Source organism: Dankookia sp. P2 (genome assembly GCF_050632255.1).
Lineage (GTDB): Bacteria > Pseudomonadota > Alphaproteobacteria > Acetobacterales > Acetobacteraceae > Paracraurococcus.
In genome coordinates this window covers 4,692,414-4,800,924 of the sequence record NZ_CP192581.1, presented here as the reverse complement: position 1 = coordinate 4,800,924, position 108,511 = coordinate 4,692,414, and the positions used below count along the sequence as shown (strand labels likewise).

General features: G+C 70.8%; 104 protein-coding genes, 4 tRNA genes and 30 pseudogenes (1 of these 138 running past the window's edge). 61 read left to right on the top strand and 77 right to left on the bottom strand.

Going from position 1 to position 108,511, the window contains the following annotated elements:
- Window positions 1-93 precede the first annotated feature (93 nt).
- The 6 genes and pseudogenes from pgeF to rfaD all read right to left on the bottom strand — a co-directional run bounded on the left by pgeF (window position 94) and on the right by rfaD (window position 3,681).
- Window positions 94-880 (bottom strand): annotated as a pseudogene (gene pgeF / locus ACQ86J_RS28470) (peptidoglycan editing factor PgeF).
- A gap of 271 nt (window positions 881-1,151) precedes the next feature.
- Window positions 1,152-1,247, bottom strand: a pseudogene (locus ACQ86J_RS28465) (hypothetical protein); the annotation flags it as partial.
- Window positions 1,211-1,642, bottom strand: a complete 432-nt coding sequence (locus ACQ86J_RS28460) for an SAM-dependent methyltransferase (RefSeq protein ID WP_431272563.1) — start codon at window positions 1,640-1,642, stop codon at window positions 1,211-1,213. The gene ACQ86J_RS28460 and the pseudogene ACQ86J_RS28465, both read right to left, overlap by 37 nt.
- A gap of 26 nt (window positions 1,643-1,668) precedes the next feature.
- Window positions 1,669-1,890 (bottom strand): SAM-dependent methyltransferase, encoded by a 222-nt coding sequence (locus ACQ86J_RS28455; RefSeq protein ID WP_431268169.1) that lies wholly within the window; start codon window positions 1,888-1,890, stop codon window positions 1,669-1,671.
- Between the two features lie 2 nt (window positions 1,891-1,892).
- On the bottom strand, window positions 1,893-2,702 hold the full coding sequence (gene lgt / locus ACQ86J_RS28450) for a prolipoprotein diacylglyceryl transferase (RefSeq protein ID WP_431268168.1): 810 nt from the start codon (window positions 2,700-2,702) through the stop codon (window positions 1,893-1,895).
- Window positions 2,702-3,681: pseudogene (rfaD, locus tag ACQ86J_RS28445) on the bottom strand (ADP-glyceromanno-heptose 6-epimerase). Before rfaD ends, lgt begins: the two are co-directional and overlap by 1 nt.
- A 185-nt stretch (window positions 3,682-3,866) precedes the next feature.
- On the opposite strand from rfaD, the pseudogene ACQ86J_RS28440 reads away from it, so the two are divergent.
- The 4 genes and pseudogenes from ACQ86J_RS28440 to ACQ86J_RS28425 form a co-directional block, all read left to right on the top strand.
- A pseudogene (locus tag ACQ86J_RS28440) lies at window positions 3,867-3,995 on the top strand (accessory factor UbiK family protein); the annotation flags it as partial.
- A 140-nt stretch (window positions 3,996-4,135) separates the two neighbouring features.
- Window positions 4,136-4,264 carry a hypothetical protein gene (locus ACQ86J_RS28435; RefSeq protein WP_431272754.1) on the top strand — a complete coding sequence of 43 codons (129 nt, stop codon included), beginning with the start codon at window positions 4,136-4,138 and terminating at the stop codon, window positions 4,262-4,264.
- 191 nt (window positions 4,265-4,455) lie between these two features.
- Window positions 4,456-4,975: pseudogene (locus tag ACQ86J_RS28430) on the top strand (YbjN domain-containing protein).
- A gap of 368 nt (window positions 4,976-5,343) precedes the next feature.
- Window positions 5,344-6,642 (top strand): MFS transporter, encoded by a 1,299-nt coding sequence (locus tag ACQ86J_RS28425; protein WP_431268167.1) that lies wholly within the window; start codon window positions 5,344-5,346, stop codon window positions 6,640-6,642.
- Between the two features lie 133 nt (window positions 6,643-6,775).
- Here ACQ86J_RS28425 and ilvD read toward each other — a convergent pair.
- Window positions 6,776-8,627, bottom strand: a pseudogene (ilvD, locus tag ACQ86J_RS28420) (dihydroxy-acid dehydratase).
- Window positions 8,628-8,853: 226 nt separating this feature from the next.
- Here ilvD and proC point away from each other — a divergent pair.
- From proC to phaP, 4 genes and pseudogenes are all read left to right on the top strand, one after another.
- A pseudogene (proC, locus tag ACQ86J_RS28415) lies at window positions 8,854-9,620 on the top strand (pyrroline-5-carboxylate reductase).
- Between the two features lie 44 nt (window positions 9,621-9,664).
- Window positions 9,665-10,204 (top strand): TetR family transcriptional regulator, encoded by a 540-nt coding sequence (locus tag ACQ86J_RS28410; protein WP_431268166.1) that lies wholly within the window; start codon window positions 9,665-9,667, stop codon window positions 10,202-10,204.
- A 160-nt stretch (window positions 10,205-10,364) separates the two neighbouring features.
- Window positions 10,365-10,649, top strand: coding sequence for a phasin family protein (locus tag ACQ86J_RS28405; RefSeq protein WP_431268165.1), 285 nt, complete (start codon window positions 10,365-10,367; stop codon window positions 10,647-10,649).
- On the top strand, window positions 10,643-10,795 hold the full coding sequence (gene phaP / locus ACQ86J_RS28400) for a TIGR01841 family phasin (RefSeq protein WP_431268164.1): 153 nt from the start codon (window positions 10,643-10,645) through the stop codon (window positions 10,793-10,795). The genes ACQ86J_RS28405 and phaP overlap by 7 nt, the downstream gene beginning before the upstream one ends.
- Before the next feature lie 135 nt (window positions 10,796-10,930).
- Here the strand turns inward: phaP and ACQ86J_RS28395 are convergent, their stop codons facing one another.
- The 3 genes from ACQ86J_RS28395 to ACQ86J_RS28385 are packed head-to-tail and all read right to left on the bottom strand — an operon-like array spanning window position 10,931 to window position 12,719.
- Window positions 10,931-11,329: a hypothetical protein gene (locus tag ACQ86J_RS28395; RefSeq protein ID WP_431268163.1), complete on the bottom strand. Its 399-nt coding sequence runs from the start codon at window positions 11,327-11,329 to the stop codon at window positions 10,931-10,933.
- Window positions 11,326-11,634, bottom strand: coding sequence for a rod-binding protein (locus ACQ86J_RS28390; protein WP_431268162.1), 309 nt, complete (start codon window positions 11,632-11,634; stop codon window positions 11,326-11,328). Before ACQ86J_RS28390 ends, ACQ86J_RS28395 begins: the two co-directional genes overlap by 4 nt.
- On the bottom strand, window positions 11,631-12,719 hold the full coding sequence (locus ACQ86J_RS28385; RefSeq protein WP_431272562.1) for a flagellar basal body P-ring protein FlgI: 1,089 nt from the start codon (window positions 12,717-12,719) through the stop codon (window positions 11,631-11,633). Before ACQ86J_RS28385 ends, ACQ86J_RS28390 begins: the two co-directional genes overlap by 4 nt.
- A 190-nt stretch (window positions 12,720-12,909) precedes the next feature.
- Here ACQ86J_RS28385 and ACQ86J_RS28380 point away from each other — a divergent pair, with 190 nt between their 5' ends.
- The 6 genes from ACQ86J_RS28380 to serA all read left to right on the top strand — a co-directional run bounded on the left by ACQ86J_RS28380 (window position 12,910) and on the right by serA (window position 18,396).
- Window positions 12,910-13,344, top strand: a complete 435-nt coding sequence (locus tag ACQ86J_RS28380; protein ID WP_431268161.1) for a flagellar assembly protein FliX — start codon at window positions 12,910-12,912, stop codon at window positions 13,342-13,344.
- A gap of 132 nt (window positions 13,345-13,476) precedes the next feature.
- Window positions 13,477-13,893, top strand: a complete 417-nt coding sequence (dksA, locus tag ACQ86J_RS28375; protein ID WP_431268160.1) for an RNA polymerase-binding protein DksA — start codon at window positions 13,477-13,479, stop codon at window positions 13,891-13,893.
- Between the two features lie 69 nt (window positions 13,894-13,962).
- Complete coding sequence (locus ACQ86J_RS28370) at window positions 13,963-14,709, top strand: SDR family NAD(P)-dependent oxidoreductase (RefSeq protein WP_431268159.1); 747 nt, start codon at window positions 13,963-13,965, stop codon at window positions 14,707-14,709.
- 39 nt (window positions 14,710-14,748) lie between these two features.
- Window positions 14,749-15,534, top strand: coding sequence for a DUF1217 domain-containing protein (locus ACQ86J_RS28365; protein WP_431268158.1), 786 nt, complete (start codon window positions 14,749-14,751; stop codon window positions 15,532-15,534).
- A gap of 98 nt (window positions 15,535-15,632) precedes the next feature.
- Window positions 15,633-16,811 carry a phosphoserine transaminase gene (locus ACQ86J_RS28360; RefSeq protein ID WP_431268157.1) on the top strand — a complete coding sequence of 393 codons (1,179 nt, stop codon included), beginning with the start codon at window positions 15,633-15,635 and terminating at the stop codon, window positions 16,809-16,811.
- 70 nt (window positions 16,812-16,881) lie between these two features.
- On the top strand, window positions 16,882-18,396 hold the full coding sequence (gene serA, locus ACQ86J_RS28355) for a phosphoglycerate dehydrogenase (RefSeq protein WP_431268156.1): 1,515 nt from the start codon (window positions 16,882-16,884) through the stop codon (window positions 18,394-18,396).
- Between the two features lie 135 nt (window positions 18,397-18,531).
- On the opposite strand, the gene ACQ86J_RS28350 is transcribed toward serA, so the two are convergent.
- Window positions 18,532-19,509 carry a Bug family tripartite tricarboxylate transporter substrate binding protein gene (locus ACQ86J_RS28350; RefSeq protein WP_431268155.1) on the bottom strand — a complete coding sequence of 326 codons (978 nt, stop codon included), beginning with the start codon at window positions 19,507-19,509 and terminating at the stop codon, window positions 18,532-18,534.
- Between the two features lie 127 nt (window positions 19,510-19,636).
- Between ACQ86J_RS28350 and ACQ86J_RS28345 the strand changes: the two genes are divergently transcribed.
- Window positions 19,637-21,049, top strand: coding sequence for a pyridoxal phosphate-dependent decarboxylase family protein (locus tag ACQ86J_RS28345; protein WP_431268154.1), 1,413 nt, complete (start codon window positions 19,637-19,639; stop codon window positions 21,047-21,049).
- A 351-nt stretch (window positions 21,050-21,400) separates the two neighbouring features.
- On the opposite strand, the gene ACQ86J_RS28340 is transcribed toward ACQ86J_RS28345, so the two are convergent.
- The 5 genes and pseudogenes from ACQ86J_RS28340 to ACQ86J_RS28320 form a co-directional block, all read right to left on the bottom strand.
- Window positions 21,401-21,688 (bottom strand): c-type cytochrome, encoded by a 288-nt coding sequence (locus tag ACQ86J_RS28340; RefSeq protein ID WP_431268153.1) that lies wholly within the window; start codon window positions 21,686-21,688, stop codon window positions 21,401-21,403.
- Window positions 21,689-21,905: 217 nt separating this feature from the next.
- Window positions 21,906-22,503: pseudogene (locus ACQ86J_RS28335) on the bottom strand (histidine phosphatase family protein).
- A 53-nt stretch (window positions 22,504-22,556) separates the two neighbouring features.
- Window positions 22,557-22,991, bottom strand: a complete 435-nt coding sequence (locus ACQ86J_RS28330) for a glutathione S-transferase family protein (protein ID WP_431268152.1) — start codon at window positions 22,989-22,991, stop codon at window positions 22,557-22,559.
- Window positions 22,988-23,122, bottom strand: coding sequence for a hypothetical protein (locus ACQ86J_RS28325; RefSeq protein ID WP_431268151.1), 135 nt, complete (start codon window positions 23,120-23,122; stop codon window positions 22,988-22,990). The genes ACQ86J_RS28330 and ACQ86J_RS28325 overlap by 4 nt, the downstream gene beginning before the upstream one ends.
- Window positions 23,123-23,570: 448 nt before the next feature.
- Entirely contained in the window at window positions 23,571-24,503 is a 933-nt protein-coding gene (locus tag ACQ86J_RS28320; protein WP_133292648.1) for a ribose-phosphate pyrophosphokinase, read from the bottom strand.
- A 277-nt stretch (window positions 24,504-24,780) separates the two neighbouring features.
- Here ACQ86J_RS28320 and ACQ86J_RS28315 point away from each other — a divergent pair, with 277 nt between their 5' ends.
- The 10 genes and pseudogenes from ACQ86J_RS28315 (at window position 24,781) to ACQ86J_RS28270 (ending at window position 34,817) form a co-directional block, all read left to right on the top strand.
- Complete coding sequence (locus ACQ86J_RS28315; RefSeq protein WP_431268150.1) at window positions 24,781-25,062, top strand: hypothetical protein; 282 nt, start codon at window positions 24,781-24,783, stop codon at window positions 25,060-25,062.
- Window positions 25,010-26,473, top strand: a pseudogene (gene fliF / locus ACQ86J_RS28310) (flagellar basal-body MS-ring/collar protein FliF). The gene ACQ86J_RS28315 and the pseudogene fliF overlap by 53 nt, the downstream one beginning before the upstream one ends.
- A gap of 26 nt (window positions 26,474-26,499) precedes the next feature.
- Window positions 26,500-27,486: a flagellar motor switch protein FliG gene (fliG, locus tag ACQ86J_RS28305; RefSeq protein ID WP_431272561.1), complete on the top strand. Its 987-nt coding sequence runs from the start codon at window positions 26,500-26,502 to the stop codon at window positions 27,484-27,486.
- The gene (locus ACQ86J_RS28300; protein ID WP_431268149.1) at window positions 27,483-28,172 is read left to right on the top strand and encodes a hypothetical protein; all 690 of its coding nucleotides are present in this window, start codon (window positions 27,483-27,485) and stop codon (window positions 28,170-28,172) included. The genes fliG and ACQ86J_RS28300 overlap by 4 nt, the downstream gene beginning before the upstream one ends.
- 3 nt (window positions 28,173-28,175) lie before the next feature.
- Window positions 28,176-28,502: a flagellar motor switch protein FliN gene (fliN, locus tag ACQ86J_RS28295; protein ID WP_241671618.1), complete on the top strand. Its 327-nt coding sequence runs from the start codon at window positions 28,176-28,178 to the stop codon at window positions 28,500-28,502.
- Between the two features lie 4 nt (window positions 28,503-28,506).
- Window positions 28,507-29,895, top strand: a complete 1,389-nt coding sequence (locus ACQ86J_RS28290; RefSeq protein ID WP_431268148.1) for a sigma-54 interaction domain-containing protein — start codon at window positions 28,507-28,509, stop codon at window positions 29,893-29,895.
- 3 nt (window positions 29,896-29,898) lie between these two features.
- The gene (flhA, locus tag ACQ86J_RS28285; protein WP_431268147.1) at window positions 29,899-31,962 is read left to right on the top strand and encodes a flagellar biosynthesis protein FlhA; all 2,064 of its coding nucleotides are present in this window, start codon (window positions 29,899-29,901) and stop codon (window positions 31,960-31,962) included.
- A gap of 3 nt (window positions 31,963-31,965) precedes the next feature.
- Window positions 31,966-32,781, top strand: a pseudogene (locus ACQ86J_RS28280) (GTP-binding protein); the annotation flags it as partial.
- A gap of 79 nt (window positions 32,782-32,860) precedes the next feature.
- Window positions 32,861-33,622, top strand: a complete 762-nt coding sequence (locus tag ACQ86J_RS28275) for an AAA family ATPase (protein WP_431268146.1) — start codon at window positions 32,861-32,863, stop codon at window positions 33,620-33,622.
- A 295-nt stretch (window positions 33,623-33,917) separates the two neighbouring features.
- On the top strand, window positions 33,918-34,817 hold the full coding sequence (locus ACQ86J_RS28270; protein ID WP_431268145.1) for an OmpA family protein: 900 nt from the start codon (window positions 33,918-33,920) through the stop codon (window positions 34,815-34,817).
- A 9-nt stretch (window positions 34,818-34,826) separates the two neighbouring features.
- On the opposite strand, the pseudogene ACQ86J_RS28265 reads toward ACQ86J_RS28270, so the two are convergent.
- A pseudogene (locus ACQ86J_RS28265) lies at window positions 34,827-35,726 on the bottom strand (S-methyl-5'-thioadenosine phosphorylase).
- Window positions 35,727-35,869: 143 nt separating this feature from the next.
- Between ACQ86J_RS28265 and ACQ86J_RS28260 the strand changes: the two are divergent.
- Both ACQ86J_RS28260 and ACQ86J_RS28255 read left to right on the top strand, forming a co-directional pair.
- Window positions 35,870-36,007 (top strand): hypothetical protein, encoded by a 138-nt coding sequence (locus ACQ86J_RS28260; RefSeq protein WP_431268144.1) that lies wholly within the window; start codon window positions 35,870-35,872, stop codon window positions 36,005-36,007.
- A gap of 14 nt (window positions 36,008-36,021) precedes the next feature.
- On the top strand, window positions 36,022-36,813 hold the full coding sequence (locus ACQ86J_RS28255; protein ID WP_431268143.1) for a metallophosphoesterase: 792 nt from the start codon (window positions 36,022-36,024) through the stop codon (window positions 36,811-36,813).
- Between the two features lie 8 nt (window positions 36,814-36,821).
- Here ACQ86J_RS28255 and ACQ86J_RS28250 read toward each other — a convergent pair whose 3' ends face one another.
- The 5 genes and pseudogenes from ACQ86J_RS28250 to petA all read right to left on the bottom strand — a co-directional run bounded on the left by ACQ86J_RS28250 (window position 36,822) and on the right by petA (window position 41,107).
- Window positions 36,822-37,148 carry a hypothetical protein gene (locus tag ACQ86J_RS28250; protein WP_431268142.1) on the bottom strand — a complete coding sequence of 109 codons (327 nt, stop codon included), beginning with the start codon at window positions 37,146-37,148 and terminating at the stop codon, window positions 36,822-36,824.
- The gene (locus ACQ86J_RS28245; RefSeq protein WP_431268141.1) at window positions 37,091-37,861 is read right to left on the bottom strand and encodes a hypothetical protein; all 771 of its coding nucleotides are present in this window, start codon (window positions 37,859-37,861) and stop codon (window positions 37,091-37,093) included. The genes ACQ86J_RS28250 and ACQ86J_RS28245 overlap by 58 nt, the downstream gene beginning before the upstream one ends.
- 202 nt (window positions 37,862-38,063) lie before the next feature.
- On the bottom strand, window positions 38,064-40,157 hold the full coding sequence (locus ACQ86J_RS28240) for a cytochrome c1 (RefSeq protein WP_431268140.1): 2,094 nt from the start codon (window positions 40,155-40,157) through the stop codon (window positions 38,064-38,066).
- Between the two features lie 97 nt (window positions 40,158-40,254).
- Window positions 40,255-40,395: pseudogene (locus ACQ86J_RS28235) on the bottom strand (cytochrome b); the annotation flags it as partial.
- A 163-nt stretch (window positions 40,396-40,558) separates the two neighbouring features.
- Window positions 40,559-41,107: a ubiquinol-cytochrome c reductase iron-sulfur subunit gene (petA, locus tag ACQ86J_RS28230; protein ID WP_431268139.1), complete on the bottom strand. Its 549-nt coding sequence runs from the start codon at window positions 41,105-41,107 to the stop codon at window positions 40,559-40,561.
- A gap of 187 nt (window positions 41,108-41,294) precedes the next feature.
- Between petA and hemF the strand changes: the two are divergent.
- The 5 genes and pseudogenes from hemF (at window position 41,295) to ACQ86J_RS28205 (ending at window position 43,674) form a co-directional block, all read left to right on the top strand.
- Window positions 41,295-42,238: pseudogene (hemF, locus tag ACQ86J_RS28225) on the top strand (oxygen-dependent coproporphyrinogen oxidase).
- Between the two features lie 72 nt (window positions 42,239-42,310).
- Window positions 42,311-42,835, top strand: a complete 525-nt coding sequence (locus tag ACQ86J_RS28220; RefSeq protein WP_431268138.1) for an NADPH:quinone reductase — start codon at window positions 42,311-42,313, stop codon at window positions 42,833-42,835.
- Window positions 42,832-43,284, top strand: coding sequence for a zinc-binding dehydrogenase (locus tag ACQ86J_RS28215; RefSeq protein ID WP_431268137.1), 453 nt, complete (start codon window positions 42,832-42,834; stop codon window positions 43,282-43,284). The genes ACQ86J_RS28220 and ACQ86J_RS28215 overlap by 4 nt, the downstream gene beginning before the upstream one ends.
- A 58-nt stretch (window positions 43,285-43,342) precedes the next feature.
- Complete coding sequence (locus ACQ86J_RS28210; protein ID WP_431268136.1) at window positions 43,343-43,516, top strand: hypothetical protein; 174 nt, start codon at window positions 43,343-43,345, stop codon at window positions 43,514-43,516.
- Window positions 43,498-43,674: an FKBP-type peptidyl-prolyl cis-trans isomerase gene (locus ACQ86J_RS28205; RefSeq protein ID WP_431272560.1), complete on the top strand. Its 177-nt coding sequence runs from the start codon at window positions 43,498-43,500 to the stop codon at window positions 43,672-43,674. Before ACQ86J_RS28210 ends, ACQ86J_RS28205 begins: the two co-directional genes overlap by 19 nt.
- Window positions 43,675-43,695: 21 nt before the next feature.
- Here the strand turns inward: ACQ86J_RS28205 and ACQ86J_RS28200 are convergent, their stop codons facing one another.
- Window positions 43,696-44,445 carry a cation:proton antiporter gene (locus ACQ86J_RS28200; RefSeq protein WP_431268135.1) on the bottom strand — a complete coding sequence of 250 codons (750 nt, stop codon included), beginning with the start codon at window positions 44,443-44,445 and terminating at the stop codon, window positions 43,696-43,698.
- On the bottom strand, window positions 44,373-45,239 hold the full coding sequence (locus ACQ86J_RS28195) for a cation:proton antiporter (RefSeq protein ID WP_431268134.1): 867 nt from the start codon (window positions 45,237-45,239) through the stop codon (window positions 44,373-44,375). The genes ACQ86J_RS28200 and ACQ86J_RS28195 overlap by 73 nt, the downstream gene beginning before the upstream one ends.
- 85 nt (window positions 45,240-45,324) lie before the next feature.
- On the opposite strand from ACQ86J_RS28195, the gene ACQ86J_RS28190 reads away from it, so the two are divergent.
- Together ACQ86J_RS28190 and ACQ86J_RS28185 are read left to right on the top strand one after the other, a co-directional pair.
- A complete protein-coding gene (locus tag ACQ86J_RS28190; RefSeq protein ID WP_431268133.1) occupies window positions 45,325-46,296 on the top strand; it encodes a Bug family tripartite tricarboxylate transporter substrate binding protein in 972 nt (323 codons plus the stop codon).
- An 83-nt stretch (window positions 46,297-46,379) separates the two neighbouring features.
- Complete coding sequence (locus tag ACQ86J_RS28185; protein ID WP_431268132.1) at window positions 46,380-47,138, top strand: SH3 domain-containing protein; 759 nt, start codon at window positions 46,380-46,382, stop codon at window positions 47,136-47,138.
- Between the two features lie 483 nt (window positions 47,139-47,621).
- On the opposite strand, the gene ACQ86J_RS28180 is transcribed toward ACQ86J_RS28185, so the two are convergent.
- Complete coding sequence (locus ACQ86J_RS28180; RefSeq protein ID WP_431268131.1) at window positions 47,622-48,140, bottom strand: hypothetical protein; 519 nt, start codon at window positions 48,138-48,140, stop codon at window positions 47,622-47,624.
- A 167-nt stretch (window positions 48,141-48,307) separates the two neighbouring features.
- Here ACQ86J_RS28180 and ACQ86J_RS28175 point away from each other — a divergent pair.
- The 5 genes and pseudogenes from ACQ86J_RS28175 to ACQ86J_RS28155 all read left to right on the top strand — a co-directional run bounded on the left by ACQ86J_RS28175 (window position 48,308) and on the right by ACQ86J_RS28155 (window position 51,839).
- Window positions 48,308-48,975 (top strand): annotated as a pseudogene (locus ACQ86J_RS28175) (50S ribosomal protein L25/general stress protein Ctc).
- A gap of 18 nt (window positions 48,976-48,993) precedes the next feature.
- Window positions 48,994-49,569 (top strand): aminoacyl-tRNA hydrolase, encoded by a 576-nt coding sequence (pth, locus tag ACQ86J_RS28170; RefSeq protein ID WP_431268130.1) that lies wholly within the window; start codon window positions 48,994-48,996, stop codon window positions 49,567-49,569.
- Window positions 49,569-50,042 (top strand): hypothetical protein, encoded by a 474-nt coding sequence (locus tag ACQ86J_RS28165; RefSeq protein ID WP_431268129.1) that lies wholly within the window; start codon window positions 49,569-49,571, stop codon window positions 50,040-50,042. The genes pth and ACQ86J_RS28165 overlap by 1 nt, the downstream gene beginning before the upstream one ends.
- 55 nt (window positions 50,043-50,097) lie before the next feature.
- Window positions 50,098-51,192 carry a redox-regulated ATPase YchF gene (ychF, locus tag ACQ86J_RS28160; protein ID WP_431268128.1) on the top strand — a complete coding sequence of 365 codons (1,095 nt, stop codon included), beginning with the start codon at window positions 50,098-50,100 and terminating at the stop codon, window positions 51,190-51,192.
- Between the two features lie 206 nt (window positions 51,193-51,398).
- Window positions 51,399-51,839 carry an MgtC/SapB family protein gene (locus ACQ86J_RS28155; RefSeq protein WP_431268127.1) on the top strand — a complete coding sequence of 147 codons (441 nt, stop codon included), beginning with the start codon at window positions 51,399-51,401 and terminating at the stop codon, window positions 51,837-51,839.
- 22 nt (window positions 51,840-51,861) lie between these two features.
- Here the strand turns inward: ACQ86J_RS28155 and ACQ86J_RS28150 are convergent, their stop codons facing one another.
- Both ACQ86J_RS28150 and ACQ86J_RS28145 read right to left on the bottom strand, forming a co-directional pair.
- Entirely contained in the window at window positions 51,862-52,311 is a 450-nt protein-coding gene (locus ACQ86J_RS28150; RefSeq protein WP_431272753.1) for a hypothetical protein, read from the bottom strand.
- Between the two features lie 155 nt (window positions 52,312-52,466).
- A pseudogene (locus ACQ86J_RS28145) lies at window positions 52,467-52,571 on the bottom strand (DUF4169 family protein); the annotation flags it as partial.
- Window positions 52,572-52,770: 199 nt separating this feature from the next.
- Here ACQ86J_RS28145 and ACQ86J_RS28140 point away from each other — a divergent pair.
- From ACQ86J_RS28140 to ACQ86J_RS28115, 6 genes and pseudogenes are all read left to right on the top strand, one after another.
- Window positions 52,771-53,574: pseudogene (locus ACQ86J_RS28140) on the top strand (TRAP transporter substrate-binding protein); the annotation flags it as partial.
- A gap of 211 nt (window positions 53,575-53,785) precedes the next feature.
- Window positions 53,786-54,249, top strand: a pseudogene (locus ACQ86J_RS28135) (TRAP transporter small permease); the annotation flags it as partial.
- Window positions 54,250-54,334: 85 nt separating this feature from the next.
- The gene (locus tag ACQ86J_RS28130) at window positions 54,335-55,471 is read left to right on the top strand and encodes a TRAP transporter large permease (RefSeq protein ID WP_431268126.1); all 1,137 of its coding nucleotides are present in this window, start codon (window positions 54,335-54,337) and stop codon (window positions 55,469-55,471) included.
- Window positions 55,357-55,653, top strand: coding sequence for a TRAP transporter large permease subunit (locus ACQ86J_RS28125; RefSeq protein WP_431272559.1), 297 nt, complete (start codon window positions 55,357-55,359; stop codon window positions 55,651-55,653). The genes ACQ86J_RS28130 and ACQ86J_RS28125 overlap by 115 nt, the downstream gene beginning before the upstream one ends.
- A gap of 88 nt (window positions 55,654-55,741) precedes the next feature.
- Window positions 55,742-55,894, top strand: coding sequence for a DUF3309 domain-containing protein (locus ACQ86J_RS28120; protein ID WP_431268125.1), 153 nt, complete (start codon window positions 55,742-55,744; stop codon window positions 55,892-55,894).
- A 17-nt stretch (window positions 55,895-55,911) separates the two neighbouring features.
- Window positions 55,912-56,733, top strand: a complete 822-nt coding sequence (locus tag ACQ86J_RS28115) for an FkbM family methyltransferase (protein WP_431268124.1) — start codon at window positions 55,912-55,914, stop codon at window positions 56,731-56,733.
- 19 nt (window positions 56,734-56,752) lie between these two features.
- On the opposite strand, the gene ACQ86J_RS28110 is transcribed toward ACQ86J_RS28115, so the two are convergent.
- Window positions 56,753-57,937: an AAA family ATPase gene (locus ACQ86J_RS28110; RefSeq protein WP_431268123.1), complete on the bottom strand. Its 1,185-nt coding sequence runs from the start codon at window positions 57,935-57,937 to the stop codon at window positions 56,753-56,755.
- Between the two features lie 382 nt (window positions 57,938-58,319).
- Window positions 58,320-59,369 carry a cyclase family protein gene (locus ACQ86J_RS28105; RefSeq protein WP_431268122.1) on the bottom strand — a complete coding sequence of 350 codons (1,050 nt, stop codon included), beginning with the start codon at window positions 59,367-59,369 and terminating at the stop codon, window positions 58,320-58,322.
- Window positions 59,370-59,431: 62 nt separating this feature from the next.
- Between ACQ86J_RS28105 and ACQ86J_RS28100 the strand changes: the two genes are divergently transcribed.
- Window positions 59,432-60,394, top strand: coding sequence for a Bug family tripartite tricarboxylate transporter substrate binding protein (locus ACQ86J_RS28100; protein ID WP_431268121.1), 963 nt, complete (start codon window positions 59,432-59,434; stop codon window positions 60,392-60,394).
- An 8-nt stretch (window positions 60,395-60,402) separates the two neighbouring features.
- Complete coding sequence (locus ACQ86J_RS28095; RefSeq protein ID WP_431268120.1) at window positions 60,403-61,278, top strand: DMT family transporter; 876 nt, start codon at window positions 60,403-60,405, stop codon at window positions 61,276-61,278.
- Window positions 61,279-61,610: 332 nt separating this feature from the next.
- Here the strand turns inward: ACQ86J_RS28095 and ACQ86J_RS28090 are convergent.
- The 38 genes and pseudogenes from ACQ86J_RS28090 to rplK all read right to left on the bottom strand — a co-directional run.
- Window positions 61,611-62,264: pseudogene (locus ACQ86J_RS28090) on the bottom strand (NAD(P)/FAD-dependent oxidoreductase); the annotation flags it as partial.
- A gap of 49 nt (window positions 62,265-62,313) precedes the next feature.
- A pseudogene (locus ACQ86J_RS28085) lies at window positions 62,314-62,574 on the bottom strand (FAD-dependent oxidoreductase); the annotation flags it as partial.
- A gap of 77 nt (window positions 62,575-62,651) precedes the next feature.
- Window positions 62,652-63,073, bottom strand: a pseudogene (gene rplQ, locus ACQ86J_RS28080) (50S ribosomal protein L17).
- A gap of 26 nt (window positions 63,074-63,099) precedes the next feature.
- Window positions 63,100-64,121 (bottom strand): annotated as a pseudogene (locus ACQ86J_RS28075) (DNA-directed RNA polymerase subunit alpha).
- Window positions 64,122-64,152: 31 nt separating this feature from the next.
- Entirely contained in the window at window positions 64,153-64,551 is a 399-nt protein-coding gene (gene rpsK / locus ACQ86J_RS28070; protein WP_431268119.1) for a 30S ribosomal protein S11, read from the bottom strand.
- A 1-nt stretch (window position 64,552) separates the two neighbouring features.
- Window positions 64,553-64,931: pseudogene (gene rpsM / locus ACQ86J_RS28065) on the bottom strand (30S ribosomal protein S13).
- A 185-nt stretch (window positions 64,932-65,116) separates the two neighbouring features.
- Window positions 65,117-65,780: pseudogene (locus tag ACQ86J_RS28060) on the bottom strand (adenylate kinase).
- 103 nt (window positions 65,781-65,883) lie between these two features.
- Complete coding sequence (gene secY, locus ACQ86J_RS28055; protein ID WP_431268118.1) at window positions 65,884-67,245, bottom strand: preprotein translocase subunit SecY; 1,362 nt, start codon at window positions 67,243-67,245, stop codon at window positions 65,884-65,886.
- Window positions 67,246-67,361: 116 nt separating this feature from the next.
- The gene (rplO, locus tag ACQ86J_RS28050) at window positions 67,362-67,853 is read right to left on the bottom strand and encodes a 50S ribosomal protein L15 (protein ID WP_431268117.1); all 492 of its coding nucleotides are present in this window, start codon (window positions 67,851-67,853) and stop codon (window positions 67,362-67,364) included.
- Between the two features lies 1 nt (window position 67,854).
- Window positions 67,855-68,061 (bottom strand): 50S ribosomal protein L30, encoded by a 207-nt coding sequence (gene rpmD, locus ACQ86J_RS28045; RefSeq protein WP_431268116.1) that lies wholly within the window; start codon window positions 68,059-68,061, stop codon window positions 67,855-67,857.
- A complete protein-coding gene (rpsE, locus tag ACQ86J_RS28040) occupies window positions 68,054-68,704 on the bottom strand; it encodes a 30S ribosomal protein S5 (RefSeq protein ID WP_431268115.1) in 651 nt (216 codons plus the stop codon). Before rpsE ends, rpmD begins: the two co-directional genes overlap by 8 nt.
- A gap of 10 nt (window positions 68,705-68,714) precedes the next feature.
- Entirely contained in the window at window positions 68,715-69,077 is a 363-nt protein-coding gene (gene rplR, locus ACQ86J_RS28035; protein ID WP_431268114.1) for a 50S ribosomal protein L18, read from the bottom strand.
- Window positions 69,077-69,610 (bottom strand): 50S ribosomal protein L6, encoded by a 534-nt coding sequence (rplF, locus tag ACQ86J_RS28030; RefSeq protein WP_133292394.1) that lies wholly within the window; start codon window positions 69,608-69,610, stop codon window positions 69,077-69,079. Before rplF ends, rplR begins: the two co-directional genes overlap by 1 nt.
- A gap of 14 nt (window positions 69,611-69,624) precedes the next feature.
- Window positions 69,625-70,023, bottom strand: coding sequence for a 30S ribosomal protein S8 (rpsH, locus tag ACQ86J_RS28025; RefSeq protein WP_133292395.1), 399 nt, complete (start codon window positions 70,021-70,023; stop codon window positions 69,625-69,627).
- A gap of 12 nt (window positions 70,024-70,035) precedes the next feature.
- Window positions 70,036-70,341 (bottom strand): 30S ribosomal protein S14, encoded by a 306-nt coding sequence (gene rpsN / locus ACQ86J_RS28020; protein WP_431268113.1) that lies wholly within the window; start codon window positions 70,339-70,341, stop codon window positions 70,036-70,038.
- Window positions 70,342-70,397: 56 nt separating this feature from the next.
- On the bottom strand, window positions 70,398-70,925 hold the full coding sequence (gene rplE / locus ACQ86J_RS28015; protein ID WP_431272558.1) for a 50S ribosomal protein L5: 528 nt from the start codon (window positions 70,923-70,925) through the stop codon (window positions 70,398-70,400).
- A gap of 161 nt (window positions 70,926-71,086) precedes the next feature.
- Complete coding sequence (gene rplX / locus ACQ86J_RS28010; protein WP_431268112.1) at window positions 71,087-71,407, bottom strand: 50S ribosomal protein L24; 321 nt, start codon at window positions 71,405-71,407, stop codon at window positions 71,087-71,089.
- A gap of 4 nt (window positions 71,408-71,411) precedes the next feature.
- The gene (rplN, locus tag ACQ86J_RS28005) at window positions 71,412-71,780 is read right to left on the bottom strand and encodes a 50S ribosomal protein L14 (protein WP_133292399.1); all 369 of its coding nucleotides are present in this window, start codon (window positions 71,778-71,780) and stop codon (window positions 71,412-71,414) included.
- Window positions 71,777-72,040, bottom strand: coding sequence for a 30S ribosomal protein S17 (gene rpsQ / locus ACQ86J_RS28000; protein ID WP_431268111.1), 264 nt, complete (start codon window positions 72,038-72,040; stop codon window positions 71,777-71,779). The genes rplN and rpsQ overlap by 4 nt, the downstream gene beginning before the upstream one ends.
- 17 nt (window positions 72,041-72,057) lie before the next feature.
- On the bottom strand, window positions 72,058-72,273 hold the full coding sequence (gene rpmC / locus ACQ86J_RS27995; protein ID WP_380065385.1) for a 50S ribosomal protein L29: 216 nt from the start codon (window positions 72,271-72,273) through the stop codon (window positions 72,058-72,060).
- A gap of 4 nt (window positions 72,274-72,277) precedes the next feature.
- Window positions 72,278-72,697 carry a 50S ribosomal protein L16 gene (gene rplP / locus ACQ86J_RS27990; protein ID WP_133292402.1) on the bottom strand — a complete coding sequence of 140 codons (420 nt, stop codon included), beginning with the start codon at window positions 72,695-72,697 and terminating at the stop codon, window positions 72,278-72,280.
- Between the two features lie 13 nt (window positions 72,698-72,710).
- Entirely contained in the window at window positions 72,711-73,388 is a 678-nt protein-coding gene (rpsC, locus tag ACQ86J_RS27985) for a 30S ribosomal protein S3 (RefSeq protein WP_380065383.1), read from the bottom strand.
- 1 nt (window position 73,389) lies between these two features.
- Window positions 73,390-73,791, bottom strand: coding sequence for a 50S ribosomal protein L22 (gene rplV, locus ACQ86J_RS27980; RefSeq protein ID WP_431268110.1), 402 nt, complete (start codon window positions 73,789-73,791; stop codon window positions 73,390-73,392).
- Window positions 73,792-73,795: 4 nt separating this feature from the next.
- A complete protein-coding gene (gene rpsS, locus ACQ86J_RS27975) occupies window positions 73,796-74,074 on the bottom strand; it encodes a 30S ribosomal protein S19 (RefSeq protein WP_133292405.1) in 279 nt (92 codons plus the stop codon).
- Between the two features lie 5 nt (window positions 74,075-74,079).
- On the bottom strand, window positions 74,080-74,916 hold the full coding sequence (gene rplB, locus ACQ86J_RS27970) for a 50S ribosomal protein L2 (RefSeq protein ID WP_133292406.1): 837 nt from the start codon (window positions 74,914-74,916) through the stop codon (window positions 74,080-74,082).
- Window positions 74,917-74,920: 4 nt separating this feature from the next.
- Window positions 74,921-75,244 carry a 50S ribosomal protein L23 gene (locus ACQ86J_RS27965; protein ID WP_431268109.1) on the bottom strand — a complete coding sequence of 108 codons (324 nt, stop codon included), beginning with the start codon at window positions 75,242-75,244 and terminating at the stop codon, window positions 74,921-74,923.
- A pseudogene (gene rplD, locus ACQ86J_RS27960) lies at window positions 75,241-75,863 on the bottom strand (50S ribosomal protein L4). Before rplD ends, ACQ86J_RS27965 begins: the two are co-directional and overlap by 4 nt.
- Before the next feature lie 11 nt (window positions 75,864-75,874).
- Window positions 75,875-76,561: a 50S ribosomal protein L3 gene (gene rplC / locus ACQ86J_RS27955; protein WP_431268108.1), complete on the bottom strand. Its 687-nt coding sequence runs from the start codon at window positions 76,559-76,561 to the stop codon at window positions 75,875-75,877.
- A gap of 21 nt (window positions 76,562-76,582) precedes the next feature.
- A complete protein-coding gene (gene rpsJ, locus ACQ86J_RS27950; RefSeq protein ID WP_007004401.1) occupies window positions 76,583-76,891 on the bottom strand; it encodes a 30S ribosomal protein S10 in 309 nt (102 codons plus the stop codon).
- 30 nt (window positions 76,892-76,921) lie between these two features.
- Window positions 76,922-78,133: an elongation factor Tu gene (gene tuf / locus ACQ86J_RS27945; protein ID WP_431268107.1), complete on the bottom strand. Its 1,212-nt coding sequence runs from the start codon at window positions 78,131-78,133 to the stop codon at window positions 76,922-76,924.
- Window positions 78,134-78,154: 21 nt separating this feature from the next.
- Window positions 78,155-78,632 (bottom strand): annotated as a pseudogene (gene rpsG / locus ACQ86J_RS27940) (30S ribosomal protein S7).
- 12 nt (window positions 78,633-78,644) lie between these two features.
- Window positions 78,645-79,017 (bottom strand): annotated as a pseudogene (gene rpsL / locus ACQ86J_RS27935) (30S ribosomal protein S12).
- A 312-nt stretch (window positions 79,018-79,329) separates the two neighbouring features.
- Window positions 79,330-83,567, bottom strand: a pseudogene (rpoC, locus tag ACQ86J_RS27930) (DNA-directed RNA polymerase subunit beta').
- Window positions 83,568-83,663: 96 nt separating this feature from the next.
- Window positions 83,664-87,849, bottom strand: a pseudogene (rpoB, locus tag ACQ86J_RS27925) (DNA-directed RNA polymerase subunit beta).
- A 226-nt stretch (window positions 87,850-88,075) separates the two neighbouring features.
- On the bottom strand, window positions 88,076-88,459 hold the full coding sequence (gene rplL, locus ACQ86J_RS27920) for a 50S ribosomal protein L7/L12 (protein ID WP_431268106.1): 384 nt from the start codon (window positions 88,457-88,459) through the stop codon (window positions 88,076-88,078).
- A gap of 118 nt (window positions 88,460-88,577) precedes the next feature.
- On the bottom strand, window positions 88,578-89,102 hold the full coding sequence (rplJ, locus tag ACQ86J_RS27915; RefSeq protein WP_431268105.1) for a 50S ribosomal protein L10: 525 nt from the start codon (window positions 89,100-89,102) through the stop codon (window positions 88,578-88,580).
- A gap of 408 nt (window positions 89,103-89,510) precedes the next feature.
- The gene (gene rplA, locus ACQ86J_RS27910) at window positions 89,511-90,209 is read right to left on the bottom strand and encodes a 50S ribosomal protein L1 (protein ID WP_431268104.1); all 699 of its coding nucleotides are present in this window, start codon (window positions 90,207-90,209) and stop codon (window positions 89,511-89,513) included.
- Between the two features lie 3 nt (window positions 90,210-90,212).
- Window positions 90,213-90,648, bottom strand: a pseudogene (rplK, locus tag ACQ86J_RS27905) (50S ribosomal protein L11).
- Window positions 90,649-90,918: 270 nt separating this feature from the next.
- Here rplK and ACQ86J_RS27900 point away from each other — a divergent pair.
- Window positions 90,919-93,066, top strand: coding sequence for an ATP-binding protein (locus ACQ86J_RS27900; RefSeq protein ID WP_431268103.1), 2,148 nt, complete (start codon window positions 90,919-90,921; stop codon window positions 93,064-93,066).
- A gap of 35 nt (window positions 93,067-93,101) precedes the next feature.
- Here ACQ86J_RS27900 and ACQ86J_RS27895 read toward each other — a convergent pair whose 3' ends face one another.
- The 3 genes from ACQ86J_RS27895 to ACQ86J_RS27885 form a co-directional block, all read right to left on the bottom strand.
- Window positions 93,102-93,374 (bottom strand): hypothetical protein, encoded by a 273-nt coding sequence (locus ACQ86J_RS27895; RefSeq protein WP_431268102.1) that lies wholly within the window; start codon window positions 93,372-93,374, stop codon window positions 93,102-93,104.
- 242 nt (window positions 93,375-93,616) lie between these two features.
- A complete protein-coding gene (locus ACQ86J_RS27890; protein ID WP_431268101.1) occupies window positions 93,617-93,919 on the bottom strand; it encodes a calcium-binding protein in 303 nt (100 codons plus the stop codon).
- Complete coding sequence (locus ACQ86J_RS27885; RefSeq protein ID WP_431268100.1) at window positions 93,840-95,219, bottom strand: calcium-binding protein; 1,380 nt, start codon at window positions 95,217-95,219, stop codon at window positions 93,840-93,842. The genes ACQ86J_RS27890 and ACQ86J_RS27885 overlap by 80 nt, the downstream gene beginning before the upstream one ends.
- Window positions 95,220-95,523: 304 nt before the next feature.
- Here ACQ86J_RS27885 and ACQ86J_RS27880 point away from each other — a divergent pair.
- From ACQ86J_RS27880 to ACQ86J_RS27870, 3 genes and pseudogenes are all read left to right on the top strand, one after another.
- Window positions 95,524-97,484: pseudogene (locus ACQ86J_RS27880) on the top strand (FUSC family protein).
- Complete coding sequence (locus ACQ86J_RS27875) at window positions 97,481-97,690, top strand: DUF1656 domain-containing protein (protein ID WP_431268099.1); 210 nt, start codon at window positions 97,481-97,483, stop codon at window positions 97,688-97,690. Before ACQ86J_RS27880 ends, ACQ86J_RS27875 begins: the two are co-directional and overlap by 4 nt.
- Window positions 97,687-98,574: an efflux RND transporter periplasmic adaptor subunit gene (locus ACQ86J_RS27870; RefSeq protein ID WP_431268098.1), complete on the top strand. Its 888-nt coding sequence runs from the start codon at window positions 97,687-97,689 to the stop codon at window positions 98,572-98,574. Before ACQ86J_RS27875 ends, ACQ86J_RS27870 begins: the two co-directional genes overlap by 4 nt.
- On the opposite strand, the gene ACQ86J_RS27865 is transcribed toward ACQ86J_RS27870, so the two are convergent.
- The 4 genes from ACQ86J_RS27865 to ACQ86J_RS27850 form a co-directional block, all read right to left on the bottom strand.
- Window positions 98,575-99,564 (bottom strand): Bug family tripartite tricarboxylate transporter substrate binding protein, encoded by a 990-nt coding sequence (locus tag ACQ86J_RS27865; protein ID WP_431268097.1) that lies wholly within the window; start codon window positions 99,562-99,564, stop codon window positions 98,575-98,577.
- A gap of 164 nt (window positions 99,565-99,728) precedes the next feature.
- A complete protein-coding gene (nusG, locus tag ACQ86J_RS27860; protein ID WP_133293164.1) occupies window positions 99,729-100,262 on the bottom strand; it encodes a transcription termination/antitermination protein NusG in 534 nt (177 codons plus the stop codon).
- 13 nt (window positions 100,263-100,275) lie between these two features.
- Window positions 100,276-100,470 carry a preprotein translocase subunit SecE gene (secE, locus tag ACQ86J_RS27855; protein ID WP_133293165.1) on the bottom strand — a complete coding sequence of 65 codons (195 nt, stop codon included), beginning with the start codon at window positions 100,468-100,470 and terminating at the stop codon, window positions 100,276-100,278.
- Window positions 100,471-100,645: 175 nt separating this feature from the next.
- Window positions 100,646-100,722 (bottom strand) — tRNA-Trp (locus ACQ86J_RS27850).
- 198 nt (window positions 100,723-100,920) lie between these two features.
- Here ACQ86J_RS27850 and ACQ86J_RS27845 point away from each other — a divergent pair.
- On the top strand, window positions 100,921-102,216 hold the full coding sequence (locus tag ACQ86J_RS27845; protein WP_431268096.1) for a hypothetical protein: 1,296 nt from the start codon (window positions 100,921-100,923) through the stop codon (window positions 102,214-102,216).
- The gene (locus ACQ86J_RS27840) at window positions 102,206-102,979 is read left to right on the top strand and encodes a hypothetical protein (protein WP_431268095.1); all 774 of its coding nucleotides are present in this window, start codon (window positions 102,206-102,208) and stop codon (window positions 102,977-102,979) included. The genes ACQ86J_RS27845 and ACQ86J_RS27840 overlap by 11 nt, the downstream gene beginning before the upstream one ends.
- 64 nt (window positions 102,980-103,043) lie before the next feature.
- Here ACQ86J_RS27840 and tuf (ACQ86J_RS27835) read toward each other — a convergent pair whose 3' ends face one another.
- The 3 genes from tuf (ACQ86J_RS27835) to ACQ86J_RS27825 form a co-directional block, all read right to left on the bottom strand.
- Window positions 103,044-104,255 (bottom strand): elongation factor Tu, encoded by a 1,212-nt coding sequence (gene tuf / locus ACQ86J_RS27835; RefSeq protein ID WP_431268094.1) that lies wholly within the window; start codon window positions 104,253-104,255, stop codon window positions 103,044-103,046.
- A gap of 109 nt (window positions 104,256-104,364) precedes the next feature.
- Window positions 104,365-104,437: transfer RNA gene (locus ACQ86J_RS27830), tRNA-Gly, on the bottom strand.
- A gap of 56 nt (window positions 104,438-104,493) precedes the next feature.
- A tRNA-Tyr gene (locus tag ACQ86J_RS27825) sits at window positions 104,494-104,576 on the bottom strand.
- Between the two features lie 342 nt (window positions 104,577-104,918).
- On the opposite strand from ACQ86J_RS27825, the gene ACQ86J_RS27820 reads away from it, so the two are divergent.
- The 8 genes from ACQ86J_RS27820 to ACQ86J_RS27785 all read left to right on the top strand — a co-directional run.
- Window positions 104,919-105,266, top strand: a complete 348-nt coding sequence (locus ACQ86J_RS27820) for an RNA methyltransferase substrate-binding domain-containing protein (protein ID WP_431268093.1) — start codon at window positions 104,919-104,921, stop codon at window positions 105,264-105,266.
- Window positions 105,266-105,619: a 23S rRNA (guanosine(2251)-2'-O)-methyltransferase RlmB gene (locus tag ACQ86J_RS27815; RefSeq protein ID WP_431268092.1), complete on the top strand. Its 354-nt coding sequence runs from the start codon at window positions 105,266-105,268 to the stop codon at window positions 105,617-105,619. The genes ACQ86J_RS27820 and ACQ86J_RS27815 overlap by 1 nt, the downstream gene beginning before the upstream one ends.
- A gap of 36 nt (window positions 105,620-105,655) precedes the next feature.
- Complete coding sequence (locus ACQ86J_RS27810) at window positions 105,656-106,444, top strand: hypothetical protein (protein WP_431268091.1); 789 nt, start codon at window positions 105,656-105,658, stop codon at window positions 106,442-106,444.
- An 87-nt stretch (window positions 106,445-106,531) separates the two neighbouring features.
- The gene (locus ACQ86J_RS27805) at window positions 106,532-106,759 is read left to right on the top strand and encodes a hypothetical protein (RefSeq protein ID WP_431268090.1); all 228 of its coding nucleotides are present in this window, start codon (window positions 106,532-106,534) and stop codon (window positions 106,757-106,759) included.
- 319 nt (window positions 106,760-107,078) lie between these two features.
- Window positions 107,079-107,852, top strand: coding sequence for a hypothetical protein (locus tag ACQ86J_RS27800; protein WP_431268089.1), 774 nt, complete (start codon window positions 107,079-107,081; stop codon window positions 107,850-107,852).
- Window positions 107,779-108,039, top strand: a complete 261-nt coding sequence (locus ACQ86J_RS27795) for a hypothetical protein (RefSeq protein ID WP_431268088.1) — start codon at window positions 107,779-107,781, stop codon at window positions 108,037-108,039. The genes ACQ86J_RS27800 and ACQ86J_RS27795 overlap by 74 nt, the downstream gene beginning before the upstream one ends.
- A complete protein-coding gene (locus tag ACQ86J_RS27790; RefSeq protein ID WP_431268087.1) occupies window positions 108,033-108,491 on the top strand; it encodes a hypothetical protein in 459 nt (152 codons plus the stop codon). The genes ACQ86J_RS27795 and ACQ86J_RS27790 overlap by 7 nt, the downstream gene beginning before the upstream one ends.
- A gap of 10 nt (window positions 108,492-108,501) precedes the next feature.
- Window positions 108,502-108,511: transfer RNA gene (locus ACQ86J_RS27785), tRNA-Thr, on the top strand; it runs 62 nt beyond the window's last position.

Sequence of the window (108,511 nt, the reverse complement as noted above, 5' to 3'; positions counted from 1 at the left end):
GCCCCCGCGGCCGGCGACGATCAAAGCAGGACACAGGCGACCAGCATCGTGATCAGGGTCAGCACCATGAATTGGACCATGTAGGGCATCGGCTCAGGGCCCGATCGCGATGGCGGAGATCTGGTGGCCGATCGGCCCGCCGCCGGCCAGCGTCCGCCGACGGTGGCTGAAGAAGCGGTCCTCCTCCGCCAGTGTATCCGTGCCGGCCGTCTCCACGGCGGCGAGGCCGGCGGCGGCGAGGCGGGCGGCGCAATAGCCGGCCAGGTCGAGATTGCCAGCGATCCGGGCGGCGGCCGGCGGCGAAGTGGCGCGCATCGGCGGCATCGCGGGCCAGCACGGCGTCGCGCAGGTCGGGGCCGACCTCGTAGCTCGGCTGGGCGATGCACGGGCCGACCGCGGCGGTGATGCGGGCGCGGTCGGCGCCGATCGCCTCCATGGCAGAGAGCGTCGCCTCCAGCACCCCGTCCACCGCCCCGCGCCAGCCGGCATGGGCGGCGCCGATGACGCCGGCCTCGGGGTCGGCGAAGAGCACCGGGGCGCAATCGGCGGTCACGATGCCCAGCACGATGCCGGGGCGGCGGGTGACCATGGCATCGGCCTTGGGCCCCTGGCCTTCCAGCCAGCCCTGCGCGTCCACCTCGGCGACCGCGATGCCATGCACCTGGGTCAGCCCGTGCAGCGCCGGCAGGCCGAAGCCGAGCGCGCCGGCGACCCGGCGGCGGTTCTCCCGCACGCGCTCCCGGTCGTCCTGGCCCGAAAGCGAGCAGTTGAGCGCCGCCCAGGGACCTTCCGACACGCCGCCGCGGCGGGTGAAGAAGCCGTGGCGCAGGCCGGCCAGCGCGCCGAGCGCCGGCGTGGCCAGGTATTCGGCATCCGTCATGCGGCCTCGAAACCAGGGGGGTAGGCAGGGCGGGATGACACAGGCAGAGCGCCTTGAACAGGCGGCCCATCCCTTCCGGGGCGGTCAGCCGCTCGGCGCCGGACAGCGCGAGGCTGGCCTGGTCGCGCCTGCCAGCCGCCATGGCGGTCCGCGCCAGGATGGCGGCGCGGGCGGACAGCCCGAGCCGCTGCAGGAAAAGCCCCATCGGCAGCGGCCCATGCACGGCGGCCCCGGCGGCGCGGCTGGCGGCGGCGAGCGCCGCGAAGGGGACATGCGCGGTGACGTCGACCATCCCCGGCTCGGCCAGCGGGTCGGCCGGGCCGTGGCGGGTCATGCCCTGCAGGCTGTCGCCGAGGCCGGCCTCGGCCGGGCCGTAGTCGAGCGCGAGCACGGCGCCGCCCTGGTCGCGGCAGCGGGCGGCGAGGCTGGCCGCGGCGGCCTCCCCGCCTCCGCCCATTCTCCGATGGCACCCTCCGGCGCCTCGGCGGGCAGCGGCGGGGAGGCCGCGGCGGGCAGGTCGAGGAAGCGGCCCGCCGCCACATGGCGTTCCAGCCAGGCGCCATCGCGTCGGATGAATTGGCGGATCGGCAGGGCGTCGAAGAACTCGTTGGCCAGGATGATGGCGGGGCCTTCGGGCAGCGTCGCCGGATCGTCGTGCCAGCCGGCAACGGCCATGCCCAGCCGCTGCTGCTGCGCGGCGCGGAGGCTGGGCGAGGTCTCGACCAGATGGACCTGCAGCGCGGCGCGGAAGGCGGGAACCATCTCCGCCGCCCGCAGCGCATCGGCCATCAGCGTCCCCGCCCGGGGCCGAGCTCGGCCAGGATCACCCGCGGCGGCGCGCCCATGAGCTGCCAGGTCACCGCCGCCCAGAGGCCGAGGCACTCACCGAAGGCCTGCGAGATCTCGGGCGCGGTGGTGAAGTCGCCGCCGGCCCCGAATGGGTCGCGTCCGGCATAATAGGCCGCGACCGCCCGGGCCATGAAGCGGTCGAGCCGCTCCGGGCCGGACATGGTCAGGCCGCCACCGCCTGCGGCGCCGGGCGGGCGCGCAGCATCAGCCAGGCCCCCACCAGGATCATCGGCACCGAGAGCAGCTGCCCCATGGTGGCGCCGGCGAAGAGGAAGCCAAGGAAGGCATCCGGCTGGCGGAACAGCTCGCCGACCGAGCGCGCCACGCCGTAGCCGGCCAGGAAGGCGCCGGCGACGAAGCCGCGCCGGGCGCGGATGGCCGGGACATGCACCATCACCTGCAGCAGGATGAAGAGCGCGACGCCCTCCAGCCCGGCCTGGTAGAGCTGGCTCGGGTGGCGCGGCTCCGGCCCGCCGGTCGGGAAGACCATGCCCCAGGGCACGTCGGTGACGCGGCCCCAGAGCTCACCGTTGACGAAATTGGCGAGGCGCCCGAGGCAGAGGCCGATCGGCACCACCGCGGTGACCCGGTCGCCGAAGGCCAGCAGGTCGATCCGCTGCTGCCGGCAGTAGAGGATCAGCGCGACGATGACGCCGAGCGCGCCGCCATGGAAGGACATCCCGCCCTGCCAGACCTGCAGGATCTCCAGCGGATGGGTCAGGTAATGGTCGGCGCGGTAGAACAGCACATAGCCGAGCCTGCCGCCGAGGATGATGCCGAGCGTCGCCCAGGTGACGAAGTCGTCCACCTGCTGCCGCGTGGCGACCATCGGCGGCAGCGCCACCAGCCGCCGCGCCAGCATCCAGCCGGCGACGATCCCGGTGATATAGGCCAGCGCGTACCAGCGGATGGCGAAGGGGCCGACCTGGACAAGGACCGGGTCGATGACGGGGAAGGGAATGGCGAAGAGCATCAGCGATAGGGATCCTCTGCGCCCAGGAAGTCCTGCACGGTGCGGCGCACCCCGTCTTCCAGCGGCGTCGTTTGGGCGTTGAAGCCGGCGGCGCGCAGCCGGTCGAGCGGCGCCTCGGTGAAGTACTGGTACTTGCCGCGCAGGTCGGCGGGCATGTCGACGAAGCGGATGTCGGGCTCCCGCCCGATGGCGGCGAACATCGCCCGGACGAGGTCGAGGAAGGTCCGCGCCCGGCCGGAGCCGACGTTGAAGAGGCCGGAGGCGGCGGGGTGCTCCAGCAGCCAGAGCATCACCGCGACGCAGTCGTCGACATGGACGAAGTCGCGCCGCTGGTGGCCATCGGCGATGCCCTTCCGGTCGGAGCGGAACAGCGTTGCCGCCTCCCCCGCCATCACCTGGCGCCACTTGTGCAGCAGCACGCTGGCCATGCGGCCCTTGTGGTGCTCGTTCGGCCCATAGACGTTGAAGAAGCGCAGGCCCGCCCATTGCGGCGGCCGCGGCGCGCCGCGCGCCACCAGCTGGGCCACCCGGCGGTCGAAGGCCAGCTTCGACCAGCCATAGAGGTTGAGCGGACGGAGCCTCGCCATCGCCGCCACGCTGGCATCGTCCTCAAAGCCCTCGGCGCCGTCGCCATAGGTCGCGGCGGAGGAGGCGTAGATGAAGGGCACCTGCCGCTCGGCGCAGGCGGACCAGAGCCGCAGGGGCAGCGTCAGGTTGGTGGCGGCGACGAGGTCGCCATCGGTCTCGGTCGTCGCGCTGATGGCGCCCATGTGCAGCACGGCCTTGACCGGCGGCCGGGCGGCCCAGAACTCCCACAGCGCCTCGGGCGGCAGCAGGCCGGCGATGGTGTGCTTCGCCAGGTTGCGCCACTTGTCCTCGGTGCCGAGGCGATCGACCACCATCACCTCCTCCCCCGCCCGGCGAGCGCGGCGACAAGGTTGGAGCCGATGAAACCGGCCCCGCCGGTGACCAGATACATGGCGGCATCCCTGGCTGGCCGGCGCTCGCCCTGGGTGGAGGCACCCGGGGCGGGGCTCGCCGGATCGGTGGACGAACGGGCCGAACGATTGGGCCGGCGGGGCGATTGCGCCATGCCGGCGCGGGGTATAGGGCGCGACAACGCGGCCTGGGAAGGGCAGGCCCTTCCCGGCGCCGCATGAGGAGATGGCGATGAGCGACATGGGCGGCCGCAAGCGCGGCGGGCTTTTCGATGACCTGGCCGGGGTGGCCGGCGGTGCCTTCTCGGCGCTCGCCGGGGTGCGCGGCGAGGCCGAGGCGGCGATGCGGGCCCAGGTCGATGCCATGGTGCAGCGGCTGGACCTGGTGAAGCGGGAGGATCTGGACGCGGCCATGCGAAGCTCGCCCGCCGGGCGCGCGAGGCGCAGGAGGGGCTGGAGGCCCGGGTCGCGGCGCTGGAGGCGAAGCTGGCGGCGATGGCCGCGCCGGGGCCCGCGGCGGATGCCGGCCCGGAGGCGATCGAGCCCTCCCCGGAGGCCGAGACCTACCTGCCGCCCGAGGTCGCGCCGGGGCCGAGGACCGAGGCGAGCCCGGACGGGGCCTGACACGCTTCGTCACGCATGGCGGGAAAATGTCACAGGCCGCGAACGTGTTGTGAGCCGATCCGGCAACCCGCGGCCTTGCAGCCGCGTTTCGCACCTGCGTAGTCTATAGGTGGTGGTCGTCGCTGCCCGAGATCACCCAAGATTTCGGTCGACGGGGGTCTGGGCAGCGGGGGGCACCGTCCTTCCACCGACTGAGGAGGTGCTGCGATGTCAGGTCTTCAGGCCCGCGAGCGCGAGCGTGCGACCAACCCCTCGACGTGCTCGAGCAGATCGTCTCCTCCAATGAATGGGCCTTCGAGCGCCGCTCCGACGGCGAGATGGCCGCCGAGGCCCCCGGCAAGTGGTGCGACTACGGGCTGTTCTTCTCCTGGTCGCCGGAGATCAGCGCCATGCACTTCTCTTGCGCCTTCGACATGAAGGTGCCGCTGGAGACCCGCTCCAAGCTGTTCGAGCTTGCTTGCCATCGCCAACGAGAAGCTGTGGATTGGCCATTTCGGGCTGGAATCCGAGGACGGCGTGCCGGTGTTCCGCCATTCCGTGCTGCTGCGCGGCGCGCCCAGCGCCTCGGCCGAGTCGCTCGAGGACATGGTGGACATCGCCATCACCGAATGCGAGCGCTTCTTCCCCGCCTTCCAGTTCGTGCTCTGGGGCGGCAAGGCCCCGGCGGACGCCCTGCAGGCGGCGATGCTCGACTGCGTGGGGGAGGCGTAAGGCCAGGCCATGACCGATGCGCCCGCGGACCTGCGTGCGATCGGGCGGCTGCCAGGCGGGCTGGAAGTAGAGGTCCGCCACCGCCGGGCCGCCGGCGGCACTGGGGCCGAGCAGGTGGTGGTGAGCGTCACCGCCCCCGCCGGCTTCGAAGCCTGGGGCAGGCTGATGGAGGCCTCCAACCCCATGCTCGCCTGGATCCAGGTGGTCGAGGCGGCCTGGGCTCCTGGCTGGCGATGTTCGGCATGTCCGGGCCGCGGCTGCCGGGCCGCTGACCCCAGGCGACGCGGCCGCCGCCGACGCGTTCACCCCCTGCCCGGCGGCGATGACCGGTCTTCCCGGCCAGATCCGCCCGGCCTCGGGGGAACATCATGGCCGAATCCCAGGCGCAATCGCGCACCCTGCCCGCGGGGCGCACCCGCTGGGTCATCATCGCCCTGCTCTTCGCCATCACCACGGTCAACTACATGGACCGCAACCTGCTCGGCGTGCTGAAGCCGACCATCCAGGGCGAGTTGCATTTCAGCGAAAGCGACTACGGCGACATCGTCTTCGCCTTCAGCATCGCCTATGCGGCCGGCTATGCCGGGATGGGCGCCTTCACCGACAAGGTCGGCATCCGCGTCGGCCTGGCGGTCGCGGCGATGATCTGGTCTGTGGCCTCGGCGGCGCATGGGCTGGTCGAGCTCGGTCGCCGGCTTCACCATCGCCCGGATCGCGCTCGGCCTTGGCGAGGGCGGCAATTCCCGACCTGCATCAAGACCGTCGCCACGTGGTTCCCGGTGCGCGACCGGGCGCTGGCGACGGGCGTGTTCAACTCCGGCAGCAACATCGGCGGGCTGCTGGCGCCGCTGATCGCCGCCTTCGTCACGGAGACCTGGGGCTGGCAGGCGGCCTTCTATGTCAGCGGCGCGGTCGGGCTGCTCTGGCTGGTCTTCTGGCTTGGCCTCTATCGCGCGCCGGAGGAGCACCCGGACGTCACCCCGGCGGAGCTCGCCTATATCCGCTCCGACCCCGAGGTGCCGGCGCAGCGGGTGCCTTGGCTGGCGCTGCTGCGCTACCCCGGCACCTGGACCTACATCGTCGGCGCCGTCCTCACCAACCCGGTCTGGTGGTTCTACAACAATTGGGTGCCGAGCTTCCTCTTCTCGAAGTTCAACGTGAACCTGCTGGCGCTCGGCCTGCCGCTGGTGGCGATCTACCTGATGACGGATGTCGGCTCGGTCGGCGGCGGCTGGCTCTCGGGCCGGCTGATCCGGGCGGGGCTCGATGTCTTCACCGCGCGCAAGCTCACTTTGCTGCTCTGCGCGCTCTGCACCGTGCCGGTCTTCCTGGCGCCGGGGGTGGGGAGCATCTGGTCCGCGGTCGGGCTGATCGGCCTGGCGATGGCGGCGCATCAGGGCTTCTCGGCCAACCTCTTCACCCTGGTGTCGGACACCATGCCGAAGGCGGCGGTGGCAGGCGCCGTGGGGTTGGGGGGATGCATCAGCTCCATCTTCAGCGGCTTCTCGGCCAAGCTGGTCGGGCGCCTGCTGGATGCGACAGGCGGCAACTACACGGTCGTCTTCTTCGTCGGCGCCGGGGCCTACCTGGTGGCGGTGCTGGCGGTACACCTGCTGCTGCCGCGGCGGCGGGCGGCGATCACCGGGGCGATGCAGGTGGCGGAGTAGGGGAAGGCCGGGGAGAAGGTATTCTCCCCGACACCCCATTATTTATGGGAATGGGCACCCGCTGCGCGGCGAATGCCGAGCCAACAAGGGGAAGGGTGGGGCTTGGGGAGGGAATACCTTCCCCTCCCCAACCTTACCGCCGCCGCACCTGCGACACGTCCCGCACCGCACCCCGCGCCGCGCTGGTGGTCAGCGCCGCATAGGCCTGCAGGGCCGTGGTCACCACCCGGTCGCGCCCGACCGGCTGCCACGCATCCGCCCCGCGCGCCTCCATCGCCGCCCGGCGCTCGGCCAGCACCGCATCATCCACCGCCAGCCGGATCGTCCGGTTGGGGATGTCGATCTCGATCCGGTCGCCATCCTCGACCAGCCCGACCAGCCCGCCCTCGGCGGCTTCGGGCGAGAGATGGCCGATCGACAGGCCGGAGGACCCGCCGGAGAACCGCCCGTCGGTCACCAGCGCGCAGGCCTTCCCGAGCCCGACCGACTTCAGGTAGCTGGTCGGGTACAACATCTCCTGCATCCCCGGCCCGCCCTTCGGCCCCTCGTAGCGCACCAGCACCACGTCGCCGGCCTTCACCTTCTTGCCGAGGATGGCCTCCACCGAGGCGTCCTGGCTCTCGAAGATCCGCGCCGGGCCGGAGAAGGTGAGGATGGAGGCATCGACGCCGGCCGTCTTCACGATGCAGCCCTCCTCGGCCAGGTTGCCGTAGAGCACCGCGAGGCCGCCATCCTTCGAGAAGGCATGCGCCGCGTCGCGGATCACCCCTTTCGCGGTCGGCGTCCACGGCATCCCAGCGCTCGGCCTGGCTGAAGGCCTCGGTTGTCGGCACCCCGCCCGGGGCGGCGCAGAAGAAGCGCTGCACCGCGGCGTCCTTGGTGCGGGTGATGTCCCAATGCGCCAGCGCCTCGGCCATGGACTTGGCATGGACGGAAGGCACCGAGGTGTCGATCAGCCCGGCGCGGTCCAGTTCGCCGAGGATCCCCATGATGCCGCCGGCGCGGTGGACATCCTCGACATGCACGTTGATGACCGAGGGCGCGACCTTGCAGAGCACCGGCACCCGGCGCGACAGCCGATCGATGTCGCGCATGGTGAAGTCGACCCCGCCTCATGCGCCGCCGCCAGCAGGTGCAGCACGGTGTTGGTCGACCCGCCCATGGCGATGTCGAGGGTCATCGCATTCTCGAAAGCGGTGCGGGTGGCGATGGCGCGCGGCAGGACGGCATGGTCGTCCTCCTCGTAGTGGCGCTCCGCCAGCTTCACGATCAGCCGGCCGGCCTCGAGGAAGAGCTCGCGCCGGTCGGCATGGGTTGCCACAATCGTGCCGTTGCCCGGCAGCGCCAGGCCCAGCGCCTCGGTCAGGCAGTTCATCGAGATTGGCGGTGAACATGCCGGAGCAGTTGCCGCAGGTCGGGCAGGAGGACCGCTCGATCACCTCGACCTCGGCATCCGTCACGGTCGGGTCGGCGGCGACGATCATGGCGTCGATCAGGTCGACCGAGCGCTTCTGGCCGCGATGGACGACCTTGCCGGCTTCCATTGGCCCGCCGGAGACGAAGACCACCGGGATGTTCAGCCGCATCGCCGCCATCAGCATGCCCGGCGTGATCTTGTCGCAGTTCGAGATGCAGACGAGGGCATCGGCGCAATGCGCGTTGACCATGTACTCGACCGCGTCGGCGATCAGCTCGCGCGAGGGCAGGCTGTACAGCATGCCGCCATGGCCCATGGCGATGCCGTCGTCGACGGCGATGGTGTTGAACTCCTTGGCCACGCCGCCGGCCGCCTCGATCTCCCGCGCCACCATCTGGCCGAGGTCCTTCAGGTGGACATGGCCGGGGACGAACTGGGTGAAGGAATTGGCGATGGCGATGATCGGCTTGCCGAAATCCCCGTCCTTCATGCCGGTGGCGCGCCAGAGGCCGCGGGCGCCGGCCATGTTGCGGCCATGGGTGGTGGTGCGCGAGCGATAGGTGGGCATGGGTCGGGGATCCTCCGGCGCGCGTGCTAGCCCCTCGGCCCGCTTCCGTCCATCGGGAGCGGCAGGCTTGCGCGCCCGCCCGGGCCGCATGCCTGCGCCCGCGCGCCTGCCGCATGCCTGCGCCCGCGCCCCGGCCGCATGCTTGCGCCCCGCGCGCCTGCCGCGCGACCCTCCGCCGCATGACCAAGACATCCCTCCCCCTCTCCTCCTCGTCGGCTGCGGCAAGATGGGCGGCGCCATGCTCGCCGGCTGGTTGGAACGCGGCCTGGGCGAGGCCGTGGTGGTGGAACCCCATGCGGCCGCGGCCGCGCCCTTGCCGGGCGGGTGACCGTGGTGCCCAACCCGGCCGCGATCCCCGCGGGCTTCCGCCCCGCCGCGGTGGTGCTGGCAATCAAGCCGCAGGAGGCCGCGGCGACCCTGCCCGCCTTTGCCCATTTGGTCGGGCCGGACACCGTCTTCCTCTCGATCATGGCCGGGCGGAACATCGCCGGCATGCGCGGCCTGCTCGGCGAGGGCGCGGCGGTCATCCGCGCCATGCCGAACACCCCGGCCGCCGTCCGCCAGGGCTTCACCGTCGCCTGCCCCGGCCCGGGCGTGACGGCGGCCCAGACGGCGCTGGCCGACACGCTGCTGGCCTCGGTCGGCGAGGTCGCCTGGGTGGAGGACGAGGCGATGATCGATCCGGTCACCGCCGTCTCCGGCGGCGGCCCGGCCTATGTCTTCCTGCTGGCCGAGGTGATGGAGGCTGCGGCCGTCGAGCAGGGCCTGCCGCCGGACCTCGCCCGCCGCATGGCCCGCGCCACCGTCGCCGGCAGTGGGGCGCTGCTGGCCGCGAGCCCGGAGGACAGCGCCCAGTTGCGGAAGAACGTCACCAGCCCGAAGGGCACCACGGAACGGGCGCTCGCGGTGCTGATGCAGCCTGAGGCCTGGCCCGCCCTGATGTCCAAGGCGATCGCCGCCGCCACCGACCGCTCGCGCGAGCTCGGCGGCTGAAAGGCCCCTTTGTTTAGGCCGCAACCAGCCCAACCTGGAGCCGCATGAGCGACACGACCGACGAGACCGATTCCCGCCTGCTCGACGGCTTCTGGCAGGTGATCGCGGCGCATGGCTGGCACGGCGTCACGCTGCGCCGCCTCGCCGCCGCCTCCGGCCTGAAGGCGGCCACGATCGCCGCGCAGTGCCCGGGCGGGCCGCGCGACCTGCTGGCGCTGCACGGCCGAGCGGTGGATGCGGCCGTCACCGGCGGCACGGTGCCCGGCCAGGGCGGCACCCCGCGCGACCGGATCTTCGACGTGCTGATGCGGCGGATCGACGCCATGCAGCCGCACCGCGCCGGCCTGGTCCGGCTGCTGGAGGAATTGCGGACCGAGCCCGCCCTGGCGCTCTGCCTGCTCGCCAGCCTGCCGCGTTCCATGGCCGGCCTGCTGCGGGCGGCGGAGGTGGATCCGACCGGGATCCACGGCGCGCTGCGCGTGCAGGGCGTGACCGCGGTCTGGCTGGCCACCATCCGGGCCTGGATCCAGGACGATCTCGGTCGATCTCGGCCCCACCATGGCGGCGCTGGACCGGGCGCTTGATCGAGCCGAGCAGGTTGCGCGGTCGGTCCGCCTCGACCCGGGCGACATGGCCGCAAGTTGATTATGCTGCGCTGCAACATAAGCTTTGACCAGGCTTCGCGCGGCTCCTAGTCTGCGCGCGCCTTATCACACGGCGCCCGGCAACACGGCGGAGGACGACATGTCTGACAACAGCAGCAACAAGCCTGAAACCGATCTCATGAAGATGCTGTCGGAGTTCCGCATGCCCGGCATGCCGGATGTGGAAGCTCTCGCTTCCGCCCAGCGCCGCAATCTCGAGGCTCTCTCGGCCGCCAACCGCGTCGCGCTGGAGGGCGCCCAGGCTGTCGCCCGCCGCCACATGGAGATCCTGCAGTCCTCGATGACCGAGATGACCGAGGCGATGCGGCCTTCGGCAGCCAGGAGAGCCCGCAGGCCAAGGCCGCCCGCCAGGCCGAGATGCTGAAGACGGCCTGCGAGAAGGCGGTCGCCAACATGAAGGAAGTGGCCGACCTGATCCAGAAGTCGAACCAGGAGGCGCTCGGCCTGCTGAACAAGCGCTTCACCGAGGCCATGGACGAGGTGAAGACCCTGGTCGTGAAGAAGGGCTGACAGCCCGCGCCACGCGCGCCTTCGGGCGTGCGTGGTCGTCGCGCCGCAAGGCGCGCAGCGGGATTGCGCCGCAAGGCGCGCAGCGGGATTGCGCCGCAGGGCGCGCATTGGTTTCGCGCCGTCAGGCGCGTGTCGTCATGGCCAGGGCCGGGGCATGCCGCAGCGCGGCGGGCCTGCCCGCGGCGCCATAGCGCGGGCGCCGCGGCCCGCGGCAGGGCCGCCCCGGCGATCGTCTCGATCACCTGCGACTGGATGGCGATGGCCCGCTGCAACAGGCGGCGGTTCTCCTCGCCCAGGCTCTGCAGCCTGGCCGTCAGGCTCCGCCGCATCCTGCCGCGCAATGCCTTCCGCCCTGGTTCCGGTCTTCGCCGCAGCGGCATAGGCTGCGGCGAAGGCATCGGTCGCCCGCAGCTTGACGGTCGAAAGGCCCGCGGCGCGCGGCAGGTCGAGCGCGGCGAGCGCCTCGTTCTCCGCCCGCAGCGCCTCGGCCAGCCGGCGCCCGGCGGTGATCAACGCATCCATCATCAGGGTCATGGGCCGGTATCCTCGGTTTGGGGGGTGGCCTGGCGCCGCGCCAGTTCCCGCAGGATGGCGTCGGACAGGCCAAGGCCTTGGCCGGCGCGAACCGCCTGCTTTGCCACGGCATCGACCAGCATCGGCCGCCACTGGGCTTCCGCCGCGCCGCCACCGAAGCGGCCGCGACTGGGATCGGCGGCGGCGAAGACCGGCTGCAGCAGCTGGGCGAAGGCCTGCGCCTCGAAAGCCTGGGCCGCCTGGCGCAGCTTCGGCGGGATGGCGGCGCGCTCGGCGGCGGTGAGCGGGCGCGGGCCGCCCATCATCGCAACTCCATTTCGGCCTGCAGCGCGCCGGCCGCCTTCACCGCCTGCAGGATCGAGATCAGGTCGCGCGGCCCGACGCCGAGCGCGTTCATCCCGCGCACCAGCTCCTGCAGCGTGACGCCACCGCCGAGCACGCCGACCCGCCGCTCCGCCTGGTCGTCCACCTCGATATTGGTGCGCGGCACCACCGTGGTCTGGCCGTTGGCCAGCGCATTGGGCTGGCTGACCTGAGGCGTCTCGGTGATGCGGATGGTCAGGTTGCCCTGGGCGACCGCCACGGTGGAGACCCGGACATTGGCGCCCATGACGATGGTGCCGCTGGCCTCCTCGATCACCACGCGGGCGACCTGATCGGGCTCGACCCGCAGCTGCTCGATCTCGCCCAGCAAGGCCATGGGGTCGCGCCCGGCCAGGTTCAGCGCCACGGTGCGCGGGTCGGTGGCATTGGCGAGGCTGCCGCCTGTCGCCCGGTTGATGGCGGCGGCAATGCGCCGAGCCGTGGTGAGGTCGGGGTTGCGCAGCGCCAGCCGCAGGCTGGGCCGGCCGGTCAGGGCATAGGGCACCTCCCGCTCGACGATGGCGCCGGAGGCGATGCGGGCGCTGGTCGGCACCCCGCGCATCACGCTGGCCCCGGCACCGCGGGCGGCGACGGCGCCGGTGGCGACTGCGCCCTGGGCGACCGCATAGACCTCTCCGTCCGCCCCGAGCAGCGGGGTGACCAGCAGGGTGCCGCCTTGCAGGTTGGTGGCGTCGCCTAGTGCCGAGACGGCGATGTCGATCCGGCTGCCCGGCCGGGCGAAGGCCGGCAGGTTGGCGGTGACCATGACCGCGGCGACGTTCTTGGTCGCCAGCTTGGCCTCGTTGTCGCGGGTGTTCACGCCCAGCCGTTCGAGCATGCCGATCAGCGTCTGCCGGGTGAAGATCGAGGTCGCCAGCCGGTCGCCGGTGCCGTTCAGCCCGACCACCAGGCCATAGCCGACCAGATGATTGTCGCGGACGCCCTCGAGGTCAGCGATGTCCTTGATCCGCACCGGCTGCGCCACGGCGGCGGGCGGCCCCGCGAGGAGGGCGAGCAGCGCCGTCATGGCCGCCAGCGCCCAGGCGCTCTTCGCCCTTGCGAAAGCATTTTCGGCCACGCTGCACTCCGTCCTGCGGGTGGCGGGGTGATCGCAACCGGCATGCCAGGCCGGCGCGACGCGAAACCGGCAAGGATTGCCGGCGGTGGCGGCGCGGATTGCCGCCGGCCGGCAGGAACGGTGCCAGGAGGGCGGGTGGATGCGGGAGATCGGCAGGGTATCGGCGGGCGGCACGGCGGGCCCCGGGCGGGCCGGCGCCCGCGGCCGGCCCGGCTTCACGCTCGGCGCGGCGCGGGGTACGCCCGGGGCCGGGACGCTGGCGGAAAGCGCCGCCGCCGGCGCGGCGGCGCCGGTCGGGCTCGGGCTGCTCGGCCTGCAGGAGGGCGGCGACCGCGCGGCGCGGGACCAGGCGGCCCGCGACCGGGCCGAGTCGATTCTGCAAGAGTTGCAGTCGCTGCAGCAGGACATGCTGCGTGACAGGTCCGACATGAACAGGCTGCAACGGCTTGCCGCCTTCGAAACGGGGGAGGACGGCGCGGACCCATTCCTGCGCGACGCGGTGCAGTCCGTCGTCCTGCGCGCCCGGGTGGGATTGGCACGCCGGGGATGGAACGATTCCGTGTCAAACAAGTGAAAAGCCCCCACTATCAGCAATTTGCGCGGAGGGAACCCTTGGCTTTCGCCATGGGCCGCCTGTATGGTCCGCGCAACTTTCGGGGCGGGGCGCCAAGGCCCGGGCCCCGGCCGGAATGGGGTCGTCCAGACAATGCTCATCACCCTACCGCCCGACTACCGCCCGACCGACAACGAAGAATTCATGAATGCCCAGCAGCTGGCCTACTTCCGCCAGAAGCTGCTGCGCTGGCGGCAGGACCTGATCCGCGAAGCCGGGGACACGCTCGCCAGCCTCTCCGTCGGTGGCATCGCCGAAGCCGACCTGACCGACCGCGCCAGCGTCGAGACCGACCGAGCCCTCGAACTCCGCACCCGCGACCGCGCCCGCAAGCTGATCTCCAAGATCGACCAGGCGTTGGAGCGCATCGAGAACGGCACCTACGGCTATTGCGAGGAGACCGGCGAGCCGATCGGCCTGCGCCGGCTCGAGGCCCGCCCGATCGCCACCCTGTCGATCGAGGCGCAGGAGCGCCACGAGCGCATGGAGCGCGTCCACCGGGACGACTGAGCCCGGCCGCCAGTACCCGCGTCCATGATGGCCGGCCCCGCGCCGGCCATTGCAGTTCCGAGGCCCGGCATGCGTCTCGCCAACCGCCACGCGCTGGTCACCGGCGCCGCCTCCGGCATCGGCCTCGCCACGGCGCGGCGCTTCCTGGCCGAGGGAGCGAAGGTGGCACTGCTCGACCGCGATGCGGAGGCGCTGGCGCGGGTCGCCGCCGAACTCGGCGCGCCCGGCATCCCGGTCGACGTGGCCGACCCCGAGAGGGTCGCCGCCGCCGTCGATGCCGCGGCTGCCGCGCTCGGGGCGCTCGACGCCGTGGTGAATGCCGCCGGCATCAGCCGCGTCGCCTCTCCCGCCGAGACCACGCCGGCGCTGTGGCGGGAGGTCATGGCGGTGAACCTCGACGGGCCCTTCCATGTCTGCCGCGCCGCGCTGCCGCATCTTCGCCGCGCCGGAGGTGGCAGCATCGTCAACCTCGCCTCCGCCGCCGGGCTGGTGCCCCGGCCGGATTACGGCGCCTACGGGGCGTCGAAGGGCGGGCTGCTGATGCTGACCCGCTGCCTCGCCCTCGACCTCGCGCCCGATGGCATCCGGGTCAACGCGGTCTGCCCCGGCGCCATCCTGACCCCGATGGTCGAGGCGACCATGGCCGCCCAGCCCGACCCGGCATCGGCGGAGCGCGCCTTTCTCGCCCGCTATGCGCTCGGCCGCTTCGGCACCGCCGAGGAGGTCGCCGGCGCCGTGCTGTACCTGACCAGCGCCGAAGCCGGCTACGTCACCGGCTCGGCGCTCGGCGTCGATGGCGGCTCGGCCTGGCATTGAGCCTCGGTTAACCGGGGCCGGCGCAGCCTTCGCCGGCCCATGCTTTCCATCAGCGCCTCACTGGCCGCCTCGCTGTTCGGCGGGTCATCCTCCAGCGCCACCTCCTCCGGCGACGCCGCCTCGGCGGTCGTCGCGCTGAAGGCCGCCCAGGCGACCGGGGCCGAAGCGAAGGGCGTGGCGGCGGAGCGGAAGGACCCCGTCACCATCACCGCGCTGAAGCAGTTCGAGACGGCGGTGGCCAAGGCCCGCGACGTGAAGTCGGCGCTGCAGGACCCGCGCGTTCTGGCGGTGCTGCTGCCGGCGCTCGGCCTGGCCGATCAGGCAGCCTATCCCGGGCTGGTGCAGCGGGCGCTGCTGGCCGACCCTGCCGATACCAAGGGGCTGCTCGCCAGCCTCGACAGCCGGTTCAGCACCGCCGCCACCACGCTCGACCTCAAGAACAAGGGGCTGGCCGCGCTGCGCGACCCGGCGCTGCTCAAAAATCTCGAAGCCGGCTATGTCCAGTACCAGTACCAGCAGGGGCTCGACGACAAGAATGCAGGCATGTCGGACGCGCTCTACTTTATCCGGAACGCTTCGGCCAAAACCGACGTCTACGGCATCCTCGGCAATGCGGTGATGCGGCGGGTGGTGACCGGGGCGCTCGGGCTGCCGGCGCAGATCGCGGTGCAATCGGTCGAGACCCAGGCGCGGGCCATCACCGCCCGCATGAAGCTGGCCGACCTGCAGGACCCGAAGAAGGTGCAGGCGCTGGCGCAGCGCTACGTTATGGCGCAAGCCGGAACGGGCAGCGGGACCGGCAGCCTGCTCTCCCTCCTCGGCTGAGATCAGGCCGGCGTTGCATCGCCGGCCGCACTGTCCTACCTCTCCTCCCGGGCCACGCCCCCACCGGGGCGCATTCGCTTCTGGAAGGGAGCCGCATCATGGCGATCGCCACCAAGCCGGACCTGCGTCCGTCGAATCCCCGTTTCTCCTCCGGTCCCTGCGCCAAGCGTCCCGGCTGGACGCTGGACGCGCTCTCGGGCGCTTTCCTCGGCCGCAGCCACCGCGCCAAGGACCCGAAGGCCCGCCTCGCCGAGGTAATCGACCGCTCGAAGGCGATTCTCGGCCTGCCCGAGGGCTGGCGGCTCGGCATCGTCCCGGCCTCCGACACCGGCGCGGTGGAGATGGCGCTGTGGTCGCTGCTCGGCGCCCGCGGCGTCGACGTGCTCGCCTGGGAGAGCTTCTCCAAGGACTGGGCGACCGACGTGCTGAAGCAGCTGAAGCTGAAGGACGCCCGCGTCATCGACGCGCCCTATGGCCGGCTGCCCGACCTCGCCGGCCTCGACGGCTCGCGCGACCTGGTCATGGTCTGGAACGGCACGACCTCCGGCGTCCGCCTGCCCAATGCCGATTTCATCCCGGCCGAGCGCGAGGGCCTGGTGATCTGCGACGCGACCAGCGCCGCCTTCGCCATGGACCTCCCCTACGAGAAGCTCGATGTCGTCACCTGGTCCTGGCAGAAGGTCCTCGGCGGCGAGGCCGCGCACGGCATGCTGGCGCTGTCGCCCCGCGCCGTCGCCCGGCTCGAGAGCTACACCCCCGCCTGGCCGATGCCGAAGATCTTCCGCATGACCAAGGGCGGCAAGCTCAACGAGGGCATCTTCAAGGGCGAGACGATCAACACGCCCTCCATGCTCGCGGTCGAGGACGCGGTGGACGGCCTGCGCTGGGCCGAGGGTGTCGGCGGGCTGAAGGGCCTCATCGCGCGGTCCGAGGGCAACCTCGCCGCCATCGCCGGCTGGGTGGCGAAGACCGCCTGGGTGGACTTCCTGGCGGAAGACCCGGCGACGCGGTCCTGCACCTCGATCTGCCTGAAGATCGTGGCGCCCTGGTTCACCGCGCTCGATGCCGAGGCGCAGGCGGCGGCGGCGAAGAAGCTCTCCGGCCTGCTGGAGAAGGAGGGCGTCGCGCTCGACGCCGCCAACTACCGCGACGCGCCCCCGGGCCTGCGAATCTGGGGCGGCGCCACGGTCGAGACCTCCGACATCGCCGCCCTCCTCCCCTGGATCGACTGGGCCTTCGCCCAGGTCGAGGCCGAGCTTGCGAAGGTGGCCGCCTGATGCCCAAGGTCCTCATCTCCGACAAGCTCTCCCCGCCGCGATCGAGATCTTCAAGCGGCGCGGGATCGAGGTGGACTTCAAGCCGGGCCTCAGCCCGGCCGAGCTGCGCGCCATCATCGGCCCCTATGACGGGCTCGCGGTGCGCAGCGCGTCGAAGGTGACGCGCGAGCTGATGGAGGCGGCGCCGAACCTGAAGGTGGTCGGCCGCGCCGGCATCGGCGTCGACAACGTCGACGTCACCAGCGCCACGGCGCGCGGCGTCGTGGTGATGAACACGCCCTACGGCAATGCCATCACCACGGCCGAGCATGCGATCGCCATGATGTTCGCCCTTGCCCGGCAGCTGCCGGAGGCCTCGGCCTCCACCAAGGCCGGGAGGTGGGAGAAGAACCGCTTCATGGGCGTCGAGCTCTTCGGCAAGACGCTCGGGCTGATCGGCTGCGGCAATATCGGCTCCATCGTCGCCGACCGCGCCGTGGGGCTGCACATGAAGGTCGTCGCCTTCGACCCCTTCCTGTCGGAGAAGCGCGCGGTCGAGCTCGGCGTCGAGAAGGTCGAGCTGAACGAGTTGCTGGAGCGGGCCGACTTCGTCACGCTGCACACGCCGCTGACCGAGCAGACCCGCAACATCCTGAGCCGCGAGAATATCGCCAAGCTCAAGAAGGGCACGCGGATCATCAACTGCGCTCGCGGCGGGCTGGTGGACGAGGCGGCGCTCTACGACGCGCTGAAGTCGGGCCATATCGCCGGCGCCGCGCTCGACGTCTTCGAGACGGAGCCGGCGACCGAGAGCCCGCTCTTCGGCCTCGAGAACGTCGTCTGCACCCCGCATCTGGGCGCGGCGACCGCCGAGGCGCAGGAGAACGTGGCGCTGCAGGTGGCCGACCAGATGGCCGACTACCTGCTGACCGGCGCGGTTTCCAACGCCATCAACATGCCCTCGGTCACTGCGGAAGAAGCCCCGCGGCTGAAGCCCTACATGGCGCTGGCGCAGCTGCTGGGCGGCATGGCCGGGCAGCTGACCGCGGCGCGCGGCAACGTCATCAAGGCGATCCGGGTCGAGTACGAGGGCCATGTCGCCGAGCTGAACCGGCGGCCGCTGACCGCCGCGGCGCTAGCTGGCGCGCTCGCCCCGCTGATGGGTGCGGTGAACATGGTCAATGCCCCGGTGGTGGCGAAGGAGCGGGGGATCGAGGTCGCCGAGACGGTGCATGAGCGCCGCGGCGACTATGCCTCCCTGCTGCGGGTCACCATGGTGACCGACCAGGACGAGAAGAGCGTCGCCGGCACGCTGGTCGGCGAGAGCCGGCCGCGCCTGGTCGAGATCAAGGGCATCGCGGTCGAGGCGGACTTCGCGCCGGACATGCTCTACGTGACGAACGAGGACCGCCCGGGCTTCATCGGCCGCTTCGGCATGGTGCTGGCGAATGCCGGCATCAACATCGCCACCTTCCACCTGGGCCGCGCGGCGCAGGGCGGCGATGCGATCTGCCTGGTGAGCCTCGACGGGCCGATCCCCGAGCCGGTGCTGGCCGAGGTGCGGGCGCTGCCGCTGGTGGTGCAGGCAACGCCGCTGCGGTTCTGAGAAGGTAAGGTCGGGGAGAAGGTATTCTCCCCGAACCCCTCATCTATTTTTCCGAGTCGGCTGCCGCCGCGCGGCGAGTGCCAGACTCACAGAAATAGAGGAGGGTCCAGGGAGGATACTTCCTCCCTGGCCTTACTATTCCATTCGCGCGCCGCTGACCTTCACCATCTGCGCCAGCATCGGCCGCTGCTTTGCCGCATGCGCCACCGCATCCTCCGGCGTCGACCACACGCACTTGGCCCCGGTCTGCAGGAAGCGCTGCTGCACCGCCGGGTCGGCCGCGATCTCCTTCATCGCCGCATTCACCTTGTCGACGATCGGCCGCGGCAGGCCCGCCGGCCCGACCCAGGCGCACCACGACGTGATGACGAAATCGGGCACGCCCGCCTCCGCCATGGTCGGGATGTTCGGCAGCGTCACCCAGCGCTCCGGGCTGGTCACCGCATAGGCCTTCATCCGGCCTTCCTGGATCACCGGGATGTAGCTGGCCAGGTTGTCGATCGCGAAGGTCAGGTCGCCCGAGAGCATCGCCGGGATGATCTGCGCCGCGCCGCGGAAGGGCACGTGCTGGCCGTCGATCTTCAGCCGGTCGCAGAAGCCGCTGCCCGAGAGATGCGCGGTGGTGCCGACGCCCGGGCTGCCGTAGCTGACGCCCTTCGGCTGCGCCTTCGCCCAGTCGATGAACTCCCGCAGCGTGTTCGGCGGGGTGAACTGCGCCGGGGCGACCACCACGTTCGGAAGCTCCCAGTGCATCGAGATGACGGAGAAGTCGGTCTCCGGGTTGAAGGGCAGCTTGGCGTAGAGGAACTGCGCGATCGACAGGTTGGCGATGGTCGCCGGGCCCTGTGTGTAGCCGTCCGGGGCGGATTTCGCGATCGCCTCCATCCCGATATTGCCGCTGGCGCCCGGCCGGTTCTCCAGCACGAATGGCTGGCCAAGCTTCTGCGAGAGCTGGTCGGCGACGATGCGCGCCAGCACGTCGGTCGAGCCGCCGGGCGGCCAGGGGATCAGTACGCGGACCGGGCGATTAGGCCAATCCGTGCCCTGGGCCAAGGCGGGTGCGGCGAGCGGCAGGGCGGTGGCACCCAGCAGCAGGGTGCGGCGATCGAGCATGCGGTTCTCTCCCGGGGAGGTTGCTTGAACTTGCGCGCTCCATGCCACCGAACGGGGTGGGCGCAAAGGGGTCGCCGCCGCGGCGCCGCGCGGCGAGACTGCGGGCCAAGGGATGAAGGAAAGCCGCATGACACCGGACGAATTCCGCCGCGAGGGCCACCGGCTGATCGACTGGATCGCCGACTACCGCGAACACGTCGCCGACCGCCCGGTCATGGCGCAGGTCGCGCCCGGGGAGGTCCGCGCCATGCTGCCGCAAGCCCCGCCCGAAGCGCCGGAGCCAATGGCGGCGGTGCTCGCCGACCTCGATCGCGTGGTCATGCCGGGCCTGACCCATTGGCAGTCGCCGCGCTTCTTCGGCTACTTCCCGGCCAATGCCCCGCTGGCCGGGGTGCTGGGCGACCTGGTCTCGACCGGGCTCGGCGTCATCGGCCTGTCCTGGCAGTCCGGCCCGGCGGTGACCGAGCTGGAGGAGGTGGTCACCGACTGGGTCCGGCAGATGGTCGGCCTCTCCGCCGCCTGGAGCGGGGTGATCCAGGACACCGCCTCCACCTCCAGCCTAGTCGCGCTGCTCTGCGCCCGGGAACGCGCCAGCGGCTACGCCATGGCGCGCGGCGGCATGCAGCAGGGCGAGGCGCCGCTGCTGGTCTATGCCAGCGCGCAGAGCCACAGCTCGGTCGAGAAGGCGGCGCTGCTGGCCGGCTTCGGCCGCGACCACCTGCGGCTGGTGCCCTGCGACGAGGACCACGCCATGCGGCCGGATGCCCTCGCCGCGATGGTCGAGGCGGACCTCGCCGCGGGCGGCCACCCCTGCGCCGTGGTGGCGACCACCGGCACCACCGCGGTCACCGCCATCGACCCGGTCGGCGGCCTGGCCGCGGTCGCGGCGCGGCACGGGATCTGGCTGCATGTCGATGCCGCCATGGCCGGCAGCGCGATGATCCTGCCGGAATGCCGTCCCCTCTGGGACGGCATCGAGGCCGCGGACAGTCTTGTCCTGAACCCGCACAAATGGCTCGGCGTGCCCTTCGATTCGTCGCTCTACTACGTCCGGGACCCGCAGCACCTGGTGCGGGTGATGTCCACCAACCCCTCCTACCTGCAGAGCGCCGCCGACGGCCAGGTGAAGAACCTGCGCGACTGGGGCATCCCGCTGGGACGGCGGTTCCGGGCGCTGAAGCTCTGGTTCGTCATCCGCGAGCAGGGCGTCGATGCCCTGCGGGCCCGGCTGCGGCGGGACATCGCCAACGCAAGCTGGCTGGCCGAACAGGTGGCGGCGACGCCCGGCTGGCGGGTGCTGGCGCCGGTGCCACTGCAGACCTTGTGCGTCCGGCACGAGCCGCCGGGGGTCGAGGGCACGGCGCTGGATGCGCATACGCAAGCCTGGGCAGAGCGGCTGAACCGCTCGGGCGCCGCCTACCTGACGCCGGCGGTGCTGGACGGGCGCTGGATGGTGCGGGTCTCGGTCGGGGCCGAGGCGACCGAGCGGGCGGATGTCGCGGCGCTGTGGCAGGCGATGCGGGCGGTGGCGGAGGGATAGGTCGATCAGGCAGGCGGGCGCTCAGGCAATAAACCGCCTCAAGCCTGAAATTCGGCTCAATCCGCCTCAAACCGGCTGAAGCGGCGACCGGGCGGCAGCGGCGAAGCCGGCTCTGCCCACGGCTTTCCGGCCGATCCGCTTGAGGAATTTGAGAAATCAGCAATTGAGGCGCCGCGTCGCGCTTGCCGCGGAAGCGAGGGGACACAAGGGCGGCGTTGACGATATTCCTATAGCCCGCCGGTCCGGCCAGGAAAATTCATTTCGATCGCCGGGCCGCCGGTCACCGCACGGCAGCCCCTCATGCCGCCGTCGCCGACCGAGGCGCTCCGCAAGGCCGCGGCGGCGCGAGGCTCAGGGCTTGCGGCGCAGGCTGAGCAGATAGGCGGTCAGCGCATCCGCCTCCGCCGGGGTCCGCTCCGTGTTCAGCATGTGCATGTGCAGCTTGGCGACGAAGTCCCGCATCCAGGCCCGGGTGATCTTCGGATCCTGCGCGATCTGCAGGAAAGGCGGCGCATCGGTCCAGCCCGTGCCGCCGGCGGGCTGCACGACGTGGCAGCGGGCACAGTTCTGCTCGGCGATCCGGAGCCCTCGGCCGGCGTCGCCTGCGGCGCCCGGCCGGGCGCGGCGAAGGCCGCCCATGCGCAAAAGGCCAGCATCCCCGCCAGGCCGGCACGCCTGGCGCCACACAGCTTCATCATGGGCATGCCGATCTCCCTCCCAGGACCCCGCGGCTGGGCCCAGCGAGCAACAAGGCCGGGGAAAAGAGAAGCGACAGGACCGGCATCGAGACTGGGCACGCCGGTCGCCATCGGTTCGGCACGGAGCGGCGGGGAGGACAGCGCCCTCCCCGGCCGGTTCAGCCCTCCGGCGCCAGCTTCGCCGGCACCACCTCCCACACCGCGCCGCCATCGGCCGGCGGGACGCAGCGGATCGGCAGGGCGTTCGGCGTGCGGACGTTCGGCTCATGCCCGAAGGCCAGCCGCAGCGCGCGGAACAGCGCGCCATGCGCCACCACCAGAACCGGGGCCGGCCGTGCCGTCGCCCGGTTCACCGCGGCCACCGCGCGCGCCAGCAGGCCCGCGAAGGTCTCGGCGCCGGCCGGCGTGTAGCTGCCGGCGATCCAGTCGTCGTACCAGTCGCCCATCGGCAGGCCTTCCTGCTCGCCGGAAATTGACCTCCTGCAGCCCCTCGTCGAAGGTCACCGGCAGGCCGAGCGCCTCCGCGGCGATCTCGGCGGTGACCCGGGCGCGGACCAGCGGGGAGGCGACGACGGTGGCGATGCCGCCGATCCCCACCAGCGTCTTCGCCGCCCGCCGGGCCTGGGCGAGCCCCACCGCGTTCAACGCGATGTCGGTGCGGCCCTGCGACCGCCCCTCGGCGTTCCAGTCGGTCTCGCCATGGCGGAGAAACCAGAAGGGGACCGGGTTCAGCGTCTCCGCCATGGCGATGTCCATTCCCTATGCCAGGCCTTCGGCCTTGAGCACCCGCTGCACCGAGGGGCGGGCATTCATCCGGGCATAATGCGCGGCGACGTTCTTCGGCAGCGGCTTGCCCAGCCGGCCCGCCCACCAGAAGGAGACGTAGAACAGCGCGCTGTCGGCGAAGGAGAATCGCCAAGCAGGTATTCCTTGCCCTCCAGCGCCTTGTCGAAGATGCCGAGGCCCTTGGCGAAGATCTCCTCACCCTTCGCCTTCACCGCCTCGTGGTCCGACTCGGTCGGCGCGTAGTTGGACGGGCGGAAGATGCGGGAGAAGCCCTGCATGTGCAGCGTGGCCACGGCGAAGTCGGTGTATTCCAGCGCCTTGGCCAGCTTGTCTGCATCCTTCGGCAGCAGCTTCGCCTCGGGGAAGGTGCTGGCGAGCCAGACCGCGATGGCGGGGTACTCGGTCAGCACCGTGCCGTCGTCGCGCCGCAGGGTCGGCACCTTCGACTTCGGGTTCACCGAGGTGGATCCGGCTTGAACTGGGCGCCCTCGCGCAGGTTCACCAGCTCGGCCTCATAGGGCTTGCCGATCTCCTCGAGCAGGACATGGATGCCGATGGAGCAGGCGCCGGGCGCGTAGAAGAGTTTCACCTTGGGATCCTCCTTTGGGGTGGCTGGTGCGGCAGAGTATCGGGCGATTCGGCGGGCGCCCAGCCCCGGCGCAGCGGCGGCGGGATGGCCAAGGGCAGCGGCAGAGGGTCAGCCAGAAACTAACCGCTGGACCACATCACACAGTGTTGATAAAAATATCCCGCGACGCCGGGATTTCCGCCTTGACTCGGGAAAATCAGAATCCCGCCGGCGGGTGGGAACCAACAACCGCTCCCTGGCCCCGGCGTCGTGCCTTCGCAGCGGCCAGCTTCGCGCATAGTTGCACGACGCCGGCCGGGACCATGCTTTAGAGTCCTATCCGTGGCGCCGGCAGGTCACCGTACTTCCGGCCGAACGCACTCACGGGGCCTTCCGGAGGGAACCAACGACCTCCCCAGGACCACCGGCGCCACCAGCCCCGGCCCATGCCTCGGTCGTTCCCCTCGCCTCAGTTGAACAGCGAGGAAACCGAACTTTCGTCCGAGATCCGCCGCATCGCCTCGGCCAGCAGCGGGGCGATCGTCGCCTGCCGGATGTTCGAGGAGATGCGCACCGCCTCGGTCGCCATGATGCTGTCGGTCACCGTCATGTTCTCGATCGGCGAGGCGCCGACCCGCGCCACCGCGCCGCCCGAGAAGACGCCGTGCGTGACATAGACCGAGACGCCAGAGGCACCGTGCTTGATCAGCGCCTCGGCGGCGTTCACCAGGGTGCCGCCGGAGTCGACGATGTCGTCGACCAGGATGCAGTGCCGCCCCTCGACCTCGCCGATCACGTTCATCACTTCCGAAACGCCTGCGCGCGGCCGTCGCTTGTCGATGATCGCGAGTTCCGTGTGCAGGCGGGAGGCGAGCGCCCGTGCCCGCACCACGCCGCCGACATCGGGCGAGACCACCATCAGGTCGCGGCCCTTGTAGCGTTCCTGGATGTCCCGGCTGAACAGCGGCGCCGAGAACAGGTTGTCGACCGGGATGTCGAAGAAGCCCTGGATCTGCGCCGCGTGCAGATCCATCGTCAGCACCCTGTGGGCACCGGCGGCAGTGATCAGGTTGGCCACCAGCTTGGCCGAGATCGGCGTGCGCGATCCCGACTTCCGGTCCTGCCTTGCATACCCGAAATAGGGGATCACCGCGGTGACCCGCCGGGCGGAGGCGCGCTTCAGCGCATCCAGCGTGATCAGCAGCTCCATCAGGTTGTCATTGGCCGGGTAGCTGGTGGACTGCACCACGAAGACGTCCTGGCCGCGGACGTTCTCGTTGATCTCGACGAAGACCTCCATGTCGGCGAAGCGCCGGATGGAGGCGCTGGTCAGCGGCAGGCCGAGCGAGGCCGCCACCGCTTCCGCGAGCGGACGATTGCTGTTGCAGGCGACGATCTTCATGACCGGCCGGACCCCTTCTGCACGCGACCCGAGCGCCGCCGTTGCACCGCTTTCCGCACGGCCGGGCGGAAATATCAAGCTGACGAAACCGTGTAAATCGCGCCTCAAGCAAAGCTGTGTCCCGCGGAACGGGCAACTTAACCGCTTCTCAACCGCAATCCGGCAATTCCTGCCTGCCGGCCAAGTCCGGCCGCGCGGCGCGCCTCCAGGAAACGCCTTCGCGACAGGCCGGCCGGCATCGGCGCGGGCCCCGGATCGGGCCGAGGAAGGGAAGTGGATGGGCGGGGTTCTCGCCGGGCTGAAGGCGCTGGGGACGAAGCGGTTGCTCGCCCTGGGCGCGGTGGGCCTGGCGCTGCTCGGCCTGCTGGCCGTCCTGGCGCTGCGGGCCGGCGACCCGCCGATGGCCCCGCTGTTCGGCGAGCTCGAGCCGCGCGACGCCGCAGCGGTGGTCGCGGCCCTCGAGCGCCAGCGCATTCCCTACCGGATCGCCGGCGGCGGCGAGTCAGGTGCTGGCCCCGGCCGACCAGGCGCCCCGGCTCAGGCTGCTGCTGGCCCGTGAGGGCCTGCCCGCCGGCGGCGGCGTCGGCTGGGAGCTCTTCGACCGCGGCGATAGCCTCACCACCACCCCTTCCAGCAGGACGTCAACCGGCTGCGGGCGCTGGAAGGCGAGCTGGCCCGGACCATCCGCGGCCTCGCCGGCGTCCGCGCCGCCCGGGTCCACCTGGCCCTGCCGCGGCGGGAGGCCTTCTCGCGCGAGCGAGGGGAGGCCCAGGCCAGCGTGGTGCTCGCCATGCAGGGCGCCCAGCGGCTGGACCCGGACGGCGTGCAGGCGGTGCTGCACCTGGTCGCCACCGCGGTGCCCGGCCTGAAGCCCCAGGCCATCTCCATCGTCGACAGCCGCGGCACCCTGCTGGCCCGAGGCGGCCAGGCCCTGGCCGGGCCCGGCCTGACCCAGGGCCAGGAGGAGATCCGCCGCGCCCAGGAGCTTCGCCTCGGCCGGGCGGTCGAGGAATTGCTCGAACGCAGCCTCGGCCCCGGACGGGTGCGCGCGGAGGCGACGGTCGAGATGGATTTCGACCGCATCGAGACCCGCGAGGAGCGCTTCGACCCCGACAACCAGGTCGCCCGCAGCCAGCAGAGCACGACCGAGCAGAACCGCGGCGCCGAACCTGCCCCGACCACCGTCGCCGGCAACCTGCCGGGTAACGAGTCGCAGGGCGGCGCCGGCACTTCCGAGAACCGCCAGGAGGAGACGACGAGATTACGAGATCGGCCGGTCCACCCGGAACACGCTGCGCGAGCACCCGGTGGTCAAGCGCCTCTCGGTCGCCGTGCTGGTGGACGGGGTGACCGAGGGCGAGCCGCCGCGCTGGCGCGAGCGCACCGCCGAGGAGCTTGCCCGCATCGCTGCCCTGGTCCGCAGCGCCGTCGGCTTCGACGAGCGGCGCGGCGACAAGGTCGAGGTCGTCTCCATGCGCTTCGCCGAGGAGACGCTGCCGGGCGAGGCCGCGCCCGGCTTCCTCGGCCTGCCGCTGTCGCCGGCGCTCGCCACCCGGCTGGCGGAAAGCGCGCTGCTGGCCCTGGTGGCGCTGGCCGGCATCCTGCTGGTCGGCCGGCCGATGGTCGGGCGGATCGCCGCCAGCCTGGCGCCGGTCGCGGCGCTGGCCGGCCCGGCCGGCGCCATGGCGGGGGCGCCCCCGGGGATGATTTCCGGCACTGCAGGCCAGGCCGCGCTCGCCGGCGGGGCGGACAGCGTCGCCGCGCTGGCGGGCGGCAGCGAGGGCGGCATCCCGGCCTCGGCCACCGATGCTGCGGCTCTGGCGGCGGAGGAAGCGATGGTCAGCCTGGCGCATGTGCAGGGCCAGATGCGGGCCTCCTCGCTCAATGCCCTCTCGCAGATGGTGCAGCGCCACCCGGATGAGAGCCTGGCCGTGCTGCGCCGCTGGCTGGACCCGGAGGACCGGCTGTGAGCGGCACGCGCGGCATGCTGGCGGGGATGAGCGGGCCGCAGAAGGCCGCGGCGCTGATGCTGGCGATGGGCGAGGAGCACGCGGCGACCCTCTTCGCCCGCATGCATGAGGACGAGATCCGCGACCTCTCGGCCGCCATGGCCTCACTCGGCGCCGTGCCGGCCCCGGTGATCGAGGAGCTCTGCCGTGAATTCGGCGACCAGCTCGGCCAGACCGGCAACCTGGTCGGCACCTACGAGAGCACCGAGCGGCTGCTGTCGAAGACCCTGCCGCGCGACCGGGTCAGCCAGATCATGGAGGAGATCCGCGGCCCGGCGGGCCGCACCATGTGGGACAAGCTGGGCAACGTGAACGAGGCGGTGCTGGCGAACTACCTGAAGAACGAATACCCGCAGACCGTCGCCGTGGTCCTCACCAAGGTCCGTCCCGACCACGCCGCCCGCGTCCTCTCGCTGCTGCCGGAAGGCTTCGCGATGGAGGTCGTGATGCGCATGCTGCGGATGGAGACCATCCAGAAGGAGGCGCTGGAGGGCGTCGAGCGGACGCTGAAGGCCGAGTTCATGTCGAACCTTGCGCGTGCCCAGCGGCGCGACGCGCATGAGATGATGGCCGAGATCTTCAACAACCTCGACCGCCAGGCCGAGGGTCGCATCCTCTCGGCGCTCGAGGAGCGCAACCGCGACAGCGCCGAGCGCATCCGCGGCCTGATGTTCACCTTCGAGGACCTGCAGCGGGTCGACGGTGCCGGGCTGCAGGCGCTGCTGCGCTCGGTCGAGAAGGACAAGCTGGCCCTCGCGCTCAAGGGCGCCTCCGAGGCGCTGCGCGAGATGTTCATGAAGAACCTGACCGAGCGCGCGGCGAAGCTGCTGCGCGACGACATCGCCGGGCTCGGCCCGGTGCGGCTGCGCGACGTGGACGAGGCGCAGGCCTCCATCGTGCTGCTGGCCAAGGACATGGCGGCGCAGGGCCAGATCCAGCTGCAGGACGGGCGCGAGGAGGAGATGGTCCCGTGACCGAGGCCTTCCGCCCCGCCCAGGCCACGCCCCGTCCTGCCCTGCCCTTCGAGCCGGTCCTGCCGGCGCCGCGCCGGCCCGGCCAGGCGCCGCTGCGGGTCATGGCCTTCGACGTGCCGGATTTCGACGCGCCCCCGCCCGCCCCCGGACCGGCGCCCGAGGAACTGGCCGCCGCCGCCCTGGAGGCCCGGCTGGCCGCGGCGCGCGAGGCCGGCTTCGCCGCCGGCGAGGCGACGGCGCGGGAGGCGGAAGCGGCCGGGCTCGCGGCGCGCGAGGCGGCGGCGCTGGAACGCATCGCCGCGGCGCTGGCCGAGGCCGCGACGCGGGCCGGCGATGCCGCGGCCGAGGCGGCGGAGGCTCTGGCCGGGCTGCTGCTGGCGACGCTCGACGCCGCCCTGCCGGAGGCGGCGGCGCGGCTGGCGCCGGAGGCCGCGGCGCGGCTGGCCGCCGAGCTGCGGCCGCTGCTGGAAGCCGGCGTTGCGGTCACCCTGCGCGTCGCCCCCGGCTGCGCCGCGGCCGCGGCGGCCCGGATCGGCGAGACCGCGCTGACAATCACGGAAGACCCCGGCCTGCCGCCCGGCGATGCCACGGCGGCCTGGCGCGGCGGCGGCGCCGCGCTGTTGCTCGCGTCGCGGCGGCAGGCGATCGCCGCCCTGCTGCAGGCCTTCGACCTTCAGGAGAGATAGCGCATGCCGGACCCCGGACCTTTCGAGAGCGTGACGGCCGCCGAGGCCAGCGCGGCGCGCGCGGCGGCGGGCCCCTCGGCCCGCGACCTCGAGGCCGTCTACGACATCCCCGTGCAGGTCAGCGCGGTGCTCGGCCGCGCGACGATGCAGGTTTCGCAGCTCCTGAAGCTCGGCCGCGGCGCCGTGGTGGAGCTCGACCGCAAGCTGGGCGAGGCGGTCGACATCTACGTCAACAACCGCCTGGTCGCCCGCGGCGAGGTGGTGATGGTGGACGACAACCGGCTCGGCGTGACGATGACCGAGATCGTCAAGACCGACCGGCTGGGATGAGGGCATGACCCGTGTCCTGATCATCGGCGCGCTCGATGCCGAGCTGGGCCAGGCCGCGCGCATCGCCGCCGCGCGCGGCGCCCGGGTGGCGCAGGCGGACGGGCCGGCGGCGGCCCTGGCGCGGCTGCGCACGGAGGGCGCCGACCTCGTCCTGTGCGACCTCGCGCACGACATCGGCTGGCTGATCGAGCGCCTGGCCACCGAGCGCATCGCCTGCCCGGTGATCGCCTGCGGCCGCAACGCCGATGCCGCCGCCGCGGTCCGCGCCATCCAGGCCGGGGCGAAGGAATTCCTCCCCCTTCCCCCCGATGCCGAGCTGATCGCCGCCATGCTGCAGGCGGTGGCGGGGGAAGCGGAAGGCCCGGTCTGGCGCGACCCCGCCATGGCCGCGCTGCTGGCACGGGCCGAGGCACTGGCCCGCGCCGAGGCGAGCGTCCTCGTCACCGGGGAGAGCGGCACCGGCAAGGAGGTCCTCGCCCGCTTCCTGCACGCGCACAGCCGCCGCGCCCGCGGCCCCTTCGTCGCGCTGAACTGCGCCGCCCTGCCCGAGACCCTGCTGGAGAGCGAGCTTTTCGGCCATGAGAAGGGCGCCTTCAGCGGCGCGGTCGCGGCGCGCAAGGGCAAGTTCGAGCAGGCCGATGGCGGCACGCTGCTGCTCGACGAGATCGGCGAGATGGATGCAAGGCTTCAGGCCAAGCTGCTGCGCGTGATCCAGGAGCGGGAGGTCGACAAGCTGGGCGGCACGGCACCGGTCAAGGTCGATGTCCGGCTGCTGGCGGCGACCAACCGGGACCTCGGCGCCGAGGTCCGCGCCGGCCGGTTCCGCGAGGACCTCTGGTTCCGGCTGAACGTCGTGGCACTTCACATCCCGCCGCTGCGCGAAAGGCCGGGCGACGTCACCGCGCTGGCGGCGCATTTCGCCCGCCGCTTCGCCGCCGCCAACGGGCTGCCGCAGCGCGCCGTCTCCCCCGCCGCCGAGGCGCTGCTGCTGGCGCATCCCTGGCCGGGCAATGTGCGCGAGCTCGAGAACACCCTGCACCGCGCCGTGCTGCTGGCCGAGGGCGCCTGGATCGGGCCGGAGGCGATCGAGCTGACGCCGCTGCCGGCCGCGCGGCCGGCGGCCGAGGCGCCGGCGCCCGCCGCCGCCGCGGCGCCCTCGCCCGCCCCTGCCCCCGTCTCCGCCCTGGTCGGCCGGCGGATGGAGGAGGTGGAGCGCGACCTGATCCTCGAGACGCTGACCCACTGCCTCGGCAACCGGACCCGCGCAGCGGAGATCCTCGGCATCTCCATCCGCACGCTGCGCAACAAGCTGCATGAATACCGCGCGCAGGGGGCGCCGGTCCCGGTCGCGCCCGGCAGCGGGCTGCTGCCCGGCCTTGGGATGGGCCGCTGACGCATGGGGAGCATCGCGCTGCCAGGATGGCTGCGGGAAATCCGGATCGGCGGCGACGTGGCCCTGGCCTTCGGCGTCGCCCTGCTGCTCGCGGTGCTGGTGGTGCCGCTGCCGACCCTGCTGCTGGATGCGGCGCTCGCGCTCTCCATCACGCTCTCGGTGCTGATCCTGATGGTCGCGCTGTTCCTGGTGCGGCCGCTCGACTTCACCGCCTTCCCGCAGATCCTGCTGCTGTCGACCCTGCTGCGCCTGGCGCTGAACGTCGCCACCACCCGCACCATCCTTACGCATGGGCACGAAGGCCCGGCCGCCGCCGGCCAGGTGGTCGCCGCCTTCGGCGGCTTCCTGATGGGCGGCGACGTCATGGTCGGGCTAATCGTCTTCGCCATCCTGCTGGTGGTGAACTTCATGGTCGTCACCAAGGGCTCGGGCCGCATCGCCGAGGTCGCGGCGCGGTTCAGCCTGGACGCCATGCCCGGCAAGCAGATGGCGATCGACGCCGACCTCTCCTCCGGCCTGATCGACGAGAAGGAGGCGCGCCGCCGCCGCCGCGAGCTCGAGGAGGAGAGCGCCTTCCACGGCGCCATGGACGGCGCCGCCAAATTCGTCCGCGGCGACGCCATCGCCGGGCTGATCATCACCGCGATCAACCTGCTCGGCGGCCTCGCCATCGGCGTGCTTCGCCAGGGCCTGCCGATCGGGGAAGCCGCGACCACCTTCTCGATGCTCACGGTGGGCGACGGGCTGGTCAGCCAGATCCCCTCGCTGCTGGTCTCGGTCGCCGCCGGCATCGTGGTGACGAAGGGCGGTGGGGAGGAGCGCGCCGACCAGGTGATGGGCCGCCAGCTCGGCCAGGGCTGGAAGCCGATGGCGCTGGCCGGCGGCGCCGCGGCGGTGATGGCGCTGCTGCCGGGCATGCCGATGTTCCCCTTCCTGGCGCTGGCCGGCGCCGCCGGCGCCACCGCCTGGAGCCGGCGCGAGGCCGCCCGCACCGCCGAGGCGGCGCCCGCGGCCGCCCCGGCCGAAGCCGCCGAGCCGCCGGTCGCCGATGCGCTGCGGCTCGACCTGCTCAGGCTGGAACTGGGCTACGGCCTGCTCTCGCTGGCCGCTGGTGAGGCGCCGCGGCTGACCGAGCAGATCAAGGCGCTGCGCCGGTCCATGGCGCAGGAGATGGGCTTCGTCCTGCCGAGCGTCCGCATCCAGGACAATCTGGAGCTGCCGCCCGACACCTACATCCTGCGGGTCAAGGAGATCGAGGCCGGGCGCGGCCAGCTCCGCCCGCCGCTGCAGCTGGCGATCGATCCTTCCGGCCAGGTGCCGGCCATGGCCGGGGAGCGCACCACCGAGCCCACCTTCGGCCTGCCCGCCCTCTGGATCGAGGAGGGGCTGCGCGACGAGGCGCTGGCGCGCGGCTGCACCGTGGTGGACTGCGCCGGCGTGCTGGCGACCCACCTGACCGAGACGGTGCGCGACACCATGCCCGAGCTGCTCTCCTTCGCCGAGACGCAGAAGCTGCTGGACGAGCTGCCGGCCGAGCACCGGAAGCTGGTGCAGGACGTCATCCCCTCCCAGATCGGCACCGGCGGGCTGCAGCGCATCCTGCAGGCCCTGCTGGCCGAGCGGGTCTCGATCCGCGACCTGCCGACGATCCTGGAAGGCGTGCAGGAGGCGGTGGCGGCCGGCAGCCGCGGCATCGGCGGCATCCTCGGCGTGGTGCGGGCACGCCTGTCGCGGCAGCTCTCGGAGGCCGCGCGGGGCCCGGGCGGCTACGTGCCGCTGATCGCGCTCTCGGCCGACTGGGAGCTGGCCTTCGCCGAGAGCCTGGCCGGCCCGCCCGAGGACCGCCAGCTCGCCATGGCGCCGACCAAGTTGCAGGAATTCATGCAGCGGTTGCGCGACGCTTTCGACGCCGCCGCAGCCAGCGGCGAATCCCCGGTGCTGGTCTGCTCCGGCGCCATCCGCGCCCATGTCCGGGCGATCGTCGAGCGCTTCCGCCCAGCGACCATGGTGCTCAGCCAGGCGGAGATCCACCCGCGCGCCCGCATCCGCACGCTGGGGCAGGTCTAGCGGATGCGGCTCCGGCTGTTCCGCGCGGCCCGGATGGCGGAGGCGATGGCGCAGGTCCGTGCCGCGCTGGGCGATGACGCGGTGATCCTGGCGACCCGGCGGGTCGCCGGCGGGGTCGAGATCACCGCGGCGCGGGATGCCGCGGCCGAGCCGGAACCCTGGCTGATCCCGCCCGATGCGCCGGCGCCGGCCGCGGCCCAGGGCCCGCTGGCGCGGCACAACCTGCCAGCCGGGCTCGCCGCCCAACTGGGCGCCGGACCGCTCGACCAGGCGCTGGCCACCGCGCTCGGCTTCGCGCCGCTGCCGGATGCCGCGGCGGCGCCCCTACTGCTGGTCGGCCCGCCCGGCGCCGGCAAGACGCTGGGCTGCGCCAAGCTGGCCGCCCGCGCCGTGCTGGCCGGCGGCGCGCCGCTGGTGGTCACCACCGATGGCGCCCGGGCGGGGGCGGTGGAGCAGCTGGCGGCCTTCACCCGCGTGCTCGGCCTGACGCTTTCGGTCGCGCCGCAGCCGGCCGCACTGGCCAAGGCGGTGGCCCGGCGGGCGCCGGGCCAGGCGGTATTGATCGACAGCGCCGGCTGCGACCCTTTCGACCCGACCCAGGCCAGCGCCCTGCTGGACCTCGCCCGGGTCGCCGGCGCCACCCTGCTGCTGGTGCTGCCGGCGGGACTGGACCCGGCCGAGGCGACGGAGACGGCGCAGGCCTTCCGCGCGCTCGGCGCGCGGCACCTGCTGCCGACCCGGCTGGATGCGGCGCGTCGGCTCGGCGGAGTGCTGGCCGCGGCGGCGGCCGGGCTGGCGCTGACCGAGGCGGGGCTCGGCCAGGATCCGGCGGGCGACCTGGTGCCGATCGACCCCGCCTGGCTGGCGGCGCGGCTGCTGCGCGCAGCGAAGGGGATGCATGACCACCGCAGAGACCGATCGCGCCGCAGGCCGGCTGCTCGCCGTCGCCTCCGGCAAGGGCGGCGTCGGCAAGACGGTGCTGGCCATCGGCCTGGCCCAGGCGCTGGCCCAGGCGGGCCAGCGGGTGCTGCTGGTCGATGCCGATCTCGGCTTGGCCAATGTGGACGTCCAGCTCGGCCTCGATCCGCGGCACGATGTCGCGGATGTGCTCGCGGGGCGGTTGAGCGCCGCTGCCGCTGCCACGACGCACGATGCGGGCTTCGCCGTCCTGCCCGGCCGCTCCGGCTCCGGCGCCCTGGCCGGGCTGGAGCCTGTGGCAGTGGCCCGGCTTGAGGCGGCGCTGCGCGCGGCGACCGCGGAGTTCGATACCGTGCTGCTCGACCTCGGCGCCGGGTTGGATGCCGCGGTGCGCCGCCTGGCCGCCTGCGCCGACCTGCTTCTGGTGGTCGCGACCGAGGAGCCGACCAGCCTGACCGATGCCTATGCCGTGCTGAAGCTGCATCGCCGCGACCGGCCGGGCGCCGCGGCGCGGCTGGTGGTCAACCAGGTGAGCGACCGTGCCGCCGGGGAGCGCACCTGGCGGACCCTGGACCAGGCCTGCAGCCGCTTCCTCGGCGCTGGGGTCCCGCTGGCCGGAATCGTCCCGCGCGATGCGCGGGTGGCCGATTCGATTCGCCACCAGACCCCGCTGCTGACCCGGCACCCGACCTGTTCGGCGGCGCGCCAAATCGCGTTTCTGGCGAAGTTTCTGTCGACGTGAACACACTTTTGCGCGCTTCGCAGCCGCGAAAGGTTTTGCGTTGCCATCCCAGCCCAAGGCCGGGCTATGTAGTCTCCACCCCTTCCTGGTCCGTCCTCCGCCGGCGGTCCGTCCTGGAGCTTCCAATGCCGTTCCGTCGCCTTCTCCTGGCCGCAACCCTGCTCGCGGCGCCGCTCGCCGCCGGGGCGCAGCCGGTCGAAGGGCTCTATCTGGGGCCGGCGCCGGCCTCAACTTCGTTCCCGACCTCAACGACCAGGGCGTCCGCCTCCGCACCCGCGATCCCGGCTTCGCGGGCGTGCTCTCGCTCGGCTGGGGCTTCGGCAATGGCTGGCGGGCGGAGATCGAGGGCAACTACCGCACCGACGAGGTCGACCGGCTGTCGCTGAACGGCGCCCGGGTCGGCAGCTCGGGCTACTATGACAAGTACGGGGCGATGGCGAACCTGCTGTTCGACTTCGACCTTTCCAACTTCGGCATCGCGCCCTCGACCTACCAGCCCTATGTCGGCTTCGGCGGCGGCTATGTCTGGAACGAGATCCGCAAGGCCCGCTTCGCCACCGGCGGCAGCAGCTACCGGATCGAGGACACCGATCCGCAATTCGCCTACCAGGCCATCCTCGGCTCGGCCTTCGGCCTCGGCAACCTGGCGCCGGGCCTATCGGTGACGGCGGAGTACCGCTTCCTCGGCACGCTCGATCCGAAATTCACCATCAATCGCACCAGCGGCCCGGCCGTCCCCGGCGTGCCAGGCAGCTTCGAGCCGACCAATTACAACCACTCCGTCCTGCTCGGCCTGCGCTACGCCTTCAACCCGCCGCCGGTGGCCACGGTGCCGGCGCCGGCACCGGTTGCGACGCCCGAGTTGGCGCGCACCTACCTGGTCTTCTTCGACTGGGACCGGGCCGACCTGACCGACCGTGCCCGGCAGATCATCGCCGATGCCGCCGGCGCCGCCCGCCGGGTGCAGACCACCCGGATCGAGGTGGCCGGCCATGCCGACCGTTCCGGCACGCCGCAATACAACCAGCGCCTGTCGCAGCGCCGTGCCGATGTGGTGGCGAACGAGCTGGTGAAGCAGGGCGTCGCCAAGGACGAGATCACCGTCACCGCCTTCGGCGAGACCAAGCCGCTGGTCCCGACCGCGGACGGGGTGCGGGAGCCGCAGAACAGGCGCGTCGAGATCGTCCTGCGGTAGCCGCGGGGCTCAGCCGAGCAGGCGGCCGGCCACCGCGTCCAGCTTCGCCAGCAGCGCCGGGTCGCGCTTGTCCGGCGCGGTGATGATGGCGTGGTCGAGCGCGCGGTCGCAGCCCGCCGGGCACAGGCCGCGGGGCTGGCCCAGCACCGGGACTACCGCCTTCACCAGCGCCTTGGCCTTGTCGGCATTGCCGAACAGCACCTTCACCACCTGGTCGACCGTGACGTGGTCGTGGTCGGGGTGCCAGCAGTCGAAATCCGTCACCATGGCGACGGTCGCGTAGCAAGCTCCGCCTCGCGGGCGAGCTTCGCCTCCGGCATGTTGGTCATGCCGATGACGCTGCAGCCCCACTGGCGGTACAGTTCGCTCTCGGCCTTGGTGCTGAACTGCGGGCCTTCCATCACGAGGTAGGTGCCGCCGCGCGTCACTGGAAGCGCCAGCCCGCGCGCCGCGGCCTCCACCGCGTCGCCGATCCGCGGGCAGACCGGATGGGCGACCGAGACATGCGCGACGCAGCCGCTGCCGAAGAAGCTCTTCACCCGGGCGAAGCTGCGGTCGATGAATTGGTCGACGATGACGAAATGGCCCGGCGGCAGATCCTCCCGCAGCGAGCCGACGGCCGAGAGCGAGATCACGTCGGTAACGCCCGAGCGCTTCAGCGCGTCGATATTGGCGCGGTAATTCAGCTCGGAGGGGGGTCGGGTGGCCGCGACCGTGCCGTGGCAGGAAGACGCAGCGGACTCCGGCCAGCCGGCCGAACAGCAACTCGTCCGACGGCGCCCCCCAGGGCGTCTCCACCTTCCGCCACTCGCGGTCCTCGAGCCCATCGATGTCATACAGGCCGGAGCCGCCGATCAGGCCGATGACGGGGTGATGGGGTCGGACATGGACAGGCTCTCCGGCATTCAGGCCGCGGTTCTAGGGAAACTGCGACGGGCTGCCCAGGCCCGTGTCGCCGAGGCATGCCCATCGCTGCCTCGGCATGCGATGATCGCCGGCAGATCGCGCCCCGGCGGAACCACACAACTTCAAGGAGAGGCCGCCCTTGACCCGTGCCCCTGACCATGGCGGCGCTGCTGCTGCCCCTGCTCGCCGCCTGCAACCGGCCGCCCGCGCCGGTGGTGGACAGGGCGATCGAACGCGGCACCGCGCTGCCGCCGCCCGGCCTGGCGGAAGCGCCGCGGCGCTGAGGCAGGGCGGCCATGTGGATCGCCCAGCTTTCCGACCCGCATGTTCGGCCCGTGGGAACGCTCTACCAGGGCGTGGTGGATGCCAATGCGGCGCTGGCCGCGGCGGTCGCACAGGTCAACGCACTCGACCCGCAGCCCAGGCTGGTGCTGCTGACGGGCGACGTGACGGAGAGCGGGACAGCGGCCGAATACGCCGCGGCGCGGGCCATCCTGGCGCCGCTGCGCGCCCGCTGCGGGTCATCCCGGGCAACCATGACGAGCGCGAGGCCTTCCGTCGGGCCTTCCACGACCACACCTGGCTGCCGGCCAGCGGTCCGCTGCACTATGTGGACGCGGCCTCCGGCCCGGTGCGGGTCATCGCGCTGGATGTCACCATCCCCGGCCTGCACCATGGCGAGGCCGATGCCGCGGCGCTCGCTTGGCTGGAGGCGGCGCTGGCCGAGGCGCCGGGGCGGCCGACGGTGGTCATGATGCACCAGCCGCCGATCGAGTGCGGGGTGCCCTATCTCGACCGGTACCGCTGCCATGGCGAGGCGGCACTGGCGGCGCTGCTGGGACGATACCAGGCGGTGGAACGCCTGCTCTGCGGCCATGTGCACCGGACGATGCTGCGGCGCTTCGGCGGCACGCTGCTCTGCACCGCGCCGAGCACCGCGACGGCGATCGCGCTGCGGCCGCGCGGGGATGCCCGGCCGGCCTCCCATCTCGAGCCGCCGGGCTTCCTACTGCACCAGTGGCGGCCGGAGGGGATGCTGACGCATCACCTGCCGATCGGCGACTTCCCCGGCCCCTACCCCTTCGCCTGAGCCCGGCGTCAGGCCCGACGGCCGATCTGGTGGTGTCCGCCACCCAGCGCCCAGTGCCGGTCATGATGGCCGTCTCCATGGCCATGGCCGGCGCGGTGATGGCCGGCATCCGAATGCCCATCCGTCCCGCCGCCGCCCTCCCCGGCAGGGACCAGATCCGTCACCGTCAGCGTCACCGCCGGCAAGTTACCGAGGAAGCCGGAGGCATTGGCGCTGGTCGGGTGAAGGGTGATCGTCTCCGCATGCGCCCCTGGTGTCGTCGTGTCGAATTGCAGGCTCAGCGCGGCCAGTGCATCCCCGGCCGCCAGCCCGGCGAAGGGATCAGCGCCGGCCACCGCGACGCCCTCGCCCGAGACGTCGAAGCTGCCGCCGAGATCGTCGGCCGGCGCCAAGGCGAAGTTGCGGATGGCGAGCAGCACTGCCCCGGGATCGCTGCCCTGGGCCAGGCTGCCCAGGTCGAGGGTCCAATGGGTGCCCTCCCCGCCAGGGTGCCGGGGCCCGAGACCAGTGCGAAGCCGGGATCGGCATAGTTCAGCACGGCGCCGGTGATGGGCAGGGTGGTGCCGGTGTCGGACTGGAAGCCCTGGAACTCGAACCCGATATGGACAGCCTGGTCCTGCAGCAGCCGGGCTTCCATGGTATCGAGCGTGAGCTCGAAGGTTGCCGTGCCGCCGCGCGGGCCGATGCCGAAATCCTGCGGCGTGACGCCCGAGCCGGACAGCGCCGGATCGGTCACGGTGCCGCCATGCGTCAGGGTCTGAATGGCCCCGAAGGAGGGCCACCCCGCATTGCCCGAGAGATTGGTCAGGGCATAACGCAGGTGCCCCGCATCGCCGACATGCAGCGTGCCGAAATCCAGGCTGGTCAGGGCCGAGGCGCCGGTGAAGCTGCCTTGGTCCGGATCATAGATCCTGACGTTCGGCACATCGATGGTGCCGAGGATGATCCGCCCCGTGCCGTCGATACCCAGGCCCGGGTCGAAGTCGTTTCCGCTGCCGGGATTGCCGTTGTTCAGGATGAGGAGCTGGAGCGTGTTGTCGCCGAGCACGACATGGCCACCACCTGCGCTATCGCCCGGCCCGGCCAGCGCGAGGGTGAAAGCGCTGACCGAGACCTCGCCGAAGGGCGGGTAGATGAGGGCGAGGCGCCGGCCTGGCTGAGGTCGAGGACCGAATCATGGCCAATGGTCAGCGTCTGGTTCACCGAGAGCGTGACACCCTGCAGCAGCAACGCGCTCCCGCTGCCCTCGGTCACCGCCCCGCCGACAGCGCCCCCATGCCGTCCAGCGTGACATTGGCCCCGTCCTCGATCAGCAGGGTGCCGATCCGGCCGCCACCCGTCACGCGCCAGTCGCCCGCCTGAAGCACCGCGGTGTCGCCCTGGCCCGGCGCGCGCTCCGCCGGAGCGTCCAGCGTCGCGTCGAAACCAGCTCGCCGGGTCGTCGAAGCGGGCCCCGGGTGCACCGATCCAATCGAAGATGTCGGCCATGGCGTCTGTCCTCCCCAATCCAGCCGGTAAAGGAAACGCCCGCCACCTCGTGCTTTGGAAGTCTGAACATCAGCGAAAGCTAATCGAGGGCACATCACGCCTCGGCGACACGACAGCCCGGGATTGAAAAGGCCGCCCGGTGGGGCGGCCTTTCCGAGATGCGTGCGGGAGCCGCGGCTCAGTGCACGTCGGCCCATACCTTGCGCTTCACCGCATAGGCGAGGCCGCCGAGGATCGTCAGGAACAGAACCATCTTCACGCCCAGCGACTTGCGCTGCTCGAGCTCCGGCTCGGCCGCCCAGGTCAGGAACTGGGAGACGTCCTTCACCATCTGCTCGATCGTCGGCTTGGTGCCGTCGGTGTACTCGACCTGGCCCTCGCTGCTCAGCGGCTGGGCCCATGGCGATCTGGTGGCCGGCGAAATACTTGTTGTAGTTCATCCCCGGCATCAGGGTGACGCCGGCCGGCGGGTCCTCGTAGCCGGTCAGCAGCGCGTGGATGTACTGCGCGCCGCCTTCCCGGGCCTTGGTGATCACCGACAGGTCCGGCGGCAGGGCGCCGTTGTTCGCCGCGCGGGCCGCCTTCTCATTGGCGAAGGGGCTGCGGAAGCGGTCGGAGGGACGCCCCGGCCGTTCGAACATCTGGCCCTCGTCATTCGGCCCGTCCTGCACCTGGACCGTCGCCGCGATCCCCCGGACCTCGGCATCCGAGAGGCCGAGCTCGCGCAGGTTGCGGTAGGACAGCAGGTGCATCGAATGGCAGTTCGAGCAGACCTCCTTGTAGACCTGGAAGCCGCGCTGCGCCGAGGCGCGGTCGAAATGCCCGAACAGCCCGTCGAAGGAGAAGTGGACCTCCGGGGAGTGCTCGGCCCCGCCGGCCGCCCGGGCCGGCGCGCCGAGGCCGGCGCCGGCGACCAGGCCGACGGCGACCGCGAGGGCCTTGAGGGTGGACGTCATCAAAGTCCCCTTGGGCATCACGCCTTCTCCATCGGCTTGCTCATGGCGCCGGCCATGACCGGGCCGCCGCCGCGCAGCACCGGACGGGCGATGCTCTCCGGCAGCGGCAGCGGCCGCTCGAGCCGGCCGAGCAGCGGCAGGATCACCAGGAAGTACAGGAAGTAGTAGGCCGTCGCGACCCGGCTGATGGTCACGTAGGGCTCCTCCGGCGGCTTGCCGCCGCAGTAGGCAGCACGAAGAAGCTGACCAGCCAGGTGAACAGGAAGGGCCGCGCCAGCGGCGGAAGCGCATGGAGCGCACCGGGGAGGTGTCCAGCCAGGGCAGCACGAAGAGGATGGCGATGGAGGCGCCCATCATCACCACGCCGCCCAGCTTGTCCGGCACCGCGCGCAGGATCGCGTAGAAGGGCAGGAAGTACCATTCCGGCACGATATGCGGCGGCGTCACCAGCGGGTTGGCCGGAATGTAGTTGTCCGGGTGCCCGAGCATGTTCGGGAAGAAGAAGACCAGGATGGCGAAGAACGCGAAGTAGGCGACCAGGCCGACGCTGTCCTTGGCGGTATAGTAGGGGTGGAAGGGCAGCGTGTCCTGCGGCCCCTTCGGGTCAATGCCGAGCGGGTTGTTCGAGCCCGTGATGTGCAGCGCCGCGACGTGCAGGAAGACCACGCCGAAGATCACGAAAGGCATCAGGTAGTGCAGGCTGAAGAAGCGGTTCAGCGTCGGGTTGTCGACCGAGAAGCCGCCCCAGAGGAAGGTCACGATGTCCGGGCCGACCAGTGGCAGGGCGCTGAACAGGTTGGTGATGACCGTCGCGCCCCAGAAGGACATCTGGCCCCAGGGCAGCACATAGCCCATGAAGGCCGTGGCCATCATCAGCAGGAAGATGACGACGCCCAGCATCCACAGCAGCTCGCGCGGCGCCCTTGTAGGACCCGTAGTACAGGCCGCGCCAGATGTGGATGTAGACGACGATGAAGAACATCGATGCGCCGTTGGCATGCGCGTAGCGCAGCAGCCAGCCGTAGTTCACGTCGCGCATGATGCGCTCGGGACGGAGATCGAAGGCCATGCTGGTATGCGCGGTGTAGTGCATGGACAGGAAGATGCCGGTCGCGATCATGATCAACAGGTTGACCATGGCGAGGGCGCCGAAGTTCCAGAAGTAGTTGAAGTTACGGGGCGTGGGGAACGTCCCGTACTCCTTCTGCATCATGGTGATGACGGGAAGCCGCGCGTCGATCCAGCGGAGGACCGGGTTGGCGACGTCGCTCTTGTGCAGTCCGGTTGCCATTGCCTGCTCCTCAGCCGACCGTGATCTTGGCGTCGCCGTTGAAGGCGTAGTCGGGCACCGCCAGGTTCAGCGGCGCCGGTCCCTTCCGGATGCGGCCGGCAGTGTCGTAGTGGCTGCCGTGGCAGGGGCAGAACCATCCGCCGTAGTCGCCGCGCGGGTCGGTCGGCTTCTGGCCGAGCGGCACGCAGCCGAGATGGGTGCAGACGCCGACCAGGATCAGCCAGTTGTCCTTCTTCACCCGCGACTGGTCGGTCTGCGGGTCGCGCAGCTCGGAGAGCGGGACCGCACGGGCCTCCTTGATCTCCTCGGGCGTCCGGTTGCGGACGAAGACCGGCTTGCCGCGCCACATCACCGTCACCGCCGAACCGGCGGCGATCGGGGTGAGATCGACCTCGGTGGTCGAGAGCGCGAGCACGTCGCGCGCCGGGTTCATCAAGCTGATGAAGGGCCAGGCCATCGCGCCGACACCCACGGCGGCGAAGGATGCCGTCACCAGTTGCAGGAAGTCGCGCCGGGTCCCGCCGTCCTGCGGCGCCGCCTGCGCCATACTATCGGCCATGCCTCATCGTCCCTGATCGCGGCCACGCTTGCGTCCCGGGACGGGACCGGCGGGGGCCGAATGCGATTGACGCCGCGTTGAGGGTTCGGGGGCGGGCATGGCCCGGCCTGCGCTACCCTCACGCGCCGCGCCGCATATAAAGGGACGGGATGCGGGGTGGCAATCCACCGCAAGCGCAATAGAACCCATGCGGAGCGAGGAGGAAACCCGACGCCGTGCAGCAGGCCCCAATGACCGATGCCACCGGACCCGCGCCTGGCCCCGCAGCGCACCCTTCGCCGCCCGGGCGCGCGCCTGGTTCGAGGCCTTGCGCGACAGCATCTGCGCCACCTTCGGATCGATCGAGGACGAGCTTGCCGCCGGCCCGCATGCCGGCCTGCCCGCCGGCCGCTTCGCCCTGACCCCCTGGACTCGGCCCGAGGGCGGCGGCGGGGTGATGGGGCTGATGCGCGGCCGGGTCTTCGAGAAGGTCGGGGTCAACGTCTCCACCGTCCACGGCGCGTTCTCCCCCGAATTCCGCAAGCAGATCGCCGGCGCCGAGGAAGACCCCCGCTTCTTCGCCACCGGCATCTCCCTGGTCGCGCATATGCGAAGCCCGCGCGTCCCGGCAGCGCACTTCAACACCCGCTTCCTGGTGACGACGAAGCACTGGTTCGGGGGCGGCGGCGACATCACGCCCATGCCGATGGAAGCGCCCGAGATCGCTGGCCGACGCCGCCCGCTTCCACGCCGCCTTCCGGGCCGCCTGCGACCGGCACGACCCGGATTACTACCCGAAGTTCAAGCAGTGGTGCGACGAGTACTTCACCCTGCCGCACCGGGGAGACCCGGGGGCTTGGGGGAATCTTCTTCGACTACCTCGGCGACCGCACCCCTGGGCATGGGATCGAGGCCGATTTCGGCTTCGTCCAGGATGTCGGCCGCGCCTTCCGGGACGGCTATTCGGCCATCATCCGCGACCGGATGCACGAGCCCTGGACGGCGGCGGAACGGGAGCACCAGCTGGTCCGGCGCGGGCGCTACGTCGAGTTCAACCTGCTGCACGACCGCGGCACGCTGTTCGGGCTGAAGACCGGGGGCAATGTCGAGGCGATCCTGATGTCGCTGCCGCCAGAGGCGAAATGGCCCTGAGCCGGCGGCATCCCGGGCTTGACCGGGGAGCCCGCCGTCGCCATCCGGGCTGCCAGCGGAGGAGAATGAGCGATGAAAGCCGTCTGGTACGACCGCAACGGCGGGTCCGAGGTGCTGACCCACGGGGACCTGCCCACCCCCTCCCCCAGCCCGGGCGAGGTGCTGGTCCGCCTTGCCACCTCCGGCGTGAACCCTTCCGACTGGAAGACCCGCCGCGGCTCCCGCCCCATGGCCTTCCCCCGCGTCGTCCCGCATAGCGACGGCGCCGGGACCATCGAGTCGGTCGGCGAGGGCGTCGACCGGACGCGGATTGGCCAGCGGGTCTGGATCTGGAACGGCCAGTGGAAGCGGGCCTTCGGCACGGCAGCGGAATACATCGCCCTGCCTGCCATCCAGGCGGTACCGCTGCCGGACAATACCCCCTTCGAGGCCGGCGCCTGCCTCGGCATTCCGGCGCTGACCGCGCTGCATGGGGTGCTGACCGATGGCGGCGTCACCGGCCGGACCGTGCTGGTCACCGGCGGGGCCGGCTCGGTCGGCCATTACGCCATCCAATCGCCCGCTTGCTCGGCGCGCGCCGCATCCTGGCGACCGTGAGCTCCGAGGCGAAGGCTGCCCATGCCCTGGACGCCGGGGCGGACGCCACCATCGACTACAAGCGGGAGGACGTGGCCGAGCGCGTCCTGGCGCTGAGTGGCGGCGCCGGGGTGGACCGGGTGGTCGATATCGACCTCTCGACCACCGCGCCGCTGCTGCCGGGCATCCTGGCGCCGGGCGGGCTCTGCGCCGCCTATGGCTCGAACGGGCCCGCGGCGAGCATGCTGTTCGGCCCTGCCATCATGCGCGGCATCGCGGTGCGCTGGTTCATCGTCTACGAATTGGACGCCGCGCAGCGCGCCATGGCGGTCGGCACGCTGGATGCCTGGCTGCGCGCCGGGCTGGTGCGGCACGCGGTGGCTGCCCGGGTGCCACTGGCCGATTGCGCCGCGGCGCATGACGCGGTCGAGGCTGGCCGCTACATGGGCAACCTCGTGCTGGACTGCTGACACGCGGCGCCAGCCGGCGCCGCGACCGAGGCTACGACCACAAAGGAAGGCGACGACCATGAGCGACGAGACGATCGGCACCGGTGCCGAGGCCACCCCGGGCCAGCTGGTCACGGTGCACTACACCGGCTGGCTCTTCGACGCCGCGGCGCCGGAGACCAAGGGCCGCAATTCGACAGTTCGCGCGACCGCAACGACCCCTTCCAGTTCGAGCTGGGGGCCGGCCATGTGATCCAGGGCTGGGACAAGGGCGTCGCCGGCATGAAGGTCGGCGGCAAGCGCCGCCTGACCATCCCGCCGGAGCTCGGCTACGGCGCCCGCGGCGCCGGCGGCGTCATCCCGCCGAACGCCACCCTGGTCTTCGACGTGGAGCTGCTCGGGGTCGAGTGAGGACCGGCGCTGCGGGGCGTCCTATCCCGCCCGCAGCGCCTTGATCCGCGGGTCGGCCGAGAGCTCGAGCAGGTCGATCTCCTCCTCGATCGCGTGGAAGGCGTCGTCGCCGATGGCGCCCGCCGAGCGCAGCGCCCCGAGCCGGGCGCGCTGCGCCGCCACCGCCCGCCGCTGCAGGGCCGAGAGCGCCTCCCCGGTGCCCTCGGCCGGGCGGAGGCGCGTCGCATATTCCTCCCGCAGCAGCGCCGTGGCGCCGTCGGCCGGCGCCTCCGCCAGCACCGCCAGCGCCGCCCGCGCGGTCTCGGCCCGCGCCAGCGCCACTTCCTGCTCGACCGCGCCGTCGTCGGGCAGGGCCAGCCGCGCCAGCAGCCAGCGCAGCGTCAGCCCCTGCGCCGCCAGCGTCACCACCGTCACCGCGAAGGCGGTCAGCAGGATCAGGTCGCGCCAGGGAAAGCCCTCGGGCAGGGCGAGCGCCGCGGCCAGCGTCACGATCCCCCGCATGCCGCACCAGGCGACGATGGCGCCGCCCTGCCAGCTCGGCGGCTGCAGCGGCCGCCGGGTCTGCATTCCCCAGCGGCTGATCTTCCAGCGGATGACGGTGTTGTAGCCCATCACCCAGAAGACCCGGACCAGGATGACGGTGACGCAGGCCGCCGCGGCGAAGGCCGCATCCCGCCAGGCGCCGCCGTCCAGCCGGGTCAGGATGCCGCGCGCTGCAGCCCGATCAGGATGAAGGCCAGCACGTTCAGCACGAAGACAGCCACCTCCCACACCGCATAGGAGCCGATGCGGTGCCGCGCATCCGATCGCAGCGGGGCGATGCGGGCGATGGTGATGGCATAGGCCACCATGGTGATGATGGCGGAGACGCCGAGCCGTTCCGCGATCAGCCAGGCGGCGAAGGTGCCGAGGAACTGGAACAGCACCGACAGCGCCAGTTCCTCCACCCGGCAGGTCAGCCAGAAATACAGCCGCGCCAGCGCGTAGCCGAGCGCCGCGCCGCCGCCGCAGGTCAGCAGCAGCAGGGGCAGGATGCTCCAGCCGTCGAAGGCGGCGCCCATCGCCGCGCCGACCGCGACCCGGTAGACCAGCAGCGCCGAGGCATCGTTCAGCAGGCTCTCGCCCTCGAGGATCACCAGCACCCGGTGCGGCGGGCGCAACTGCCGCAGCACCGCGGTCGCGGCCGAGGCGTCCGGCGGCGCCACGATGGCGCCGAGCGCGATGGCAGCGGCCCAGGGGATGCCCGGCTCTATCCAGCGTGCGACCAGGGCGACGCCGAAGGTGGTGCAGAGCACGCAGACCACGACGAGGCCCGTCACCGGCAGCCATTTGTCGCGCAGGTCGCGCGGCGAGGAGTCGTAGGCCGCGTCGAGCAGCACCGGCGCGACGAAGAGCGCGAGTGCCAGGTCCGGGTCGAGGGTGATCTCCGGCAGGCCGGGCACCACCGCGCCGAGCGTGCCGGCCAGCGCCAGCAGCGCCGGATAGGGCGCCCGCAGCCGCCGCGCCCAATGTGCCAGGGCGGCGCCTGCCAACAGCAGGCCGATGACAATCTCGAAGACGAGCATGCGGGGTCCCGGCCGTTGCGCCGCGCTACCATTGGGGGCCGGCGGATGCTATGGAAGCCGCCAACGAAACACGGGACGGAACGCCATGCTGCACCGCCGGGCGATGCTCGCGACACCTTTCCTCGCCGCCCTGCCGCTGGAAGGCCGCGCCCAGGCCGCCTGGCCGGACCGGCCGGTTCGGGTCATCGTCGGCTTCCCGCCGGGCGGCTCGCTGGACGTGATGACCCGGCTGGCGGCCGAGCAGATGTCCCAGCGCCTCGGCCAGCCCTTCGTGGTCGAGACGCGCTCCGGCGCCTCGGGCAATATCGGCATGGAGGCGCTCGCCCGGGCGACGCCCGATGGCTACACCATCGGCACGGTCAGCATGCACAACCTGCTGATCAACCCGCTGCTCTTCAAGAAGCTGCCCTACGACGCCGAGCGCGACTTCGCCTGGATCAGCGCCATGTGGGACCTGCCCAATGTCGCCGTGGTCCCGGCCCAGCTGCCGGTGCGCAGCATCGCCGAGCTCACCGCCTGGGCGAAGCAGCGGCCGAACGGGGTCAGCTACGGTTCCTCCGGCGTCGGCACAACCATCCACCTCTCGGGCGCCTACCTGGCGGGGCGGGCGGGGTTCGAGGCGCAGCACGTGACCTTCCGCGGCGCCGCGCAGACCATCCCGGCGCTGCTCTCGGGCGACATCCAGTATGCCGTCGACAACCTCGCCAGCTATGTCGGCGTGATCCAGGAAGGCCGGATGCGGGCGCTGGCGGTGACCCTGCCGGACCGCTGGCCGGCGCTGCCGGACGTGCCGACCATGGCGGAGGCGGGGCTCAAGGATTTCGAGGTCTCACCCTGGCACATGTGGGCGGCGCCGCGCGGCGCGCCCCAGGCGGTGCTGGACCGGCTTTCGGCCGAAATCCGCGCCGCCTGGACCGACCCGGCCTTGCAGCAGCGCGCGATCGGCATGGGTGCGCGGCTCACCGGCTCGACGCCCGAGGCCCTGGCGGCGCGGCTGGCGCGGGAGAAGCCGATCTGGGCCGAGATGGTGAAGGTCAGCGGCGCGCAGCCGGAATAGTCGCGCGCGATGGTGATCGGCCCGGCGCTTTCGCCGGCGGCCGCAGCCGGGCAGAAGCGCGGCCCCGCAGCACGGGCCGCCCGATGCCGAAGCCGATCCTGCCTATCATCCTCCTGATCGCGTTGCTGCCCGCAGCCTGCGACGACAAGAAGGACACGCCCCGCGCCGAGGCGGCGGCCGGCGCCGCGCCACCCGTCGAGGTCACCGAGGCGCGCCGCGCCGCCGAGGAGCAGTTGCGCGCCCGGCTGCGGATGACCGGCGAGATGCCGCTACGGGCGGTGCAAGTCTGGCGGCAGCAGCTGCCAGGGACGCTGGCGGTCTGCGGCCAGGTGAACCCGGCTGGCGGCGCCAGCGACCCCTTCATCCCATGGGTCGCCACCGTGGCGCTGGCCGAGGGCCGGGCGCAGCGCACCGAACTCGTCCTCGGCGCCTCCAATGCCGAGGCCTCCCGCGTCTATGTCGAGATGGTCGACCGCTGCTTCGATGGCGGCGGCCCCCGCACCGCCCAGGGTGGCCGCGATGGCGCCCGGCCGCTGCCGCCGCTGCCGCTGGACGCGGCCCTGTCCCAGGCGCGCGTGCCGGCCGCGGCGCCGGGTCCCGGCACCTCCGCCACTGGCGCGCCGGCCGCCGTCATGCCGGCCCTGGCCGGCGGCCGCCAGGTGACCACCAGCCAGGCGCATCCGGTGAACATCCGCAGCACCCCGGGCGGCGGCGGCGCGGTGGTGCGGGTCGTCCCGCGCGCCTCCACCCTGCGGGTCTTCGGGGAGGCGCCGGGCGGCTGGCTGCAGGTCGGCGAGGACCAGCCCTTCGGGTGGGTGCATGCCTCGGTGCTGGAGCGGTAGCGCAGGACCCTATTGCAGGCTGCCCCAGCGGCCGGTCGCCGGCTCTGCCGCCGCCCAGCGCCAGCCGGCGTCGTCGCGGCAAGAGGCTGGTCAGGTACCAGGCGCTGGTCGGCGGCGCCTGCTCCTCGACCGAGAAGGCGATCTCGCGGCAGGCGGCCAGCGGCGTGTCGATCGCCCGCAGCACGCGGACCTCGCCCTGCTTCGCGCCGAAGGGCAGGCTGTGCCGGACCTTCCAGGGTCCCGCCTGGCCCGGCGGCAAATCCGCCGCTGCGGCCGCGATCGCCTCCTGCTCGGTCCGGTGCCAGCCGCGGGAGACCCGGCGCAGCCCCAATCCGCCACTGAGCGGGCACCGACACCGATGGCGATGCCGACCGCGGGGTTGCCCGAGCCCGCCGCCGCCGCGGTGCCGGTCACCGCCCCGACCAGGTCGCTGGCCGAAGCTGCAGCCGCCGAGCAGCGCCAGCGTCGCCAGCACCGCCAGCCTCACTGCAGGGATCCCCAGCGCTCGGTGGCGGGCTCGGCCGAGGCCCATTTCCAGCCCTTCCCGTCGCGGCAGACCGCGGCCAGGTAGAAGGCGCGGGTCGCCTTGGCGTCCTCGCCTTCCTCGACCGAGAAGACGATCTCCTTGCAGTCCAGCTCGCCGGTGCTGATCACCCGGCTGACCGCGACCTGGCCGCGCTCGTTCGGCTCCACGGGGATGGTGTGGTTGGTCTTCCAGGCCGCGGTGCCACCCACCGGCAGCGGCCCGGCCGCGGCGGCGATGCGGTCCTGCGCCGCGCCATGGGTCTTCCGCTGGGCGTATTGGAGCCCGGCGCGGCCCAGCGCCTGGACGCCGAGGCCGATGCCGGTGGTCACCGCCGGGTCGGCGCCGATCCCGCTGGCGACGCTGGCGCCGGTTATGCCGGCCAGCGCCGAGGTGGTCTCGGTCAGCACCGCCTGGCAGCCGGGGAGCAGGAAAAGGGCGAGGAGCGCCGCGAGCGGCGGGGAAATGGAACGGCGCATCGGGGCGGCAACGCCGGTGCCGGTAGCGGGTTCGCCGCTTTCCGTTGCCCCGCCTGCCCCGATCCGCTATGCCCCGGCGGCGCCGGCACCCCTGGAGGCCGGCGCGCCCATGTCCGGGACATGCCGTCCCCGACAGGGCCTTTTCCCAAGCAAGCGGAGTTCGACCAATGGTCCAGACTGTACGGATCGAGGCCGTGGCGCGCGAGCGGGCCGGTAAGGGGGCGGCGCGTGCGACCCGGCGTGAGGGCTTGTCCCCGCTGTCATCTACGGCGCGAAGCAGGAGGCGACCCTCGTCTCCCTCGACCCGCGCGACGTGATGAAGGAGCTGCACAAGGGCGGCTGGCAGTCCCACCTGTACGAGGTGGCGCTGAAGGACGGCTCGACCGTCCGCACCCTGATGCGCGACGTCCAATTCCACCCGGTCACCGACCGGCCGCTGCATGTCGATTTCCAGCGCCTGGCGCCGGGCGTCCGCATCCGCGTGAAGGTGCCCGTGCACTTCGCCAACGAGGACAGCTGCCCCGGCATCAAGACCGGTGGCGTGCTGAACGTCGTCCGCCGCGAGATCGAGGTGCTGGCCGATCCCGACCAGGTGCCGGACGCCTTCGAGATCGACCTGGCCGAGGCCGGCATCGGTGATTCGCTGCGCTGGTCGGCGGTGAAGTCCAACTTCGGCACCAAGGCGGTGATCGAGCGCGACTTCGTCGTCGCCACCATCGCTGCGCCGACGGTGGTCGAGGAAGTGGCGGCCCCCGCCCCGGCCGCGGCGCCGCCGCTGGCAAAGGGCAAGGGTGGCAAGGCCGCGGCGCCCGCCGCCCCGGCGAAGAAGAAGTAATTTTCCAAGGACGTGGCGATGCTGCTCTGGGTGGGACTGGGCAATCCCGAGCCCGCCCAGGCGCGGCATCGCCACAATATCGGCTTCATGGCGCTCGATGCGATCGCCCGGAAGCATGGCTTCTCGCCCTGGCGGCAGCGCCACAAGGGGCTGGTGGCGGAAGGCATGGTCGGCGGCGCCAAGGTGCTCGCGCTGAAGCCGCAGACCTACATGAACGGCTCGGGCGACAGCGTCCAGCCGGCCGCCGCCTTCCACAAGATCCCACCCGACGGCATCTGCGCCTTCCATGACAAGCTCGACCTCGCCCCCGGCAAGGTCCGGGTGAAGCGGGGCGGCGGCGCGGCCGGGCACAACGGGCTGCGCGACATGCAGCGGGCGCTCGGCACGCCGGATTTCTGGCGGATGCGGCTCGGCATCGGCCATCCCGGCCACAAGGACCGGGTGCATGGCCATGTGCTGGGCAATTTCGCCAAGGTTGATACCTGGGTGGAGCCGCTGCTGGACGCGGTCGCCGATGCAGCGCCGCTGCTGGCCCAGGGCAAGCCCGAGGAATTCATGACCAGGGTCGCCCTGCTGACCCAGGAGACGCGCTGATGGAACCCGAGGACATCGCCGATTTCGCTGCCGGGATGGGCGGCGGGCCGGGCCCAGAGGACATCGCCAACGGCGCCGCGGCACTGGCCGCCGCCCTGGTGCGGGAAGCGGTCGCCTTCGCCTCGGTTGCGGCCTCGCTGCGCCAAGCCGCCGCGGTGACGCCGGGCGACCCGACGGGTGGGCCGTTGTCGGATATCCGCCGCCAGCGCGGCGCCATGGCGGCCTCTGGCGAGGCGGCGATCAAGGCCGCCCTGCTGCTGGAAGCCGCCGAGGCGATCGGGGCCGGCGGCGATCCGGCCATGCTGGCCGGGCAGATCGCCGCGGCGGCGAAGCGGGCGGCGGTGCTGCCGGCCTCCCTCGTGCCGGTGCTGCGGGCGGCGGCGCTGTCCCCGGCCACCGATGACGGCGCGGCGCGGATCGCCGCCACCACCATCGCCGCCGAGATCGCCGCGGCGCTCGGCCGGGCGCGGTAGCGGCCCTATTTCGACCGTCCGGCGCGGGATGCGCCGCTGACCTCAGGAGGTTCCCGTGGGTTTCAACTGCGGCATCGTCGGCCTGCCGAACGTGGGGAAGTCCACGCTCTTCAACGCGCTGACCGAGACCGCCGCGGCGCAGGCCGCCAACTATCCCTTTTGCACCATCGAGCCGAATGTCGGCCGCGTCGGCGTGCCCGACCCGCGGCTGGATATGCTCACCAAGATCGGCAAGTCGCAGAAGACCGTCCCGACCAGCCTGGGATTCGTCGACATCGCCGGCCTTGTCCGCGGCGCCTCGAAGGGCGAGGGTCTCGGCAACCAGTTCCTCGCCAACATCCGGGAGGTGGACGCCATCGTCCATGTCCTCCGCTGCTTCGAGGACACCGACGTCACCCATGTCGAGGGCAGCGTCGATCCGGTGCGGGATGCCGAGACGGTCGAGACCGAGCTGATGCTGGCCGACCTCGAGGGGCTCGAGAAGCGCCAGGTCGGGCTGCAGAAGCGCGCCCGCAACGGCGACAAGGAGGCGATCTCCCAGCTCACCTTGATCGACCCGATCGTCGCCGCGCTGCAGGCCGGCAAGCCGGCGCGGACCGCGGTGCCGAAGGGCGAGGAGGAGGCGGCGAAACGGCTGCAGCTGCTGACGACCAAGCCGGTGCTGTATGTCTGCAACGTCGAGGAGGCCTCGGCCGCCAGCGGCAATGCCTTCTCCGAGCGGGTCTTCGCCATGGCCAAGGCGGAAGGCGCCAGCGCCGTCGTCGTCTCGGCGGCGATCGAGGCGGAGATCAGCCAGATGGCCCCGGCCGACCGGCCCGACTTCCTCGAGAGCCTCGGCCTGCACGAAGGCGGGCTCGATCGCGTCATCCGCGCCGGCTACGCGCTGCTCGGCCTGCTGACCTACTTCACCGTGGGGCCGAAGGAGGCCCGCGCCTGGACCATCACCAAGGGGACCAAGGCGCCGCAGGCGGCCGGCGTCATCCATGGCGACTTCGAGCGCGGCTTCATCGCCTGCGAATGCACCGCCTACGACGATTTCGTCGCCTATGGCGGCGAGCAGGGCGCCAAGGAAGCCGGCAAGATGCGGGTCGAGGGCAAGGAGTACGTCGTCCGCGACGGCGACATCCTGCTGTTCCGCTTCAACGTCTGACGCGGCGAGGGGTGGCCCTGACCGGGTCGTCCCTCGCCTTGCGGCTCGGCCGGGGCCGCCGCTCCCCCGAGGAGGCCAGGCGCCGCCCGGATCTTCCAGCCCCGCGCCACCCCCGGCGCGGCACAATCGGTACGGACCGATCACCACTGCGCAGGGCCGGCCGCCGCGGCGCTTCGCAGCGAGGGGCGGAGATGCTTGGCTGGGCCATGCCGACCACCTTCCCGCTGACCGCCCTGCCCGTCCTGCTCGCCTTCCTGCTCGGCGCCGCCATGGGCGCGGAGCGGGAATGGCGGCGGCACCCGGGCGGCCTGCGCTCCTGCGCCCTGGTCTCTGCCGCGGCCTGCGTCTTCGCCCGCATCGCGGTGGCGCATAGCGGCAGCAATCCCGGCGCGGCGCTGGGCGCCATCGCCACCGGGGTCGGCTTCATCGGCGCCGGAGTCATCCTCCACCACGGCATGACGGTGCGCGGCCTGTCCACCGCCGCCACCTTCTGGGCAGTGGCCGCGGTCGGCACCGCTTCCGGCCTGCAGGAATACGGCATGGCGCTCGGGCTGACCGTCCTTGTCTTCTCGGCGCATGTCGCCCTGCGCCCGGTCTCCGCCTTGATCGAGCGGAAGGCGCCGCCGGCCGAGGCTGGGCCGCGCTGAGGTCGGGCGCCGGCCGGCGCCCTCAGCCGCCGCGCTTGTTCATCAGCACGGTGTAGTTGCACAGCCCGTTGCGGTGCTCGCCCTGGAAGCGCTCATTGGCGAAGATGCCGGTGGTGGCGATGGTGCGGTCGAGAGAATCCGCCATCCGGACATCGCCGCTGGGCCCCACCGCGCCGGTCAGCACGTGCCGCACCGAGGGCTCGATCAGGAAGCTGGCGCGCCCCTGGCGGACGGTGATGCTGCGCTCCTCCAGCGGGCTCGGCGGGCAGGCCCGGGTGCGGTCGGGGTTCAGCGTCATGCGGCCGGCATAGGTGCCGTCGAAGGTGGTGACCGGCGCCGCCGGCTTGCTCGCCGTGGCGGCGGCGGCCCGGCTGGCGGCCGTATCCGTTGCCTCCGGGATGGTGGTCTCGTTGGCACAGGCGGCGAGCAGGCAGGGCGCGAGCAGCGCCAGCAACAGGGTGCGGGGGGACATTGGGGTCTCCGTGTCGTGGGGGCTGCCGGCCGGTCAGGTCGGCGGGTCCGTCCCGGGATGATTGGCGGGGGCGGGTCGGCCGCGGTGTCGTCTTGGCGGGCGCCGTCGAGAAGCGCCCGGCGGCGCGCCTCCGCCCGGCGGTCGTTGGCCTGCTCGGCGCCGCTGCGGCCATGCTTGGCGCGATTGGCGGCCGCGGTCGCCGCGGCCTCCGCCTTGGCCCGGGCTTTCCGTACGCGGTTCAGGTTGATGACCTCGCCCATCGCCGCAGGATAGAGCCATCGGGCGCGGGCGTGAACGCCCGGCTGCGCGGCCCGAGGGCCGCGACGCGCGTCCGGCAAGCCAATGTGACGTGGCCGGCACGATCCGGGTAACCGCCCGGTTCCCATCGCCGCGAGACTGCGGCTAGTCTTGCGTCCGGCGCTGGCGGAACAGCCGGCCCGAACCGTCCAAGGAGACAACATGAACCGCAGGGCCCTGCTGGGCGGCGCGCTGGCCGCGCCCGCCCTCCTTTCCATCCCCGTCCGTGCCCAGGGGGCCATCACCCTCAACGGCGCCTCCCAGTTCGGCGACGAGCACCCCTACACCAAGGCGCTGGTCCGGTTCGAGGAACTGGTGAAGCAGTACTGGGGCAAGCCGATCAACTTCGTGCTGCACAAGAACAGCAGCCTCGGCCTCGAGAAGCAGTATTTCGAGTACATGGCCCAGGGCCGCGCGGTGGATTATGCCGTGGTCTCGCCGGCGCACATGTCCACCTTCTCGAAGGCGGCGCCCTTCGTCGACGCGCCCTTCATCTTCCGCGACCTGGCGCATTGGAACCAGGTGCTGGACCAGGACCTGTTCAAGCCGGTGGCGGATGAGGTCGAGAAGCGCGCCCGGGTGCTGATGATCGGCTATGGCGGCGGCGGCACCCGCAACATCTTCGCCAACAAGAAGCTGACCAATCTCGGCGACATGCGCGGCCTGAAGGTCCGCGTGCAGGGCGCGCCGATCTGGTCGCGCACTTTCAGCGCTGTCGGGATGTCGCCGACCGTCATCGCCTACAACGAGATCTACAACGCCATCCAGAACAACGTCATCGATGCCGGCGAGAACGAGGCCGCCGGCGTCGAGCAGATGCGGTTCTACGAGGTGGCGCCCGACCTGGCGATGACCCAGCACGCCATCACCATCCGGCCGCTGTGCTTCTCCGGCGCCACGCTGGCCAAGCTGCCGAACGACCTGCAGGCGGCGATCCGGCGGGCGGGCAAGGAGGCCAGCGCCTTCCACCGCCAGGCCGAATCCGGCGCCGACAGCCAGATCGTCGAGACGCTGGAGAAGGGCGGCAAAGCTCCGCCGCGTCGAATTCACCCAGCGGGCCGAGATGAAGAAGCTGGTCGACCCGGTGATGGCCGCCTATGCGAAGGAAATCGATGCCGAGGGCATTCTCAACAAGATCAACGCGCTGACCGCGTGACCCCCGGCGGGGCCGGCCGCGATGGCCGGCCCCGTGCCGCAATCCCAGCCAGGACCTTCCATGCAAACTGCCCGTCCCGGAGCGCCGGCCGCGCTGCGCGCCGTCAACCGCGCGCTCGCCGGCACCATCCTGCTGCTGCTGATCGTCTCGGTCGGCGTGCTGGTCATCCCCGTCAGCCTGCAGATCTTCTCCCGCTATACCTCGATCATCCCCGCCTATATCTGGACCGAGGAGATGGCCCGCTTCTGCCTGGTCTATGCTGTCATGCTCGGCGCCATGCTGGCGGTGCGGGAGGGGACGCATTTCACCGTCGACGTCTTCCCCGCCTTTCGCCGCGGCACGAGGCGATGGTCGAGCTGCTGTCCGGCACCTTCATCCTGCTCTTCGCCTTCGTCTTCCTCTGGTGGGGCTGGGAGTTCACCGGATCTGCGATCTACCGGATCTCGGAGCTGGCCGAGCTGCCGCTCTGGCTGATCCACATGGCCTGGCCGATCGCAGGCGCCGTCTGGCTGCTGTTCCAGTCGGAACGCATGCTGGACGCGGTGGCGACGATCCGGGGGCGCGCGCGTGATGGGTGGGAATGTCCTCGCCGCCGGGACCGCGGCGCAGATCCTCTTCGGCGTCTTCTTCACCCTGCTGGTGCTGCGCGTGCCGGTGGCCGTCGCGCTCGGCCTCGCCTGCCTGCCGATCCTGCTGATCGAGCCGCGGCTGTCGCCCATGATGCTCGCGCAGGAGACCTTCAACGCCTACAACTCCTTCATCCTGCTGGCGGTGCCCTTCTTCCTGCTGACCGCCAACCTGATGAACATCGGCGGCATCACCGACCGGCTGATGCATTTCTCCCGCACCCTGGTCGGCCACTTCCCCGGCGGCCTCGCCCAGATCAACGTGGTGCTGTCGATCTTCTTCGCCGGCATCAGCGGCAGCAGCACGGCGGACGCGGCGTCGCAATCGAAGATCTTCATCGAGGCGCAGCGGAAGGAGGGCTACGACGACAGCTTCTCCGTCGCCATCACCGCCGTCTCCGCGGTGCTCGCAGTCATCATCCCGCCCTCCATCCTGATGATCGTCTGGGGCGGCGTGCTGACCGTCTCGATCGGCGCGCTCTTCCTGGCCGGCATCGTGCCGGGCCTGCTGATCGGCCTGGTGCAGATGGGCACCGTGCACGCCTATGCGAAAGCACGGGGCTACCCGACCTATCCGCGCGCGACGATCGGCGAGGTCTTCCGCAGCTTCATCGTCTCGGTCCCCGCGCTGACCACGCCGATGATCATCATCGGCGGCAAGATCTTCGGCTGGTTCACCGCGACCGAGTCGGCCTGCATCGCCGTGCTCTATGCCGGGTTCCTGTCGCTGGTCGTGTACCGCGAGATGAACTGGCGCGGCCTGGTGGATGCGCTGGGGGAGACCGGGCGGCTGGCCGGCGTTGCGCTGTTCTGCGTCGGCACGGCTTCCGCCTTCGGCTGGCTGCTCGCCTTCTACCAGATCCCCGAGGCGCTGCTGGCCAATGTCACCACCTGGGGATGGGGCCGATCGCCACCGGCTTCTTCATCGCTGGCGTCTTCCTGGTGGTCGGCTGCTTCCTCGATGCCATCCCGGCGATCATCATCGTCGGCGCCATCCTGCAGCCGCTGGCCCAGGGTGTGGGCATGGACCCGGTGCATTTCGCCATGGTCGGCATCGTCTCCCTCGCCTTCGGCCTGGTGACGCCGCCCTATGGGCTCTGCCTGATGATCGCCTGCTCGGTCGCCGGGATGCGGATCGGCGACGCGCTGCGCGACACCTGCATCATGCTGCTGCCCATGCTGGCGGTGCTGGCGGCGATCATCGTCTTCCCGCAGGTGGTGCTGTTCCTGCCGAACATGATCTCGCCGGAATTCCTGCGGTAACGGCTGCGTCGCGCCGGTTTCCTCGCGGAAACCGGCGCGACGGCTTCACGTTCTCCCGGCGTACCATGTCGTACGCGGGAGGAATGCCATGTCGACGATCCTGCTGATCATCCTGATCCTGGTGCTGCTCGGCGTGCTGCCGACTTGGCCCTACAGCCGCGGCTGGGGCTACTTCCCCTCCGGAATCCTGGGGCTGATCGTGGTCATCCTGATCATCATGGCGGTGATGGGTCGCATCTAGCGCCGGAGCACGACCGGATGGCCGACGGGCTTGCGACACGCGGCATCCGCCTCGGGGGCCGGGACTGGCAACTGGCCGGCCTGGCGGGGGACAGCTTCTTCGCCCATGCCGAGGGCCATGTCGCCGGCATGGAGGCCCTGGCGGCCGTTGCCGCCGGCGTGCTGCCGCCGGACGGCACGGTGCTGGATGTCGGGGCCAATATCGGCCTCTCCGCCCTGGCGCTCACGCCGCTGCTGCCGCGCGGCCGCATCCTGGCGGTCGAGCCCGCCCCGAACACGGTCGCGGCGCTGCGTCGCACCCTGGCGCTGAACGGGCTTGAGGAGAGGGTGACGGTCGAGGCGGCGGCGGTCGGCGCCACGCCCGGCGAGGCCGCTTTCCATGCGGCCGAGCATTCCGCCGGGGCCCATTTGATGGATCCCGGCACGCTCGGCGCCGCGGCGCTGCCCCAGGTCCGCGTGCCGGTCGAGACTGTGGATAGGCTGGTCGCCCGTCACGGGCTGGCACGGCTGGATTTCATCAAGATCGACGTCGAGGGCTTCGAGACCGAGGTGCTGGACGGCGCCCGGGCGACCCTGGCGCGCTTCCGGCCCGTGGTCTTCGCCGAGTTCAACGCCTGGACGCTGCAGTGCAACCGCAGCGCCAATCCCCGGGCGGTGCTGGAGGATTGGCTGGCGCGCTTCCCCGTCGCACATGCGCTGCGCGGCGAAGGCCCGCCGATGCGGATCACGCCGGCAACGCTGCTGGGCTTCCTGCACGACCACCTGGTGCTGCGCGGCTGCGCCGACGAGCTGGTGTTGGGCTACGACGACGCCTGGCTCGGCCGCTACCGGCCCGGCTGACCGCCGGACCGTCCCTCATTCAGTGTGACGCCCGCATCGCCTCCTCGGCGGCGATGCCGAGGCACTCCTCGATCTGCGCTCGCAGCCGGCGCAGGTTGCGGTGGCTGGCGAAGCTCCGCTTCAGCGCCTGCCGGGTCTCCAGCGCGAGTTCCGGCAGCTCGCCGATGGAGCAGCCGATATCGCCGGCGATGCCCGACAGCAGCCCGGCCAGCGTGCCGTCGAAGGCCGAGGCTGGCGGCGGCGCGATGTGGTGCACCGCAAGCCGCGAAAGCAGCGGCGCCGGGATGCCGCGCGTCTCGTTCGCCGCCATGATCCAGACCACGTTGCGCAGGTCGGCCGGGCTCCGCAGGCATTCGTCGAACCAGCCCGAGGCGCTCTCCGGCTCGATCATTGCCAGCAGCGTGTCGTGCACCCGGCCATTGCTCTCGCGCTGGCCGCCGGCCTTTTCGATCTCGTCGAGGAAGAGCACCGGGTTGGGCGCCGCCAGGCGGGACATCTCGGCGATCGGCCAGGCCGGGGTCGCGGCCGACCAGCCGCGGGCGGTGCCCTGCAGGCAGCGGTTGTCGGTGGCGCCGCCCAGGTTCAGGCTGCCGAAGGGCAGGTTGAGCGCCTGGGCCAGGCGGCGGGCGAACCAGGTCTTGCCGATGCCGGGCGGGCCGACCAGCAGGACCGGACGGATCCGCGGCGAGGGCCGACCGGCATGCGCGGCCAGCGCCAGGGTGCGGCGGATCTCCTTCAGCGGCGCGGCGAAGGCGGGCGCCGCCTCGGCCAGGGCATCGATCCGTTTCGCCGCGTCGCGCGGCACCTGGCGCAGCGGCAGCGGGGAGGAGAGCGCCTGGTAGGTCAGCCACTCGGCCCGGTCGTTCGGCGGCTCGAAGGGCTGGAGCACGGTGACGCAGCCGGGACCACCAACCGGCGCCGCGGGCGGCGGCGGCGGCTCGGCCGCGGTGATGGCGGGCGCGCCGGCAGCGAGGCCCAGCGCATCGGCCATGCGCCGGTGCAGCGGCCGGCCGCTGTCGGGCCCCTGCACATGGCGCAGCCAGAGATCGGCCGCCAGCCGGCTGGCCAGCACGAAGTGCCGCAGCCGGGCCGGGTTGGTGGCGGCGGCGCCAAGCGCCCGGGCCTCGGCATGCAGGCGGTATTGCAGCGCCTCGACGCAGGCCATGGCACCTTGCCGGGCCAGCGGTCCGCCGCGTTCCGTCACCACGCGGGTGGCGGCGAGGACAAGGTCCGACCCCTGGGCGAAGCGGCCGGCGATGGTGCCAAAGCGCAGGGCGAATTCCAGCAGCCCGGCATCGTCGCCCGGCTGCAGCGGCCCCTCGCCGATGCGGGAGGAAGAGCGGCGAGCGGAGATGCTCGAGCAGCGCCGTCTCCAGCGACACCAGCTCCTCCCGCTCGATCGCCAGCCAAAGCCAGAGCGGCGGCGTCTTGTCGTCGCCGAAGAGGAGCACGGAGGCCTGCGGCGCTGCCTCGGTGGTCTGCCAGTCGGACTGGCCAGGCAGCGCGTGGCTGTCGAGTTGCGTATCCGGCACGGGCGGGGCTCGCTCCCTCGGTTCACGGAAAAGAGAGCCTAGGAAACACACCCCTCATGCCCTTGTGAATACAATTCTACCAATTCTCCGGCGGAATGACCGTGCAGGTTGCAGCGAAGACGGCGCTATCGGATCGCCAGCGCATTGCCCGGGGAGCCGATGCCGCCCCGCAGGTGCAGAGGCGCGGCGGTGAAGAAGCCGGTGTAGCGGCCGGTTGCAGCACTGTCGGCGGCCAGCTCCTCGAAGTCGAAGAATCTCGCCGATGACCAGGCCGAGCCGGGCGATCGCCCAGTGCAGCGTCGGCTTCCAGGGAAAGTAGGGCCAGACCTCGACGGTCGGGTTGTCGGCGCAGGTGGCGGCGACGCCCTGGTCCCACAGGTAGCGCCACATGTCCTCCCCGCCCGACAGGCCGCTGTAGTCCTGGCCCTTGTTGTTGCCCCGCACCAGGTGGTCGCGCGCGTCGAGGTCGGGCGCGGCGCGGAAGGCTTCCAGCCAGCCGGTGCGGACCAGCAGGATGTCGCCCGGGCGCAGCGCGGCGCCCTGGTCGGCGAGGCAGGCGGCGACCTCCTCGGCCGCGGCTCGACGGCCGCCGAGCGGGCCCCAGTCCCGCCCGATCTTGGCGAAGTAGCGCACCAGGTCGGCCAGCACGCAGCGCCCGGCGATGCCGTGTCGCAGCGCCTTGTCGATGCCGTTGCGGCTCTCGGCGCCATGCACCACGGCGCTGACCGGGGCGTGGTTGTAGAAGCCGTGATAGGGGTCGGCGAAGTGCGACAACCCGTCCCATTGCGTGCTGCCCTGCAGCCAGAAGCTGTCCAGCATGTCGTCGCGGATCAGCCGGCCCGGCTGCTCGTCGGCTATCAGGGTCGGGGTCGGCGCGGTCCGGCGGCGGTGGCTGCCCTGGCGCGTGGCGCCGAAGGGCTCGTCCAGCGGCAGGTTCAGGTTGAAGCGGCGGCCGGTGCGGATCTCCCCGGCCGCGGCCGCCACCGTCGACTCGGTGATGCGGTTGAGCGTGCCGATCTCGTCGTCCGGGCCCCAGACGCCCCAGGCGAGCGGCAGGCCGGAGCCATCCTCGGGGCGCGGCAATTGATCATAGCGTGGGGGCATCTTTGGCCTCATATCGCCTGGGTGTGACGGGCGGATCGTGCCGCCTCCGGGGGAACGCCACAATGGATCCGAGACGACGCAGCCTGCTGGCGGGTGCGGCGATGCTGCCTTTTGCCGCCCGGGCCCAGGGCGACTGGCCGAACCGCCCGATCCGCCTCGTGGTGCCCTTCGCCGCCGGCGGCGCCGCCGACAGCGCGGCGCGCGCAATCACCCCCGTCATGGCGCAGAAGCTCGGCCAGACCATCGTGGTGGAGAACCGCACCGGCGCGGGCGGCAGCGTTGGCGGCGCCGCGGTGGCCGCGGCACCGGGCGATGGCTATACGCTTCTCTGGGACGCCTCCTCGCACCTGGTGAATCCGGCGCTGATGAAGGGGCTGCCCTTCGATTATGCGAGCTTCGTCCCCGTCTCCCTGGTGGTGACCTTCCCCGGAGTGCTGGCGGTGAAGGCCGATTTCCCTGCCCGCTCGGTCGCCGAATTCATCGCCGCCGCCAAGGCCCGGCCGGGCGCCATCAGCGTCGGCACCCAGGGCAATGCGACGGCCGGCCATGTCGGGCTGCTGCAGTTCACCCGCCGTGCAGGGATCGAGGTGATCCACGCCCCCTATCGCGGCGGGGCGGATGCGGCGCGCGATCTGGCGGCCGGGGCGATCGACGCTGTCTTCATCACCACGGTCAGCGCCGGGCCGATCGTCGACAGCGGCCGGGCGCGTTTCCTGGCCGTGGCGACGCTGGAGCGGGTGCCGAGCCGCCCCGAAGTCCCCACCCTGGCCGAGAGCGGCTTCCCCGGCTTCAACTCGAACGAATGGGCGGCGCTGTTCGGCCCGGCCGGGCTGCTGGCACCGGTCGTGGACCGGCTGCACGCGGCGCTGGCCGAGGCGCTGGCCGATCCCGGGGTGAAGCAGCGCCTGGCGCAGATTGGCGCCGTGCCGGTCGGCAGCGCCCCGGCCGACTTCGCCCGCTTCGTGCGGGAGGGCCGCGAGCAGATGGCGGTCCTGGTGAAGGAGGCGGGCATCCGCCTGGACTGATCCGAGCCATGCCCTTCGACAACGGGTCCGCCCCGCGCGGCCATGCCGCCGGCATCGGGCTGATGCTGGCCTCCGTCCTACTCTTCTCGCTGAACGACGTGCTGGGAAAATGGCTGGTCGCCAGCCATGCGGTCGGCCAGGTGCTGCTGCTGCGCAGCGCCGCCGCGTTGGCGGTACTGGCGCCGCTGGCCTGGCGGGCCGCGCGGCGGCCGGGCTTCCGGGTGGAGCGGCCGGGGCTGCAGGCGCTGCGCGTCGGCATCGGCGCCGGCGAGGCCGCCTGCTTCTACTGGGTGGTCGGCCACCTGCCGCTGGCCGATGCGATGACCTACTGGATGGCGGCGCCGCTGATGGTCACAGCGCTCGCCGCCCTGCTGCTGGGCGAGCGCGTCGGCGCCCGGCGCTGGCTGCTGGTGCTGCTGGGCTTTGCCGGGGTGGTGGTGGCGCTCGGCGCCGATCTCGGCGCCGCCGGCTTGCCGGTGCTCGGCGCGTTGGCGGGAGCGCTGCTTTACGCGCTGTTCCTGCTCTGCAGCCGCCAGCTGCGGGACACGCCGGACGTGCTGCTGGCCTGCTTCCAGATGCTGGGCGGGCTTGGCCTCGGCGCGGCGCTACTGCTGCAGGGCGGCTGGTCCAGGCCGGCGGCCGGCGAGCTCGCCCTGCTCCTGCTGCTCGGGCTCGTAGCGACGCTCGGGCATATGGGCGTGACACGGGCGCTGAAGCTGGCGCCGGCCTCGGTCGTGGTGCCCTACCAGTACAGCTTCCTGCTCTGGGCCGCGGTCTTCGGCTGGCTGGTCTGGGGTGACATTCCTGGCCCGGAGATGCTGGCCGGGGCGGCTCTGATCGCCGGGGCCGGGGTGCTGCTGTTCCGGGAGCAGCAGCGGGGCTGACGCCGGGGCGCTACAGCCGCGCCCCGGCGGCGTGGGCGAGCTGCGCACCGACCTCGTACCAAGCCTCCCGCGCCGCCCGATGGCGGGCGGGCCGCGGAGCGGTCACCGGCAAGGGCAGCGCGGCTTCGGTCACCTGCCCCAGCACAAATTGCGCGAGGCAACGGCCGAAGACGGTGCCGGGCGCGATGCCCCGACCGTTGTAGCCGCTGAAGGAGAGGATGTTCCGCCCAAGGTGGTGGAAACGCGGCAGGCTGTCTGCGGTCATGCCGATCGCGCCGTACCATTCCGAACTCGAATTCCACCCCGCCCAGCTGCGGGAAGAGCCGGGCGAGCGCGCGACGGCCCCAGGCGCGGTGGATCGCCCGGCCCGGCCCGTGCAGCGCCCCGACGCTGCCGAAGACCAACCGCCCCTGCCGGTCCATGCGGAAGGAGCTCAGCACCGCTGCCGTGTCCCAGGCGCCCTGGCGACCCGGCAGGATGGAACGGCGGGCATTGTCGCCGAGCGGCGCTGTGGCGAGGTTGAAATAGGGCAACCGGACCAGCTCCGCCCGCAGCTCCGGCCGGGGACCGGTGCCATAGGCATTGGTCGCGACCAGCACCCAGCGGCAGCGAAGGCTGCCCTGCGGGGTCCGCAGCCGCCAGGCCGGCCCCGTCTCCTCCACGGCCAGGACAGGGCTACCGGCATGCAGGGCGGCGCCGGCGCGCAGCGCCGCGGCGGCGAGACCGCGGGCATAGGCCAGCGGCTGCACCGTGCCCGCCCGCGCATCCAGCAGGGCGCCGGCATAGGCTGCGGTCCCGGTGTGGCGGGCGGCCTCGGCGCGATCCAGCAGGCGGACCGGGGCGCCCCGGGCCTGCCATTGGCGCGCGCGCTGCTGCAGTTCCCGCAGCCCGCGGCGGCCGACGGCGCAGTGCAGCGTGCCCTGCCGCTCCGCCTCGCAGTCGATGCCGTGCCGCGCGATGAAGCTCGAAGACGACCGTCGGCGCATCGCCGAGAAGCTGGAGGAGCCTTTCGCCATGCACCGCGCCGAGCGCGGCCGGCAATTCCTCCGGCATCACCCACATCCCGGCATTGACCAGCCCGACATTGCGGCCGGAGGCGCCGAAGCCGATCTCCGCCGCCTCGAGCAGCGCGACCGACCGCCCTGCCTCGGCCAAGTACAGCGCGGCTGAAAGACCAGTGAAGCCAGCGCCTATGACGGCGATCTCGGCCTCCGCCTTGCCCGTCAGCGGCGCCGCCGGCGGTGCCGGTGGAGCGGTGGCCTCCCAGAGGCCGTGGCTGCGCGGGTCGTCCTGCATGCGGCCAGCCTGACATGGAAACGGGGCGACAGGTTGCCCCGCCGCCCCGTCCCGTCATTCGGTCGAAAGGAGGTGGCTTACGCCGCTTCCTGCTCCTCGGTCGCTTCCGGCTTCGGGCCGCTGTCGAGGCCCTTGGCCGCGACGTCGCGTTCCACCAGCTCGATCACCGCCATGTCGGCAGCGTCGCCGTAGCGCATGCCCGCCTTCAGCACGCGGGTGTAGCCGCCGGCACGGCCTTGTAGCGCTCCGCGATCGTGGTGAAGAGCTTGTCCACCACGGCCGCGTCCATGATCTGCGCATAGGCCTGGCGCCGTGCATGCAGGCCACCACGCTTGCCGAGCGTGATGATGCGCTCGACATAGGGGCGCAGCTCCTTCGCCTTCGGCAGCGTGGTGGTGATCTGCTCGTGCTTCAGCAGGCTGGTCGCCATGTTGCGGAACATGGCGAGCCGGTGGGTGGAGGTGACGTTGAGCTTCCGCCCCGCCATTCCGTGACGCATTGTCGTAGGTTCCTAATTCGCCGGGGTCAGAACGGCTCTTCGAGCTTCTTGGCCAGGTCTTCGATGTTTTCCGGCGGCCAGCCCGTCACCGTCATGCCGAGCCCAAGGCCCATGGAAGCCAGGACTTCCTTGATCTCGTTCAGCGACTTGCGGCCGAAGTTCGGCGTCCGGAGCATTTCCTGCTCGGTCTTCTGCACGAGGTCGCCGATGTAGACGATGTTGTCGTTCTTCAGGCAGTTCGCCGAGCGGACCGAGAGCTCGAGCTCATCGACCTTGCGCAGCAGGTTGCGATTGAACGGCAGGTCGTCGCGCTCTTCCTCGACCTTCCGCTCGCGCGGCTCGTCGAAGTTGATGAAGAGCTGCAGCTGGTCCTGCAGGATGCGGGCGGCGAGCGCCACCGCGTCCTCCGGCGCCACCGTACCGTCGGTCTCGACGTTCAGGACGAGCTTGTCGTAGTCCGTCACCTGGCCGACGCGGGTGGGCTCCACGCGGTAGGCCACGCGGCGCACCGGGGAGTAGATCGCATCCACCGGGATCAGCCCGATCGGCGCATCCTCGGGCCGGTTCATCGCCGCGGGGACGTAGCCCTTGCCGGTGTTGACCGTCAGCTCCATCGACAGCTTGGCGCCGTCGTCGAGCGTGCAGATCACCAGGTCGGGGTTCGAGATCTCGATGTCGCCGGTGGTCTGGATCTGGCCGGCGGTCACCTCGCCCGGGCCGGTCGCCGTAAGCATGAGGCGCTTCGGCCCTCGCCCTGCATCCGGATGGCGAGCTGCTTCACGTTCAGCACCAAATCCGTGACGTCCTCGCGGACACCCTGGATGCTGCTGAACTCGTGCAGCACGCCGTCGATCTTCAGCGCCGTCACCGCCGCGCCCTGCAGCGAGGACAGCAGCACGCGCCGCAGCGCATTGCCGAGCGTCATGCCGAAGCCGCGCTCCAGCGGCTCGGCCACGATGGTCGCCACGCGGTCGGGATCGCTCCCGACCTCGACGCCCAGCTTCTCCGGGCAGATCAGCGACCGCCAATTCCTCTCGATCACGAGCATCTCCTTGCGGCCCCTTTCCCCGATTGCCGCGTCAGACGCGCCGACGCTTGCGAGGGCGGCAGCCGTTGTGCGGGATCGGCGTCACGTCGCGGATCGCCGTGACGTAGAAGCCCACCGCCTGCAGCGCGCGCAGCGCCGATTCACGTCCCGAACCCGGGCCGCTCACCATGATCTCGAGCTGCTCCATCCCGTGCTCGCGGGCCTTCTTGCCCGCATCCTCGGCGGCGACCTGCGCCGCGTAAGGAGTGGACTTGCGGCTGCCCTTGAAACCCTGGCTGCCCGAGGAAGACCAAGCGATCGCGTTGCCCTGGGCATCCGTGATCGTCACGATGGTGTTGTTGAAGGAGGCAAGGACATGCGCCACGCCGGTGGCGATGTTCTTACGTTCCTTCTTGCGGGGCGTACGGGCCGCCTTGGGGTCGCGCGCCATCTTACTTGGTCACCTTCTTCTTGCCGGCAATCGCCACGGCCTTGCCCTTGCGGGTACGCGCATTGGTATGCGTGCGCTGGCCATGGACCGGCAGGCCCCGGCGGTGACGCAGGCCGCGGTAGCAGGCCATGTCCATCAGCCGCTTGATGTTCATCGCCACTTCGCGGCGAAGATCGCCTTCGACCCGGTACTCGCGGTCGATCAGCTCGCGGATGCGAAGAATCTCATCATCCGTAAGCTGGTTGACGCGGCGATCCTCGGGGATCGAGAAGCTGCTGGCAGATGTCGGCCGCATTCTTCGGGCCGATGCCGTAGATATAGCGCAGCGAAATAAGCACGCGCTTATTCGTGGGAATGTTGACACCGGCGATGCGCGCCACTGCTGAGCTCCTGGAGCCTGTCGCTCCCTGCTTGAACCGACACCGCGGGAGCCACCCTGGCCCACACGCCGTCCCGGCGAGGTGATCTTCGTAAAGCCTGATGAACGGCTAAGCGCAGCCATGGCGGCCAGAAGGCCACCCATGCCCGCGAGAGGCGCGGACTATAGCCACGCGCCTCAAACCAGTCAACCCTTTTGCGGCAAGGGACCGAGGATCGCCTCGATCTGCCGTGCCCACTTCGTCCATCTCCGCCATGCCGTCCACCACCCGCAGCACGCCGCGGGAGGCGTAATGGGGCAGGAGCGGCGCCGTCTGGCGGTGGTAGGCCTCCAGCCGGGAGGCCACCGTCGCCGCGTTGTCGTCGGCCCGCCGGGTGAACTCCGTGCCGCCGCAGGCATCGCAGATCCCGGCCGCCTTGGTCGGCTTGAAGCTGTCGTGGTAGCCCTCGCCGCACTTGGCGCAGGTGAAACGACCGGAGATCCGGTCCACCAGCGCCGCATCGTCCACCTGCAGCTCGATGACATGGTGCAGCGGCATGGACTTCTCCTGCAGCACCAAATCGAGCGCCTCGGCCTGCGGCACCGTGCGCGGAAATCCGTCCAGGATGAAGCCCTTGGCAATGTCCGGCGCGGAAACGCGGGCCGCCAGCATGGCGATGATGATCGCGTCCGGGACCAGGTCCCCGCGCTCCATGATCGCCTTGGCCTGAAGGCCGATCTCCGAGCCCGACCTGACCTCGGCCCGGAGCATGTCGCCGGTCGAGATCTGCCGCAGCCCGTAGCGGTCCTCCAGACGCTTGGCCTGGGTGCCTTTGCCGGCTCCAGGCAGGCCCAGCAGGATCAGGTTCATTCCCGTCATCCCCTCCATCCGCGCGGCCACCCTCGCGCCCACGCTCCTTGCATCCTCAGGCCATGCCCCCCGGCATGGCTTTGAGCCGCATCAATCCTGCGGCCTAGCTCCTAGGACGCGGCGAGCCGCGCCCGCCGAGCCGGGCCTTCTTGATCAGCCCCTCGTACTGGTGAGCGAAGAGGTGCGACTGGATCTGCGCCACGGTGTCCATGGTCACCGAGACGATGATCAACAGCGAGGTCCCGCCGAAATAGAAGGGCACGCCGTAATGGCTGATCAGGATCTCCGGCAAGATGCAGACCAGGCAGAGATAGAGCGCACCGATCGCGGTCAACCGGGTCAGTACCCGGTCGAAGTAGTCGGCGGTATTCTGGCCGGGCCGGATGCCGGGGACGAAACCGCCATACTTCTTGAGGTTGTCCGCCGTCTCGGTCGGGTTGAACACCACGGCCGTATAAAAGAAGGCAAAGAATATGATCAGCGCCATGTACAGCGCCATGTAGAGCGGCTGGCCATGCGCCAGGGCGTTGGCCACTGTCTGCAGGATGCCGTCCGATTCCGGCCCCGCCGCGAAGCCCGCCACCGTCGCCGGCAGCAGCAGCAGGGAGGAGGCGAAGATCGGCGGGATGACGCCAGCGGTGTTCAGCTTCAGCGGCAGGTGCGTCGCCTCCCCGCCGAACATGCGGTTGCCGACCTGGCGCTTCGGATACTGCACCGGGATGCGGCGCTGCGCCCGCTCGACGAAGACGACCAGGGCGATCACAGCGAGCGCGACGAGCAGGAAGAAGATGATGAAGAAGGTCGACAGCGCCCCGGTGCGGCCAAGCTCGAGGGTCGAGACCAGCGCGTGCGGCAGGTTGGCCACGATCCCGGCAAAGATGATCAGGGAGATGCCGTTGCCGACGCCGCGGGCAGTGATCTGCTCGCCCAGCCACATCAGGAACATGGTGCCGCCGACCAGCGTGATGACGCAGGACAGCCGGAAGAACATGCCCGGGTCGTGCACTGCATTGCCGAAGGCGCCGCGCATGCTTTCCAGCCCGACGGCGATGCCCCAGGCCTGGAACACAGCAATCAGCACAGTAAGGTAGCGGGTATACTGGTTCAGCTTCTTCCGGCCCGCCTCGCCTTCCTTCTTCAGGGTCTCGAGCGCGGGGACGGCGGCCGACATCAGCTGGATGATGATGCTGGCCGAGATATAGGGCATGATGTTCAACGCGAACACCGTCATGCGCCCGAGGGCGCCGCCGGTGAACATGTCGAACATGCCGAGGATGCCACCGCCATGCTGGGCGAGGATCTCGCCCATCACGGCGGCATCGACGCCGGGCACCGGCACGTAGGTGCCGATGCGGACGACGATCAGCGCCCCCAGGGTGAACCAGATGCGCTTCTTGAGCTCGGTGGCCTTGGACAGGACGCCAAGGTTGAGATTGGCCGCGAGCTGTTCGGCGGCGGAGGCCATGGGACTGCGAACCCTCCACACGGCAACGGCGCCAGCAACCGGGGGCGAGCCCCCGGCCGTGGCGCCGCAGCCACGATTCCTGACTAGGTAGCCCCCGCCCTGCCGGGCGGCAAGCGTCAGGCCTCGGCCGGAGCCTCGGCCTTCGGAGCCGGCAGCGTCACCGTGCCGCCAGCGGCCTCGACTGCCGCGATGGCGGCGGCGGAAGCGCCGGAGACGGTGATGTTCACCGCCTGGGCAATCTCGCCATTCGCCAGCAGGCGGACGCCGACGATCTTGCCGCCGGTGCGGATCAGCCCCGCCGCCCGCAGCGTGTCCTCGGTGATCGTCTCGCCCGCCGCCAAGCGGCCGTCAGCGATCGCCTTGGTCAGCGTGCCGAGGTTGATCGGCGCATATTCCTTGCGGAAGATGTTGACGAAGCCACGCTTCGGCAGCCGGCGGTAGATCGGCAGCTGGCCGCCTTCGAAGCCGTTCAGGGAGACGCCCTCGCGCGCCTTCTGGCCCTTCACGCCCTTGCCCGAGGTCTTGCCCTTGCCGGAGCCGATGCCCCGGCCGAGGCGCTTGGACTTGTAGCGCGCGCCGTCGTTGTCGCGGATATCGTTGAGCTTCATGTCACCCACCAGTCCCGGGGGTATCGTCCACCTTCACCAAGTGGGCGACCTTCCGGATCATGCCGCGGACCGAAGGGGTATCCTCCAGCTCCCGCGAGCGGTGCATCTTGTTGAGGCCGAGGCCGATCAGCGTCTCGCGCTGCCCCGGCTTGCGGCCGATCGGCGACCCGGTCTGGGTCACCTTCACGGTCTTCTTCACGTCAGACATTGGCAGCCTCCGCCGCGGCGGCCTCGGCCGGAGCCTGGTCCTTGCGGGGGCCAAGCAGGTCCGACACCTTCTTGCCGCGCCGCGCCGCGACCGCCCGGGGGCTGGTCGAACGGGTCAGCGCCGCGAAGGTCGCCTTGATCATGTTGTGCGGGTTGGTCGAGCCGAGGCACTTGGCCACGACATCGCCCATGCCCAGCGTCTCGAAGATCGCGCGCATCGGGCCGCCGGCGATGATGCCGGTACCGGCGGGGGCCGCCCGCAGGATGACCCGGCCGGCGCCGAACTCGCCGATGACGTCGTGGTGCAGCGTCCGGCCTTCCCGCATCGGCACGCGGATCATGGTCCGCTTCGCCTGCTCGGTCGCCTTGCGGATCGCTTCGGGCACCTCGCGCGCCTTGCCGGCGCCCCAGCCCACCCGGCCCTTCTGGTCGCCCACGACGACGAGCGCCGCGAAGCTGAAACGCCGGCCGCCTTTGACCACCTTGGCGACGCGGTTGATGGTGACGAGCTTGTCCTTCAGCTCGTCGCCGTCCGTCCGCTCCTGCCGGTTCTCGCCGCCACGGTCACGCCCGCGGCCACGGCGGCGATCGCCGCCTTCGCCGCCATGCTCGCCGCCGCCGCCGCTATGAGGGGTACGTGCCATTATGAGATCCTCAGAACGACAGCCCGCCCTCGCGGGCGGCGTCGGCCAGGGCCTTGACCCGGCCATGATACAGGTAGGGCCCGCGATCGAAGACGACCGCGGTCACGCCGGCGGCAAGCGCCCGCTCGGCCACGCGCTTGCCGACGACCGTCGCGGCATCCTTGTCCGCTCCGGTCTTCAGGCTGTCGCGCAGCTCCTTCTCGATCGAGGAGGCAGCGGCGAGAGTGCGCCCCTGCGTGTCGTCGATCACCTGCGCATAGATGTGCTTGCCAGAGCGGAAGATCGAGAGCCGCGGACGGCCACCCGACTTCAGCTTGAGCTGGTAGCGCAGCCGGGACCGGCGGCGCGCCTGCAATGAGAGCTTTGCGGCCATTACTTCTTCTTACCCTCCTTCCGGAGGATCTGCTCATCGGTGTAGCGGACGCCCTTACCCTTGTAGGGCTCGGGACCGCGATAGGCCCGGATCTCGGCGGCCACCTGGCCCACCCGCTGCTTGTCCGCACCGCTGACCTTCACGGCCGTCGGGCGCTCGCAGACGATGGTGATCCCTTCCGGGATCGGGTAGCGGACCTCGTGGCTGAAGCCCAGCGCCAGGACCAGGTCCTTGCCCTGGACCGCGGCGCGGTAGCCGGTGCCGGTGATTTCCATCGACTTGGTGAAGCCGGTGGAGACGCCGATGCACATGCCGTTGATCAGGCTGCGGGTGGTGCCCCACATGGTACGGGACCGGCGGTCGTCCCGGCGCGGCTTCACCGCGACCTGGGAGCCCTCGATCTCCACGTCCACTTCGTCCGTCAGGGGGAGCTTGAGCTCACCCAGCTTGCCCTTGGCGACCACGGTCCGCCCCTGCAGCGCCACCTGGACGCCAGCCGGAACCGGGACGGGATATTTGCCGACGCGCGACATGCTCTCTCCCTCCCTCAGAACACGCGGCAGAGGACTTCGCCGCCAACATTGGCAGCGCGGGCCTCATTGTCGCTCATCACCCCGCGAGGGGTGGACAGGATTGAGATGCCGAGGCCGTTGTAGTACTTCGGCAGCTCCTTGATCTTCGAATAGACGCGCCGGCCGGGCTTGGAGATGCGGGTGATCTCCTTGATGGCAGGCTCGCCCTCGGAATACTTCAGCTCGATCTCGATGCGGCTGACGCCGGGACGGTCCTGCTCGACACGCCAGGCGCGGATGAATCCCTCGCGCTTCAGCACGTCCAGCACATCGGTCCGCAACCGGCTGGCCGGGGCGACGCAACGCGTCTGCCGGGCCCGCTGGGCGTTGCGGATACGGGTGAGCATGTCCCCGAGCGGATCGGATAGCGACATGGCCAGCCCTCCTTACCAGCTCGCCTTGGTCACGCCGGGGATCTGGCCAGAATTGGCGAGATCCCGCAGCATGTTCCGGCTGAGCTTGAACTTGCGGTAGTTGCCGCGCGGACGGCCGGTCAGCTCGCAACGAAGGCGCACGCGAACCTTCGCGCCATTGCGGGGCAACTGGGCCAGCTTCAAGGTCGCGTCGAAGCGATCCTCGACCGGCAGGCTGCGATCCATCACGATACCCTTCAGCGTGGCACGCTTCGAGGCATGCACCGCGCTGAGCTTCGCGCGGCGCTTGTTCTTCTCGATTGCCGAAGTCTTGGCCATTCGATTTTATCCTCCGGAACCTGCTCCCGCGGCATGCCGCGGGCGGTCTTCCAAGATCAGTTCTGGAAAGGAAGCTGGAACGCCTTCAGCAGCGCCTTGGCTTCCTTGTCGGTCTTCGCCGTGGTGACGAACTGGATGTCCATGCCGCGCACCGTGTCGACCCGATCGTAGTTGATTTCGGGGAACACGATCTGCTCCTTCATGCCCATGGCGAAGTTGCCACGGCCGTCGAAGCCCTTGTTCGCAGGCAGGCCCCGGAAGTCCCGAACCCGCGGCATGGCCACGGTCACGAGGCGATCGAGGAACTCGTACATCCGCGCCTTGCGCAGCGTGACCTTGCAGCCAATGAGCTGGCCTTCGCGGATCTTGAAGCCCGCAATGGCCTTCTTCGCCTTGGTCCGCACCGGCCGCTGGCCGGCGATCGCCGTCAGGTCCGCAACCGCGGCGTCGAGCTTCTTCTGGTCGCCCGCCGCCTCGCCCACGCCCATGTTGATGACGATCTTCGTCAGCTTGGGCACTTCCATCGGGTTCTTGTAGCCGAACTCCTCGACCAGCTTCTGCCGGATCGTCTCGGCATACACCACCGCGAGGCGCGGCTTCTCGGCAGGCGACGCGGCGGCCTTGCCGGCCTTCGCCGGCGTCGACTGCACGCGACCCTCGCCGCCGCCGCCGACCTCCGGCTTCTTCGCCGTGTCCTGCTTCTTGCCGGCCGGGGCCTTGCCGCCGGCCTTCTTCTTCGAATCGCTCATGCGTCAAGCACCTCGCCCGAGGGCTTCGCCACGCGCACTTTCTTGCCGTCGTCCAACAGCTTGAACCCAACGCGGGTCGGCTTGTCGGACTTCGGGTCGATCAGCGCCAGGTTGGACAGGTGGATCGGCGCTTCCTTCTCCTGGATGCCGCCGGGCTGATTCATCCCCTGCGGCTTCCGGTGGCGCTTCACCAGGTTCACGCCCTGCACCAGGGCACGCTCTTCGCTCGGGTTCACGGCGAGCACCTCACCGCGCTTGCCCTTGTCGCGACCGGCCAGGATCTGGACCCGGTCACCCTTCTTGATCTTCGCCGCCATGGTCTTACAGGACCTCCGGCGCCAGCGAGATGATCTTCATGTACTTCTTCGCCCGCAGCTCGCGCACCACCGGCCCGAAGATGCGGGTGCCGATCGGCTCGCCCGCCTTGTTGATCAGCACCGCGGCATTGTTGTCGAAGCGGATCGCCGTGCCGTCGATACGCCGCACCGGATAGGCGGTGCGGACGATAACGGCGCGATGGACCTCGCCCTTCTTGACCTTGGCGCGCGGGATCGCCTCCTTGATCGAGACGACAATCACGTCGCCGACCGAGGCAGTCTTGCGCTTGGAGCCGCCCAGCACCTTGATGCACTGGACCCGGCGCGCGCCGGAGTTGTCGGCCACGTCGAGGTTGGCTTCGACCGCGATCATGCCGCAGCCCCTTCAGCGAGGGGCGCGCCATTGCGCTGCACGACCTGCCAAGCCTTGCGCTTGGAGATCGGCGGGCACTCCTCGATCTGCACCAGGTCGCCTTCCTTGCAGAGGTTGGCTTCGTCGTGCGCGGCGTACTTCTTCGAACGCCGGATGAACTTCTTATAGAGCGGGTGCATCACGCGACGCTCGACAAGAACGGTGACCGTCTTGTCCATCTTGTCGCTGACCACCCGGCCCGTGAGGACGCGTTTCGGCATAGCCGCCGGTCTCCCCTTTAAGGCTTGGGTTGAGAAGCTGCCGAGCGCTTGCGCTCGTGCAGGACGAACTTGATACGCGCGATGTCGCGCCGCACCACCTTCACGCGGCCGGTCGCCTCGAGCTGGCCGGTCGCGCGCTGGAAGCGCAGATTGAACTGCTCCTTCCGGAGGTCGAGGAGCTGTGTCTGGAGCTCATCCGCGGTCTTGGCGCGGATGTCAACGATCTTCGTCATGGCCTCAGGCCTCCGCGCCCAGGCGCTGCACGATCTTGGTCTTGATCGGCAGCTTGGCGGCGCCGAGCGTCAGCGCCTCCTTGGCGGTGTCAAGCGACACGCCGTCAATCTCAAACATGATGCGGCCTGGCTTAATCCGCGCCACCCAGTATTCGGGCGCGCCCTTGCCGGAGCCCATACGGACCTCGGCCGGCTTGGTGGACACGGGCACATCCGGAAAGATCCGGATCCACACGCGGCCCTGGCGCTTCATGGCACGGGTGATCGCGCGGCGGGCCGCCTCGATCTGCCGGGCGGTCACCCGCTCCGGCTCCAATGCCTTCAGGCCGAAGCCGCCGAAGGACAGCGTGAAGCCGCCCTTGGCGATGCCCTTGATACGACCCTTGTGGGCCTTGCGAAACGTCGTGCGCTTGGGTTGCAGCATCTCACATCATCCCTCAGCGCTGCGGCGCCTGCTCGGCGGCGCGCCGGTCCTGCGCCATCGGGTCGTGCGCCAGGATCTCACCCTTGAAGATCCAGACCTTCACGCCGCAGGTGCCGTAGGTGGTCTTCGCGGTCGCCACGCCGTAATCGATATCCGCGCGCAGCGTATGCAGCGGCACGCGACCTTCGCGGTACCATTCCATCCGGGCGATCTCGGCGCCGCCGAGGCGACCGCCGCAGTTGATCCGGATGCCGCCGGCGCCGAGGCGCATGGCTGATTGCACCGCGCGCTTCATGGCGCGGCGGAAGGCGACCCGGCGCTCGAGCTGCTGGGCGATGTTCTCGGCCACCAGCGTCGCGTCGATCTCCGGCTTGCGGATCTCGACGATGTTCAGCGAGACCTCGGCGCCGGCGAGCTTAGCCATGTCCTTGCGCAGGTTCTCGATATCGGCGCCCTTCTTGCCGATGACGACGCCAGGCCGGGCGGCGTGGATCGTCACGCGCGGCTTCTTCGCCGGGCGCTCGATCACGACACGGCTGACACCGGCGCCCTTCAGGCGGGTGCGCAGCGTCTCGCGCAGCTTCAGGTCTTCATGCAGCAGCCGGGAATAGTCGGCATCAGCGAACCAGCGGCTATCCCAGGTCCGATTGATGCCGAGCCGGAAGCCGATAGGATTGACTTTGTGACCCATGTTACGCGGCCTCCTGCTGGGCCGGAGCGGTCGCCGGCTGTTCGGCCACGATGATCTTCAGGTGGCTGAACCACTTCTCGACGCGCGAGGAGCGGCCGCGGCCGCGGGCGTGGAAGCGCTTCATGACCTGGGACCGGCCGACCTCGACGCGAGAGACGACCAGCTGATCGACATCTAGCTGGTGGTTGTTCTCCGCGTTGGCGATGGCGCTCTCCAACGTCTTCTTGACGGTCTGCGCGATGCGTCGCTTGCTGAAGGTCAGCGTGGCGACGGCATCGGCGGCCCGGCGGCCGCGGATGAGCCCCGCAGCCAGGTTCAGCTTGCGCGGGCTGACACGAATGTTCTTCGTGACGGCCTGCGCCTCGGTTTCGGCGAGCGAGCGCTCGTGCTTCGGCTTGCTCATCGGATCAGCCCCGCTTCGCCTTCTTGTCGGACGAGTGCCCGGTGAAGGTCCGCGTCGGCGAGAACTCGCCGAACTTGTGGCCGACCATGTTCTCCGAGACCTGCACCGGGATGAACTTCTTCCCGTTGTAGACCCCGAAGGTGAGGCCAACGAACTGCGGCAGGATCGTGCTGCGACGCGACCAGATCTTGATGACCTCGTTGCGCGTCGAAGCCCGGGAGGCCTCCGCCTTGGCAAGCAGGTAACCGTCGACAAACGGCCCCTTCCATACGCTGCGCGGCATCGCGATCAGCCCTTCGTCGCGTGGCGGCGACGGACAATGAGACCGTCCGTCCGCTTGTTGTTGCGCGTCTTCGCACCCTTGGTCGGCTTGCCCCAGGGCGTGACCGGATGACGGCCGCCCGAGGTCCGGCCCTCGCCACCACCATGCGGGTGGTCGACCGGGTTCATCACCACGCCGCGCTGATGCGGGCGCCTGCCCAGCCAGCGGGAACGCCCGGCCTTGCCGAGCTGCTGGTTGGAGTTGTCCGGGTTCGACACCGCGCCGATCGTCGCCATGCACTCGGCGCGGACCGTGCGGACCTCGCCGGAGGACAGCTTGACCTGGGCATAGCCGGCATCCTTGCCGACCAGCTGCACGTAGGTGCCGGCCGAGCGGGCGATCTTGCCGCCCGCGCCCGGCTTCATCTCCACGTTGTGGATGATGGTGCCGACCGGGATGGCGGCCAGCGGCATCGCGTTGCCCGGCTTGATGTCGGCGCGCTCGGCCGCCACCACCTGGTCGCCAGCCTTGAGCCGCTGCGGCGCGATGATGTAGGCCAGCTCGCCATCCTGGTACTTCAGCAGGGCGATCCAGGAGGTGCGGTTCGGGTCGTATTCCAGCCGCTCGACCACCGCGGCCACGCCCAGCTTGGCGCGACGGGTGAAGTCGACGATGCGGTAGGTCTGCTTGTGTCCGCCGCCGCGGAACCGGACCGTGGTGCGGCCATGGTTGTTGCGGCCGCCCGAATGCGACTTGCCTTCGGTCAGCTGCTTGACCGGCTTGCCCTTCCACAGCTCGTCGCGCTTGACGAGAATCGTGCCGCGCGAGCTGGGGGTGACCGGGTTGAAGTTCTTCAGAGCCATGGCGTCACGCGAGTCCCGTCGTGAGGTCGATGCTCTGGCCGTCGGCCAGCTTCACCATCGCCTTCTTCCAGTCCGAGCGCTGGCCGGGGCGGCCCTTGAAGCGCTTGGTCTTGCCCTTCACCACCAGGGTGTTGACGTCCAGCACCTTCACGCCGAACAGCGCCTCGACCGACGCCTTGATCTCGGGCTTGGTGGCCTCGAGCGAGACGCGGAAGACAAACTGGTTCTGCTCGGAGAGGGCGGTCGCCTTCTCCGTCACCAGCGGCGACAGGATGGTCTGGTACATCTTCTCCTTGGAGAGGATGGGGCGGGTGGTTGCCGCGCTCATGCCAGGCGCTCCTTCAGGGCCTCGACGCCGGCGCGGGTCACCGCGAGGACATCGTGCTTCAGGATGTCATAGACATTGGCGCCCATGGTCGGCAGCACCTGCACATGAGGCAGGTTGCGGACGACGCGGCCGAAGCCCTCGTCGACCGTCGCGTCCACCACCAGCGCGCTCTTCCAGCCGAGCGCCTTCAGCTGCTTCGCCAGGGCGCCCGTCTTGGGCGCCGCGCCGGCGGAGGCCGCGTCGAGCACGATCAGCTTGCCCTCGGCCGCCTTCTGGCTGAGCGCGCAGATCAGGCCGAGCCGCCGGACCTTCTTGTTCAGCGAATAGCCATGGTCGCGTACGACCGGGCCATGGACGACGCCGCCGGTGCGGAACTGCGGCGCGCGCAGCGAACCCCTGGCGGGCATTGCCCGTACCCTTCTGGCGATAGGGCTTCTTGGTGGTGCCGGAGACCTCACCCATGCCCTTGACCTTGTGCGTGCCGGCACGGCGCTTCGCCATGCTGCCAGTGCACGACGCGCGCCATGATGTCGGGGCGGGGAGAGGCGGCAAACAGCGCCTCCGGCAGTTCGATATCGCCTGCCGAGCCGTTATCCAGCGTGATGACCGGAACCTGCATCGTATCTATCCTCAGGCCACGGCCGCGGGGAAGGGCGCATCGGCGTGGCGCGCGCGCTTCACGGCGTCACGCACCAGCACATAGGTGCCCTTCGAGCCCGGGACGGCCCCCTTGATCAGCAGCAAGCCCTTCTCTGCGTCATGGCCCGCCACCACCAGATTCTGGGTGGTGATGCGCTCGAGGCCGAGATGGCCTGCCATCTTCTTGTTCTTGAAGGTCTTGCCCGGATCCTGACGGTTGCCGGTGGAGCCGTGCGAGCGGTGACTGACCGAGACACCGTGCGACGCCTCGAGGCCAGCGAAATTCCACCGCTTCATGGCGCCGGCGAAACCCTTGCCCTTGCTGATGCCGGTGACATCGACCTTCTGGCCCGCGACGAAATGCGCGCCGACGAGCTTCGCGCCCAGATCGACCACCGCATCGGCGCCTACCCGGAATTCGACAAGCTTCAGCGGCGCTTCGACGCCAGCCTTGGCAAAGTGGCCGCGGTTCGCGCGGGTCACGTTCTTCGGCTTGGCCCGGCCGATGCCGACCTGGAGGGCGTCGTAGCCATCCTTCTCGGCGTCACGGCGGGCGATAACGCGCACCTCGTCCAAATGTAGGACAGTCACGGGAACCGTGCTGCCATCATCATTGAACAGCCGGGTCATGCCCAGCTTCCTGGCGATCAGGCCGGTGCGGCCGGTCTTGGCGGCCATGGTAACTAACTCCCCTGCCGCTCAGAGCTTGATCTCGACGTCCACGCCCGCGGCCAGGTCGAGCTTCATCAGCGCGTCCACGGTCTGCGGGGTGGGGTCGACGATGTCCAGCAGGCGGCGATGCGTGCGGATCTCGAACTGCTCACGGCTTTTCTTGTCGACATGCGGCGAACGGTTCACAGTGAACCGCTCGATCTCCGTCGGCAGCGGGATAGGCCCGCGCACCCGTGCGCCCGTCCGCTTCGCGGTGTTTACGATCTCCCGCGTGCTGCCATCCAGCACGCGGTGATCGAACGCCTTGAGGCGGATGCGAATATTCTGGCTGTCCATGGGAGACGGACCCAACCTTGCGCTAGACGTTTACTTCTTGGCCGCGGCCGGCTTGTCGGCGGTGATCGCGGCGACGACGCCGGCGCCGACCGTCCGGCCACCCTCGCGGATAGCGAAGCGCAGGCCCTGGTCCATGGCGATCGGCGCGATCAGCTCGACATCCATCGCCACGTTGTCGCCCGGCATCACCATCTCGACGCCTTCCGGCAGCTTCACGATCCCGGTCACGTCCGTGGTCCGGAAGTAGAACTGCGGCCGGTAGTTGGTGAAGAACGGCGTGTGCCGGCCGCCCTCTTCCTTCGTCAGGATGTAGGCCTCGGCCTTGAAGCCGGTGTGCGGGCTGATCGAGCCGGGCTTCGCCAGCACCTGGCCGCGCTCCACGTCCTCGCGCTTGATGCCGCGCAGCAGCACGCCGACATTGTCACCGGCCTGGCCCTGGTCCAGCAGCTTGCGGAACATCTCGACGCCGGTCACCACCGACTTCACCGTGTCCTTCAGGCCGACGATCTCGACTTCCTCGCCCACCTTCACCACGCCGGTCTCGACGCGCCCGGTCACCACCGTGCCGCGGCCGGAGATCGAGAACACGTCCTCGATCGGCATCAGGAAGGCGCGGTCCAGCGGACGCTCCGGCTGCGGGATGTAGGCATCCACCGCCGCCATCAGCTCGAGGATCGAGTTCTTGCCGACCGCCGCGTCGCCGTCATCCAGCGCCACCTTGGCCGAGCCCTTGATGATCGGGATGTCGTCGCCGGGGAAGTTGTAGGAGGAGAGCAGCTCGCGCACCTCCATCTCCACCAGCTCCACCAGGTCCGGATCGGCCAGGTCCATCTTGTTCAGGAACACCACCAGCGCCGGCACGCCGACCTGGCGCGCCAGCAGGATGTGCTCGCGCGTCTGCGGCATCGGCCCGTCCGCCGCCGAGACCACCAGGATCGCGCCGTCCATCTGCGCCGCGCCCGTGATCATGTTCTTCACGTAGTCGGCGTGGCCCGGGCAGTCCACATGCGCGTAGTGCCGGTTCGTGGTCTCGTACTCGACATGCGCGGTCGAGATCGTGATCCCACGCGCCTTCTCCTCCGGCGCCTTGTCGATCTGGTCATAGGCCGTGAAGGTCGCACCGCCCGTCTCAGCCAGGACCTTGGTGATCGCCGCCGTCAGCGACGTCTTCCCGTGGTCAACGTGACCAATCGTCCCAATGTTGCAGTGCGGCTTCGTCCGCTCGGATTTCGCCTTCGCCATCGTCGTCGTCCTTCGATCCGGTTACCAGCGGTAATGGCTGAAGGCCTTGTTCGCCTCCGCCATCCGGTGCGTGTCTTCGCGCTTCTTGACAGCCGTGCCGCGGTTGTTCGCCGCGTCCATCAGCTCGCCGGAAAGACGCTCTTCCATCGTGTTCTCGCCGCGCTTGCGCGAGGCCTCGATCAGCCAGCGGATCGCCAGCGCCTGCCGTCGCTCGGGGCGAACCTCAACCGGCACCTGGTAGGTCGCGCCACCGACACGGCGGCTGCGGACCTCGACCGCCGGCTTCACATTGTCCATGGCCTCATGGAACAGCCGCAGCAGGTCGCCCTGCGGGCCGAGCACGCCGCTTCAGCGTGTCCATGGCAGCATAGACGATCCGCTCGGCGGTGCTCTTCTTGCCGTCGTACATCAGCACGTTCATGAAACGGCTGAGCACCAGATCGCCGAACTTGGGGTCCGGCAGGACTTCGCGCTTCTGCGCGCTATGGCGGCGAGACATCCGCGCCTCTCCTTATTTCGGCCGCTTCGCGCCGTACAGCGACCGGCGCTGACGACGCTTGGCAATGCCCTGAGTGTCGAGCACGCCGCGGAGGATGTGGTAGCGCACTCCAGGAAGGTCCTTCACGCGACCGCCCCGGATCAGCACCACCGAGTGCTCCTGCAGATTGTGCCCCTCGCCGGGAATGTAGCTCACCACTTCATAGCCATTCGTCAGGCGCACCTTGGCAACCTTACGGAGGGCCGAGTTCGGCTTCTTCGGCGTGGTCGTATAGACGCGCGTGCAGACGCCGCGCTTCTGCGGGCAGGCCTGCAGCGCAGGCACTTTGTTCCGCTTCGCGTTCGGCTCGCGCCCCTGGGCGATGAGCCTGGTTGATCGTCGGCATGACGCCCTTCAGATCCCGTCCGTCCGTCCCGTAGCCGCAAAGGACAATCTGCCCGCAGGATGAGCTTCAAGCTCCCCTGCAGGCGCCCTGACCTGCCCCCGACCTGATGCAACCCCAACTAAGGGCCGCGGTGCCGAACGCGCAGCGTTGTGGACCAAACACCTGACATCCCGAACGCCGCTGCGCCCGGCCGTGCCAAGGGACGGCTAACTACAAGCCACCCGGCACAGAGTCAAGCGACACGGCGCTTGGTTAAGAAAAAGGCCGGGCTCCTTGCGGAACCCGGCCGAACTCGATGCTATATCGGCGGGATTACTCCGCCGCCTGCTGCCCCGCCGGCTCAGGCAGCGCCGGAGAGTTCGGCAGGCGCGTACGGTCGCGCTGCGCCGCCAGCGCCCGCAGGCGGTTCATCACGGAGCCCGTGCCCGCCGGGATGAGCCGGCCGACAATGACGTTCTCCTTGAGCCCCGCCAACGTATCCACCTTGCCCGCCGTTGCGGCCTCGGTGAGCACCCGCGTCGTCTCCTGGAAGGAGGCAGCGCTGATGAAGCTGGTGGTCTGCAGCGAGGCCTTGGTGATGCCCTGCAGCACCGGCTCGGCCCGTGCGGGCCGCTCCTTCGCCGCCAGGCGCTTGTCGTTCTCGGCCTCGAATTCCAGCCGGTCGACCTGCTCGCCGATCAGGAAGGTCGTATCCCCGGCATCGAGGATCTCCACCTTCTGCAGCATCTGCCGGACGATGACCTCGATATGCTTGTCGTTGATCTTCACGCCCTGCAGCCGGTAGACGTCCTGGATCTCGTTGACCAGGTAGTTCGCCAGCGCCTCCACGCCCAGCACGCGCAGGATGTCGTGCGGCACGCGCGGCCCGTCGACCAGCGGGTCGCCCGCCTTGACGTAGTCGCCTTCCTGCACCGAGACATGCTTGCCCTTCGGCACGAGGTACTCGCGCGGTACCGGCGGCTCGTCGCCGACCTGGTCGGGAACGACCAGGATGCGCCGCTTCGCCTTGTAGTCCTTGCCGAACTCGACGCGGCCGTCGATGTCCGAGATGATCGCGTGGTCCTTCGGACGCCGCGCCTCGAACAGCTCCGCCACCCGCGGCAGACCGCCGGTGATGTCGCGGGTCTTCGAGCTCGCGCGGCAGCCGGGCCAGGATGTCGCCCGCCTTCACCACGCCGGCATTCTCGACGTTCAGCACCGAGGCCGGCTGCAGGAAGTACTGCTGCACCTGGCCGTCCTCCGAGCGCAGCAGCAGCCGCGGCCGGAGGTTGGCGTTGCGCGCCTTGTCGACTGGCTCGCGCACCACCTTGGAAGACAGGCCGGTGACGACGTCCGTCTCCTCATAGAGGGTGACGCCCTCGATCAGGTCGGCGAATTCCAGCGTGCCCGCGCGCTCGGTGATGATCGGCAGGGTGAAGGGATCCCACTCCGCCAGCTTTTGGCCGCGGGTGACCCCCGCCCCCTCATCCGTCAGCAGCCGGGCGCCGTAGGGCACGCGGTAACGCCCGCTCGCGCCCCTGCGCGTCGCTCAGGATGATCTCGCAATTGCGGCTCATCACGATCGGAGCGCCGGAGCTGTTGGCGACGACGTTGCGGTTGGCGATCTTCACCGTGCCATCCGAAGTCGCCTCGACCGCCGACTGCTCGGCCCCACGCTGCGCCGCGCCACCAATGTGGAATGTGCGCATGGTCAGCTGGGTGCCTGGCTCGCCGATCGACTGGGCGGCGATGACGCCGACCGCCTCGCCCACGTTCACCGGCGTGCCGCGCGCCAGGTCACGGCCGTAGCAATGGCCGCAGACGCCCGAGCCAGCGTCGCAGGTGAGGACGGAGCGGATGTACATCTCCTCCACGCCCGCGCTCTCGATGCGCTCGGCGTCCGGCTCCTCGATCAGCGTGTTGCGGGGCAGCAGCAGTTCGCCCGTCGCCGGGTCGTGCACGTCGCGCTGCGAGGTCCGGCCGAGGATCCGCTCGGAGAGCGAGGAGATGACCTCGCCGCCGTCCATCACGGCCCGGACGGTGATGCCGCGCTCCGTACCGCAATCCGGCACGACGATGATGCAGTCCTGCGCCACGTCGACCAGGCGCCGCGTCAGGTAGCCCGAGTTCGCCGTCTTCAGCGCCGTGTCGGCCAGGCCCTTGCGGGCGCCGTGGGTGGAGTTGAAGTACTCCAGCACGGTCAGGCCTTCCTTGAAGCAGTTGATGATCGGCTGCTCGATGATCTCGCCTGACGGCTTGGCCATCAGGCCACGCATGCCGGCCAGCTGGCGCATCTGCGCCGGCGACCCACGAGCGCCGGAGTGGGACATCATCCAGACCGAGTTAGTCGGCTTGCCCGCTTCCTGCTTCGAGATCTCCTTCATCATCGCCTGGGCGACTTCCTCGGTGCAGCGCGACCAGGCGTCGACCACCTTGTTGTAGCGCTCACCGGCGGTGATCAGGCCGTCGAGGTACTGCTGCTCGAACTCCTTCACCTCGGCCTTGGTCTTGCCGATCATCTCCGGCTTGCTGTCCGGGATGACCATGTCGTCCTTGCCGAAGGAGATGCCGGCCTTGGCCGCCTGGCGGAAGCCGAGCCCCATCAGCCGGTCAGCGAAGATCACGCTCTCCTTCTGGCCGCAATGCCGGTAGACCGTGTCGATGACGTCGGAGATCGACTTCTTCGTCAGTTGCCGATTGATCAGGCTGTAGGGCGTGCGCGGGTCGACCGGCAGCAGGGCGCCCATCATCAGGCGGCCCGCGGTGGTCAGCACCGTTGCCATGGCCTTGTCGCCCGGCTCCTTGGGCGCCGGGACGCGGGCATGGATCGCCGTATGCAGGCTGATCGCGCCGGCGGCCAGCGCCTGCTCGACCTCGCCCAGGCCGCGATAGACCTGCGGGCGGAAGTTCAGCGCTTCCAGTTCCTCAGCCGTCAGGTCCTTGCCCTGCTTCGCATCGGCGCTGGCGATCAGGCTGCGGACCGCCTCGGTCCGCGCCCCGGCGGCGCGAAATTCCGGCGTCTCCAGGCTGAGATAATAGAGCCCGAGCACGATGTCCTGGCTCGGCACGATGATCGGCTTGCCGTTGGCCGGGCTAAGGATGTTGTTGGTCGACATCATCAGCACGCGGGCTTCGAGCTGGGCTTCCAGCGACAGCGGCACGTGCACCGCCATCTGGTCGCCGTCGAAGTCGGCGTTGAATGCGGTGCAGACCAGCGGGTGCAGCTGGATCGCCTTGCCCTCGACCAGGATCGGCTCGAAGGCCTGGATGCCCAGGCGGTGCAGCGTGGGCGCCCGGTTCAACATGACCGGGTGCTCGCGGATCACCTCCTCAAGGATGTCCCACACCTCCGGCCGCTCCTTCTCCACCATCCGCTTGGCGGCCTTGATGGTGGTGGCGTGGCCGTACTTCTCGAGCTTCGAGTAAATGAAGGGCTTGAACAGCTCGAGCGCCATCTTCTTCGGCAGGCCGCACTGGTGCAGCTTGAGCTCGGGCCCGACGACGATGACCGAACGGCCGGAATAGTCGACGCGCTTGCCGAGCAGGTTCTGCCGGAAGCGGCCCTGCTTGCCCTTCAGCATGTCGGACAGCGACTTCAGCGGCCGCTTGTTGGCACCCGTGATGGCGCGGCCGCGGCGGCCGTTGTCGAACAGGGCGTCGACGGCCTCCTGCAGCATGCGCTTCTCGTTCCGGACGATGATGTCCGGGGCGCGCAGCTCGATCAGCCGCTTCAGCCGGTTGTTCCGGTTGATGACGCGGCGGTACAGGTCGTTCAGGTCCGAGGTCGCGAAGCGACCGCCGTCGAGCGGCACAAGCGGGCGGAGCTCAGGCGGGATCACCGGAATGACGCCAAGGATCATCCAGTCCGGCCGCGCGCCCGATTCAGCGAAGGCCTCGATCAGCTTCAGCCGCTTGACCAGCTTCTTGCGCTTCGCCTCGGAGGTGGTCTCCTTCAGCTCGACGCGCAGCCGGGTCGCCTCCTTGTTGGAGTCGATCCCGGTCAGCATCTGCTTCACCGCCTCGGCGCCGATGCCGACGGTGAAGGCGTCTTCGCCGAACTCGTCCATCTTGGTCTGGTACTGGTCCTCGGTCAGAAGCTGGTGCAGCTTCAGGTCCGTCAGGCCAGGCTCGAGGACGACGTAGCTCTCGAAATAGAGAACCTTCTCGAGCTCCTTCAGCGACATGTCGACCATCAGGCCGACGCGGCTGGGCAGCGACTTCATGAACCAGATATGGGCGACGGGGCTGGCCAGCTCGATATGGCCCATGCGCTCGCGCCGGACCTTGGCCAGCGTGACTTCCACGCCGCACTTCTCGCAGATGATGCCGCGGAACTTCATCCGCTTGTATTTGCCGCAGAGGCACTCGTAGTCCTTGATCGGCCCGAAGATCCGGGCGCAGAAGAGCCCGTCCCGCTCCGGCTTGAAGGTGCGGTAATTGATCGTCTCGGGCTTCTTGATCTCGCCATAGCTCCAGGAGCGGATCTGCTCCGGGCTGGCAATGGAGATCTTGATCTGGTCGAAGGTCATCGCCTGGCCGGTCTGGCCCAGGATCTTCATCAGCTCGTTCATGCGGCCTTCCTTGTGGTCCAGCCTGCCGCCCGCGAAAGGGGCGGCCGCGCATCCGATAGGGGGCTGCCCCGGGGCTTGGCCCCCGGGGCGTCGCGGTCAGTTGCCGCGGGTCTCGAGATCGACGTTGAGGCCGAGCGACTTCAGCTCCTTCACCAGGACGTTGAAGCTCTCGGGGATGCCGGCCTCGAAGTTGTCCTGGTCGCGGACAATGGCCTCGTAGACCTTGGTACGGCCGGAGACGTCGTCCGACTTCACCGTCAGCATCTCCTGCAGGGTATAGGCGGCGCCATAGGCTTCCAGCGCCCAGACCTCCATCTCGCCGAAGCGCTGGCCGCCGAACTGCGCCTTGCCGCCCAGCGGCTGCTGGGTGACCAGCGAGTAGGGGCCGATGGAGCGGGCGTGGATCTTGTCGTCCACCAGGTGATGCAGCTTCAGCATGTAGATGATGCCGACGGTCACCTTGCGCTCGAAGACCTCGCCGGTGCGGCCATCGGTCAGCCAGACCTGGCCGGAGGTGTCGAGCCCCGCCCGGGTCAGCATGCCCTCGATGTCGGCCATCCGGGCGCCGTCGAAGACGGGCGTCGCGATCGGGATGCCCTTCTTCAGGTTCTCCGCCAGCTCGATCAGCTGGTCGTCGTCCATCGGCGCGATGTCGCGCTGGAAGATCTCCTCACCATAGGTGGTGCGGAGATGCTCCATCAGCTCGTCGCGCATGGCGCCCGACCGGCGGTATTCCTCGACCATCTCGCCGACCTGACGGCCGAGCGTCGCGCAGGCCCAGCCGAGATGGGTCTCGAGAATCTGCCCGACATTCATCCGCGACGGCACGCCGAGCGGGTTCAGCACGATGTCGACCGAGGTGCCGTTCTCGAGGAAGGGCATGTCCTCCACCGGCACGACGCGGGAGACCACGCCCTTGTTGCCGTGGCGGCCGGCCATCTTGTCGCCCGGCTGCAGCTTCCGCTTCACCGCGACGAAGACCTTGACCATCTTCATCACGCCGGGCGGCAGCTCGTCGCCGCGCTGCAGCTTCTCGACCTTGCTCTCGAAGCGCTTCTGCAGCCGCTCGACGGCGGCGTCGAACTCCCGCTTCAGCGCCTCGATCTCGACCATCGCCGCATCGTCCTGCACGCCGATCTGGCGCCAGGTGGCCTTGGCGAACTGCTCCAGCACCTCGTCGGTGATGACGGTGCCGGCCTTCACGCCGCGGAAGCCGCCCGAGGCCCGGCGGTTCAGCAGCCGCTCGCGCAGCCGGCTGTGGAAAGACCGCTCCTGGATCAGCTTTTCGTCGTCGCGGTCCTTGGCGAGCGCGCTCGATCTCGGCCCGCTCGATCGCCATGGCGCGCTCGTCCTTGTCGACCCCGCGGCGGCTGAAGACGCGGACGTCGACGATGGTGCCGGCGACGCCAGGCGGCAGCTTCAGCGAGGTGTCGCGGACGTCGGAGGCCTTCTCGCCGAAGATCGCGCGGAGGAGCTTCTCCTCCGGCGTCATCGGCGATTCACCCTTCGGCGTCACCTTGCCGACCAGGATGTCGCCCGGCTGCACCTCGGCGCCGATATAGACGATGCCGGCCTCGTCGAGGTTGCGCAGCGCCTCCTCGCCGACGTTCGGGATGTCGCGGGTGATTTCCTCCTGGCCCAGCTTGGTGTCGCGGGCCATGACCTCGAACTCCTCGATATGGATCGAGGTGAAGACGTCGTCGCGCGCGATCCGCTCGGAGATGAGGATCGAGTCTTCAAAGTTGTAGCCGTTCCAGGGCATGAAGGCGACGAGCACGTTCCGCCCGAGCGCCAGCTCGCCCAGCTCCGTCGACGGGCCGTCGGCGATGATCTCGCCGGTGCGGACGCCGTCACCCACCTTCACCAGCGGGCGCTGGTTGATGCAGGTGGACTGGTTGGAGCGCTGGAACTTGCGGAGACGGTAGATGTCGACACCACGCGTGGTGCCGTCGTCGCCGGTCGCCCGTACCACGATGCGCGCGCCGTCGATGCTGTCCACCACGCCGTCGCGCTTGGCGACGATGGTCGCGCCCAGAATCGCGCGCCACCGCGGCTTCCATGCCGGTGCCGACCAACGGCGCATCGGCGCGGACCAGCGGCACCGCCTGGCGCTGCATGTTCGAGCCCATCAGCGCGCGGTTGGCGTCGTCGTTCTCGAGGAACGGGATCAGCGCCGCGGCGACCGAGACTAGCTGCTTCGGCGAGACGTCGATCGCCGTCACCTCCTCCGGCTTCACCAGGCGGAAGTCGCCGCCCTGGCGGACCGAGACGAGCTCCGACTTGAACTCGCCGGTATCGGCATCGACCTCGGCATCGGCCTGGGCGACGACGAGCCGCTCCTCCTCCATCGCCGAGAGGTAGCGCGGGTCACCGACGATCTTGCCGTCCCGCACCAGGCGGTAGGGCGTCTCGATGAAGCCGTACTTGTTCACCTTGGCGAAGGTGGCGAGCGAGTTGATCAGGCCGATATTCGGGCCTTCCGGCGTCTCGATCGGGCAGATGCGGCCGTAATGCGTCGGGTGCACGTCGCGCACCTCGAAACCGGCGCGCTCGCGCGTCAGGCCGCCCGGGCCAAGCGCCGAGAGGCGGCGCTTGTGCGTCACCTCGGACAGCGGGTTGGTCTGGTCCATGAACTGGCTGAGCTGGCTGGAGCCGAAGAACTCCCGCACCGCCGCCGCCGCCGGCTTCGCGTTGATCAGGTCATGCGGCATGACGGTGTCGATATCGACCGACCCCATTCGCTCCTTGATCGCGCGCTCCATGCGCAGCAGGCCGACGCGGTACTGGTTCTCCATCAGCTCGCCGACCGAACGCACCCGGCGGTTGCCGAGGTTGTCGATGTCGTCGATCTGGCCGCGGCCATCCTTCAGATCCAGCAGCACGCGGACGGTGGCGATGATGTCCTGCTTGCGCAGCGTGCGGATGGTGTCCGGCACTTCCTCGGCCGAGAAGCCGAGGCGCATGTTCATCTTGACCCGCCCCACCGAGGACAGGTGCATAGCGCTCGCCGTCGAAGAACAGCCCGCGGAACAGGGTCTCCGCGGTCTCCGGCGTCGGCGGCTCGCCCGGGCGCATGACCCGGTAGATGTCCATCAGCGCTTCGTCGCGGTTGGTGTTCTTGTCGACCGTCAGGGTGTTGCGGATCCAGGGCCCGACCGACTGGTCGATCGCCAGCGTCGGAAGGCGCTCGATGCCGGCATTCTCGATCACGCCGAGCTTCGCCTCGGTCAGCTCCTCGCCGGCCTCGGCCCAGATCTCGCCGGTGTTCATGTCCACCAGGTCCTCGGCCACGAAGCGGCCGAGCAGGTCGGCGCGGCCGACCAGCACTTCCGTCGTGCCGCCCTCGGCAATCTTGCGCGCCGCGCGCGGGGTCAGCTTGGTGTCCTTCTCGGCCACCACCTCGCCGGTGCGGGCGTCGATCAGTGGCTCCTGCAGCTTCACGCCACGGAAGGCGTCCGGGTCGAAGGGGCGCGACCAGCCCTTTGCGCCGCGGGTGAAGGCGACCTGGCCGTAGAACTCGTTCAGGATCTCCTCGGCATCCATGCCGCGGATCTCGTTCGGCTCGAGCGCGGTGGCGCCCTTCTCCACCCGCTTCGCCTCGGTGGCGGCGCTGTCGAGCGCGAGCAGCAGGGTCGAGGCCGGCAGCTTCCGCTTACGGTCGATGCGGACGTAGCAGATGTCCTTGGCGTCGAATTCGAAGTCGAGCCAGGAGCCGCGATAGGGGATGACGCGGGCGGCGAACAGGTACTTGCCGCTGCTGTAGGTCTTGCCCTTGTCGTGGTCGAAGAAGACGCCCGGGCTGCGGTGCATCTGGGAAACGATGACGCGCTCGGTGCCGTTAATAATGAAGGTGCCGTTGTCCGTCATCAGGGGCATGTCGCCCATGTAGACGTCCTGCTCCTTGATGTCCCGAACGGAACGAGAACCCGTGTCCTCATCCACGTCCCAGACGATCAGACGGAGGCGGACCTTGAGCGGCGCGGCGAAGGTCAGCCCGCGCTGGATGCATTCCTCAACGTCGTATTTCGGCTCCTCGAGCTCGTACTGGACGAATTCCAGCCGGCCCCGGCCCGCAAAGTCGTCGATCGGGAAGACGGACTTGAACACTTCCTGCAGCCCGGCATGCAGCCGCGCGGTCGGGGTTCACCTCCATCTGGAGGAAGGCCTCGTAGGAAGCCCTCTGCACATCGATGAGGTTCGGCATCGGCGCCACCTCGGGCAGCCGGCCGAAGCTCTTGCGGATGCGCTTGCGCCCGGTGAACGACTTCGTGATAGCGTTCATGCCTGTCCCGTATCCCTTCCGCCCGTCGCAGCGCCAAACCGGCCGCGCTGCCCGGCGCTTACCAAAATCCTGTCCGCCCCATTTCCCGTGCCCGCGGCGGGGCGCCGCGAAGCGCAGAAACGGAAGCGCGGACGGCAACCCGAAGGGTTCCCGCCCGTACCTCCGCAGTCTGGATCCCGGGGACGGCGACGGACTGCCGCCCCCGGGGGATAGCCTGAAGGCGACCTTACTTGACTTCGACGGTCGCCCCGTTCTCTTCCAGGACCTTCTTGATCTTCGCCGCGTCGTCCTTGGAGGCGCTCTCCTTGATGACCTTCGGCGCACCTTCGACCAGGTCCTTGGCTTCCTTCAGCCCGAGACCGGTGATGGTACGGATCTCCTTGATCACGTTGATCTTCTTGTCGCCGGCCGCGGTCAGCGTGACGGTGAATTCCGTCTGCTCCTCGGCCGGCGCCGCCGCGGCGCCACCGCCAGCAGCCGGCGCCGCCGCCACCGCGACCGGAGCCGCGGCGGAAACGCCCCACTTCTCTTCCAGCATCTTGGAGAGCTCAGCGGCTTCCAGGACGGTCAGGCTGGAGAGCTCCTCGACGAGCTTTGCGAGTTCGGCCATGTCTGTGTACCTCTTGATCTAATGGCTTGGCTTGGTGTTTGCAACACCCAGGGCCACGCTTGGTCTTTCAAAGCGACCCGCCCTGGTTACACACTCGGTCCGGCAGACTTGCGTCCCCTTAGGCGGCCTCAGCCTCGTCCTTCTTCGCGAAGGCACTGAACACCCGCGCCAGCTGCGAGCCAGGGGCCTGCAGCACGCCCGCGATCCGCGTCGCCGGGGTCTGGATCAGACCCAGGATCTGCGCCCGCAGGGCGTCGAGCGAGGGCAGCTCGGACAGTGCCTTCACCCCATCGGGGGTGAGGGTCTGCACGCCGAGCGCCCCGCCCAGGATCACGAACTTGTCGTTCCCCTTGGCGAACTCCACGGCCGTTTTCGCCACGGCCACCGGGTCCCGGGCCCACGCAAGCGCGGTCGGTCCCTTCAGCAGCGGCGCAACGCCCTGGAAGCGGGTGCCGTCGAGGGCGAGGGTGGCCAGCCGGTTCTTCGCGACCTTGTACGTCGCACCAGCATCGCGCATGCGGCGGCGCAGATTGCTCACTTCCGCGACCGTCAGACCCTTGTTCTGGGCGACGAGCACGAAGGAGGTATCGGCGAACACCGTGGCGAGGTGGGCGATGAACTCGCGCTTTTCCGTGCGGTCCAAATCCCGTCTCCAACGATGACCGGCGCCTTGTGGAGGGGCTCCGGCCGGTTCACACGCGGGCCCGCCGCCCTGATGGCGGCAGGCCCTGGTTCGCCTGTCTGAGCCGGACCACCAAGCCATGCGTGCCGACCAGGCCAGGCCCGGCGCGGCACGAATTCCTCGGCACCCCGTCTACCGCTGGCGGAGCAAGCTCCATCAAAGCACCCAAAGGGAGAACCCTGGGGGCTGCGCGCGGTCTCGGACAGGTTTCGGGGAGGGACCAGCCCTCCCTGCCCGCCCGCCTTGCGGCGGGCGTATCTTTGCAGGGCCGATCAAGACCTCAGGGCTTGCGGCCCTTCGGTAATCGGACCCGAATGCCAGGGCCGATTCAGACCTCCGGGCCTGTGGCCCTTCGGTTATCGGACCTGATCAGGCGGAGGCGAGGCTCGCCACGTCCACCTTCACGCCGGGGCCCATCGAGGAGCTCACGGCCACCTTCTTCACGTAGGTACCCTTGGCGCCGGTCGGCTTGGCGCGCTGGATCGCCTCGATGAAGGCCCGCGCATTCTCGAGCAGCTGGCCCTCCTCGAACGAGGCCTTGCCGATGCCGGCATGCACGATGCCGGCCTTCTCGGCACGGAACTCGACCTGGCCGGCCTTGGCCGCGGTGACCGCGCCCTTGACGTCCATGGTGACGGTGCCGAGCCGCGGGTTCGGCATCAGCCCGCGCGGGCCGAGGATCTTACCCAGCCGGCCCACCAGGCCCATCATGTCCGGCGTGGCGATGCAGCGGTCGAACTCGATCTTGCCTTCCTGCACCGCGGCGGCCAGCTCATCCGCGCCGACCACATCGGCGCCGGCGGCCAGCGCCTCCTCGGCCTTGGCGCCACGGGCGAAGACGCCGACGCGCACGGTCTTGCCGGTGCCGTTCGGCAGGCCGACGACGCCGCGGACCATCTGGTCGGCATGGCGCGGGTCGATGCCGAGATTCATCGAGATCTCGATCGTCTCGTCGAACTTCGCCTTCGCGTTGGCCTTGGCCAGGCCGATGGCCTGGACCAGCGGCACGACCGCGTCGCGGTCGAAGCCGGCGTAGATCGCCTTCAGGCGCTTGCCCTGCTTGGCCATGGCTCAGCCCTCCACCACGGTGAGGCTCCATCGCGCGGGCCGAGCCGGCGAGCATGCGCACCGCGGCCTCCACGTCGTTGGCGTTCATGTCCTTCATCTTCACCGCGGCGATCTCGCGCAACTGGGTCTTGGTCACCCGGCCGACATTCGGGCCCTTGCCCGGCGTCGTGCTGCCCTTCTCGATCTTCGCCGCCTTCAGCAGGAAGTAGGTGTTGGGCGGGGTTTTGGTGACGAAGGAGAAAGTGCGGTCGGAGAAGGCCGTGATCACCACCGGGGTCAGGGTGCCGGGCTCCATCTGCTGCGTCGCCGCGTTGAATTCCTTGACGAACTGCATGATGTTCAGGCCGCGCTGACCCAAGGCCGGGCCGACCGGCGGCGAGGGGTTCGCCTTGCCTGCAGGAATCTGCAGCTTGATGTAACCGATGATCTTTTTCGCCATGATAGTCCCTGGGGCCAGGGAGCCGCGGTTCCTGCGGCGCCGGTCCCGATGCCCGCGGACGGGCACGGAACCGGGCGCCTCCCGCGTCCCGATCAAGTGAGCGGGCGCGTATGGGCGCCCCGACCGGTGGAGTCAAGCGGAAAACCGGCCTGACGCCGATCATTTACGCACCGAACAAATTTGTTGTGCCTCCCGCGCGCGCGCGACATAAGGTATTCTCACTGCATCGTGACGACATGCACCCCACGCGTTGGTTGAAGGCCAATCCATTTGACCTCTGCGTGGCAAGCTCCGGACTTCTATCTGGCTGCGGCGCTCGTCGGTGCGATCGCCACCATACTCATTCTGCGTGGCCTGCATCGGCGGCGGGATCCCTTCCTGGTCGCCTGGGCAGCGCATACCGCCAGCTTCGCTTTTGCTAACCTCGGCTTCGGCCTGCGTTCCAGCCTTCCCGCCGGGCTCGCCGCGCTGCCCACCCCGCTCGCGCTGTCCTCCCTCGCCCTGCTGTGGCTTGGAATCCGGCGATTGCGCGAGCAGGCGCCGCCCGGCCCGCTCTGGCCGGCCTTGCTGCCCGGCCTGGCCTGGCTGCTGGCCGAGCCGCTGCTCGCCTCCGCCGGGTCCCTGTCGCCGCGGGTCGGCCTCTATACCGCCATCGCCTTGCCGCTGGTCCTCGGCGCCGCCCGCGAATGCTGGCAGGTCCACCGCGCCCGCGGCCTCATCGCGGTGCGCGACATGACCTTCGTGCTCGGCCTGGTCGCGGTCTGGTACGGCTGGCGCCTGGCCGAGGTGCTGCCTGGCACGGCGGTGCCCTTCGCGCCGCATGCCGGACTGGCGGCGATTGGGATCGGCGCCTGCTTCGCCTTCCTCGGCCTTACCATCGCCCGGGAAGGCGCCGCGCTCGCCGAGGCCGCAGCCCTCCGCCGCGGCGCGGCGGAGATGGAGCGGCTGCATGCCGGCCTGCCGGCCGTCATCTTCCTGCGCGAGATCCACGCCGATCTCACCTCCCGCCACCTCTATCGCGGCGGCGATACCGAAGCGGTGACCGGCTGGCAGCAGGCCGAGATCGGCAATCTGGAGAGCTGGGCCGGGTACACGGCACCGGACACCGATATCGGCGCCCTCTACACCCGGGCGCTGCACGACGGACAGACCCGGCTCGACTGGCGCATGCGTCAGCCAGGCGGCGGCTGGACCTGGCTGCGCACCCATCTTCGCATCCTTGAGCGCCGCACCGACGGCTCCGCCCTCGCGGTCGGCTACATCGTCAATATCGCGGCCGAACGGGCGGCGGCCGACCGCGCCGAAACCGCCCGCCTGATGCTCGACAGCACCCTCGCCGCGGCACCGGTCGCGGTCTTCCGCGGCCGGGCAACGCCGGATGGCGGCTTCACCCGCAGCTATCTCAGCCGCGGCATAGAGCGGCTGACCGGCTGGCCCTGGGAGGTGATCAACGCCCCCGGCGGCCTGCGGGCCATCCGGACGCCCGGCACGCGCGCGCGGGTGGCGGACAACATGGCCGCGCTGATCGGGAGCGGCGAGGCGCGCACGACCTACCAGATGCGCCGCGCCGACGGCAGCTGGATGTGGGCGCGCACCACCCTGGCGGTGCTGGAGCGCTTCCCCGACGGCAGCGCCGAGGTGGTCGGCTACATCGCCGACATCACGCCGGAGCGGGAGGCCGAGGTCAAGGCGGTCGCCGCCGCCCGGCTCGCCTCGCTGGGCGAGATGACCAGCGGCCTGGCGCATGAGCTGATGCAGCCGCTGCTGACCATGTCGCTGGCCAGCGAGAACGCGCTGCGGGCGCTGGACCGAGGCGACGCCGAGGCCGCCCGGCCACGGCTCGGCCGCATCGTCCAGCAGGTCCGCCGGGCGAAGGAACTGGTCGAGCATTTCCGCCGCTTCGCCCGGGGCACGCCGGCCGACCTGCCGCCCGGGCCAGTGGCGTTGGTGACGGCGGTCGAGGGGGCGCTGGTGCTGGTCGGCGCCGGGCTGCGCGAGGCCGGGGTGGAGGTCGAGCTCGCCCTGGGCGATGCGCCGCCCCGCGTGCTCGGACATGCCGTGCCGCTGGAGCAGGTGCTGGTGAACCTGCTGGGCAATGCCCGCGACGCGATGGAGGCGCTGCCCGCCGACCGGCCGCGCCGGGTGCGGCTCAGCGCGCTGGAGGCCGCGCCGGGAACGGTGACGCTCACCGTCGCCGACACCGCCGGCGGCATCCCGGAGGCGGTGATGGCACGGCTCTTCGAGCCCTTCGTCTCGACCAAGGACGCCGATCGCGGCACCGGGCTCGGCCTGTCGATCTGCCACGGGCTGGTCCGGGCGATGGGCGGCGAGATCACCGCCCGCAACGACGGCGCGGGGGCGGTCTTCACCATCACCCTGGCCGCCGCCCCGCCTGCCGCCGAGGCCAGCGCCGCCTGAGCCGCGGCGGCGCCCGGCTCACTCCGCCCGCAGGGTCAGGCGAAGGTCCAGCCGCCCGGCTGGGTCCAGGCCAGGGCGTAGGCGTCGAAGTCCGCATCCGGCTGCGCGCCGACCTGCGCCCCGTGCACCGCGTCCTCCAGCTGGATGTCCGCGGCCGTGACGGCGTCGCCCAGCACCAGGATCTCGCCCACCGCCCGCACCGCGCCGCCGCCGAGCGCGGCGCCGACGGTGACCGTGGTGTTGCTGCGGCCATCCGCCATGGTCCAGGCGGCGACCGCGAGCACCGAAAGGCCGGCGCCGCTGAGCACGAGATGGTCGCCCTCGGCCGCCGAGTAGTCGAAGATCCAGGCGCGGCCGAGCTCGAGCAGCCAGGCGCCGCCCGCCGCCGCCGGGTCGGCCGCGACGCCAGCCCAGTCGATGCCGCCATCGGCCAGCCGATGCGCTGCCGCCAGCTCCGGGCCCGCCTGCAGGGCGAAGTCGAAGCGGAAGGTGTCCGCGCCGGCCCCGCCGCTCAGCCAGGCGCCTCCGCCGCCGGAGGAGCGGGTGAGGATCAGGTCGTCGCCGCCCTCCCCCAGATGGTCGCGCCGTTGCCGAGGCCGGCGATGGTATCGGCCCCCTCGCCGCCCCAGATACGGTCCCAGCCCGCCGTGCCGCCGTCCAACCGGTCGTCGCCGGCGCTGCCGAACAGCATGTCGTCGCCGGCGCCGCCGATCAGCGTGTCGTCGCCCGCCGCGCCGTCGATCATGTTGTTGCCGCCGCCGGCGCGGATCAGGTCATGGCCCTCGCCGCCATTGACGTCGTCGTTGCCGCCGCCGGCATCGATGGTGTCGTTGCCAGCCTCGCCGTGCAGCATGTCGCCTCCGGCGCCGCCAAGGATCGAGATCGTCGCCCTCGCCGCCGAACAGCCGGTTCCAGCCCTCGCCGCCGGCCAGCGTGTCGCGGCCGGCGCCGCCAAAGAGCAGGTCGTCGCCGGCGCCGCCATCGAGGTTGTCGTCGCCCGCGCCGCCATCGGCATAGTCGTCGCCGGCCTCGCCGAGGATGGTGTCGGCGCCGCTGCCGCCATGGATGCTGTCGGCGCCGGCGCCGGCATGGACGACCGAGAGCGCTTCGTTGACGTTGATCACATCGGCGCCGTCCGTGCCCTCCCAGTCGGCGGTGCAGAGCAGCAGGTGGTTCAGCGAGGTCGCCACCTCGCCAAGCGTGGCGTTCGGGTTGCCGTCCTCGTTCAGGAAACGGTTGTCCTCCACCGCAGATCCGATGTGGTAGAGGCTGTCGGCGAGCTGGTCGACGAGGTTCAGGCCGAGATAGCTGCTGGTGCCGCCATCGCCCTTGATCAGGTGGAAGCCGGTCTCGACCCCGTCCGCGTCGTCGCCGTGCAGTTCGGTGAAGAGCGCCAGCCGGTCGGCATCGCCGCGGATCCAGGCGTTCACCGCGAGCACGTCGGCGGCGTCGATCCGCCCGTCCTCGGCACCATGCGTCGCCGCCAAGCCGTCGAGGATCAGGTGGTTCAGCCGGTCGGCGGCGACCAGCCCGGCCTGCAGGTTCGGCGCCAGGGTGAGGCGGGAAAGGCCGGGATCGGCGCGGGCGATGTCGATGATGGCGTCGAGCCCGGTGCCGGTCGTCGACAGGTCGGCGAAGTAGTAGTCGAGCTGGTCGGCGACGGTCTGGGCGGCGGCATTGGGGTTGCCGTCCTCGTTCAGGAAGCGCCCGTCCTGGATGGCGAAGCCGACGTGGTAGATCCCGTCCGCAACCGTGTCGGCCAGGGCGTGGTGGAAGGCGAGCGCCACGGCGCCGTCGCCCTTGACCAGGTGGAAGCCGGTCTCGACCGTGCCGTCGTCGTCGCCATGCAGCGCGGTGAACAGCGCGAGCCGGTCGGCATCGCCGCGGATCCAGCCGTTCAGGGCCAGCACGTCACCGACATCGATCCGGCCATCCTCCAGCAGGTGCAGGGTGGCGACGCCCTCGGCGATCAGCCGGTTCATCCTGTCCGCCGCATGCAGTCCGGTGGCGATCTGGCTGCCCGGGATGCTGGCGGCGAGGCCGGCATCGACGGCCAGTGTGTCGACGATCCAGTCGAGGTTGGTGCCCGTGGTGGAGAGGTCGGAAGGCGGCGTCGTGACGGCGGTCAGGCGCGGGTCGGTGGCGACGGGCATGCTCGGGCTCCGGCAGGCTGGCGGATTGCGCGGGTCCGAAGGTCCGGGCAGGCCTTCCGTCGCCGACCGTGCAATCCTTTGGTGTGTTTTGGCGGTATAAATCTACCATTAAGACAATTTGCGTTCTTGCGCTACCGCAAGTGTCGCAGCGCGCAGCCGACGCTCGCCCTGCTGCGATGCATCCTTCCCGCAGCCCGGGCGTCAACGTTGCGGCCGCCCTGCGCGGCGGAGGCTGTGCTGCGTGCTTGCGACCCTACCCGGCTGGCGGGACTGGCTGTTTTCCGCCCGCTCCTTCGCGGCGGCGATGCTGGCGCTCTGGCTCGCGCTCTGGCTCGACCTGCCGCGGCCCTATTGGGCGGTCGGCACGGTCTACATCGTCATCCAGCCGCTCTCGGGCGCGCTCCGGGCCAAGGCGCTGGCCCGCTTGCTCGGTACTCTGGCGGGCGGCGCCTTCGCCGTCGCCACTGTGCCGAACCTGGTGGATGCGCCGCCGCTGCTGGCCCTGGTCCTTGCGCTGTGGGTCGCAGGCTGCACCATGGGCTCGCTGCATGACCCGACGCCGCGCAGCTACGCCTTTCGCCTGGCCGGCTTCACCGCCGCGCTGATCGCCTTCCCCAGCGTCGATGCGCCGGGCGCGATCTTCGACACGGCCCTGGCGCGGGTCGAGGAGATCGGCCTCGGCATCCTCTGCGCCACCCTGGCCGACCAGGTCTTCCCGCGCCCCGCCACGCCCGTGCTGCTGGCCCGGCTGGAAGCCTGGATCGGCAGCATGGCCCGGTTCGGCGCCGATGCGCTCTTGGGCCGGATGGAGGAGGGCCGCTTCGTCGCCGACCGCCGTCGCGTTGCCCGCGACGGCGCCGCGCTCGATACGCTGTTCGAGGAGACCCGCTACGAAGCGGCGCAGCACCGTGCCGGCCTCGCCTGGGTGCGGGCGCTCAGGGCCCGGTCGCGGGCGGTGCCGGCGATGATCTCGGCGGTGGCCGACCGGGCTCGGGCGCTGCGGCAGGATGCGCCTGCGGCGCAGGCGGCGCTCGCCCCCTGCTGCAGGAAGCCGCCGCCTGGCTAGCGGCGACCGCCGATCCCGACCGCCGGACCGCAGCCCGGGCCGCGGCCCCGGCCCTGCTCGATCGGCTGCGGGCCGCCGAGCGTGAGGCCGCCGCGGCCGGCAGCAACTGGCCCACCCTGCTGCGCGAAGGGCTGCTGGCCCGGCTGCGCGAGCTGGTCGAGACCTGGTCCCTGGCACTGGCCTTTGAGCCCGGCGCAGGGGCGCTGGCGGCCGCCCCGCGGGAGGCCGCGGCGCCGGTGACCAGCGGCCATACCGACCCGCTGCTGGTCGGGCTGACCGGCCTTGCCTCGGTGCTGGCGATCCTCGCCTGCGACCTGGCCTGGGTTGCGACCGGCTGGCCCGAGGGCGGCACCGCGACGATGATGGCCGCGGTCGCCACCGCCATGTTCGCCCAGCTGGACGACCCGGCGCCGGCGATCGCCAAGTTCCTCGGCTGGACCGCGCTCTCGGTCGTGCTGGCGGCGATCTACCTGTTCGCCGTGCTGCCGGCGATCGATGGCTTCCCGCTGCTCGCCTTCGCCCTGGCCGTGCTTTACCTGCCCTTCGGCGCGCTGCATGCGCAGCCGACTCGGATCGGCATGGCGCTGCCGGTGATGGTCAACACCGTTGCGCTGATCTCCCTGCAGGAGGTCTACGCGGCCGAAGTCGCGGCCTATGTGAACGGCGCGCTGGCACTGCTCGCGGGCTTCGCCGCCGGCTTGGTCAGCACCCGGCTGGTCCGCGCCTTCGGCATCGACTGGCGGCTGCGCCGGCTAGTCGCAGCCGACCGGCGCGACCTGGCGCGGCTGACCGAGGGCCGCCAAGCCGACCTTCGCCGCAGCGTCGCGGCCATGCTGGACCGCTTCGAATTCCTCGCCGGCCGGATCGGCTCGGCCGATGCCGAAACACTCGACGTGACCGAGCTGGCCGAGCTGCGCGCCGCAGTAAACGTGGCCCGGCTGCGGGAGGCGGCGCCGCACCTGCCGCCCGCCGCGGCCAGGGCAGTGGAGGCGGCGCTGGCCGGGGTCGCCGCCCAGGCCCGCGGCCAGGCCGCGCCGGATGCGGTGCTGGCCCGACTGGATGCCGCGCTGGGCGCCACCATGCCGGGGCGGGAAGCCGCGGCGCGGGCCGCCGCGCTGGCGCTGTCCGGCCTGCGCCGCGCGCTCTTCCCCGCCGCGTCACCGCCGGTGCACCCGCCACGGCTGGAGCAGGCGGCATGATCGGCGAGCTCGACCTGCACGGCGTCTTCGTCCCGGCGCTGCTGGCCTGGGCGGCACTGGCGCTACTGGCCAATGCGCTGCTGCGGCGGCTGCTGCAGCGGTTCGGCCTTTATCGATTGATCTGGCACCGGCCGCTCTTCGACCTCGCGCTCTTCGTCATCCTCCTCGGCATCGTCGCTGCCATCGGCACCCGGATCCTCGCATGAGCCTGTCCCAATCCGTCCGCATCGGCGTGACGCTGCTGGTCCTGCTGCTGGCCGGTCTCGTCGGCTGGCAGCTCTGGCGCGTCTACATGGACGAGCCCTGGACCCGCGATGGCCGCATACGGGCCGAGGTGGTGGGCATTGCCCCCGATGTCTCCGGCCTGGTGCAGGCGGTGCTGGTGCGCGACAACCAGGATGTCCGCCGCGGCGAGGTGCTGTTCCGCATCGACCCCGACCGCTTCGCCCTCGCGCTGCAGCAGGCCGAGGCGGTGCTGAGCAGCCGGCATGCCTCCCTGCTGCAGGCGCAGCGCGACCAGCAGCGCTACACACGGCTGGACCAGAGCGCGGTCTCCATCCAGCGGCAGGAACAGGCAGTGACCGACGCCGAGGTGGCCGAGGCCGCTTGGCGCCAAGCCATGGTGGAGCGCGACATCGCCCGGCTGAACCTGCAGCGCTCGGAGGTGCGGGCGCCGGTCAACGGCTTCGTCACCAATCTCGAGCTCCGCCCCGGTGACTATCTCTCGGCCGGGCGGGCGGCGCTGGCGCTGGTCGATTCCGACAGCTTCCACATCGCCGGGTATTTCGAGGAGACCAAGCTGCCGCGGATCCGCCCCGGCGACCGCGCCACCATCCGGGTGATGGGCGAGGCCGGGACGATCGAGGGCCATGTCGAGAGCATCGCCGCAGGCATCACCGACCGCGAGCGCGGCGCCGGCGACAACCTGCTGGCCAATGTCAATCCGACCTTCAGCTGGGTGCGGCTGGCGCAGCGGGTGCCGGTGCGGATCGCCATCGACCGGGTGCCGGAGGGGCTGCGGCTGCTGTCCGGCCGGACCGCGACGGTGACGCTGCTGCCGGGCGAGGCCACCCGCAGCGCGGCGCGCTGATCAGCCCGGCCGGGGAACCGCGGCCGGGATGGTGCGGCCGATCAGGTGCCGCATCCGGGGAATCTCCTCCTCCAGCGCCCTGGCCAGCGCGGCCGCGTCGACATCGTCCCAGAGAATGGTGCCGGTATTGTCGAACAGCGCCCGCACCTCGGGCTCGTGCAGCGCGGCGCGGATCGCCTCCGCCAGCCGCGCCACCACCGCCGGCGGCGTCCGCGCCGGGACATAGATGCCGGACCAGCCGAGCAGCTCGGCCCCCGGCAGCCCGGCCTCGGCCAGGGTCGGGATTTCCGGCGCGATCGCCAGGCGCTCCCCGGCGTTCACCGCGAGGGCCCGCAGCCGATTGTCGCGCACGTAAGGCAGGCTGCTGAGCGGATAGTCGAAATACAGGTCGACCCGCTCCGCCGCGAGATCGTTCAGCGCCTGGCCGAAATTGTTGTAGGGGATGAGCGTCATCTCGACCTGCGCCCTTTCGATGAAGAGCGCCGCGGCGGCATGCTGGCCCGAGCCGATGCTGGCCGCATAGGTGAAGCGGCCGGGATGGGCCCGGGCCTGGGCGATCAGCTCGGGGATCGTCTTCCAGGGCCGGCCCATGCCGGTGACGGCAATATTGGCCGAGGCGCCGATGCCGTGCACCGGCAGGAAGTCGCGCTGCGCGTCGTAGCGGATGTTCGGGATCAGCAGCGGCGCTATGGCGAAGGTGGCGAAATTGCCGAAGAAGAAGGTATGGCCGTCCGGCGCGGCACGGGCCGCGACCTCCGCCGCCGCGGTGCCGCCGGCGCCGAGCCGGTTGTCCACCACCACGCTCTGGCCGAGCCGCGCCGCCAGTTTCAGGGCAATCAGCCGGGCGGCGACGTCCAGCACACTGCCGGGACCGCCAGGCACCACCCAGGTCAGGGTACGGTTGGGAAAGCCCTCGGCCGAGGCGGGCAGCACCCGCTGCCCCGCCAGCATCGCCGCGGCAGCCAGTGCCGCGCGCCTCGTCGTTGCCATGGGCCTATCCGTCCCCTGCGTTTCCTCGCCGGGGAAAGCCTAGAGCAGATTGCGTGATGGGGTGAACGTCCGGGAGCGCAGACCTGCTCGCCGGGCGCAGCGGCCGGCGGGCGCAATCCCGCGCTGGCGTGACGGACCGGCGGCCCTGCGGCCGCCAGTCCGCGTCAGACCTTCTCGACCTGGGTGTATTCGAGTTCGACAGGGGTGGAGCGGCCGAAGATCGAGACGCTGACCTTGACCCGGCCGCGCTCCTCGTCGACCTCCTCGACCGAGCCGAGGAAGCTGGTGAAGGGGCCATCGGCGACGCGGACCTGCTCGCCCACCTCGAAAACCACGGCAGGCTTGCGCGGCTTGTCCACGCCTTCCTTCACCTGGTTGACGATGCGCTGGGCCTCGGACTCGGTGATCGGGCTCGGCTTGTTCTTGTTGCCGAGGAAGCCGGTGACCTTCGGCGTGTCCTTCACCAGGTGCCAGGCCTCGTCCGACATCTCCATCTTCACCAGCACGTAGCCGGGGAAGAACTTGCGTTCGGAGTTCACCTTCTGGCCGCGGCGGACCTCGGTCACCTCCTCGGAGGGGACCAGGATCTCGTCGAACTGCTCGCCGAGACCCTTCTGGGCCGCCTGTTCCTTGATCTGCTGGGCGATCTTCTTCTCGAAGCCCGAGTAGACGTGCACCACGTACCAGCGCTTGGCCATCGATCCGTTCCCCTCACCCCATCCCGAACAGGCTGCGCATCCCGAGCGCGATCACCTGGTCGACGACCAGGAAGAAGACGGCCGCGAGCGCCGACATCGCCAGCACGAGGCCGGTGGTGATCAGGGTCTCCTTGCGGCTCGGCCAGGTGACCTTCGCCACCTCCGTCCGCACGTCCCGGACATACTGCGCGGGATCCAGTCTGGCCAACGCCTCGAACCCTTCCAGGCTGCGGTGAACGCTTCGCGGGCGGTCGCCCGTCCCGGAAGCCCGGGAAAGGCGCCACCCACAGGATATGCCGGGTGGCCTGCTGACCGCCGATGTTCGCGGGCGAACCTCGGCGGCAGGACACCGGAGACTAGCGGCCCCGGCGGCGCCGGGGAAGTGGCAGGGGCGGAGGGTCTCGAACCCCCAACCTCCGGTTTTGGAGACCGGCGCTCTAGCCAATCGAGCTACGCCCCTTCACGCCGGGCAGGGCCGCGACGCGGCGACGCCTATAGGTCAGGGGGCGAGCACTGTCGAGAGGCGAGGTGCGGGTCGCCGATGCCGGCGAGGGGTTTCGCTGATGCCGGCGCGGGAGATCGCCAATGCCGGCGCGGTGCATTGCCCGCGCTGCGGGAATCGGGAATCGTATACGATGATTCGCGGACCCCTTTCCGAATGAATGCCGGCTTCTCCAACCGCGCCGCTCTGCCGCAACTCCCGCCCCGCTGGATGACCGCCGATGCCGCCGCCGCCCAGAGCGACCATAACCAGGGCCTGCAGGCGGCGCGGGAGGGAAGCGACGGCGCCGCCGGCCTGGCCCGCTTCCGCCGCCGGCTGACCGACGAGGGCGCCGGCGACCTCGACCGCCTGCATGCCGAGTGCCGCCGGCTGCTCGACCGGCAGGACCAGGAGCGCCAGGCGAACGAGCACGAGCTGAACGTCACCCTGGTCGAGCGGAGCCTCGCCAACCAGCGGCGGCACGACGAGGCGACCGCCGCGCTGAAGCGCGAGAACGGGCCGGACTCCGGTCCCTACCGCGACCTCGCCGCCCGCGCCGAGGCGGCCCAGACGGCGCTCCGGACGATCCGCGGCGCGGTGCAGTACCGCCCGCTGCGGACCCATTTCGGCCGGCTCTACCCCGCCATGATGTCAGCCCTCGCCCTGGCCGAGGTGCCGGTCAACCGCGCGGCCTTCGAGCTGACCTTCCGCGAGGAGCCGATCGTCTCGCTGGTGCTGGCGGCGGCGGTGGGCGGGCTGCTGATGGCCTTCGCCCATGTCGTCGGCATGCTGCTGCGGCGCTGGCCGGAACGGCCGCGCCTCGCCCAGGTGGCGGCGCGCGGCGGCGCGCTCGCGGCCATGCTCGGCGTCGTCTTCGCCGGCATCTACGCGCTGGCCTTGATGCGGCAGGTCTTCATGCGCCTGGCCGCCAGCGAGAACGAGGGCTTCGCCCAGCGCCTGCAGGACGCGCTGGCCGGCACGCCGCACGAGGCGGTCACGGCGATCGCCAGCCTGCCGCTCGGCATCAGCGACTATGCCTTCATCGCGGTGAACCTGCTGGTCTTCACCTTCGGCGTCGTCGCCTCCTATCTCCGGCACGACCCGCACCCGGACTACGAGAAGGCGGTGCGCGATGCCGGCCGGACCGAGCGCGCCTTCGCCCGGGTCGAGAAGCGGCATGCCGCGGCGATGCGGGAGGAGACCAGCCGCTACGAGACCGCGCGCCGCGCGATCGAGGGCGAGATGGCCGAGGTGCGGGCGCGCCTCGTCGCCCTCGGCAACCAGGAGCGCACACTGCGCGAGCATGCCGACACCCTGCGGCAGGCGGTCGCGCGCACGATAAGGCGACGCTGCGACGTCTTCGCCGAGGGCTTCCAGGCCGGCGCGCCCGGCGGCGGCCCGCCGGCGGTCCCGGCGGTCGAGGCGATCGCCGCCGAACTGCCGGGCTTCGGCGCGGTGGCGCATGCGGCGTGACCTTGCCGCCGGCCTCGCCGCGGCGGCGCTGCTGCTGGCAACGCTGGCCGGCGCGCGCCCGGCCGCCGCGGCCGAGACCGACTACTGCGCGCTCGGCAGCGCCACCTCGCTGCTGCTGGTCGACCGCAGCACCCGCTACGACGAGGTGGACCGGGACATCCTGGTGCGGACGGTGGACAGCTTCTTCCGCCGGCAGGAGCCGGGCGAGCGGCTGGTCGTCGCCGCTGCCGGCCGGGCCTATACCGAGCTGAAGCTGGTCTTCGACGCCTGCCGGCCCGGCTGCCCGGAGGTCGGGCTGCTCGGCCGGCTGACCTCGACCTGCCGTCCGGTGCTCGCCCGGGCGGACTTCCAGGCCTTCGAGGCGGAATTCCTGGCCCGGCTGGTCGCGCTGCTGAAGCAGCCGGAGGAGGCGGCGGCCTCGGACCTCTTCCGCTCCGTCGCCGAGGCGACGCGGCTGGTCGAGGCCAACCATTATGCCCCGGTGCGGCAGTTCCTGATGTTCTCCGACCTGCTCGAGGCCTCCTCGCTGCTGCCCGGGCAGGCGATCCGCCGGATGCCGGCAGCCGAGGTGCTGCAGCGGCTGGCGGAGGCGCATGTGGGAGCGCGGCTGCCGCGCGCCGAGGTGCGGGTGATCGGCTTCGGCCGCAGCGACGCGCCGGGCCGGCCGCCGCTGCCGCAGGACATCCGCCGCCGCGTCCAGGCGACCTGGGAAGCCTGGTTCCGCGCCGGCGGCGCGGGCAGCGTGCAGATCGGCCTTCGCTGAGCGCCAAGAAAAAGGGCGGGCCGCATGCGCGACCCGCCCCTGCCTGCCGCGAAGATCGAGACGTTTACTTCTTGGCCGCGGCCGGCTTGTCGGCGGTGATCGCGGCGACGACGCCGGCGCCGACCGTCCGGCCACCCTCGCGGATAGCGAAGCGCAGGCCCTGGTCCATGGCGATCGGCGCGATCAGCTCGACATCCATCGCCACGTTGTCGCCCGGCATCACCATCTCGACGCCTTCCGGCAGCTTCACGATCCCGGTCACGTCCGTGGTCCGGAAGTAGAACTGCGGCCGGTAGTTGGTGAAGAACGGCGTGTGCCGGCCGCCCTCTTCCTTCGTCAGGATGTAGGCCTCGGCCTTGAAGCCGGTGTGCGGGCTGATCGAGCCGGGCTTCGCCAGCACCTGGCCGCGCTCCACGTCCTCGCGCTTGATGCCGCGCAGCAGCACGCCGACATTGTCACCGGCCTGGCCCTGGTCCAGCAGCTTGCGGAACATCTCGACGCCGGTCACCACCGACTTCACCGTGTCCTTCAGGCCGACGATCTCGACTTCCTCGCCCACCTTCACCACGCCGGTCTCGACGCGCCCGGTCACCACCGTGCCGCGGCCGGAGATCGAGAACACGTCCTCGATCGGCATCAGGAAGGCGCGGTCCAGCGGACGCTCCGGCTGCGGGATGTAGGCATCCACCGCCGCCATCAGCTCGAGGATCGAGTTCTTGCCGACCGCCGCGTCGCCGTCATCCAGCGCCACCTTGGCCGAGCCCTTGATGATCGGGATGTCGTCGCCGGGGAAGTTGTAGGAGGAGAGCAGCTCGCGCACCTCCATCTCCACCAGCTCCACCAGGTCCGGATCGGCCAGGTCCATCTTGTTCAGGAACACCACCAGCGCCGGCACGCCGACCTGGCGCGCCAGCAGGATGTGCTCGCGCGTCTGCGGCATCGGCCCGTCCGCCGCCGAGACCACCAGGATCGCGCCGTCCATCTGCGCCGCGCCCGTGATCATGTTCTTCACGTAGTCGGCGTGGCCCGGGCAGTCCACATGCGCGTAGTGCCGGTTCGTGGTCTCGTACTCGACATGCGCGGTCGAGATCGTGATCCCACGCGCCTTCTCCTCCGGCGCCTTGTCGATCTGGTCATAGGCCGTGAAGGTCGCACCGCCCGTCTCAGCCAGGACCTTGGTGATCGCCGCCGTCAGCGACGTCTTCCCGTGGTCAACGTGACCAATCGTCCCAATGTTGCAGTGCGGCTTCGTCCGCTCGAATTTCGCCTTCGCCATGATCCGGCTCCGCTACCCTAATGGCCCGCGCGACCGACCATCGGCCGAAGGGCGTCGTTGACCACCCCGAAACCCGTCAGGCCCGCGCGCCGGGCGCCGGGCGGGGCGCTGGAGCGGGTGACGGGATCGAACCCGCACAACCAGCTTGGAAGGCTGGGGCTCTACCATTGAGCTACACCCGCGCCCAACGCACCCCGGCCGGAGAACGCCGGCTTGGCCGGCGCCGCAGGAGGGAATATGGAGGGGGTTGGATTCGAACCAACGTAGGCGCAAGCCAACGGATTTACAGTCCGTCCCCTTTAGCCACTCGGGCACCCCTCCGCAGTCCTGCGCATGTCCCAGGCAGCGGGTGGCGCGGGTTATCCGGTTTCATCATGCCCTGTCAACGTGGGGGCGATGGCAGTTTCGCGCACGGCTGCGCTTTCCGCCCAGGCGGACCCGCTCACTGGACATCGGCGCTGCGCCGCGCTTTGTGCACCCATGCGCCGAGGCCCGCCGCGAAGCGGCAATCCCCATGCCGCGCAGCGCCAGTCCTTCCATGCAACGCAGCGGCGCGCCTGCGCTGCCGCCCGCCGCCGCAACCGGCGGCCGCCGCGGCGGGCCTGACCGCACCGGCCCGCGCGGGACTGGCCGCGGCCCTGCGCCGCAGCCAGCGGGGTCTGGATGCACGGGCTGCATCCCGTCGTCGCGGCCCTGGCCAACCCGGCGCGGCGGCTGAAGCGCCTGCTGCTGACCGAGGATGCCGAGGCGGCGATCGCCGCCCAATTGCCGAAGCCTTGGCGGATCGCGCCGGAGCGGGTGGAGCGCGCCCATATCGCCAGCTTCCTGCCGGAGGATTCGGTGCACCAGGGCGCCGCCCTGCTGGCCGAGCCCGCTGCCCGACCTGCCGCTCGAGCGCGCGCTGGAACACGGCCATGGCCCGGTGCTGGTGCTCGACCAGGTAACCGACCCGCGCAATGTCGGCGCCATCCTGCGCTCGGCCGCCGCCTTCAGCGCCGCCGGCGCTGGTGATGCAGGACCGCCACGCCCCGCCGGAAACCGGGGCGCTCGCCCGCGCCGCTTCCGGCGCGCTCGAGATCGTGCCGGTGGTGCGGGAGGTGAACCTGGCCAGGGCGCTGGACTACCTGAAGAAGGCCGGGCTCTGGGTGGTCGGGCTGGCCGGCGACGCGCCGGTGACCCTGGCCCAGGCCGGGCTCGGCGGCCGCCGCGTGGCGCTGGTGCTGGGCGCCGAGGGCGAGGGCATGCGGCGGCTGACCCGCGAGCATTGCGACAAGCTGGCGCGATTGCCGATCGCACCGGAGATGGAAAGCCTGAACGTCTCCGCCGCCGCCGCCGTGGCGCTCTACGAGCTGGCGCGGGGCTGAGGCCGGATGCCACCAGGGAAAAGGGAGCAACACCTCGTGAACGCCGCCGCCGACGCAATCCTCGCCGCCCGCCGGGCAAAGCGCATCCTTGCCCCGCTCGGCGCCGCGGCACCGGCGGACCCGGAGGCCGGCTACGCGCTGCAGCGGGCGGTGGCGGAAGCCATGGGCGCGGTGCCGCCGGCCGGATTCAAGATCGGTGCGACGACGCAGCAGATGCAGGACTATCTCGGCCTGACGGGTCCGGCCGCCGGCTTCGTCCCGCAGGCCAGCCTGCATACAGACGGCGCCGAGTTCCGCTTCGCCGATTTCCTCAATCCCGGGGTCGAGTGCGAGATCGGCGTCCGGCTCGGCCGCGACCTGCCCGCTGGGCCGACCGCGCGGGAGGACGCCGCGGCGGCGGTGGCCGAGGTCTTCCCGGCGATCGAGATCGTCGAGCGGCGCTACGGCGACTTGGCCGAAGCTCGGTACCCCGACCCTGATCGCCGACCAGGTCTTCCACGCGGCGGGCGTGCTCGGTGCGCCGGCGGCCGGCTGGCGCGGGCTCGATCTCGGCGCGGTGCAGGGCACCTTCCATGTCGGCGGCAAGGTGGTGGGGTCCGGCCATGGCCGCGACCTGCTGGGCCATCCGATGGCGGCGCTGGCTTGGCTGGCATCCTCCGGCGCGGCGCGGGTCTTCGGCGGGTTGCGGGCGGGCCAGGTGGTCTGGCTCGGCTCCGTCACCCCGCCGATCTGGCTGGAGGGCCCCGGGGCCGTGGTCGCCGATTTCGGTCCGCTCGGCCAGGCGAGGCTGCGCTTCACCTGATCCCGGCCGAAGGGCGGCGTTAACTCGCCACGGCGATAAGGGGCGGGCCGTCCGCCGGGGCGGCCGCAGCCGATGATGCCGCCAGGATGGCGCGCCGGAATGGAAACCCCATGCCGCACGCCACCTGGAGCAAGCTTTCCGATGACCACCAGCTCGCCCTGGCGCGGGAGGCCTTGCGCCGCGCCGCCGAGACGCTGGCCGACCACGCCGAGGTGCTGGCGGCGGAGATGGACCAGGGGACGCTGGCCGATCGGGGCGGACCGGATGCGCTCCGCCTCTTCGCCGCGGTGATCCGGGCGAGCAATCAGGACGTCTTCGGTACGGTTGGCCAGGCGTGACCACGGCGGCGGACGCAATCGCGCGAGGGCACGCGATGATGAACGGATCGGGCCCCCGCAACGGTTGTGGCCGCATCGCTCCCTCCGGATGATGCTGCCCGTCGCGCACGAGGCCCCGCTTGGCGAGGGATCGGGGCACCGCCCGCGCGCGCTCCGGAGGATTCCTCGCCGATGCGCCCCATGCCTGGTCTGTCCCGCCGGTTGCTGCCCGGCCTGCTCGCGCTGCTGCTCTGCCTACCGGCGCTGGTGAACGGCTTCCCGCTGCTCTTCGACGACAGCGCGCATTACCTGCGGAAGCCCTTTGCCTTCGTGCAGGGAATTGGCGCGCGGTCGGCTCTCGACCGATGCGGGGCAGTATCGCGGCTACATGCCGTCGCATTTTGGTGGCGGGGAGGTTGCGCCGAAATCCGCCACCGCGCCGCCCGAGGCAGCCCCGGTCGTGCCGCTCTCGGGCAACCCCTTCTTCCTGCGGCCGGCGCCCTACAGCCTTGCGTTGCTGCCCTTCGCGCATCCCGTCACCGTGCTGCTGCTGCCCCTCGCCCAGGGCCTGCTGGTGGTGCTGCTGGCGGAAGCGCTGCTGCGGGCGCTGGCCGGGCCGGCGCCGCCGGCCTGGGCGCGGCTGGGCTTGGCGGCCGCGCTGCTCGCCTCCGCCGCGCCCTGGTTCGCCAGCCAGATCATGCCGGACGTGCTGACCGGCTGCCTCGCGCTCTGGCTTGGCCTGCTTGTGGCGGGCGGGGACTGGCTGCGGCGGCCCTGGCGCGCCGCCGGCTTCGCCCTGCTCGGCGTCTTTCTGATTGGCAGCCATCTGACCCACCTGCCGCTGGCCGCCGGTGGGGCTTTGGTCGGGCTCGGCCTGCGCTGGGCGATCGAGCGCGGCCGCGATCCGCTGCGCTGGCGGCGGGCCGGGTTGGCGCTGGCGGCGCTGGCGCTGGCCGCGGGCGGGCTGGTGGGCACCAACCTGGCTTTCGGCAGGAAGGCGGTGCTGTCGGAGAGCTTCCCCGCTCTTCATGCTGGCGCGGATGGTCGGCGACGGCACCGCGGCGCTGGTGCTGGAGAAGGACTGTCCAGCCGGCTCGGGCTGGCTGCTCTGTGATCAGCCCAGATTCTGGCGGGTCAACTCGGATGACTTCCTCTGGAAGCAGGACGCCCCTTGGCTGCGCCACTGGGCCGAGCGCGACCGCTTCCTGGCCGAGGCGCGGGAGATCACCGGCCGTGTGCTGCGCGAGCATCCGGCCGAGCAGGCGGCGCGCAGCCTGGCGATTTCGCCCGCCAGTTGGTGACGCTGTCGATCGACCCGCAACTGGCCGAGCCGCCGCCGCGCAGCTTCGGCGAGCTGGTCGGGCAGATGGGCGCGCCGGCGGACCGGCTGGCGGCGGAAAGCCTGGCCACCACCGCGGATCCCCGGCTGGGCGCCTATCGACGGCTGCAGGACAAGGTGCAGAAGGCGCTGTTCTGGGCCGCGCTGCTGGCGCTGGCCGGGATCGCGGCGCTGGCCTGGCGGGCGCGGCGAGGGGCCGCTGCTGGCGACTGCCGCCCTGGCTCTGGCCCTAGTGCTGGGCAATGCCTTCCTGGCCGGCGCACTCTCCGCCGTGCATGGCCGCTACCAGAGCCGCATTACCTGGCCGGTGACCGTGATGGCGGTGATGGCTGGCGTGGCGGCGCTGCGGCCGCGCCGGGCGATCGAGTGCCACGCAGAGCCCGCGATGGACCGGCCAGCGGCCGCGCGGTATGAGGCAGGCCAGGCCGGGTTAG

Coding starts and splice junctions, on each gene's coding strand:
- ACQ86J_RS28460 (WP_431272563.1), bottom strand. CDS start 1,642: ATGGTTCCCGCCTTCCGCGCCGCGCTGCAGGTCCATCTGGTCGAGACC.
- ACQ86J_RS28455 (WP_431268169.1), bottom strand. CDS start 1,890: ATGTCCGGCCCGGAGCGGCTCGACCGCTTCATGGCCCGGGCGGTCGCG.
- lgt (WP_431268168.1), bottom strand. CDS start 2,702: ATGCTCTTCGCCATTCCCTTCCCCGTCATCGACCCGGTCCTTGTCCAG.
- ACQ86J_RS28435 (WP_431272754.1), top strand. CDS start 4,136: ATGGCCGCGCCGGGGCCCGCGGCGGATGCCGGCCCGGAGGCGATCGAG.
- ACQ86J_RS28425 (WP_431268167.1), top strand. CDS start 5,344: ATGGCCGAATCCCAGGCGCAATCGCGCACCCTGCCCGCGGGGCGCACC.
- ACQ86J_RS28410 (WP_431268166.1), top strand. CDS start 9,665: ATGAGCGACACGACCGACGAGACCGATTCCCGCCTGCTCGACGGCTTC.
- ACQ86J_RS28405 (WP_431268165.1), top strand. CDS start 10,365: ATGTCTGACAACAGCAGCAACAAGCCTGAAACCGATCTCATGAAGATG.
- phaP (WP_431268164.1), top strand. CDS start 10,643: ATGCTGAAGACGGCCTGCGAGAAGGCGGTCGCCAACATGAAGGAAGTG.
- ACQ86J_RS28395 (WP_431268163.1), bottom strand. CDS start 11,329: ATGACCCTGATGATGGATGCGTTGATCACCGCCGGGCGCCGGCTGGCC.
- ACQ86J_RS28390 (WP_431268162.1), bottom strand. CDS start 11,634: ATGATGGGCGGCCCGCGCCCGCTCACCGCCGCCGAGCGCGCCGCCATC.
- ACQ86J_RS28385 (WP_431272562.1), bottom strand. CDS start 12,719: ATGACGGCGCTGCTCGCCCTCCTCGCGGGGCCGCCCGCCGCCGTGGCG.
- ACQ86J_RS28380 (WP_431268161.1), top strand. CDS start 12,910: ATGCGGGAGATCGGCAGGGTATCGGCGGGCGGCACGGCGGGCCCCGGG.
- dksA (WP_431268160.1), top strand. CDS start 13,477: ATGCTCATCACCCTACCGCCCGACTACCGCCCGACCGACAACGAAGAA.
- ACQ86J_RS28370 (WP_431268159.1), top strand. CDS start 13,963: ATGCGTCTCGCCAACCGCCACGCGCTGGTCACCGGCGCCGCCTCCGGC.
- ACQ86J_RS28365 (WP_431268158.1), top strand. CDS start 14,749: ATGCTTTCCATCAGCGCCTCACTGGCCGCCTCGCTGTTCGGCGGGTCA.
- ACQ86J_RS28360 (WP_431268157.1), top strand. CDS start 15,633: ATGGCGATCGCCACCAAGCCGGACCTGCGTCCGTCGAATCCCCGTTTC.
- ACQ86J_RS28350 (WP_431268155.1), bottom strand. CDS start 19,509: ATGCTCGATCGCCGCACCCTGCTGCTGGGTGCCACCGCCCTGCCGCTC.
- ACQ86J_RS28345 (WP_431268154.1), top strand. CDS start 19,637: ATGACACCGGACGAATTCCGCCGCGAGGGCCACCGGCTGATCGACTGG.
- ACQ86J_RS28340 (WP_431268153.1), bottom strand. CDS start 21,688: ATGGGCGGCCTTCGCCGCGCCCGGCCGGGCGCCGCAGGCGACGCCGGC.
- ACQ86J_RS28320 (WP_133292648.1), bottom strand. CDS start 24,503: ATGAAGATCGTCGCCTGCAACAGCAATCGTCCGCTCGCGGAAGCGGTG.
- ACQ86J_RS28315 (WP_431268150.1), top strand. CDS start 24,781: ATGGGCGGGGTTCTCGCCGGGCTGAAGGCGCTGGGGACGAAGCGGTTG.
- fliG (WP_431272561.1), top strand. CDS start 26,500: ATGAGCGGGCCGCAGAAGGCCGCGGCGCTGATGCTGGCGATGGGCGAG.
- fliN (WP_241671618.1), top strand. CDS start 28,176: ATGCCGGACCCCGGACCTTTCGAGAGCGTGACGGCCGCCGAGGCCAGC.
- ACQ86J_RS28290 (WP_431268148.1), top strand. CDS start 28,507: ATGACCCGTGTCCTGATCATCGGCGCGCTCGATGCCGAGCTGGGCCAG.
- flhA (WP_431268147.1), top strand. CDS start 29,899: ATGGGGAGCATCGCGCTGCCAGGATGGCTGCGGGAAATCCGGATCGGC.
- ACQ86J_RS28275 (WP_431268146.1), top strand. CDS start 32,861: ATGACCACCGCAGAGACCGATCGCGCCGCAGGCCGGCTGCTCGCCGTC.
- ACQ86J_RS28240 (WP_431268140.1), bottom strand. CDS start 40,157: ATGCTGGGCGTCGTCATCTTCCTGCTGATGATGGCCACGGCCTTCATG.
- petA (WP_431268139.1), bottom strand. CDS start 41,107: ATGGCCGATAGTATGGCGCAGGCGGCGCCGCAGGACGGCGGGACCCGG.
- ACQ86J_RS28220 (WP_431268138.1), top strand. CDS start 42,311: ATGAAAGCCGTCTGGTACGACCGCAACGGCGGGTCCGAGGTGCTGACC.
- ACQ86J_RS28210 (WP_431268136.1), top strand. CDS start 43,343: ATGAGCGACGAGACGATCGGCACCGGTGCCGAGGCCACCCCGGGCCAG.
- ACQ86J_RS28195 (WP_431268134.1), bottom strand. CDS start 45,239: ATGCTCGTCTTCGAGATTGTCATCGGCCTGCTGTTGGCAGGCGCCGCC.
- ACQ86J_RS28190 (WP_431268133.1), top strand. CDS start 45,325: ATGCTGCACCGCCGGGCGATGCTCGCGACACCTTTCCTCGCCGCCCTG.
- ACQ86J_RS28185 (WP_431268132.1), top strand. CDS start 46,380: ATGCCGAAGCCGATCCTGCCTATCATCCTCCTGATCGCGTTGCTGCCC.
- ACQ86J_RS28180 (WP_431268131.1), bottom strand. CDS start 48,140: ATGCGCCGTTCCATTTCCCCGCCGCTCGCGGCGCTCCTCGCCCTTTTC.
- pth (WP_431268130.1), top strand. CDS start 48,994: ATGCTGCTCTGGGTGGGACTGGGCAATCCCGAGCCCGCCCAGGCGCGG.
- ACQ86J_RS28165 (WP_431268129.1), top strand. CDS start 49,569: ATGGAACCCGAGGACATCGCCGATTTCGCTGCCGGGATGGGCGGCGGG.
- ACQ86J_RS28155 (WP_431268127.1), top strand. CDS start 51,399: ATGCCGACCACCTTCCCGCTGACCGCCCTGCCCGTCCTGCTCGCCTTC.
- ACQ86J_RS28150 (WP_431272753.1), bottom strand. CDS start 52,311: ATGTCCCCCCGCACCCTGTTGCTGGCGCTGCTCGCGCCCTGCCTGCTC.
- ACQ86J_RS28130 (WP_431268126.1), top strand. CDS start 54,335: ATGGGTGGGAATGTCCTCGCCGCCGGGACCGCGGCGCAGATCCTCTTC.
- ACQ86J_RS28120 (WP_431268125.1), top strand. CDS start 55,742: ATGTCGACGATCCTGCTGATCATCCTGATCCTGGTGCTGCTCGGCGTG.
- ACQ86J_RS28115 (WP_431268124.1), top strand. CDS start 55,912: ATGGCCGACGGGCTTGCGACACGCGGCATCCGCCTCGGGGGCCGGGAC.
- ACQ86J_RS28105 (WP_431268122.1), bottom strand. CDS start 59,369: ATGCCCCCACGCTATGATCAATTGCCGCGCCCCGAGGATGGCTCCGGC.
- ACQ86J_RS28100 (WP_431268121.1), top strand. CDS start 59,432: ATGGATCCGAGACGACGCAGCCTGCTGGCGGGTGCGGCGATGCTGCCT.
- ACQ86J_RS28095 (WP_431268120.1), top strand. CDS start 60,403: ATGCCCTTCGACAACGGGTCCGCCCCGCGCGGCCATGCCGCCGGCATC.
- rpsK (WP_431268119.1), bottom strand. CDS start 64,551: ATGGCGCGCGACCCCAAGGCGGCCCGTACGCCCCGCAAGAAGGAACGT.
- secY (WP_431268118.1), bottom strand. CDS start 67,245: ATGGCCTCCGCCGCCGAACAGCTCGCGGCCAATCTCAACCTTGGCGTC.
- rplO (WP_431268117.1), bottom strand. CDS start 67,853: ATGAAGCTCAACGATATCCGCGACAACGACGGCGCGCGCTACAAGTCC.
- rpmD (WP_431268116.1), bottom strand. CDS start 68,061: ATGTCTGACGTGAAGAAGACCGTGAAGGTGACCCAGACCGGGTCGCCG.
- rpsE (WP_431268115.1), bottom strand. CDS start 68,704: ATGGCACGTACCCCTCATAGCGGCGGCGGCGGCGAGCATGGCGGCGAA.
- rplR (WP_431268114.1), bottom strand. CDS start 69,077: ATGGCCGCAAAGCTCTCATTGCAGGCGCGCCGCCGGTCCCGGCTGCGC.
- rplF (WP_133292394.1), bottom strand. CDS start 69,610: ATGTCGCGCGTCGGCAAATATCCCGTCCCGGTTCCGGCTGGCGTCCAG.
- rpsH (WP_133292395.1), bottom strand. CDS start 70,023: ATGTCGCTATCCGATCCGCTCGGGGACATGCTCACCCGTATCCGCAAC.
- rpsN (WP_431268113.1), bottom strand. CDS start 70,341: ATGGCCAAGACTTCGGCAATCGAGAAGAACAAGCGCCGCGCGAAGCTC.
- rplX (WP_431268112.1), bottom strand. CDS start 71,407: ATGGCGGCGAAGATCAAGAAGGGTGACCGGGTCCAGATCCTGGCCGGT.
- rplN (WP_133292399.1), bottom strand. CDS start 71,780: ATGATCGCGGTCGAAGCCAACCTCGACGTGGCCGACAACTCCGGCGCG.
- rpsQ (WP_431268111.1), bottom strand. CDS start 72,040: ATGCCGAAACGCGTCCTCACGGGCCGGGTGGTCAGCGACAAGATGGAC.
- rpmC (WP_380065385.1), bottom strand. CDS start 72,273: ATGACGAAGATCGTTGACATCCGCGCCAAGACCGCGGATGAGCTCCAG.
- rplP (WP_133292402.1), bottom strand. CDS start 72,697: ATGCTGCAACCCAAGCGCACGACGTTTCGCAAGGCCCACAAGGGTCGT.
- rpsC (WP_380065383.1), bottom strand. CDS start 73,388: ATGGGTCACAAAGTCAATCCTATCGGCTTCCGGCTCGGCATCAATCGG.
- rplV (WP_431268110.1), bottom strand. CDS start 73,791: ATGAGCAAGCCGAAGCACGAGCGCTCGCTCGCCGAAACCGAGGCGCAG.
- rpsS (WP_133292405.1), bottom strand. CDS start 74,074: ATGCCGCGCAGCGTATGGAAGGGGCCGTTTGTCGACGGTTACCTGCTT.
- rplB (WP_133292406.1), bottom strand. CDS start 74,916: ATGGCTCTGAAGAACTTCAACCCGGTCACCCCCAGCTCGCGCGGCACG.
- ACQ86J_RS27965 (WP_431268109.1), bottom strand. CDS start 75,244: ATGAGCGCGGCAACCACCCGCCCCATCCTCTCCAAGGAGAAGATGTAC.
- rplC (WP_431268108.1), bottom strand. CDS start 76,561: ATGGCCGCCAAGACCGGCCGCACCGGCCTGATCGCCAGGAAGCTGGGC.
- rpsJ (WP_007004401.1), bottom strand. CDS start 76,891: ATGGACAGCCAGAATATTCGCATCCGCCTCAAGGCGTTCGATCACCGC.
- tuf (WP_431268107.1), bottom strand. CDS start 78,133: ATGGCGAAGGCGAAATCCGAGCGGACGAAGCCGCACTGCAACATTGGG.
- rplL (WP_431268106.1), bottom strand. CDS start 88,459: ATGGCCGAACTCGCAAAGCTCGTCGAGGAGCTCTCCAGCCTGACCGTC.
- rplA (WP_431268104.1), bottom strand. CDS start 90,209: ATGGCCAAGCAGGGCAAGCGCCTGAAGGCGATCTACGCCGGCTTCGAC.
- ACQ86J_RS27890 (WP_431268101.1), bottom strand. CDS start 93,919: ATGCTGCACGGCGAGGCTGGCAACGACACCATCGATGCCGGCGGCGGC.
- ACQ86J_RS27885 (WP_431268100.1), bottom strand. CDS start 95,219: ATGCCCGTCGCCACCGACCCGCGCCTGACCGCCGTCACGACGCCGCCT.
- ACQ86J_RS27875 (WP_431268099.1), top strand. CDS start 97,481: ATGATCGGCGAGCTCGACCTGCACGGCGTCTTCGTCCCGGCGCTGCTG.
- ACQ86J_RS27870 (WP_431268098.1), top strand. CDS start 97,687: ATGAGCCTGTCCCAATCCGTCCGCATCGGCGTGACGCTGCTGGTCCTG.
- ACQ86J_RS27865 (WP_431268097.1), bottom strand. CDS start 99,564: ATGGCAACGACGAGGCGCGCGGCACTGGCTGCCGCGGCGATGCTGGCG.
- nusG (WP_133293164.1), bottom strand. CDS start 100,262: ATGGCCAAGCGCTGGTACGTGGTGCACGTCTACTCGGGCTTCGAGAAG.
- ACQ86J_RS27845 (WP_431268096.1), top strand. CDS start 100,921: ATGAATGCCGGCTTCTCCAACCGCGCCGCTCTGCCGCAACTCCCGCCC.
- ACQ86J_RS27840 (WP_431268095.1), top strand. CDS start 102,206: ATGCGGCGTGACCTTGCCGCCGGCCTCGCCGCGGCGGCGCTGCTGCTG.
- tuf (WP_431268094.1), bottom strand. CDS start 104,255: ATGGCGAAGGCGAAATTCGAGCGGACGAAGCCGCACTGCAACATTGGG.
- ACQ86J_RS27820 (WP_431268093.1), top strand. CDS start 104,919: ATGCACGGGCTGCATCCCGTCGTCGCGGCCCTGGCCAACCCGGCGCGG.
- ACQ86J_RS27815 (WP_431268092.1), top strand. CDS start 105,266: ATGCAGGACCGCCACGCCCCGCCGGAAACCGGGGCGCTCGCCCGCGCC.
- ACQ86J_RS27805 (WP_431268090.1), top strand. CDS start 106,532: ATGCCGCACGCCACCTGGAGCAAGCTTTCCGATGACCACCAGCTCGCC.
- ACQ86J_RS27795 (WP_431268088.1), top strand. CDS start 107,779: ATGGTCGGCGACGGCACCGCGGCGCTGGTGCTGGAGAAGGACTGTCCA.